General features: G+C 64.0%; 94 protein-coding genes and 2 pseudogenes (1 of these 96 only partly in view). 60 read left to right on the top strand and 36 right to left on the bottom strand.

The features are described from left to right. The first annotated feature begins 199 nt into the window (after window positions 1-199). The 10 genes from FQ705_RS13700 (at window position 200) to FQ705_RS13745 (ending at window position 11152) form a co-directional block, all read left to right on the top strand. Window positions 200-1303, top strand: coding sequence for an Imm72 family immunity protein (locus FQ705_RS13700; RefSeq protein ID WP_260854476.1), 1104 nt, complete (start codon window positions 200-202; stop codon window positions 1301-1303). 134 nt (window positions 1304-1437) lie between these two features. Beyond that, window positions 1438-2523: an Imm72 family immunity protein gene (locus FQ705_RS13705; RefSeq protein WP_144141686.1), complete on the top strand. Its 1086-nt coding sequence runs from the start codon at window positions 1438-1440 to the stop codon at window positions 2521-2523. An 870-nt stretch (window positions 2524-3393) separates the two neighbouring features. After that, window positions 3394-3645 (top strand): hypothetical protein, encoded by a 252-nt coding sequence (locus tag FQ705_RS13710; RefSeq protein WP_144141689.1) that lies wholly within the window; start codon window positions 3394-3396, stop codon window positions 3643-3645. A 379-nt stretch (window positions 3646-4024) separates the two neighbouring features. Beyond that, complete coding sequence (locus FQ705_RS13715) at window positions 4025-4879, top strand: MurR/RpiR family transcriptional regulator (RefSeq protein ID WP_144141692.1); 855 nt, start codon at window positions 4025-4027, stop codon at window positions 4877-4879. Window positions 4880-5081: 202 nt separating this feature from the next. Further along, window positions 5082-6410, top strand: coding sequence for an aspartate aminotransferase family protein (locus FQ705_RS13720; RefSeq protein WP_144141695.1), 1329 nt, complete (start codon window positions 5082-5084; stop codon window positions 6408-6410). A 123-nt stretch (window positions 6411-6533) separates the two neighbouring features. After that, entirely contained in the window at window positions 6534-7088 is a 555-nt protein-coding gene (locus FQ705_RS13725; RefSeq protein WP_144141698.1) for a carboxymuconolactone decarboxylase family protein, read from the top strand. A 338-nt stretch (window positions 7089-7426) separates the two neighbouring features. Further along, window positions 7427-7852: an OsmC family protein gene (locus tag FQ705_RS13730; protein ID WP_144141701.1), complete on the top strand. Its 426-nt coding sequence runs from the start codon at window positions 7427-7429 to the stop codon at window positions 7850-7852. Window positions 7853-8008: 156 nt separating this feature from the next. Further along, window positions 8009-8857 (top strand): oxaloacetate decarboxylase, encoded by an 849-nt coding sequence (locus FQ705_RS13735; protein ID WP_144141704.1) that lies wholly within the window; start codon window positions 8009-8011, stop codon window positions 8855-8857. A gap of 80 nt (window positions 8858-8937) precedes the next feature. Next, window positions 8938-9576 carry a TetR/AcrR family transcriptional regulator gene (locus FQ705_RS13740; protein WP_144141707.1) on the top strand — a complete coding sequence of 213 codons (639 nt, stop codon included), beginning with the start codon at window positions 8938-8940 and terminating at the stop codon, window positions 9574-9576. Between the two features lie 31 nt (window positions 9577-9607). Continuing rightward, window positions 9608-11152 carry an MFS transporter gene (locus FQ705_RS13745; protein WP_144141710.1) on the top strand — a complete coding sequence of 515 codons (1545 nt, stop codon included), beginning with the start codon at window positions 9608-9610 and terminating at the stop codon, window positions 11150-11152. A 172-nt stretch (window positions 11153-11324) separates the two neighbouring features. Here the strand turns inward: FQ705_RS13745 and FQ705_RS13750 are convergent, their stop codons facing one another. Continuing rightward, window positions 11325-11555 carry a hypothetical protein gene (locus tag FQ705_RS13750; protein ID WP_144141713.1) on the bottom strand — a complete coding sequence of 77 codons (231 nt, stop codon included), beginning with the start codon at window positions 11553-11555 and terminating at the stop codon, window positions 11325-11327. Window positions 11556-11653: 98 nt separating this feature from the next. On the opposite strand from FQ705_RS13750, the gene FQ705_RS13755 reads away from it, so the two are divergent. Continuing rightward, the gene (locus FQ705_RS13755; protein WP_144141715.1) at window positions 11654-11926 is read left to right on the top strand and encodes a YodC family protein; all 273 of its coding nucleotides are present in this window, start codon (window positions 11654-11656) and stop codon (window positions 11924-11926) included. Between the two features lie 65 nt (window positions 11927-11991). Here the strand turns inward: FQ705_RS13755 and FQ705_RS13760 are convergent, their stop codons facing one another. Further along, the gene (locus FQ705_RS13760; RefSeq protein WP_144142407.1) at window positions 11992-12303 is read right to left on the bottom strand and encodes a superinfection immunity protein; all 312 of its coding nucleotides are present in this window, start codon (window positions 12301-12303) and stop codon (window positions 11992-11994) included. A gap of 137 nt (window positions 12304-12440) precedes the next feature. Between FQ705_RS13760 and FQ705_RS13765 the strand changes: the two genes are divergently transcribed. From FQ705_RS13765 to FQ705_RS13775, 3 genes are all read left to right on the top strand, one after another. Further along, window positions 12441-13901, top strand: a complete 1461-nt coding sequence (locus tag FQ705_RS13765; protein WP_144141718.1) for a M20 family metallopeptidase — start codon at window positions 12441-12443, stop codon at window positions 13899-13901. Between the two features lie 86 nt (window positions 13902-13987). Beyond that, on the top strand, window positions 13988-15091 hold the full coding sequence (locus FQ705_RS13770) for a malate/lactate/ureidoglycolate dehydrogenase (RefSeq protein WP_144141722.1): 1104 nt from the start codon (window positions 13988-13990) through the stop codon (window positions 15089-15091). A 398-nt stretch (window positions 15092-15489) separates the two neighbouring features. Continuing rightward, window positions 15490-16377 carry a crotonase/enoyl-CoA hydratase family protein gene (locus FQ705_RS13775; RefSeq protein WP_144141725.1) on the top strand — a complete coding sequence of 296 codons (888 nt, stop codon included), beginning with the start codon at window positions 15490-15492 and terminating at the stop codon, window positions 16375-16377. A 70-nt stretch (window positions 16378-16447) separates the two neighbouring features. Here the strand turns inward: FQ705_RS13775 and pdeR are convergent, their stop codons facing one another. From pdeR to FQ705_RS13790, 3 genes are all read right to left on the bottom strand, one after another. Beyond that, window positions 16448-18451 carry a cyclic di-GMP phosphodiesterase gene (pdeR, locus tag FQ705_RS13780; protein ID WP_144141728.1) on the bottom strand — a complete coding sequence of 668 codons (2004 nt, stop codon included), beginning with the start codon at window positions 18449-18451 and terminating at the stop codon, window positions 16448-16450. Between the two features lie 206 nt (window positions 18452-18657). Continuing rightward, entirely contained in the window at window positions 18658-23160 is a 4503-nt protein-coding gene (locus FQ705_RS13785) for a DEAD/DEAH box helicase (RefSeq protein WP_260854477.1), read from the bottom strand. A 170-nt stretch (window positions 23161-23330) separates the two neighbouring features. Next, a complete protein-coding gene (locus FQ705_RS13790) occupies window positions 23331-26627 on the bottom strand; it encodes an autotransporter outer membrane beta-barrel domain-containing protein (protein WP_260854478.1) in 3297 nt (1098 codons plus the stop codon). Between the two features lie 334 nt (window positions 26628-26961). Here FQ705_RS13790 and FQ705_RS13795 point away from each other — a divergent pair, with 334 nt between their 5' ends. Continuing rightward, the gene (locus FQ705_RS13795) at window positions 26962-28011 is read left to right on the top strand and encodes an aldo/keto reductase (RefSeq protein WP_144141734.1); all 1050 of its coding nucleotides are present in this window, start codon (window positions 26962-26964) and stop codon (window positions 28009-28011) included. A gap of 111 nt (window positions 28012-28122) precedes the next feature. Here FQ705_RS13795 and FQ705_RS13800 read toward each other — a convergent pair whose 3' ends face one another. After that, a complete protein-coding gene (locus FQ705_RS13800) occupies window positions 28123-28506 on the bottom strand; it encodes a carboxymuconolactone decarboxylase family protein (RefSeq protein ID WP_144141737.1) in 384 nt (127 codons plus the stop codon). 116 nt (window positions 28507-28622) lie between these two features. Here FQ705_RS13800 and FQ705_RS13805 point away from each other — a divergent pair, with 116 nt between their 5' ends. Then, the gene (locus FQ705_RS13805) at window positions 28623-29585 is read left to right on the top strand and encodes a cupin domain-containing protein (RefSeq protein ID WP_144141740.1); all 963 of its coding nucleotides are present in this window, start codon (window positions 28623-28625) and stop codon (window positions 29583-29585) included. 101 nt (window positions 29586-29686) lie between these two features. On the opposite strand, the gene FQ705_RS13810 is transcribed toward FQ705_RS13805, so the two are convergent. The 4 genes from FQ705_RS13810 to FQ705_RS13825 all read right to left on the bottom strand — a co-directional run bounded on the left by FQ705_RS13810 (window position 29687) and on the right by FQ705_RS13825 (window position 32796). Further along, window positions 29687-30265, bottom strand: a complete 579-nt coding sequence (locus tag FQ705_RS13810) for an FUSC family protein (protein WP_144141743.1) — start codon at window positions 30263-30265, stop codon at window positions 29687-29689. A gap of 82 nt (window positions 30266-30347) precedes the next feature. Beyond that, the gene (locus tag FQ705_RS13815; RefSeq protein ID WP_144141746.1) at window positions 30348-31667 is read right to left on the bottom strand and encodes a cation:proton antiporter; all 1320 of its coding nucleotides are present in this window, start codon (window positions 31665-31667) and stop codon (window positions 30348-30350) included. Between the two features lie 78 nt (window positions 31668-31745). Further along, window positions 31746-32156 (bottom strand): DUF3175 domain-containing protein, encoded by a 411-nt coding sequence (locus FQ705_RS13820; protein WP_144142409.1) that lies wholly within the window; start codon window positions 32154-32156, stop codon window positions 31746-31748. 112 nt (window positions 32157-32268) lie between these two features. Further along, entirely contained in the window at window positions 32269-32796 is a 528-nt protein-coding gene (locus tag FQ705_RS13825) for a PRC-barrel domain-containing protein (protein ID WP_144141749.1), read from the bottom strand. A 321-nt stretch (window positions 32797-33117) separates the two neighbouring features. Here FQ705_RS13825 and FQ705_RS13830 point away from each other — a divergent pair, with 321 nt between their 5' ends. Next, window positions 33118-33414 (top strand): hypothetical protein, encoded by a 297-nt coding sequence (locus FQ705_RS13830; protein ID WP_144141752.1) that lies wholly within the window; start codon window positions 33118-33120, stop codon window positions 33412-33414. An 88-nt stretch (window positions 33415-33502) separates the two neighbouring features. On the opposite strand, the gene FQ705_RS13835 is transcribed toward FQ705_RS13830, so the two are convergent. Then, window positions 33503-34786: a DNA topoisomerase IB gene (locus tag FQ705_RS13835; RefSeq protein ID WP_144141755.1), complete on the bottom strand. Its 1284-nt coding sequence runs from the start codon at window positions 34784-34786 to the stop codon at window positions 33503-33505. A gap of 158 nt (window positions 34787-34944) precedes the next feature. On the opposite strand from FQ705_RS13835, the gene FQ705_RS13840 reads away from it, so the two are divergent. The 5 genes from FQ705_RS13840 to FQ705_RS13860 all read left to right on the top strand — a co-directional run bounded on the left by FQ705_RS13840 (window position 34945) and on the right by FQ705_RS13860 (window position 37580). Then, window positions 34945-35289 (top strand): chemotaxis protein, encoded by a 345-nt coding sequence (locus tag FQ705_RS13840; RefSeq protein ID WP_144141759.1) that lies wholly within the window; start codon window positions 34945-34947, stop codon window positions 35287-35289. Between the two features lie 128 nt (window positions 35290-35417). Then, window positions 35418-35969 (top strand): type 1 glutamine amidotransferase domain-containing protein, encoded by a 552-nt coding sequence (locus tag FQ705_RS13845; RefSeq protein WP_144141762.1) that lies wholly within the window; start codon window positions 35418-35420, stop codon window positions 35967-35969. Window positions 35970-36000: 31 nt separating this feature from the next. Next, window positions 36001-36564, top strand: coding sequence for a DUF4142 domain-containing protein (locus tag FQ705_RS13850; RefSeq protein WP_144141765.1), 564 nt, complete (start codon window positions 36001-36003; stop codon window positions 36562-36564). Then, a complete protein-coding gene (locus tag FQ705_RS13855) occupies window positions 36561-36905 on the top strand; it encodes a DUF1488 domain-containing protein (protein WP_144141768.1) in 345 nt (114 codons plus the stop codon). The genes FQ705_RS13850 and FQ705_RS13855 overlap by 4 nt, the downstream gene beginning before the upstream one ends. Window positions 36906-36998: 93 nt before the next feature. Then, window positions 36999-37580, top strand: coding sequence for a hypothetical protein (locus FQ705_RS13860; protein ID WP_144141771.1), 582 nt, complete (start codon window positions 36999-37001; stop codon window positions 37578-37580). Between the two features lie 107 nt (window positions 37581-37687). Here FQ705_RS13860 and FQ705_RS13865 read toward each other — a convergent pair whose 3' ends face one another. Next, window positions 37688-37930: a hypothetical protein gene (locus tag FQ705_RS13865; protein ID WP_144141774.1), complete on the bottom strand. Its 243-nt coding sequence runs from the start codon at window positions 37928-37930 to the stop codon at window positions 37688-37690. Window positions 37931-38269: 339 nt separating this feature from the next. On the opposite strand from FQ705_RS13865, the gene FQ705_RS13870 reads away from it, so the two are divergent. Continuing rightward, window positions 38270-38722 carry a PA2169 family four-helix-bundle protein gene (locus tag FQ705_RS13870; protein ID WP_144141778.1) on the top strand — a complete coding sequence of 151 codons (453 nt, stop codon included), beginning with the start codon at window positions 38270-38272 and terminating at the stop codon, window positions 38720-38722. 160 nt (window positions 38723-38882) lie between these two features. Here the strand turns inward: FQ705_RS13870 and FQ705_RS13875 are convergent, their stop codons facing one another. Further along, window positions 38883-39221 carry a BON domain-containing protein gene (locus tag FQ705_RS13875; protein ID WP_144141781.1) on the bottom strand — a complete coding sequence of 113 codons (339 nt, stop codon included), beginning with the start codon at window positions 39219-39221 and terminating at the stop codon, window positions 38883-38885. A 512-nt stretch (window positions 39222-39733) separates the two neighbouring features. Between FQ705_RS13875 and FQ705_RS13880 the strand changes: the two genes are divergently transcribed. The 8 genes from FQ705_RS13880 to FQ705_RS13915 all read left to right on the top strand — a co-directional run bounded on the left by FQ705_RS13880 (window position 39734) and on the right by FQ705_RS13915 (window position 50620). Then, a complete protein-coding gene (locus FQ705_RS13880; RefSeq protein ID WP_144141784.1) occupies window positions 39734-41215 on the top strand; it encodes an RNA polymerase factor sigma-54 in 1482 nt (493 codons plus the stop codon). Between the two features lie 169 nt (window positions 41216-41384). Beyond that, window positions 41385-42563, top strand: a complete 1179-nt coding sequence (locus tag FQ705_RS13885) for a pyridoxal phosphate-dependent aminotransferase (RefSeq protein WP_144141787.1) — start codon at window positions 41385-41387, stop codon at window positions 42561-42563. A gap of 228 nt (window positions 42564-42791) precedes the next feature. Beyond that, window positions 42792-43538 (top strand): FadR/GntR family transcriptional regulator, encoded by a 747-nt coding sequence (locus tag FQ705_RS13890; RefSeq protein ID WP_144141790.1) that lies wholly within the window; start codon window positions 42792-42794, stop codon window positions 43536-43538. Window positions 43539-43740: 202 nt separating this feature from the next. Then, on the top strand, window positions 43741-44484 hold the full coding sequence (locus FQ705_RS13895; RefSeq protein ID WP_144141793.1) for a (Fe-S)-binding protein: 744 nt from the start codon (window positions 43741-43743) through the stop codon (window positions 44482-44484). Next, window positions 44481-45872 carry a lactate utilization protein B gene (locus FQ705_RS13900; RefSeq protein ID WP_144141797.1) on the top strand — a complete coding sequence of 464 codons (1392 nt, stop codon included), beginning with the start codon at window positions 44481-44483 and terminating at the stop codon, window positions 45870-45872. The genes FQ705_RS13895 and FQ705_RS13900 overlap by 4 nt, the downstream gene beginning before the upstream one ends. Then, window positions 45859-46446 (top strand): lactate utilization protein C, encoded by a 588-nt coding sequence (locus FQ705_RS13905; RefSeq protein ID WP_144141800.1) that lies wholly within the window; start codon window positions 45859-45861, stop codon window positions 46444-46446. The genes FQ705_RS13900 and FQ705_RS13905 overlap by 14 nt, the downstream gene beginning before the upstream one ends. 80 nt (window positions 46447-46526) lie before the next feature. After that, the gene (locus FQ705_RS13910) at window positions 46527-48347 is read left to right on the top strand and encodes a VRR-NUC domain-containing protein (protein WP_144141803.1); all 1821 of its coding nucleotides are present in this window, start codon (window positions 46527-46529) and stop codon (window positions 48345-48347) included. Further along, window positions 48344-50620, top strand: a complete 2277-nt coding sequence (locus FQ705_RS13915) for an ATP-dependent DNA helicase (protein WP_144141806.1) — start codon at window positions 48344-48346, stop codon at window positions 50618-50620. Before FQ705_RS13910 ends, FQ705_RS13915 begins: the two co-directional genes overlap by 4 nt. A gap of 117 nt (window positions 50621-50737) precedes the next feature. On the opposite strand, the gene FQ705_RS13920 is transcribed toward FQ705_RS13915, so the two are convergent. The 3 genes from FQ705_RS13920 to FQ705_RS13930 all read right to left on the bottom strand — a co-directional run bounded on the left by FQ705_RS13920 (window position 50738) and on the right by FQ705_RS13930 (window position 56839). Next, on the bottom strand, window positions 50738-53392 hold the full coding sequence (locus FQ705_RS13920; protein ID WP_144141809.1) for a mechanosensitive ion channel domain-containing protein: 2655 nt from the start codon (window positions 53390-53392) through the stop codon (window positions 50738-50740). A gap of 357 nt (window positions 53393-53749) precedes the next feature. Continuing rightward, window positions 53750-55384, bottom strand: a complete 1635-nt coding sequence (locus FQ705_RS13925; RefSeq protein ID WP_144141812.1) for an MFS transporter — start codon at window positions 55382-55384, stop codon at window positions 53750-53752. Window positions 55385-55402: 18 nt separating this feature from the next. Further along, the gene (locus FQ705_RS13930) at window positions 55403-56839 is read right to left on the bottom strand and encodes a sigma-54-dependent transcriptional regulator (RefSeq protein ID WP_144141815.1); all 1437 of its coding nucleotides are present in this window, start codon (window positions 56837-56839) and stop codon (window positions 55403-55405) included. 1273 nt (window positions 56840-58112) lie between these two features. On the opposite strand from FQ705_RS13930, the gene FQ705_RS13935 reads away from it, so the two are divergent. From FQ705_RS13935 to FQ705_RS13950, 4 genes are all read left to right on the top strand, one after another. Beyond that, the gene (locus FQ705_RS13935; RefSeq protein WP_144141818.1) at window positions 58113-58391 is read left to right on the top strand and encodes a hypothetical protein; all 279 of its coding nucleotides are present in this window, start codon (window positions 58113-58115) and stop codon (window positions 58389-58391) included. A 66-nt stretch (window positions 58392-58457) separates the two neighbouring features. Further along, window positions 58458-59660, top strand: a complete 1203-nt coding sequence (locus tag FQ705_RS13940; RefSeq protein WP_144141821.1) for a CpaE family protein — start codon at window positions 58458-58460, stop codon at window positions 59658-59660. A 210-nt stretch (window positions 59661-59870) separates the two neighbouring features. After that, window positions 59871-60635: a methyltransferase family protein gene (locus FQ705_RS13945; protein WP_144141823.1), complete on the top strand. Its 765-nt coding sequence runs from the start codon at window positions 59871-59873 to the stop codon at window positions 60633-60635. A gap of 93 nt (window positions 60636-60728) precedes the next feature. Continuing rightward, a complete protein-coding gene (locus FQ705_RS13950) occupies window positions 60729-62171 on the top strand; it encodes a nicotinate phosphoribosyltransferase (protein ID WP_144142410.1) in 1443 nt (480 codons plus the stop codon). Here FQ705_RS13950 and FQ705_RS13955 read toward each other — a convergent pair. The 3 genes from FQ705_RS13955 to FQ705_RS13965 form a co-directional block, all read right to left on the bottom strand. Next, the gene (locus FQ705_RS13955) at window positions 62153-64015 is read right to left on the bottom strand and encodes an ATP-binding cassette domain-containing protein (RefSeq protein ID WP_144141826.1); all 1863 of its coding nucleotides are present in this window, start codon (window positions 64013-64015) and stop codon (window positions 62153-62155) included. The two genes, FQ705_RS13950 and FQ705_RS13955, sit on opposite strands and share 19 nt — an antisense overlap. A 4-nt stretch (window positions 64016-64019) precedes the next feature. Beyond that, window positions 64020-64898, bottom strand: coding sequence for an extracellular solute-binding protein (locus FQ705_RS13960; protein ID WP_144141829.1), 879 nt, complete (start codon window positions 64896-64898; stop codon window positions 64020-64022). A gap of 81 nt (window positions 64899-64979) precedes the next feature. Continuing rightward, window positions 64980-65855, bottom strand: coding sequence for a hypothetical protein (locus tag FQ705_RS13965; protein ID WP_260854479.1), 876 nt, complete (start codon window positions 65853-65855; stop codon window positions 64980-64982). A gap of 268 nt (window positions 65856-66123) precedes the next feature. On the opposite strand from FQ705_RS13965, the gene FQ705_RS13970 reads away from it, so the two are divergent. The 3 genes from FQ705_RS13970 to FQ705_RS13980 all read left to right on the top strand — a co-directional run bounded on the left by FQ705_RS13970 (window position 66124) and on the right by FQ705_RS13980 (window position 67808). After that, window positions 66124-66612 carry a molybdopterin-dependent oxidoreductase gene (locus tag FQ705_RS13970; protein ID WP_144141835.1) on the top strand — a complete coding sequence of 163 codons (489 nt, stop codon included), beginning with the start codon at window positions 66124-66126 and terminating at the stop codon, window positions 66610-66612. A 174-nt stretch (window positions 66613-66786) separates the two neighbouring features. Continuing rightward, a complete protein-coding gene (locus FQ705_RS13975; protein ID WP_144142411.1) occupies window positions 66787-67329 on the top strand; it encodes a nitrogen fixation protein NifQ in 543 nt (180 codons plus the stop codon). 155 nt (window positions 67330-67484) lie between these two features. After that, window positions 67485-67808 (top strand): LysR family transcriptional regulator, encoded by a 324-nt coding sequence (locus FQ705_RS13980; RefSeq protein ID WP_144141838.1) that lies wholly within the window; start codon window positions 67485-67487, stop codon window positions 67806-67808. 69 nt (window positions 67809-67877) lie between these two features. Here the strand turns inward: FQ705_RS13980 and FQ705_RS13985 are convergent, their stop codons facing one another. The 3 genes from FQ705_RS13985 to FQ705_RS13995 form a co-directional block, all read right to left on the bottom strand. Then, window positions 67878-69197 carry a DUF2325 domain-containing protein gene (locus tag FQ705_RS13985; RefSeq protein WP_144141842.1) on the bottom strand — a complete coding sequence of 440 codons (1320 nt, stop codon included), beginning with the start codon at window positions 69195-69197 and terminating at the stop codon, window positions 67878-67880. A 146-nt stretch (window positions 69198-69343) separates the two neighbouring features. Continuing rightward, window positions 69344-69949, bottom strand: a complete 606-nt coding sequence (locus FQ705_RS13990) for a hypothetical protein (RefSeq protein WP_260854481.1) — start codon at window positions 69947-69949, stop codon at window positions 69344-69346. A 188-nt stretch (window positions 69950-70137) separates the two neighbouring features. Further along, window positions 70138-71013: a LysR family transcriptional regulator gene (locus tag FQ705_RS13995; protein ID WP_144142412.1), complete on the bottom strand. Its 876-nt coding sequence runs from the start codon at window positions 71011-71013 to the stop codon at window positions 70138-70140. A 75-nt stretch (window positions 71014-71088) separates the two neighbouring features. Here FQ705_RS13995 and FQ705_RS14000 point away from each other — a divergent pair, with 75 nt between their 5' ends. Together FQ705_RS14000 and FQ705_RS14005 are read left to right on the top strand one after the other, a co-directional pair. Continuing rightward, the gene (locus FQ705_RS14000; protein WP_260854482.1) at window positions 71089-72696 is read left to right on the top strand and encodes an MFS transporter; all 1608 of its coding nucleotides are present in this window, start codon (window positions 71089-71091) and stop codon (window positions 72694-72696) included. 49 nt (window positions 72697-72745) lie between these two features. Then, window positions 72746-73633, top strand: coding sequence for a 2OG-Fe(II) oxygenase (locus FQ705_RS14005; protein ID WP_144141845.1), 888 nt, complete (start codon window positions 72746-72748; stop codon window positions 73631-73633). On the opposite strand, the gene FQ705_RS14010 is transcribed toward FQ705_RS14005, so the two are convergent. The 4 genes and pseudogenes from FQ705_RS14010 to FQ705_RS14025 form a co-directional block, all read right to left on the bottom strand. Next, window positions 73596-74297 (bottom strand): cation diffusion facilitator family transporter, encoded by a 702-nt coding sequence (locus FQ705_RS14010; RefSeq protein WP_144141847.1) that lies wholly within the window; start codon window positions 74295-74297, stop codon window positions 73596-73598. The genes FQ705_RS14005 and FQ705_RS14010 overlap by 38 nt on opposite strands. A gap of 176 nt (window positions 74298-74473) precedes the next feature. Beyond that, window positions 74474-74620: pseudogene (locus FQ705_RS34530) on the bottom strand (GNAT family N-acetyltransferase); the annotation flags it as partial. An 89-nt stretch (window positions 74621-74709) separates the two neighbouring features. Further along, window positions 74710-76149, bottom strand: coding sequence for an MFS transporter (locus tag FQ705_RS14020; protein ID WP_144141850.1), 1440 nt, complete (start codon window positions 76147-76149; stop codon window positions 74710-74712). Between the two features lie 314 nt (window positions 76150-76463). Further along, window positions 76464-77345, bottom strand: coding sequence for an oxaloacetate decarboxylase (locus tag FQ705_RS14025; RefSeq protein ID WP_144141852.1), 882 nt, complete (start codon window positions 77343-77345; stop codon window positions 76464-76466). 203 nt (window positions 77346-77548) lie between these two features. On the opposite strand from FQ705_RS14025, the gene prpR reads away from it, so the two are divergent. The 3 genes from prpR to ahpF all read left to right on the top strand — a co-directional run bounded on the left by prpR (window position 77549) and on the right by ahpF (window position 81980). Next, on the top strand, window positions 77549-79513 hold the full coding sequence (gene prpR, locus FQ705_RS14030) for a propionate catabolism operon regulatory protein PrpR (protein ID WP_144141855.1): 1965 nt from the start codon (window positions 77549-77551) through the stop codon (window positions 79511-79513). A gap of 153 nt (window positions 79514-79666) precedes the next feature. Next, window positions 79667-80230 (top strand): alkyl hydroperoxide reductase subunit C, encoded by a 564-nt coding sequence (ahpC, locus tag FQ705_RS14035; RefSeq protein WP_144141858.1) that lies wholly within the window; start codon window positions 79667-79669, stop codon window positions 80228-80230. Between the two features lie 157 nt (window positions 80231-80387). Then, the gene (ahpF, locus tag FQ705_RS14040) at window positions 80388-81980 is read left to right on the top strand and encodes an alkyl hydroperoxide reductase subunit F (protein ID WP_144141861.1); all 1593 of its coding nucleotides are present in this window, start codon (window positions 80388-80390) and stop codon (window positions 81978-81980) included. A gap of 165 nt (window positions 81981-82145) precedes the next feature. On the opposite strand, the gene FQ705_RS14045 is transcribed toward ahpF, so the two are convergent. Both FQ705_RS14045 and FQ705_RS14050 read right to left on the bottom strand, forming a co-directional pair. Then, on the bottom strand, window positions 82146-82559 hold the full coding sequence (locus tag FQ705_RS14045) for a DoxX family protein (protein WP_144141864.1): 414 nt from the start codon (window positions 82557-82559) through the stop codon (window positions 82146-82148). Between the two features lie 87 nt (window positions 82560-82646). Then, window positions 82647-83372 carry a pirin family protein gene (locus FQ705_RS14050; RefSeq protein WP_144141867.1) on the bottom strand — a complete coding sequence of 242 codons (726 nt, stop codon included), beginning with the start codon at window positions 83370-83372 and terminating at the stop codon, window positions 82647-82649. 131 nt (window positions 83373-83503) lie between these two features. Between FQ705_RS14050 and FQ705_RS14055 the strand changes: the two genes are divergently transcribed. Next, on the top strand, window positions 83504-84394 hold the full coding sequence (locus tag FQ705_RS14055) for a LysR family transcriptional regulator (protein ID WP_144141869.1): 891 nt from the start codon (window positions 83504-83506) through the stop codon (window positions 84392-84394). Between the two features lie 71 nt (window positions 84395-84465). Here the strand turns inward: FQ705_RS14055 and FQ705_RS14060 are convergent, their stop codons facing one another. Then, complete coding sequence (locus FQ705_RS14060; protein WP_144141872.1) at window positions 84466-85482, bottom strand: 1-aminocyclopropane-1-carboxylate deaminase; 1017 nt, start codon at window positions 85480-85482, stop codon at window positions 84466-84468. 170 nt (window positions 85483-85652) lie between these two features. Between FQ705_RS14060 and FQ705_RS14065 the strand changes: the two genes are divergently transcribed. From FQ705_RS14065 to katE, 5 genes and pseudogenes are all read left to right on the top strand, one after another. Next, the gene (locus FQ705_RS14065) at window positions 85653-86183 is read left to right on the top strand and encodes an Lrp/AsnC family transcriptional regulator (RefSeq protein ID WP_144141875.1); all 531 of its coding nucleotides are present in this window, start codon (window positions 85653-85655) and stop codon (window positions 86181-86183) included. A 152-nt stretch (window positions 86184-86335) separates the two neighbouring features. Continuing rightward, window positions 86336-86848 carry a peptide-methionine (R)-S-oxide reductase MsrB gene (gene msrB, locus FQ705_RS14070; protein WP_144141878.1) on the top strand — a complete coding sequence of 171 codons (513 nt, stop codon included), beginning with the start codon at window positions 86336-86338 and terminating at the stop codon, window positions 86846-86848. 19 nt (window positions 86849-86867) lie between these two features. Continuing rightward, window positions 86868-87602: a peptide-methionine (S)-S-oxide reductase MsrA gene (gene msrA / locus FQ705_RS14075; protein WP_144141881.1), complete on the top strand. Its 735-nt coding sequence runs from the start codon at window positions 86868-86870 to the stop codon at window positions 87600-87602. Window positions 87603-87972: 370 nt separating this feature from the next. Further along, window positions 87973-88869: a MipA/OmpV family protein gene (locus FQ705_RS14080; RefSeq protein ID WP_144141884.1), complete on the top strand. Its 897-nt coding sequence runs from the start codon at window positions 87973-87975 to the stop codon at window positions 88867-88869. Window positions 88870-88993: 124 nt separating this feature from the next. Next, window positions 88994-91147, top strand: a pseudogene (gene katE, locus FQ705_RS14085) (catalase HPII); the annotation flags it as partial. A 34-nt stretch (window positions 91148-91181) separates the two neighbouring features. Here katE and treA read toward each other — a convergent pair. Next, window positions 91182-92993, bottom strand: a complete 1812-nt coding sequence (treA, locus tag FQ705_RS14090) for an alpha,alpha-trehalase TreA (RefSeq protein ID WP_144141890.1) — start codon at window positions 92991-92993, stop codon at window positions 91182-91184. Window positions 92994-93251: 258 nt separating this feature from the next. Between treA and FQ705_RS14095 the strand changes: the two genes are divergently transcribed. The 5 genes from FQ705_RS14095 to FQ705_RS14115 all read left to right on the top strand — a co-directional run bounded on the left by FQ705_RS14095 (window position 93252) and on the right by FQ705_RS14115 (window position 100392). Then, the gene (locus FQ705_RS14095; RefSeq protein ID WP_144141893.1) at window positions 93252-96836 is read left to right on the top strand and encodes a response regulator; all 3585 of its coding nucleotides are present in this window, start codon (window positions 93252-93254) and stop codon (window positions 96834-96836) included. 48 nt (window positions 96837-96884) lie between these two features. Beyond that, window positions 96885-97730, top strand: coding sequence for a CheR family methyltransferase (locus FQ705_RS14100; RefSeq protein ID WP_144141896.1), 846 nt, complete (start codon window positions 96885-96887; stop codon window positions 97728-97730). A 9-nt stretch (window positions 97731-97739) separates the two neighbouring features. Then, window positions 97740-98366, top strand: coding sequence for a chemotaxis protein CheB (locus tag FQ705_RS14105; RefSeq protein WP_144141898.1), 627 nt, complete (start codon window positions 97740-97742; stop codon window positions 98364-98366). Window positions 98367-98375: 9 nt separating this feature from the next. After that, a complete protein-coding gene (locus FQ705_RS14110; RefSeq protein WP_144141901.1) occupies window positions 98376-99503 on the top strand; it encodes a hybrid sensor histidine kinase/response regulator in 1128 nt (375 codons plus the stop codon). Between the two features lie 70 nt (window positions 99504-99573). Then, window positions 99574-100392: a helix-turn-helix transcriptional regulator gene (locus FQ705_RS14115; protein ID WP_144141904.1), complete on the top strand. Its 819-nt coding sequence runs from the start codon at window positions 99574-99576 to the stop codon at window positions 100390-100392. A gap of 12 nt (window positions 100393-100404) precedes the next feature. On the opposite strand, the gene FQ705_RS14120 is transcribed toward FQ705_RS14115, so the two are convergent. Further along, window positions 100405-101346 carry a LysR family transcriptional regulator gene (locus FQ705_RS14120; RefSeq protein WP_144141907.1) on the bottom strand — a complete coding sequence of 314 codons (942 nt, stop codon included), beginning with the start codon at window positions 101344-101346 and terminating at the stop codon, window positions 100405-100407. A 198-nt stretch (window positions 101347-101544) separates the two neighbouring features. Here FQ705_RS14120 and FQ705_RS14125 point away from each other — a divergent pair, with 198 nt between their 5' ends. From FQ705_RS14125 to FQ705_RS14135, 3 genes are all read left to right on the top strand, one after another. Next, window positions 101545-102744, top strand: coding sequence for an aromatic amino acid transaminase (locus FQ705_RS14125; protein ID WP_144141909.1), 1200 nt, complete (start codon window positions 101545-101547; stop codon window positions 102742-102744). Between the two features lie 45 nt (window positions 102745-102789). Further along, complete coding sequence (locus tag FQ705_RS14130; protein ID WP_144141912.1) at window positions 102790-103581, top strand: class II aldolase/adducin family protein; 792 nt, start codon at window positions 102790-102792, stop codon at window positions 103579-103581. Between the two features lie 64 nt (window positions 103582-103645). Then, complete coding sequence (locus tag FQ705_RS14135) at window positions 103646-104629, top strand: 2-dehydropantoate 2-reductase (RefSeq protein WP_144141914.1); 984 nt, start codon at window positions 103646-103648, stop codon at window positions 104627-104629. 72 nt (window positions 104630-104701) lie between these two features. On the opposite strand, the gene FQ705_RS14140 is transcribed toward FQ705_RS14135, so the two are convergent. The 4 genes from FQ705_RS14140 to FQ705_RS14155 all read right to left on the bottom strand — a co-directional run bounded on the left by FQ705_RS14140 (window position 104702) and on the right by FQ705_RS14155 (window position 110209). Continuing rightward, complete coding sequence (locus FQ705_RS14140; protein WP_144141917.1) at window positions 104702-104908, bottom strand: hypothetical protein; 207 nt, start codon at window positions 104906-104908, stop codon at window positions 104702-104704. After that, window positions 104905-106635 (bottom strand): FAD-dependent oxidoreductase, encoded by a 1731-nt coding sequence (locus tag FQ705_RS14145; RefSeq protein WP_144141920.1) that lies wholly within the window; start codon window positions 106633-106635, stop codon window positions 104905-104907. Before FQ705_RS14145 ends, FQ705_RS14140 begins: the two co-directional genes overlap by 4 nt. A gap of 154 nt (window positions 106636-106789) precedes the next feature. Continuing rightward, window positions 106790-108748, bottom strand: coding sequence for an AI-2E family transporter (locus FQ705_RS14150; protein ID WP_144141923.1), 1959 nt, complete (start codon window positions 108746-108748; stop codon window positions 106790-106792). Window positions 108749-108928: 180 nt separating this feature from the next. Continuing rightward, window positions 108929-110209 (bottom strand): DUF445 domain-containing protein, encoded by a 1281-nt coding sequence (locus FQ705_RS14155; protein WP_144141925.1) that lies wholly within the window; start codon window positions 110207-110209, stop codon window positions 108929-108931. Between the two features lie 240 nt (window positions 110210-110449). On the opposite strand from FQ705_RS14155, the gene FQ705_RS14160 reads away from it, so the two are divergent. Genes FQ705_RS14160 through FQ705_RS14170 form a run of 3 tightly spaced genes read left to right on the top strand, consistent with a single transcriptional unit; the run spans window position 110450 to window position 115072 of the window. Then, window positions 110450-111592 carry an exonuclease SbcCD subunit D gene (locus FQ705_RS14160; RefSeq protein WP_144141928.1) on the top strand — a complete coding sequence of 381 codons (1143 nt, stop codon included), beginning with the start codon at window positions 110450-110452 and terminating at the stop codon, window positions 111590-111592. Then, a complete protein-coding gene (locus FQ705_RS14165) occupies window positions 111589-114213 on the top strand; it encodes an AAA family ATPase (protein ID WP_144141931.1) in 2625 nt (874 codons plus the stop codon). The genes FQ705_RS14160 and FQ705_RS14165 overlap by 4 nt, the downstream gene beginning before the upstream one ends. A gap of 34 nt (window positions 114214-114247) precedes the next feature. Then, complete coding sequence (locus FQ705_RS14170) at window positions 114248-115072, top strand: alpha/beta hydrolase (protein ID WP_144141934.1); 825 nt, start codon at window positions 114248-114250, stop codon at window positions 115070-115072. 28 nt (window positions 115073-115100) lie between these two features. Here the strand turns inward: FQ705_RS14170 and cobJ are convergent, their stop codons facing one another. Next, window positions 115101-115343, bottom strand: the 3' portion of a protein-coding gene (cobJ, locus tag FQ705_RS14175) for a precorrin-3B C(17)-methyltransferase (protein WP_144141937.1). Its footprint extends 1470 nt past the window's final position; the window shows 243 of its 1713 coding nt (coding positions 1471-1713); its start codon lies beyond the right edge, outside the window; its stop codon occupies window positions 115101-115103.

Raw genomic sequence — 115343 nt, forward strand, 5'->3', positions numbered from 1 at the left:
TGGTCGACAGTTTTGGCAAGATAGAAACGTAGAGTACGCGCATAAGGTCGGCCAGTAGTTACAGCAAGTTCTCTGACAACATAAGCGGAGCAGCCAAAACTCGGCGGCTCGCTAGCGACGAAATCCAGACCAAGCTGACAAACAGCAAAGTAACCGCAGCCACGCGAAGCGAAAACGTTGACCATCAGGAGCAGTTGCAGTGAGCGAGAAGATGAAGCTGTTTGACATGCAAGACGACGACGTGCGGCGTCAAGTCTTCTGGATGCTGAAGCGGCTCAGCAGCTATGCTCTATGGAAACGCAAGCGCGACGCATGGGAGGTGTTCGCGCACGCGTACGAAGCCGCGGTAAAGAACTGGCCGAAGAGCCAGCCAGAACAAATGGACCCCGATACACTGCCCCGAATTTACGAGGTGCTGAGCCTCTATAACGAAGGGGTGTCGGAGCTGGCGAAGGGCCATCGATTTGTGTGGCGTGTGGAAGAGCCCCTTTCTCTCGCAATCGACAAGGCCGGCACAATTTCTCGCTACTTTTATACGGACCCAGACTATTGGGAACGCGGCATGCAACTGGCGCCCTATCCGCCACCCGTGGAAGCGCTTCACAAGCTGATGCAGGCAAGCGAGTTTAAGGGGGAGTACGCGCCCACCGAAGTTCCTGACGCGCCGCATATGACTGCCCGTTGCCCGACCCCGGGGAGTCTCCTGAATCCAGGGGCCTATAAATTCGCGTTCTACGAGCTTCCTTACCCCGTTTTACCCGCCGACCTTCCCGACGTGCCCGTCGGAACCGACCTCATTGTTCGCTCGGGGCAGCGCGTGCCGAAGGATGGCATATGGGAACCCGTCAGGGCGGAACGCGAGAAGGCGTTCGGCATCGTACCCTTGGGCGTCAAAAAAACAGCGAACAACGGCTGCTTCAACTATCTGGTCGCCAATGGGAAAGCGCCCCATATCGATGAGTGGAACGTGACGCAGGCGCGAGCCGACCGTGTCGGAACCTATTGGCGCCTTCTGTGGGAGGATGTCCGATATAAGGACGACGGCATCCCAGACGAGTCCGAATATTTCCTTGAACGCGAAAAAGGTTCCGAAGCTGCCGTACAGGAACAACTCGCTGGCGAAATTGAAGTCCGAACAGACGACGTTTGCCCGGTATCCGGTACGTGGGAAGCAAAGGAATTTGACGCTCACCGTATCGAGGCGTTGAAGGGCAAGGTCATGCCGGATGTTCTAGCCAGCGCGCCTGGTTCGGGCGAGCGCCGTGTTCACTGGGTCACATGGCGTCTCGTCAGACGTGCGTGAACGCCTGACGCATAGTCGGCAAAAACACGGTGGCTCGCGACGGACGAAGTGCAGAGCAAGGTCACGCAGACGAACAGTGTGAAGAGGGCTGCAGTGCGAACTGACGCAAATCTCGAGACGCAACGGCGACATGTATGATGAAGCAATGCGACATGCAGGACAATTTAACTCGCCGTCAAGTTTTCTGGTTGCTTCAGAGGCTGACAAGCTATGCGCTCTGGAAAAAGAAGCGTGACGCGTTCGCCATTTTTGCAGACGAGTACGAAATCGCCGTCAAGACGTGGCCAGAGGGCGACCCGGAGTACATGCCGGCTGACAACCTGTCGACCATCTACGAGATTCTGGGCCTATACGACAAGGGCCTGGAGCAGATCGCGCGTGGATATCGTTTCATTTGGAAAGATGGTCAACCGTTGAAACTCGCGGTCAATCGCTACTATCACCTTTGCCAGTATTTCTTTCCCCACCCCTCGTATTGGGAGCGAGGCGCTCAGTTGGCTCCATATCCACGCAAGGTGGATAGACTTGCCCGATTGATGCGTGCATCCGAGTTCCAGATGGAGCAAGCGCCTTTCGAGGTTACTGCATCAAACGACAATTTTGCTCAGTTGCAGTCGGCGACTTTACTCCTGGACCCGGACCGCTATAAATACCAGTTCTACGAATTGGACTACCCCGTTTTCCCACCATCACTTCCGGAAATCCCTGGCCCCCTCGGTCTGGTAGTCGAGTCCGGTGACGAGGTCACTGCCGACGGTATCTGGGAGCCCGTAAAAATTAGTCGCGGTAAGGTGCTAGGACTGCTATCGGTCGGTGAGAAGACGGAAGAAAACAATGGCTGCTTCAACTATTTGGTCAAAGGGACTCACGCGCCGAATATCAAAGGACGGCCTGACCCACTCACTTTGCGGTCTGCCGTCACGAGTACCCACTGGCGTCTATTGTGGGAAGACACGCGATACAAGGATGGGGTGATTACGGACGAGTCACAGTATTTCCTCGTTGCGAAGAGCGAAGATGCACCCACTGAGCTTGCTGACGTTCCAGACGTCAAGACCGGGGACATGTATCCGGTTTCTGGAGTGTGGTGTGCAGAAAAATACGTAGACTCGTCTATTCACATAGTCGCAGGAGCGGTGATGCCGGACCTGATGGTCGCAGATAACTTGGGCGAGAGGAAAGTGCATTGGGTGGCCCGGCACCTGGTCAAGAGAACATGACAATCTTCCGGGGGTAGGGGAGCGAGTTTCCGCCTGTTCTTATCAAGGGCACGTTTGAAGCGCGTCAGCCCTTTCGAGTCTGCACTTTCGTCTGGCGCACAGTTTTCGAACTGCAACGGGAATGGGCAGAGAAGCAATAGGGACGGCTTAAAACGGTTGACGAGTTCGGCTAGGACCGCTTGTGCGAGGAGTACGCCGAGTCCGGTCCCGCGCAGCTCTTGGTTTACTTCGAGCCGTTCAAAGTGAAGAACCGGCCCTAACTCAAAACGTCTGTCACCCCGCTTCCGGTTGCCTCGATGAGGGCGGATGCTAGCCGCTCAAGCGAGGCCGACATTGCGTCGCATGCGTACCAGAGTTCGCTGTCGTCAAGTTCCTGTCCCCCGTCGTCGAGAAGGTCGAAGCGCATCCAGCAGGCCGGGGTGCGGTTTTGGGGCAAAGTGGCGTACGCGCGAATTCTTCTGATGCGAGGACTTCTCGTCCCATTGATTTCGCGACACCGAGTAGCGGATAACTGCACCTGTCGACGGCTCAAGGATTTTTCGCGTTGACGATGGCATCGGGCCATAGTCGGTATAAAAACCTCGGAATCCTGGTTCACGAGGCCACTCATTGGTGTTATCGGCCACGCGAAGCCCAATCGTTGAATGAGAATGTTCGTGTCGGCTGTGGCGATTCTATCAATCGGACAACCGTCCGGAAGCGCTTACGTCGATGCTTCATGGGTTCCCGACCTGTTGTTTCGGCTGGGGTCGGCGGGGAGCTTTTTTCGATGGGTAGGTGGTCCATTGACCATACTGTCGAAAGCATGCCGCCGTACCGTGAATTGCTCGCCTTATTATCCCAGTCGAAAGGCGCCTAACATTGTGTCCGATGAGCAGCGACCATGTCGGCGTGGTTTTTTCGTTCGGAGAAGCAAAAGCGCGTCTCACAACTATTTCGGTGCGCGACGGTGCGCACCGTTTTTTGAGCGAATCATTTGTTGTACCCATCGAGATGCGCGGTGTACCAACAAAATATAATCAATTCAATGAGTCGCAGGTGTTTTTTGTTGGGCCAGAAATTGTTTGCGACGCATGTGTTCGGGGCCAACTTTGTTTGCAACTCGAAGAGCTAAGCCCTTGATTCGTTGTGATTTTGCTTTGTCACGTGCAGCGCGACCCGGAGCAAACAACTCGTTGTAAAAAGTGCAACGGCCAAAAACGCGGTATCCGCACCGCAGTTCGGGACATCTCCGTCTGCCGCAAGTCCTCGGTAAATCAACTCGTTAGCACCGGCGTCCAACAAAGTGACCTTGAGCTGGGACAGATTCGATTGCGAAAAATCCGCCGGGACAAGTTTGATTGCGTCAGGACAAGTATCGTTTGGCCGTCACCATGACAGCACGCCCCTGTTGGAGGCCATACCCCCGGTGGTAACATTTGTTGTCATCCGTATCGGTCGCACATCGGCCGCACATCGGCCGCACATCAGTCGCTCATCAGTCGTTCACCCGGACCATCGCATGCCAGACAGTTTCGACCAGCTCGCCGCCCTGATCCGGGCGCGCTTCTCCGAACTGAGTCCGCAATTCCAGATGGGCGCGGGTTTTCTGCTCGATCATCCCGACGAGGTCGCGGTTTCGTCCATGCGCAAAGTGGCGGAACGCGCGCAGGTGCAACCGGCTTCGCTCGTGCGGCTGTCGCAACAACTGGGCTTTCCCGGCTGGAACGAGTTGCGCAACCTGTTCGTCGCGCGAGTGCGCACGCGGCCCGAACCGCTCACGAGTCGCGCGCGTTCGCTGGTCAAGTCGAAAGATGCACTCGCGAACGATCTGCTGGTCGCGCAACAACATAATCTCGATGTCACCGCCGCGCACAACGGTCGGGTGATCGTGGAAACGGCGCGTCTGTTGCGGCGCGCGCCGCACGTCCACGTGGCGGGCTTCCGTTCGTGCTATGCGGTGGCTTTCGGTCTCGTCTACGGCTACCGGCTGTTCCGTCCTTCCGTGTCGCTGCTCAACGGCGAAGCGGGCACGCTGGAAATGCAGTTGCGCACGGTCGAGCGTGACAGCGCCACCATCGTGATCAGTTTCGCGCCGTATTCGGTGGAGGCGGCGCGCGTCGCCGAGGCTGCGCTGGAAAAAGGCAGCAAGCTGATTGCCATCACCGACAGCGCGGTCTCGCCGATCGCCCTGAATGCGGACAAGGTGCTGATTTTCTCGCACGAAAGCCCGTCGTTCTTCCCCTCGCTGGTCGCGGCCACGGCGATTGCCGAATCGCTGGTAGCCCATCTGCTCGCGCTCGAAGGCGCGCACGCCGTCGACCAACTCGCCATCGCCGAACAATCTCTGCACGCGAAGGGCGCCTACGTGCCTTGAATTTCAGCTGGTCAGTAACAGCTGGATCACGCGCGCCTCATTTGACAACAAATGTTGTTTAAAAGTATAAATGCGTACCGATTGTTGAATGTGTCCGATTCGTGGCGTCGAAGCGGTGCGCATTCGACAGCTTCATCATCTATTCGATATCGGGCCCTCACGGCGCCTGCGCGGCGACCGTCATCTTCAGGAAAACGCAATCATGTCCAAGGTCTTTCATCGTTCGCCGAAGCAGTCGCTGCCGGTCGCCGTCGCGGGCGAAGGTATCGAGATCGTCGATTCCACCGGCATGCGCTATATCGATGCGTCCGGCGGCGCGGCCGTCTCGTGTCTTGGTCACAGCAACCAGCGCGTGATCGATGCGATCAAACGGCAGTCGCAACAGTTGCCGTACGCGCACACTTCGTTCTTCACGACCGAGGCCGCCGAGGAACTGGCCACGCGCCTCGTCGCAAGCGCGCCGCAGGGACTCGATCACGTCTACTTCGTGTCGGGCGGTTCCGAGGCGATCGAGGCGGCGCTGAAACTCGCGCGTCAATATTTCGTGGAGAAGGGCGAGACGCAGCGCCGTCATTTCATCGCGCGCCGTCAGAGTTATCACGGCAACACGCTGGGCGCGCTCGCGATCGGCGGCAACGCCTGGCGCCGCGAGCCGTTCCTGCCGATCCTGATCGAAGCGCATCACGTGAGTCCGTGTTACGCGTATCGCGAGCAACGCGCGGACGAAAGCGAAGCGGCCTTCGCCCAGCGTCTCGCCGATGAACTCGAACAGAAGATTCTCGAACTCGGCGCGGACACCGTGGCCGCGTTCGTCGCCGAGACGGTGGTGGGCGCAACGGCCGGCGCGGTGCCACCGGTGCGCGAGTACTTCCGCAAGATTCGCGCAGTGTGCGATCGTTACGGCGTCCTGCTGATTCTCGACGAGATCATGTCGGGCATGGGCCGCACCGGCTATCTCTACGCGTGCGAGGAAGATGGCGTGGCGCCCGATATCCTGACCATCGCCAAGGGTCTCGGCGCCGGCTATCAGCCGATCGGCGCGACGCTGGTGAGCGACCGGATTTACCAGGCGATCGTCGGCGGCTCGGGCTTTTTTCAGCATGGACACACCTATATCGGGCATGCCACCGCTTGCGCGGCGGCGCTCGAAGTGCAGCGCGTGATCGAGGAGGAAAATCTGCTCGCTAACGTGCTGGCGCGCGGCGAGCAGTTGCGCGGCCGTTTGCGCGAGCACTACGCACAGCATCCGCATATCGGCGACGTGCGCGGGCGCGGCTTGTTCGTCGGCGTCGAACTGGTCAAGGAGCGCGCCGACAAAACCCCGTTCGACGCAGGCCGCAAGCTGCACGCGGCCATCAGACGCGAAGCGTTCGCGCGCGGGTTGATGGTGTATCCGATGGGCGGCACGGTCGACGGCAAGATCGGCGATCATGTGCTGCTGGCGCCGCCTTTCATTTGCAGCGAGCGGGACATCGACGAGATCGTCAGCCGGCTGAGCGACGCGATCGGCGGCGCGCTGAACGCAGCTTGATGCGGCGCGCTGCGCCCGCTGCGGCTCGACGCAACTCGATGCAGCTCGATGCAACTCGATGCAACTCGATGCAACTCGGCGCAGCCGGAAATAACGAACCACCCACCTCTTGCGAGATCGACGATGACCGAGCGCCTGCCCCACTTCGACCCGTCCGACGCGACCCCCGAACAGAAAGCCGTGCTGGACGAGATTCTGTCCGGTCCGCGCGGCAATCTGAACGGGCCGTTTCTCGGCTGGATTCATAGCCCGGAACTGGCCCAGCAGGCGCAGCGGTTAGGCGCATTCTGCCGCTATCGAACCGGCTTGCCGTTGCGGCTGTCGGAACTGGCGATTCTGGTCACCGCGGCGCGCTGGCAGGCGCAGGCGGAGTGGTATATCCACTATCCGATCGCGCTGGAGGCCGGCGTGGCCGAAGCGGACGCTGAAGCGATCCGCCTTGGGGAGCGGCCCTCGTTCGCCGATCCCGACGAGGCGCTGATCCACGCTTTCGCCAGCGAGTTGTACGACACGAAACGCGTCTCGGACGCCATCTATGCAAAGGCAGTCGAGCGTTTCGGGCATCAGGTGGTGATCAACCTCGTCGGTTTGCTCGGCTACTACGCGCTGGTGGCAATGACGCTCAACGTGTTCCGCATGCGCGCACTCGGGCAGGAAAGCTTGCCGTTTGCGGAATAGCACGGAATACGGGAACGAGCGTGGAGCGGCGCGTCCGGCCTCAGTCGATATCGGCCTATTTCCCGTAGGTTTCACGAAACGGCGGCTTTCCGGCTGAAGATGGTCGCCGTCCTGGATCGCGTCTTCGAGAGGGTTCCCGTGCCGACTGTCTGCGGCACCGTCACGACGCTGGAACACGGAAGCGCCTATGATGAAGTTCGGTTCACGCCCGCGCCTGCAACGCCGCGCGGCAACCGCGACCCATGCCGATCACCGCAAACCATCCGGGCGGGACCATTGCGGCGGGCATCACTTCCGGTCGTGGAGCGCACGTAGCAGGGCATCAACAGGAGAGAGCGATGAAGCGCAAGGCATCAGCAGTCTGGCAAGGCGGCCTGCAAGACGGCAAGGGCTCGATTTCTACCGATAGTGGCGTCCTCAAGGAAACTCAATATTCGTTTGCAACGCGTTTCGCGGACGGCATCGGCACGAATCCTGAGGAGCTGATTGCGGCTGCGCACGCAGGGTGCTTTTCGATGGCGCTGTCGGGCGAACTCGGTCGAGCCGGTATCACGCCGGAAAGCATCGCCACCACCGCAACCGTCACGCTCGACAAGGACGGCGGCGGCTTCGCGATCACCGCGGTCCATCTCGACGTGGTCGTGAAGATTCCGGGCGGCGACCAGGCGGCTTTCGAAAAAGCCACCGCAGATGCCAAGGCGGGTTGCCCGGTGTCCAAGGTGTTGAAAGCCGCGATCACCATGGACGCGAAACTCGAAGCCTGAGGGCGCGTTTTCCACTGACGAATACCAACCCGCGCAACCGGCGCCGGGGTTCGACTCGACGCCGGTCTTCTCCGCTTTTTCCATCCAGCCTTTTTCCCCACCTACCGCTCACGTCGGCGACGCATCGGACAGGGCGGTCTTTTCATGGGACCGTCGATGACAACGCAATCCGACAAAGCACGGCAATTCCAGTCCTTTCACGCAGCCGGCGAAGCCTTCATCATCCCCAATCCGTACGATATCGGCACGGCGCGTCTGCTGGCGTTGGCCGGCTTCAAGGCGCTCGCCACCAGCAGCGCGGGCTACGCGTTTTCGCGCGGCTTGCCGGATAACGCCATCGGCCGCGCGCAGATGATGATGCACCTCGCCGAGATGGCGAGCGCTTCCGACTTGCCGGTCAGCGCCGATCTGGAGAACGGTTTCGGCGATGCCCCGGAAGATTGCGCCGAGACCATCCGGCAAGCGGCAGCAGCGGGGGTGGTCGGCGGTTCGATCGAGGATGCCACGGGCCGCGCCGATCAACCGATCTACGCGTTCGAGGCGTCCGTCGAGCGCGTGCATGCCGCCGTCGAAGCGGCTCGCGCGTTGCCGTTTCCCTTTACGCTGACCGCCCGTGCCGAGAACTACCTGAATGGCCGGCCCGATCTCGACGATACGATCCGCCGCCTGCAGGCCTATCAGGCGGCGGGTGCCGACGTGCTCTATGCACCCGGCCTGAAGACGCGTGAAGACATCGCCGCCGTGGTCGGCGCGCTCGAACGGCCGGTCAACGTGCTGATGGGTTTGCAGGGCGTCCTGCTCGGCTTCGACGAACTGGCGGCGCTCGGCGTGCGCCGGGTGAGCGTCGGCGGCTCGCTGGCGCGCGCGGCGTTGGGGGCGTTCCTGCGCGCGGCGCGCGAGATGCGCGATCACGGTAGCTTCACCTTCACGAGCGAGGCCGCGAGCGGCAACGAACTCAATCAGGCTTTCGCGACGGCGGCGGCGAAGTGGGGCGGGCCGGGTTGATCCAGATGGACGCTTATTGCGGCCTTGCCTACGGAAACTCGACCTTGCTTTCTTGAACGCTTGGTCATAATATCCATCCCATGAAGCAATCTGGCAATTCAAAGCACTCCGTCAAAAAGGCGGGCGAGGTGTGTCCGCGGGGCCGGCCGCGCGAATTCGACACGGAAACCGTGTTGTCGAGCGCGAGCCAGGTGTTCTGGGACCACGGCTATCACGCCACCTCGATCGACGACCTCTGCAAGGCGACCGGCCTGTTGCGCGGCAGCCTGTACGGCGTGTTCGGCGACAAGCACGGCATCATGCTGGCTGCGCTGGACCATTACGCGGAAGGCTCGGTGAAACGCATGGCCGAGCGACTGAACGCACCGGTTCCGCCCGAGGAAGCGTTGCGCAACGCCTTGCTGCACTACGCGCGGATCGCTGGCGCGCTGAACGGCGAGCGCAGTTGTTTCATCACCAACACCACGCTGGAGATGCAACCCGGCGACGCAGAACTGCGCACCCGGGTCGCCTCGATCCAGCGCCGCATGGCGACTTTGCTGGCCGCGTCGGTAATTCGCGGTCAGGCGAGCGGCGCATTCAGTTCGACGCTCGACGAAAAGGCGGCCGGCGACTTCCTGCTGTGCGTGATGCAGGGGCTGCGGGTGCTGGGGCGGGTGGCTCATCAGGAAGATGCGCTCGTGGGTATCGTGGACGTCGCCATGCGCGCGCTCGTCTAAATTTTTTTGTCGAATTTTTGAACGATCGGTCATGAATAGCGAAGCCATCAAGTCCGCATCCGCGGCATTCGTCGGACCCAGGCGAGTTTGCGGCGGCGTCGGCGCAAGCGTCGGCGTTGCCGCCGGCGACCCCGTCGCCAAGCCAAACGACCCGCCGCGCTTCGAGCGCCAGGGTCTGGCGCTCGCTGTCCTGTTCGTCGGCGCCTTTCTCGCGCCGCTCGACTATTTCATCGTCAATCTCGCTCTGCCGTCGATCCGCGTCGGACTCAATGCGAGCGACGCGCAGTTGCAACTCGTGGTGTCCGCCTATGCCTCCGCTTATGCCGTGCTGCTGATAACGGGTGGGCGCCTGGGCGATCTGTTCGGCCGGCGCCGCATGTTCATGACCGGCATGGCTGCGTTCGTGGTGGCGTCGGCGCTCTGCGGTTTTGCGTCCAGCGGCCACGTGCTGGTGATCTCGCGGATCGTGCAGGGCATCGCCGCCGCCGTGATGGCGCCGCAGGTGCTCGCCACGATTCGCGCGGTGGTACCGCTGCATCAGCAGACCAGGGTGATGAGTTTTTACGGCTTCGTGTTCGGGCTGTCGTCGATCGTCGGGCAACTCGGCGGCGGCGCGTTGATCACGTACCACCCGTTCGGGCTCGACTGGCGCATCATCTTTCTCATCAATATCCCAATCGGTATTGCCGCGTTCATCGGCACCTGGAAGTTCGTGCCGGAAAACCAGCCGGCCACGCGCGCTGGCATCGACCTGCTGGGCGTGGTGCTGCTGTCGGCCGTGCTGCTGCTGGTGATTTATCCGATGACGCACGGCCGCGAAGCCGGCTGGCCGGCGTGGACCTATGTGATGTTCGCGCTCGCCGTGCCGGCGCTTGGGCTCTTCATCGCGGCCGAGCGGCGGGTCGAGCGCCGCGGCGGTCATCCGCTGGTGGATCTGCATCTGTTCCGCAATCCGGCCTTCGGGCTGGGCCTGGTGCTCGCGTTCCTGTTCTACTGCAACAGCGCGTTCTTCCTCACTTACGGCATCTTCCTGCAGACCGGCCTGCACTGGTCGCCGCTCGTCGCGGGTATGGCGATCATGCCGTTCGCGATCGGTTTCGTGATCGGGCCGCTCAGCTCACCGGCGGTCGTGAGGCGCATCGGCGGCCATGTGCTGACGCTCGGCTTTTCGATGATGACGGCGGGCTTTGCCGTGACCGCCTGGTCCGCCACCCGGACGGCCACGCCCGACCTGCTGTTTTATTGCGGCCTGGTTTGCGCAGGCATCGGACAAGGCCTGACGCTGCCATCGATCATGCGCATCGTCTTGCAGGAAGTGACGCCGGAGAAGGCTGGCCTCGCTTCGGGCATGGTGTCGTCGACCTTGCAGATCGGCGCGGCGGTGGGCGCGGCGGCGATCGGCGGCGTGTTCTTCAGCACGCTTGGCGGCAGCACGGCGCCGGCGGCGTTCGCTCATGCTTTCAAAGGCAGCCTCATGATTAACGCGGCACTGATGTTCGTCTGCATTGGACTGAGCCTGCTGCTCGTGCGGCATCAGCAACTCGCGCTGCGCCGGGCGGCCGTCCAGCCGGTTTGAAAATAGCGCCGCGGTAATCGTTTTCAAAGGTTGTCAGCGGCGCCAAGTATTAAGTAAATCAGCCATAAAAGATTTTCGATGGCGGAGGTATTTACCGGTGAGTGTCGCGTTCACAGGTAATTGGACGTTTTGTGACCGATTGGAATTAACCCTGAATATGCGAAATGCGGGGTTAGATATGACGGAAACAGCGCGCATTTTCTACTGGCGCAATGCACTTGCGCCAGTAACTCTTGCGATCATGCAGTGCCGCACGAATACGCATGCTGGCGTGGAGTTCGCGGGTTTTCCCGGTTTGCTGCCGGCGCCATCGGCAGACGGAAGCGATTCCACTCTCACTGAAAACGGTATCAATAGAAATCACTTGCCGAGGTGATTTTCGATTGTTAATCTTGGCAAACATTTTCACCTTTAGAGTGATCCCTCAGTCGCACACTACTCATGTCGAAAAGCCTGGTGCAATGACTTAATACCGACCAAATGCTTCCAAAGGGGTTGAATATGCTGACCGCGACCATTGACGCATTCGACACGCCACCCGCCGCCTGCTTTAACGTCGGCGACGTCGTCACGTTAAAAGAAGGGGGCCCGCGCATGACCGTGACTTACACCGGTCCGGTGGCGCTCAATCCCGGCGAATGGTTGATCTGCGAGTGGTTCGACGAACACGGCGAACTGCGCCGCGAGATGTTCTTGCCTGCGGGCGTGCGCGCCGAACCGCGCTCGATTCCCGCCGGTTCCGTGCTGTGGAGCCGGGTGGGCCGCGCGGCCTGAGGTGGTCGGCGTGCCCCTCGTGCGCGCTCCGCGCACGGCCGCGACACGTTAAATAAATAGACCCGCTATTTCTCCGTCCGGTCGCGCGCTGTCGAGCGTTTTTGCACGCGAACCAGCAGCGCGGTGGAAAACGCTCGCATCCGCACGATTTTCCTCGTCTCCACGACTTCACCCGCCACGTTCGTCGGCGGGTTCGGCTGCAACGACCAGTACAGCGCCAACAGCCAGCCAAAGCCGGTCCAGCCCAGACACGCATTGAAGAGCGCGAGCGTCAGCACGTCGTGACGCTTGCGCCGGTCCGCCAGAATCGCCGGCAGAAAATACAGGGCCAACGCGAGCACGGCGGCGATGGCCTGCACGACGACATTGCCACCCATGAACGGCTCCCAGGACGTGAGACATGCCGCAATTGTCGCGCGAAAGAGCGGCTTGCGCAGGGGCAAGGGGTTCAGCCGATGGCGCATCGGGACTATCATGATCGTTTTGACCGACCGAATCCCCACGGACCGCCATCATGATCTCCGACGATACCCAGCAGGCTCAAAGCATCAACCCGGACACGCTACGCGAGTTCGTAGACCGTAAATGGAACGACGAGATCGTGCCGGCGCTGACGGACTACATCGCCGTGCCGGCCAAGAGCCCGGCGTTCGATCCCGAGTGGGTCAAGAACGGCTACCTCGAGCGGGTCATCACGGACGCCGCGCAATGGGCCGAACAGCAACCGGTGCGCGGCCTGAAACTGGAAGTGATCCGCCTGCCCGGCCGCACGCCGGTGATTTTCTTCGAATCGGCGGCCACGCGTTCGGGCAGTGACGAAACCATCGTGCTCTACGGTCACCTCGACAAGCAGCCCGAGTTCGACGGCTGGCGCAACGACCTCGGTCCGTGGACGCCGAAACTCGAGAACGACAAGCTCTACGGCCGCGGCGGCGCGGACGACGGCTACGCGATCTACGCCAGCATCACCGCCCTGGCCGCGCTGGATGCGCAGGGCGTCGAGCGTCCGCGCTGCGTGGGTCTGATCGAAACCTGCGAGGAGTCGGGCAGCTACGATCTGCTGCCGTACGTCGACGCCTTGCGCGAGCGGCTCGGCAAGGTCGGGCTCGTCGTGTGTCTGGATTCGGGCGCGGGCAACTACGATCAACTGTGGCTCACCACGTCGCTGCGCGGCCTGGTGGCGGGCGATCTCGAAGTGCAGGTGCTCGACGAAGGCATTCACTCCGGCGGCTACGGCGGTATCGCGCCGTCGAGCTTCCGCATCATGCGGCAATTGTTCGACCGTCTGGAAGACTCGGCGAACGGCACGTTGCTGCCGAAGGGTTTTCACGTTCAGATCCCGGCCGACCGTCTGCGCGAAGCGGAAGCCACCGCCCAGATCCTCGGCGACGACGTCTGGAAGAAGCTGCCATGGGCTTGCGGTCAGGACGGCCGTCAGGTGCTGCCCACCACCACCGATCCGAGGGAAGCCCTGCTCAACTCGACGTGGCGCCCGTCGCTGTCGGTGACCGGCGCGGCGGGTTTGCCCGCATTGGCCGACGCCGGCAACGTGCTGCGTCCGCGCACCGCGTTCAAGCTCTCGCTGCGTCTGCCGCCGATGATCGAAGCGGAGAAGGCGGTCGCCGAATTGAAGGCGCTGCTCGAACTCGATCCGCCGTACAACGCCAAGGTGACGTTCAAGCCGGACGCAGGCGCGGCGAGCGGCTGGAGCGCGCCCGATCTCGCGCCGTGGCTCGCCACGGCGCTCAACGACGCGTCGCGTGAACACTACGGCGCGGATGTCGCGTATATGGGGCAGGGCGGCACGATTCCGCTCATGAACGTGCTGAAAGCGGGCTTTCCGCAATCGCAGTTCATGGTGTGCGGCGTGCTCGGGCCGAAGTCGAACGCGCACGGTCCGAACGAGTTCCTGCACGTGCCGTACGGCAAAAAGCTGACAGCCGCGGTGGCTCAGGTGATTGCTGCCGCTCCGTAAAGGGCGGTTTGGCCTGAGGCATTCCGTTCGTTTCGCTCAACCCGTGCGTCAGCACCTTGAATGACCGTCAACGTCAAACACCGCCCATGACCGACCAGCAGCCCGCTCAACCCGCCATGCTCCGGATTCCGGCCGATCAGTTGCATGCCTACGTGAAGGCGATCTGGGAGCAGGCGGGCAGCACGCCGCGCGAAGCGGAACTGGTGGCGGATCATCTGGTGGCGGCCAACCTGACCGGGCACGATTCGCATGGCGTGGGAATGATCCCGCGCTACGTCGCCTCGCTCGCTGACCAGCAACTGCAACTGAACCGGCACGCCGAAGTGGTCAAGGACGCGGGCGCGGTGCTGACCGTCGAAGGCGGCCGGGGCTTCGGTCAGGTGGTCGCGTTCGAGGCGATGGAGCGGGGCATCGAGCGCGCGAAGCGGCTGGGCATCTGCGCGCTCGGCCTGCGCGGCGCGCATCACATCGGGCGCATCGGTCACTGGGCCGAACAGTGCGCGCGCGCCGGGCTGGTGTCGTTTCACTTCGTCAACGTGGCGGGCGATCCGCTCGTCGCGCCGTTCGGCGGCGCGGACCGGCGCATCGGCACCAATCCTTTCTGCGCGGCCTATCCGCGGCCCGGCAAGCCGCCGCTGGTGCTCGATTTCGCGACCAGCACGGTGGCCTATGGCAAGACGCGCGTCGCCTATAACCAGGGCAAGCCGGCGCCGCCCGGCGCCTTGATCGATCACGAAGGCTTTCCTACGCTCGACCCCAAAGTCATGCACGAGGCGCCGTTCGGCTCGCTGACGCCGTTCGGCGGTCATAAAGGCTTCGGCCTCGCGGCGCTGTGCGAGATCTTCGGCGGCGCGCTTTCGGGCGGCTTCACCACGCATGCCGATACGCTCGGCACCACGAACGCGATCATCAACTGCATGCTGTCGGTGATCATCGATCCCGCCGCCTTCGACGCCCCCGATGCGCAAGCCGAAGCCGACGCGTTCCTCGACTGGGTGAAGGCCTCGCCACTCGCAACCGGCGCCGATCGCATCTACGAGCCCGGCGAGCCCGAGCGTGTGACGCGCGCGCAGCGCGAGGCCGAAGGCATTCCCGTGGACCCGGCTACCTGGACGCAGATTCGCGAGGCGGCGCTGGCCGTCGGCATGAGCGAGCCGGATGCGCAGAACTGGTCCGCCGGCTTGCGATAGCGCGACGGATTGGCGTTTTAATTATGCCAATCGAATGTTCCAACTGCTCGCCCGGTTCTTACCAAAAAACGCTTCGCCACTCTTATTTTCGATTGAATTTTCTAGTCGAACGGCGAATGAATTTTTGATAAATACGGCAAAAAATTCAATCCAGCACGTTTTCTGTATTTATTGCCGATGCGTGCTCATTTAAGGGCTAATCCCGCCCATTTCCGGTGCGCAAGCGTTTGCGGTGCACGGATGTCCGCGCTCGCCCGCAAAGCCCGGCTGGACGCCATTTGATGCGTCTTCGATAACGGCTTGCATTCATCTGTTGGTTACCCCGCTCCCATCCTAATCCGGTCTGCTTTAGGCTCGCATTGCAATGCCAGCGTTTAACCTCAAAAGGACCATTCAAAATGAATCTGCATAGCCATCACGCCTGCCGCCCTTTCCTCGAAGCCGGCAATCTGTCGCAAATCTCCGCTTACTATGAAGAAGGCCGCAACATCATGTGGATGATGCTGCGCGCCCAACCACGTCCCTGTTTCAATCTCGATCTGGTACACGACATTCTCGGCCTCGCGCAGGCGGCGCGGGAGTCGGGCTTGCCGATCGATTTCTGGGTGACGGGCTCGCTGATTCCGACCATGTACAACGTCGGCGGCGATCTCGATTTCTTCGCGGACGCCATCCGCACCGGCAAGCGCCAGGCGCTCATGGCGTACGCACGCGCCTGCGTCGACTGCGTCCATGCGGCAGCGCGCGGCTTCGACACGGGAGCGATTTCGATTGCGATGGTGGAGGGCACGGCGCTCGGCGGCGGATTCGAGGCGGCGCTCGCGCATCATTTTCTGTTGGCGCAGACCGACGCGCGCATGGGTTTCCCGGAGATCGCCTTCAATCTGTTTCCGGGCATGGGCGGTTATTCACTGGTGGCGCGCAAGGCCGGCATGCGCCTCGCCGAGGAACTGATCGGCGTGGGGGAATCGCATACGGCGGAATGGCATCACGGCAAAGGTCTCGTCGACCAGTTGTTCGAGCCGGGCGAAGCCTATCTGTCCACCCGCACCTTCATCGACACGCTCAAGCCGAAGATGAACGGTATTCGCGCGATGTTGCGGGCGCGTCAGCGCGTGCTGCAACTCTCGCGCGCCGAGTTGATGGAGATCACCGAGGATTGGGTGAATGCCGCCTTCACGATCGAGGAGAAGGATCTGGCTTTCATGGAACGGCTGGTGACGCTGCAAAATCGCCGGACCTCGAACCAGCGGCAGACGGTGATCGGCACGGCGCAGTTCGCCTGAACCGATCGGCGTTCAGCCATACGCAGGCGTAGGGGGCGCCTCCCCACAGGTTCCCTGCGGGCGCGGAAGCTCAGGCAATCAGTCTGAGCTTCTGTCTATCCTGCAGCCAGCGTTCGAATTCCGCGGCGGGCATGGCCTGGCCGTACAGAAAGCCCTGCACGTATTCCACCCCCAAACCCCGCATGAACAGTTCTTCCGATTCGGTTTCGATGCCCTCGGCCACCACCTTGAAATCCAGTTCCTGCGCGACCGCGACCATGGAGCGCACCAATGCTTGCGCTTTGGTGTCGGCGTTGATCGAGCGCACGAAGCTGCGATCGAGCTTGATGACGTCGAGCGGAATCCGCCCGAGTTGCGATAGCGACGAATAGCCGGTGCCGAAATCGTCCAGGTGCACCTGAGCGCCGATCTGGCGGAATTGCTTGATGAGGTCGATCGCGGCCGCTTCGTCTTCGATCAGACAGCTTTCGGTGAGTTCGAGATCGATCAGGCAAGGATCAAGGTCCGCATTCTGCAGCGCCTCGCTGAAGTGACGGACCACGGCCGTGTCGACCAGCTGCCGCGCCGAGACGTTGATGGCGATGCGCAGGTTGTAGCCGTCCGCTTTCCATTTGGCGGCCTGTTTCGCGGCCGTGCCCATCACCCAGCGGCCCAGCACGCCGATCAGGCCGGACTCTTCAGCATACCGGATGAATTCGTTCGGCATGATCTGGCCACGCTCCGGCGAATTCCAGCGCACCAGCGCCTCCGCGCCTTGCACCGCGCCGGTGGCGAGCGAGAGCTTGGGCTGATAGTGCAACGTGAGTTGACCTTCGTCGAGCCCGCGCCGCAGATTGGTGTCGAGCCACATGTACTCGGCGACCTTGCGGTTCATGTCCGGCGAGAACACGCGGTGCGTGCGCTTGCCTTCGTCTTTGGCCACGTACATCGCGGTGTCGGCCGAGCGGATCAGCGACTCGAGGCTGTCGCCGTGTTCCGGATAGCGGGCGATGCCGATCGAGCAGCCCGTGTAGACCTCCACGAGGCCGAGCGCGAACGGCGTGCGCATGCGCTCGAGAATGCGTTGCGCGGTGGCTTCGAGCTCGTGCGCGCCGCCCTTGGCCGCGAGCACGATGAATTCGTCGCCGCCCAGTCGCGCGAGCGTGTCGCCTTCGTTCAGGCAGGCGCTAATGGCCTTGGATACGTCGCGGATCAGGCGGTCGCCGAACACATGGCCGTAGTGGTCGTTGACCTTCTTGAAGTTGTCGAGATCGAGAAACAGCACGCCGACCGATTCGCCGGCATCGGCAGCTTCGATCGCGAGGCGGATCTTGTCCTGGATCGCGTTGCGATTGGCGAGTCCCGTGAGCGCGTCGGTGTTGGCCAGTTCGGTGAGGCGTTCCTGCGCGAGCCGTTCTTCGGTGATGTCGGTGCCCGAGCAGATCAGGAACTGTTCTTCGACGCCGCTGCCGCTCTGCACGAATTTATTGCGGAACAGGAACAGTCGCTCGCCATGCACGGTCTTGATGCGCCGTTCGACTTCGTACGACACGCCGCGATTGAAAAAACCGGTGATGTTCTGGCTCGACGCGGCGCCGTCTTCGGTGGTCATGAACAGCGCCCACACGTTGCGCCCGATGATGTTCTCTTCCTTCACGCCGGTGAGTTCTTCGGCGAGCCGGTTGAAGCGCTGTATCCGGCCGTGCCGGTCGACGATCACGACGACCGAATTGACTTCGGAGACCACCTGCTCGGCAAACGACAGGCCATGCACCAGATCGCGTGCGACTGATTCGGTGTCGTCGTAGGCCGAGGCGGTGCCGGCCCAGGTGCTGCTATTGAGTTTTTTGCCGACCAGATGCAGACGCAACGGATCGCCGAACAGCCGTGCGTCGAGGACGAGATGCGCGGTGACACCGGTGAGGCAGCGGATTTGCGAGGCTTGTTGAGGATTCAGCGGAATGGCGACATTAGCGGGCACGTCGCCGATCACGGGCGTGAGTTCGAGCGCGTTGCTGTCAATTGACAGACGCCAGCAAGGGCTGCTCGTGCCGAACTGGGCAAAAAGCACCTGCTCGTGTTGGTCGTCGTTCATGAGATCCCCGGGCTGTGTGTGCCGCTGGCCGTCTTTAAGGCGGAACGCGGCAAACAGTCTTTATCATACTTAAGACTGGCCCCATTGTAGCGAAGCGATTGAGATTACGGCTCATAAACATTAACGGTCGCGCATTACTTGAGCTTTAGCTTTTTTTTCATGGCGCGAAGTATTTTGTCCACCTTTGCATCGCGTGACAGGAACGTCTAAAAGCGTCGCGCGAGCCAGCCGCGGGCTCGCTCGCGTTCGGCCGGAGCCGCCTCCAGCCGGGCTTCGAACCAGAACGTGCCGGCTACCAGCGTGGCGACTACCACGCCGTCACGGAACAACAGACGGTTTCCAGCCACGGCGGGGACACGCTCGCCCACCAGCAAGGTGCCGGCCAGATTCAATGGATCGGTTGCGGCCACGCAGATAAAAGCACCGTCGTTCGCATGCCGACGTACTTCGCGCAGGACGGGAATTGCCTCGGGCAGGGCGAACTGCTCGCCTGCGAGACCGTTCACGAAGCGTCCGCCGCGAATCACGCCGCGCGCTTCGAGTCTTTGCAGCACACGCAGAAGATCGCGCCAGGGCGGCAGCCATTCGGCTTCGCGTTCGAGCAAACGCCAGAACACCACGCCGTAGCGACGCAACAAAGCCATCGCAATGTGTTCGAGTACTTCAAACGGCAACTGCCGGCCGCGTTGCGGTGTGGTCTCTTCTGTCATGGCTGCGGCGCGGCGGTCGACCAGCGCCCAGCGCCCGGCGTCGTCCATGCCGCCGATCAGCGCGCTCGACCGTGCACGGCGACTGCCGCCGAATGCATTGCGTTTGGCGACGGGTTTCAGCAAGGCGCGCAAGCCCGCGAAACTATCGGAATTCACGAGCCCGGCGGCGACCAGTTCGCCCAGCGCACTCTCCAGTTCCATACGTAAAACGTGGACCTCGCTCAGCAATTCGTCGAAGAACATCGCGCCGTGTTGCGCCAGCACGTCATACACGCTTTGAGCGCGCGCCGATAACTCCGGCTGTTTCGACGGATCGATCAGGGCACGCCAGACGCGCACCTGCGTTCGCGGCAGCAGCACGATCGGCGTGCTGCGGATCGGACCGCCCGCGCCGCGCGCACGTTCGGTGAGACGCGTCCAGACGATCTTGCCGGCCCGGCATAGTTCGTCCAGCGAAACATTCGAGTAGGCCTTTACGCGCGCGGGCAGGATGTCGTCTTCCCATGCGCCCGCCGCCGCCTGGAAACCCTCCATTTGTTCGAGCACGGCGGCGAGTGCGTCGCGCCCCTCGCTGCGTGTGTCAAGACTCAGGTGCTGCCACTCGAACAGAAAGCGCATGAAGTCGTGCCGCTCCACCGGCTCGATCTCGCGACGCAAGCGTTTCACCGTGTATCGGTGTATCCGCGCGAGCAGGTGACGCTCGCACCATTCTTCCTCGGCGGCTCGCGGCGTGAAGCGGCCGCGCATCACGTAGCCTTCCGCTTCGAGTCGCAGCAGGCATTGTTCGACTGATGCAACGGACAAGTGCAGCGCACGGGCGATATGGCCGACGGGCAACGGGCCGAAACCCGTCAGACGTGCGCGCAGCACGTCGAGCAGGGCATCGTCCGCAAGCCAGCTTTCCGTGTAGCCTCTGGGCGCAGTGAGCGACGGCGAGAAACGCGGTTGCGCGTAAAGTGCCTCGAAACAGGTGAGACGCTCGACCGGCAGCCATAACGCAGCGTCGTCGTGTTGATCTGGAAGGGTGAGGCGTGTCGCGCGGCCGGCGGCGGCGAGCGTCGCGAGCCATTGCGGCCAGCCTTCGTGAGCTCGCGCCTCCGTGTCGGTGATGCAGGCAAGTCCAGTGAGCGCTTCGTGCATCTCGTCGGTGTTGCGCGCCTGAGGCCATGCTTCGTCGCGCACGCTGTCGATCGCGGCGGCGTCCAGGGCGCCGAGATCGTCGGCACTCGACGGATCGGTCCAGCGGCGATTCAACACGGCTTGCGTGCGACGTTCCTCGATCGGGGCGTCGTCGAGATAGGCGTAGGGCTTGGCGTTGAGGATTTCGGCAGCAAGCGGCGAGGGCGCCGGCAAATCGCGCGCCACCAGGGCAATCTCGCCCTGTTCGATCCGACGCAGCAGGGCGATCCAGCGCTCGCTGTCCATCGCTTCATGCAGACAGTCGTCGACGGTTTGGTCCACTAAGGGATGGCTCGGCAACTCGCGCTCGCCGACCACGTTCTCCAGACACGCGGCCTGCTCGGGAAACACGCTGGTCAACAGGTCCTCGCTGCGCATGCGCTGAAGCTGCGGAGCGGTCTTGCGGCCGCCGGTATAACGCGGCAAACCGAGTGCGGTGGTGGCGTTCCAGCGCCAGCGCACGCCGAACAGCGGCGCGTCGAGCAGGGCCTGGATTAGCAGATGTTCGGCACTGTTCGAATGCAGATAACGCCAGACGTCGTCGAGCACGAAGGAATGGCTGCCGGTCAGCGAGAGCACGATGGCGTCTTCGGTCGCCGCGGCCTGCAATTCGAAATTGAAGGTGCGGCAAAAACGTTTGCGCAGCGCCAGTCCCCACGCACGGTTCACCCGGCTGCCGAAGGGCGCGTGAATCACGAGTTGCATGCCGCCGGATTCGTCGAAGAAGCGCTCCATGACCAGGGTGTCCTGCGTCGGCAAGACGCTGAGCGCGGCGCGTGCTCGCGCCAGATAGTCGACGATCTGGCGCGCCGCGGCTTCGTCGAGGCCCAGCTCGGCGACGAGGCCGTCGATGGCGTGTTCGACACGGGCGGCGAGAGTGCCTTCGCCGCTAACCTCGCTGCCGCTGCCGCTGCCGCTGCCGCTGCCGCTGCCGCTGCCGCTGCCGCTGCCACTGCCACTGCCACTGCCACTTTCTCCGTCGCCGCTGCCGGCTAGCAGGCGCTCGATCTGCTGGCGCAAACGCGCCACCCCGAACGACAGTTCATCGCTGCGACCCGGCGCTTCGCCGAGCCAGAACGGAATGTTCGGCGGCTGGCCCTGCGCGTCTTCCACCCGCACGCGTCCGCTCTCGATGCGCAAAATCCTATACGACGCATTGCCGAGCTGAAACACATCGCCGGCCAGACTCTCGACCGCGAAATCTTCGTTGACGGTACCGATATTGATCGCTTGCGGCTCGAGCACCACGGTATAGTCGGCGTTTTCGGGGATCGTCCCGCCCGAGGTCACGGCGACCAGCTTGCCGCCGCGCCGGCCGCGCAGCGTGCCGCTCACCACGTCGCGATGAATGTAGGCGCCGCGCGGGCCGTGACGGCTCGTGTAACCCTCGGCGAGCATGCGCAGCACGGCGTCGTATTGCTCGCGCTGAAGGTCCGCATAAGGCGCCGCGCGCCGCAACACGTCGAACAGCGCGTCTTCGTGCCATTCCGTGCTGGAGACTTCCGCGACGATCTGCTGGGCGAGCACATCGAGCGGCGCACGCGGAATGTGCAGCGCGTCCAGTTCGCCGCGTCGCACGCAATCGAGCAGCGCCGCGCATTCGATCAGATCGTCGCGCGAGACGGGGAAGAGCCGGCCTTTAGGCATGCCGCCTACCTGATGCCCGGAGCGTCCCACGCGCTGTAAAAACGGCGCGATCGCGCGCGGCGAGCCCATCTGGCAGACCAGATCGACATCGCCGATATCGATACCCAGTTCCAGCGAAGCGGTGGCGATCAGCACGCGCAATTCGCCGCGTTTGAGCCGTTGTTCGGCGTCGAAGCGATGCTCTTTGGCGAGACTGCCGTGGTGCGCAGCCACCACGTCCTTGCCGAGGCGTTCGGTCAGATGCCGCGCGGCGCGCTCGGCCATGCGCCGCGTATTGACGAAAATCAGCGTGGTGCGATGCATCGCGACCAGTTCGGCGAGACGATCGTAGACGCGCTCCCATACTTCGTTGGGCATGATCGCTTCGAGCGGCACGGGCGGGATTTCCAGCGCGAGATCGCGCGCGCGAATGTGGCCCACGTCGATGATCGCGCAATCGGCGGGTGTCTCGCTGTCGAGGCTCGCGCCGCCCACCAGAAAGCGCGCAACCGCGCTAACGGGTTTTTGCGTCGCCGATAGACCGATCCGTGGCAAACGCCGCTGACACAGCGCATCGAGCCGTTCGAGGCTGAGAGCGAGATGACTGCCGCGCTTGCCGCCGGCGAGCGCATGAATTTCGTCGACGATCACCGTGCGCACGGTCGACAGCATGCGTCGTCCGGAGTCCGAGCCGAGCAGGACATAGAGCGATTCGGGCGTGGTGACGAGAATGTGCGGCGGGCGCTTTTTCAGCGCGTTGCGTTCCTGCTGGGTCGTGTCGCCGGTGCGCACGGCAGTGCGAATATCCAGCGGCGGCAAGCCGAGTGTGTCGAGTTCGGCGGCGATGCCTTGCAGCGGCACTTGCAGATTGAGGCGGATGTCGTTGGAGAGCGCCTTGAGCGGCGACACGTAGACCACCAGCGTTTCGTCCGGCAGTGCACCGCCGTTGGCGAGGCTCTGCCGGACCAGATCGTCGAGTGCGGAGAGAAAGGCGGTGAGCGTCTTGCCCGAGCCGGTAGGTGCGGCCACCAGGGTGGAGCGGCCACGGCGGATCTGCGGCCAGGCCGCCGCCTGGGCGTCGGTTGGCGCCGGAAACGTTTTCAGGAACCAGCCGGCGACGGCGGGGTGGAAGTCGTCCAGCGCGCCGCTTGCGCAGGCGTTCTCAGCGGTGTCGATAATCGTGGCCGGGGTCATGCTGGCATAGATGGGGGCGCGGCGAGCCATATCCAGAGCGCACGCATCCGTGCGCGGCAAAAACAGCGAACAAAAACGACCGGGTCAGGCCTCAGTCTCGCAGTTTTTCGGCCCCTTCGCCGGGACTTGCCGCATGACTGGCCCGGGATCGTGCCTGCGCTCACGCGGCGCTACCAGACCCACCGCACACCCGCGTCTCCCGTCACGGTTCGCTGATGCGCACCGCCCACGTTGGTCAGCCAGCCGAGCGTGGCGAACACGCTGCCGGACGCACTGAATCGACCGACCACGCCCGCGCCGAGTTGCGCCGCCGTCTGGCCGACGCTTCCGAGCATCACGCTCGTGCCGTTGAAGTCGACCTTGTCGTCGGCGCCGAATGTGCGCAGCAAGCTCGCGCGCAGATAGGGCCGCCAGTCGGTCGCGAACGCCTCGAATTGGCCTTGCAGGCGCGCGCCGACGCGTCCGGTGAAGGTATTGCCGCGATTGAAGCCCACGGTCGAGACGCCGTCGTTGAAATCGTCCAGCGCGAGGTGCTGCCAGATGAGTTGCGCTTGCGGCTCCAGAGACAGGCCGGCGCCGAGCGCAATCGGCAGGCCGCCCTCGAGCGAGCCCGTGACCGCGTTGCCGTGGGTCGTTGCGCCGACGTCGTCGCGCGAGAGCGGATCGACAGTGAGCGAGCTGCCCATCAAGACGGCGTCCGTGTACCAGCCGCCCGGGCCGACATGCGTCCAGTAGCCGCCGAGACTGTAGGCGTTGATCGCGAGATGGCCGACCGCGAGATTCGGCGTGCCGAGCGCGAAGCCGTCGACATCGCCAGTGGCTCGCGCGAATCCGACGAACAGGCCGTAGTGATTGCGCTGACCACTCGCGCTCGTGTCGGCATACAGATCCTGGCCCGCCTGGATGCCATACACGGAGCCATCGAATTGCGGACTCGCCGCGCCATCCTGGCTCAGCACGCTATGGCCGCCCCACGCGCGGCCCCAGGCGGCGGGCAGTTTGCCGTTTTCATCCAGCAAGGCCTGATCGCCCTGGCGGTCATGGAACGTGTCGATCTGCATCACGCCCAGTTCACGCGCCACACCAGGTGCCGTCGCATACACGGGCACTTCGACGCGGTAGAGCGGGGTTGGCGCGGAGCCTGCAGGCCCGGGCGCCGGCAACGGCGGCGTACCGTCGGCGGCCACTGGTACGCCGGACATGTCGGACGATGTCTCACCTGGCTCACCTGACGCGACGGCCGGCGCAACCGTATTGCGCAAGTACCAGTTATTCGCGGTGCCGCTGTCCACGCCGCCCTTCGCGAGATAGTAGGAATACGCCCCCGCCTTCACGGGCGAGGCGAGAGTGAAGGCGCTGGCGGCCGTCGTCGCGCCGCCATTCGCCTGGATCAGTTCGATGCCGTCGACCACGGTCTGCGCACCCAATCCACCGCGATTGGTCACTTGCAGGCGTGTTGAACCTGTCGCGGTGCCGCCATTGAGCACCAGTTTGTCGGAGGCCGCACCATCGCCCGCGACAACGGTATTCATGCCGATCGTGCCGTTCTGCCCGCTATAGTTGCCCGCCACGTTGAGCAGGTTGCCCACCGTCGAGGCGCCCGTGCCGCCGATCTGCACGAGCCCGGCATTCACCAGCGAGCCGTTGATCGTGAACGCGCCGTTGCCCTCGCTCGCGAGCGACGGCAACGCATTCGCCACCGCCAGCGTGCCGTTGTTCGTCACCGGGCCGCTCACGCTGCCGTAGCCGCCGAGCGTGGCGGCGCTGGCCACCGTGACGCCGCCGCCGCCGGCGAGCGCCGCACCGGCGTGGGCAGCGTCGCCGAGCGCCAGCGTGCCGGCCGCCACGGTAGTCGCGCCGCTGTAGGTGCTCAGGCCGGTCATCAGCAAGCTGCCGCTGCCAACTTTAATCAACGCGCCGGTGCCGGACACGGCTTGCGTGAGCGTCGTATCGAACGATTGGGTATCGATCGTGCCGCCGCCTGCTGCGAGTGTGATGGCACGCGTGGCCGCCAGATTGAACGCGGCGTTGAATTGCAACGTGCCGCTGTTGAATGAGACCGCGCCGTTGCTCGCGCCGAGCGCGTTGTCGGCGGCGACGGCGAGCGTGCCCTGATCGAGGGTGGTGCCGCCGGCATAGCTGTTGCCGCTCGCCGATGCTGGCGCGAGCGTCAGGATGCCGGCGCCGGTTTTGTCGAGCGAGCCCGTGCCGCCGATCGATCCTGTGTAGGTCCCGGCGGTGTCCTGCGCGAAACGCACGAGTCCGTTGTCCGTCACGGTCGACGGCAGGTTCTGCGCGTTCGCCTGCAAGGTTGCGCCGCTATCGACGAGCGCCGTCGCCGTGGCACCGAGCGTGCCCGTCAGATTCAGCGTGCCGGTTTGCACACGCGCAAGCGTGAAGTTGCCGGAGCCGGTCCAGTTCCACGACGCCCCTTGCATCAACAGTGTCTGAAAATTATTGAAGGCGTTCGACGCCGTGCCCGAGCCCTGCAAGGCCACGCTATTCGAACCCGCGCCGCCGTCGGCCGTGCCATTGATGACCGAGCCGGTTTGCAGGATCAGTTGATCGTTGCCGTTGCCCATCGTGATCGCGGTGCCGATACCGCTTTGCACGAGGCCCGCGTTGATGACCGTGCTGTTGCCGTTCAAGGTGCGAATGCCGGAACCGTTCTGACTGACGATGCTGCCGCCCGCGAGATTCTGGATCGTCGCCGCAAAACTCGACCCCGCCGTGTTCGAGAACACGGCGTCCGAGCCGGCGCCGCTCGCGCTAATGGTCCCGCTATTGATCAACTGGTCGTTGTTGCCTTGCATGTAGGCCGTCGGGCTCGTTGCGCCCGTGGTGGCGAGCGAGCCGCTGTTGCTGATGGTGCCGCTGCCGCCGAGGATCGATGCCGCGCGCGCATTGCTGCCCGAGGTGTTCACCGAACCGCTATTGGTCAGCGTGTTGTTCGACTGCCCGACATTCGACTGCCCCCAGGCCGCGGTCATGCCATAAGCGTTCGGGCCGCTGGTCGTGATCGAGCCGTTATTGACGAGCGTATTGCCGCTGCCGTTCGCGCCCATGCCGTCGTTGAACGCACCGCTCGTGACGATGGCACCGCCGCTCGCATTGGTGATCTGATTGCCGTTGCCCACACCGAGCAGCACCGCGCCTCGCACGGTCCCCGAACTGCCGCTGCCGGTGAGCGAAAAATTGCCGCTGCTGTTGATCGTGCTACTCGTATCGACGCTGAAGACGGTGGCATTGGCGCTGCGTAGGAAACTGCCGGAGGCCGTGTTGTCGGCGTTGATCGTCACACCCGTGCTGCCGGTTTGCGCGGTGACCGCGGCGAGACCGCTGCCGGTACACGTCACGGTGGTGTTGCTCGCGGGAGCCGTGTTGCTGCACGCGGCCATCGCGGAGGGCGTCAGCGCGCGCGACAACAGCACGATGCCGCCCAGACCCATCCCAAGACTCTTCTTCATACGTGGGGTTCCCCGTCAAGGAACAACAGAAGGCGCCGCTTGATTGAGTGGAATGGACCGACTTATACACGGCTTACACCGACTTTCCAAACGGCCGGTGTGCATCGGACGGATGTGTTGCAGATCACTCACGCCACGTGCCAACCGCGTCGAGTTTTATTTGCCGATGGCGTTGCGACATGCTCGCGGGGCACGCAAAACTTGCCGGGATTTTGCCGCCATTCGTATCGTTCGGAGATCGTAAGGAGTTTGAAATAGCGTCGCTGCCGAGTTTCGCCAATTGCCGTATTCTCTACGGCTCACCTTCCCACGAAGCGACGACGGAGTTTCGACGATGCGATACAACCAGCTAGGCCGTACCGGTGTGTTTATTTCAGAACTATGTCTGGGTACGATGACTTTCGGCGGTGGCGGAGGCATCTGGAAGCAGATCGGCGATCTGCAGCAGGGCGACGCGGAGCGGCTGGTGGGCCGGGCGCTCGATGCGGGCATCAATTTCATCGACACAGCCGATGTCTATTCCGAAGGCCTGTCCGAACAGATCACCGGCCAGGCGCTGAAGAACCTCAAGGTGCCGCGCGATCAGGTGGTGGTGGCGACCAAGGTATTCGGCCCGACCGGCGAATTTCCGAACGCGCGCGGTGCGTCGCGTTACCACATCATCGACGGCGTGAAGGCGAGTCTGAAGCGCCTGCAACTCGATCACGTCGACCTGTATCAGATCCACGGCTTCGATCCGGCCACGCCGATCGAAGAAACCGTGCGTGCGCTCGATACGCTGGTGCAGCACGGGCATGTGCGCTATGTCGGCGTGTCGAACTGGGCGGCCTGGCAGATTGCCAAGGCGCTCGGCATTTCGGAGCGTCTCGGGCTTGCACGCTTCGAAACGCTGCAGGCGTATTACACCCTGGCCGGACGCGACCTCGAACGTGAGCTCGTGCCGATGCTGCACAGCGAAGGACTTGGGCTAATGGTGTGGAGTCCGCTCGCGGGTGGCTTGCTGAGCGGCAAGTATGGACGCGAGCAGCAGGGCGAGGCGGGCAGCCGCCGCACGACTTTCGATTTTCCGCCGGTCAATCGCGAGCGTGCCTACGACTGCATCGACGTGATGCGCGACATCGCGGACAGCAAGAAGGTCTCGGTTGCGCAGATCGCGCTCGCGTGGCTGCTGCATCAGCGGGTGGTCAGCACGGTGATTGTCGGCGCGAAGAAAGTCGAGCAACTCGACGACAATATCGCCGCCACCCAGGTGACGCTCACCGCCGATGAACTCGCCAAACTCGACAAGGTCAGCACGCTGCCCGCCGAATATCCGGGCTGGATGCTGGAGCGCCAAGGTGAAGCGCGCCGTAAGCAACTCGAAGAGGCGCGGCATCCGCAGTAGGCGGCGCGTCAGGAGAAGGTGAAGATGGCGGGCGCGTCGGCATGGCGCGCCCTTGAAGCGCGTTGCCACTGACACCCGCCACCGGGCACGCCTGGCGTTCAGCCGCGCGACTTACCCGGCTGTTGCTGCAGCGGTTGCTTCGGCCGCGTCGGCCGCGTCGGCCGTATAAGCGGCGACCGCGTCCATCGTGCGCGCCGAGTACACCATCGCGGCGCCTGCATTTATCGCGACGGCTACGCCCAGCGCTTCGGCAATCTCGTCGCGCGTCGCACCGTGTTTCAGCGCTTCTGCCGTGTGTACGGTGATACAGCCGTCACACCGCAGGCTGACTGCAACACCAAGTGAAATCAGCTCGCGCGTTTTTGCGCCGAGTACATCCTTCTTATTGCCGGCGCCCGACAGTGTTTGATAACCCCGCACGGTTTCCGGCGACAGTTTGCCGATTTCGCCGATGCGGCCGAACAGTGCTTTGCGGTAATCGATCCAGTTCAACATGGCAATGCTCCTTGGTCTGCTGCGCGTCGGCAGGTGCCGGCGTCGTGAGACAAGTATTGCGCTGCACGTCGATATCCTGAATACTCGAATCGCTCAACTTTTAGCGCGATCGTCTCATGGATACGCTTAGCCGCCTGATCGACCTGGCCCGCCCGCAAGGCAGTCTGGATTTGCGCTGCCTGCTCGCAGGCGGCTTCGACATCAATCATGCGCCGATGGAGGCGGGCGTCGCGCCGTTCCATCTGGTGCTCGACGGCGCGTGTGTGGTCGAGACCGCCAATGGCGCGCGCGTGCCGTTGCGCGCGGGCGATTTCATGCTGTTTCCCCGCGGCGCGGCGCATCGGGTGCGCGATACTGAACTTGCCGGCGAGCCCGCGCCCATGGCGCTGAGCCACGACGGCATGCTGCCGTTACGCCGCAACCAGGCATCCGATGAAACGGGCGGCGAGGCGCAGCCTCGGCACGATCTCGATCTGCTTTGCGGCCGCTTCGTTTACGCGCCGGGATCGTCCGCCTTGCTGATGAACGCGCTGCCCGACCCACTGCACGTGTCGCTCGGCGATGTACAGACGCTAGGCTCGCTGCAGACCGTGATCGCGCTGATGCGCGCCGAGGCGGAACACCGTCAACCGGGAGCGTTGGCCATCGTCACGGCGCTCAGTCATGCGCTGTTCGCCATGGCCTTGCGCGTGCACGGCGGTCAGAATCCGGCGACCTCGGGCGTGCTCGCCCTGCTCGCCGACGCGCGTCTGGGGGCTTCCGTACAAGGCATGCTGAACGAGCCCGAGCGGCCCTGGACCATTGCCGAACTCGGCGATCTCGCGGCCATGTCGCGCGCCACCTATGCGCGTCATTTCAACGAGCGCGCGGGCGTTACGGTGATGGACTTCCTCACGCAGATCCGGATGACGATCGCCTGCGATCTGCTGCGGCGCACGCAGCGCAGTGCGGCGGAAATCGGCGAGACGGTGGGGTATCAATCGGAAGCGGCGTTCGGCAAGGCGTTCGCGCAAAGCATCGGGCTGACGCCGGGGCGATACCGGCGCCAGCAGCCGGAAGCCGATTCGAACGAAGGCTGAGGGGCGGCCGGGCCGACGACTGTACAAAAAGCAACGACCCGGCAGTGCCCCGCCAACGAACGGCTCAGGGACGGGCAACGAAGTGGCCACACCCCGCCGAACTAGTTTCTACCCGGCTTCCCAAACCAGCGTACTTCGACCCACGACATCAACAGCGCCACCGTGAGCGAGCACACGGTGCCGAGCGTCACTTCGCCAAGACGCACAAGAGCGGCGTCCCATGCCGGCCCCAGACCCGGCACCAGCAGCATGATGGTCGCGGTAATGCCGCCCAGGCGCGCCGCGCTACCCACGTTCAGGATCCAGCAGATCACGATCGCGGCGGCCACCGCGGCCGCGTAGGCGGCGAGATAACCGCCGCCCAGCGTCACGCCGATCAGCCCGCAGACGCCGCCGACCATCGCGCCGATGAATTGATCGCGCGACAGGTTGCGGGTGTCGATATAGCTGTGCTGGCTGACCGCGATCGCCGTGATCGACGCCCAGAATGCCTGTTCGGTGTGCAGCGCGCGCCCGATCTCGAACGCCAGACTCGCGCCGGTGACGGCCTGCACGGCCATGAAACTGCCCTCGACGAGCCGTTCGTGAAACGGCAAGGCCTTGAGAAAAGCAAACAGCGAGTTGGCCGCGCCTGCCCGTGCTGTACGTTTTGATGCGTCGTAGGGGTCGGGTGGGGTCATCGAAAGAAGAGGTTTTATTGCAGCATGAAGGTCCCGTATTCTAACGACTCCAATTTACGATCTGCCCGCCCGGCGACAAGCGTCAGGGTTCGTGGCTGCGCAGCCGGTGATACCAGTTCATCAACGGCGTGGCCGAGACGCCGTGAATCACGACTGACGCTGCGATCACCGCGAGCGTCAGCGGCACGAGCGGCGCGACGTCGGCGGCCTTGCCTTGTTCGAGCGCGTAGGCAAGGTAGTAGAACGAGCCGATGCCGCGTATGCCGAACCAGCTCATCAGGCGCCGCTGGGTCGGCGTGGCGCTCGATCCGAGCAGGGACAACTCCACCGACACCGGTCGCACGATCACGAACAGCGCGGCGGTCAGGGCCACGGTCTGCCAGGTGAAAAGCGGCGCGTGCAGGGTGGCGAGCACATTGCCGACCATCGCCATCACCGCGACTTCGGCGATGCGTTCGAGTTCGATGGTGAAGCCGAGCACCGACTCCGTCATGTAAGCGTGCGCTTTGCTCGGGTCCGCGGCCGTCGCCTCGACGTCTTCCGAATCCACCGTGCCGATGGCCTGACGCGGCGAGACGCTGCCGCTCGCGCGATGCTCGACGCGCCGCATCGCGACGCCCGCAGCAAACACGGCCAGAAAGCCATACGTGTGAGCGAGTTGTGCAGCGCCGAACGACAACTCGATCAAGCCCAGCGCGAAGAAACCCTCAAGCCCGAGCGCCTGCGCGTGGCGTGTGCGCAGCCACGCCACCGCATGCGTGGTGGCCCAGCCGAGCAGGCCGCCAATCGCGATTCCGCCCGCCACGCCCCACACGATGCTGCCGGCCAGCGCGAAGTTGAACAAGGCGCCTGCCTGAGCGGCGGGTGTGGCGCAGAGCGCGAGGCCTAGCACCGCAAACGGTAGGGCGATGCCGTCGTTCAAGCCGCCTTCACCCGATAGCGCGAAGCGCAACAGGTCATGGTCGCCGGCGCTGTGCACCTGGACGTCGTGGGCCAGCACGGGATCGGTGGGCGCCAGGATCGCGGCGAGCAGCAAGGCCGGTCCCCAGCCGAGATGCAGGACGTACACACCGAACAGCGTCAGCAGCGGAATGGTGGCCAGCATCGCGAGAAAGCCGAGGCGCAGCGGCACGGTCCACAGTTTTTCGAGGACGCCGAGCCGCAATCGCAGGCCGATGGCGAACAGCGAGACGAGCAGCGCGACCTCGGTGATCGTGCGCAGAATGTGCGCGTCGGCCACCATGTCGAGCCGCAACAGGTCGATGCCGGGCAGACCGAGCAGGTAGCCGATGGCGAGGTAGAACATGGCTGCGCTGACGGGCAGCCGCCGCAGTGTCGTGGCCGCTATGCCCATGAAAACGAGCACCGCGCCGACGATGAGAAACCACAATGTTTCGTGCATGAGCATCCGGTAATGGCCAGCAGGGCATCCGACCCATGCGTGACCGGTTGAAGATGAACGCCAGACCGGCGCGCTGCCTCAGGGCGCGCGTCCGAATGCTTCGCGCAATTTGCGTTTGGCCTGCTGCAAAGTATCACGACGCGTCTTAGGCAGATTTTTACCGGCGCGGTTGATGTAGAAGTTCAGCATCGACATGGCCGATTGGAACGGCGTGCCTTTACGCCGACGACTCTTCATCGAAGACTGTTTGAGCGATTTCGCAATCGTCTCCGCGCTGCCGGTTTTGAAAATGTCGTGTTCGATATCCATCGCGTCGCTGGTTTCCATCACGTGATGCGACCACTTCCGCGAGCGCTTCGCCGCGCTACCAGAAGTGTTTTTTGCGCGATGTGCTGCGTGCGCTTGCGCATGACGCTGGCGGGGCGGTCGGCCCGACTTGCCTCGCGCAACCGGACGTCGGGATCGGCTAGTGGACTTGCTGGCGGCCATGATCGTGCCTCCCATGTCGATAGTCAGGAATACGCCGACGGAGCGTCGGCTCAAAAACAACGCGCCGGCTGCCACCTTCGCGGCTAGCCGGCGCGTTGTTTCCGGTCGCGGATTAGAGCTTCAGTCCGCCGGCTTCGGGCGCATCGGAAGATCCTGCCGGAATGTCGCCGACGCCTACGTCATCGCGACGATCATACCGATCGCGGCCCCAGTACGGTTCGCTGCCGTAGTACTGATGCACGGAGGTCGCCCAAGTCTGGTCCGCCATCGAGGGCCAATGATCCTTGTCGAATCCGGGCGCGTTTTTCACGTGCTCCGCAGTCATGTTCAACACGAAGCACTTTTGCTGCGTGTCGAGCGTCAGCGCATGCCAGGGAATGGCAAGCAGCTTGTCGCCGATGCCGAGAAAGCCACCGCTCGACAGCACGGCATAGGCAACGCGTCCAGAGCCGACGTCGAGCATGATGTCCTTGATCTTGCCGATGTCCTCGCCGTCGCTGCTGTACACCTTATTGCCGTCGAGGGTGGCCGCCGCCATCACGTCCGGCCCGGGACCTTCCGCCGTTGCACCGCCCTTGCCGACGATGGTCGCGCCCTGGTCCGTGCGCATAGTGCCTTGCGTCTGTGTCTGGTTGAGCATGATGTGACTCCTCTACAGGTTGGGTGTGCCTATGGCTCAGCAACCGGCGTTCCTTCAGGATCGACGGGTTGGTGGGCCGCCAGGCTCGCGTCGATCGATGGCGGCCACGTAAAAGGCTGCGGAAGCTTGAAATTATTTCGTCCCGTCGCGCCCAGGTTTTTTAAACGCGAGGTTCCCAAGCTCGCGTTACGGGGTTCCGATCTATCCAGTGCGGCATAGCGCTTGCTGAACCATGGACAACAGCGCGATCCACTGCCGTGCGGTAGGCAGCTTTGAAACGACGCCGCTCGGCACGCTGTCCATTTACCCAGGGAGACTTCAATGAAACATTCAAAGGCATTGCTGGTATCGGCACTTCTCGCCATGTCGGGCGCGGCGTTCGCGCAAGCGGGCGGTGGCAATGGTAATGGCGGCAACGGCGGTACCGGCGGCTCGGGCAACGCGCACGGCGCGGCGACCGCGGCGCCGACCACGGGCGGCGCGTCTGCTTCCGGCGCGATGAGTTCGGGCTCGATGAAAATGAATCACTCGAAATCGAAAACAAAAACGAAGAAGCCCATGACGGACTCGACCAACATGCCGGGTGCCGATGCAAGCAGCGATACCAAAGGACAGTAATCACAGTTGATGCCGTCGCTGACAACAATCGTTGAAACTGCGCGCCCGATACGGGCGCGCAATCATGTCAACTGGCTGGCCGGCGAATTCAGCGCATTGCCTGCTTGGCTTCACTCGGCTTTGCCGCACGTCGCAGGCCTTTCGTACCTGCTTTTGATTCGACCTTGGCAGCAGCCTCTTTACGCACAACGCGTGACTTCTTGAGCAGGCTCGCAATCGATCCGTCGATACTCTGGGTCACCGCCGATTCGCGCACCTTGCGACCCTTCGCGCCCGCCTGGCGCGCGAGTTTCGCCGCGCGCTTTTCCGCGTGTGCCAGCAGGGCGGCGAACGCGACTTCGTCGACTCTCAATCCGCGGCGCGACTGGCCGGGTGGCAGAGTCTGCAACTCGTCCGCTTCAAACGCGCTGATTACCGCAGGGTGAATGTAGCAGCGTCGGCATACCGCAGGCGTGTTGCGCAGCAGCGCGGCCACGTCCTTCACAGTCGCAACGATATGGTGACGCGCTTCTGCCGCGCTATTGCATATCAAGCGTCGCAGCGCGGCCAGCGCGTAGACGCTACCGGCCCAGGTTCGATAGTCCTTGGCTGTGAAGTCCGCATCGCTCGCGCGTCGCAGGTAGTCGTTGATGTCAGCCGAACCGACGGTGTGACGCACGCCGTCGTCGTCGAGATACTGGAACAGATCGTGGCCCGGCAGTTCGGCGCATCGCCGTACGATGCGCTTGATACGCGGATTGTCCACGGTGACGTCGTGATCGATGCCGCTCTTGCCGCGAAATTTGAAGCGCAGTTGACCGGCTTCGATTTTCACGTGCTTCTTGCGCAGTGTCGTGAGTCCATACGACTGGTTGTCGCGCGCATATTCCACGCTGCCGATACGCACGAGTGTGGTATCGAGCAACTGCACGATCGCCGCAATCACTTTGTCGCCCGGCATACCGGGAAGTTTCAGATCGCGTGCCACCCGCGCGCGAATCTTCGGCAGTGCGCGACCGAACTCGGCCATGCGCTCGTATTTGTCCGCGTCGCGTGTTTCGCGCCAGCGAGCGTGATAGCGGTACTGCTTGCGGCCGCGCGCGTCGCGACCGGTGGCCTGGATATGGCCGCGCGCATCGGGACAAATCCACACGTCTTCGTAAGCGGGCGGAACGGCGAGCGCGTTGATACGTTTGATCTCGTCTTCGTCGTCGATGCGCTTACCCGCGACGTCGAAGTACGCGAAGCCGGTCTTGTCACGTTTGCGCGTGTAACCGGGTTGGGTGTCGTCGGCATGCCGCAGACCGGGCGGCATCGCAACGGGCACGGATTGCTTCGCGTCGTCGTCGGCGCGCTCGGGGCTGCGGGGTGTCGAAGCGGAAGTAGTGGGCATCGTCGCAAGTAGAAATTTCAGGCGTGAGGCGCGTCTTGCACCGGTGTCTGTTCACAAGCAAAGCCGATGCCTACCGCGCGTGTTGCACTGCGTCGAGCGTGAGCGGAACAGTCCTTGCGAACCTTGGAACACATCCGCACATCACCAAGGAGAGCGCAATGAGCAGCACACTGAACCCCGATGACGAGCCGCAACAGGTCGTCAAGCAAACCGCCGGTACGACTGGCACGCTCGGTCCGAGCGATTCGTCGGACAGCGGCAGCGATATGGCCGGCGCCAAACGCCATGAGTTCGATATCGATAGTGAACTCGATAATCACGCGCTCGAAACCGGCGCCGCTGAATTGGCCAGCGATACGGATCGTGCCGGCACGGGTGAGCGTGCCGCCGCCGACGGAGACTCGACCTTGACGCCCGACGCGGACATCGAACCGGATCGCTTCATCGACCCGTTGGCGCCAAGCGATGACGACGGCCTCGACGACGATCCGCACGGCCTGTGATCGGACACTGGCAGCCCTTGGCCGGCGCGCGCCAGGCACGGGCACGGCTATTGCTGAACGAGGCTTATATCGAGAGGCTGCGGCGCTACGCGCCAAGCCTCACGCACTAATGTGAAGGAGAGCACCTCATGGCTGGCAATCTGAATGGATACAAGGTCGCGGTATTGGCCGTCGACGGTTTCGAGCAGGCCGAACTGGTCGAGCCAAAACGCGCGCTCGCCGAAGCCGGCGCCACCGTCCATGTGATCTCTGCAAAGCCCGGCAAGATCCAGGGCTTCAAACACGTCGACAAGGGCGACGCGGTCGAAGTCGATACGACCTTCGACAAGGCGAGCGTCGACGACTACGACGCAGTGGTTTTGCCCGGTGGCGTGGTGAACGGCGATGCGATTCGTGTGTTGCCGCAGGCGCAAGCCTTCGTCAAAGCCGCCGACGTCGCGAAGAAGCCGATCGCGGTGATCTGTCACGGCACCTGGCTGCCCGTGTCGGCGGGCATCATCAAGGGACGCACCGTGACGAGTTGGCCCAGCCTGCAAGACGATATTCGCAACGCGGGCGGCACGTGGGTGGACCAGGAAGTCGTGGAGGACGGCAATCTGATCAGCAGCCGCAAACCCGACGATCTGCCCGCTTTCAACAAAACGCTGATCGCTCAACTGTCCAAACGCAAGGCAGCGTGAGCGTCGCTTGCGTCGACCAGGGAGAAAATGCATGAAACTCCGGTATTCCCTACAAGTGGTGACGATCGCGCTCGGCATGAGCGTGGCGTCGATCGGCGCGGTCCACGCGCAAGCCAGCGACGCACCCGCGAGCGATGCGCCGGTCAGTGGCACCAAGCTTTCGCCGGCTGACCAGCAATTCGTGCAGGACGCGTCGCAGTCCGATGCCACGGAAATCGCGGCCAGCAAGATCGCGCTGAAAAATTCGAGCGACCCGCATGTGAAGAAATTCGCGCAGCAGATGATCGTCGACCATACGAAGCTCTCGCATGGGATGGCGGCGCTCGTGGCGAAGAAGGGCTTCAGTACGACGCCGTCGGCGGATTCGGCGCTGGTTGGCAAGTTGCAGTCGCTCAAGGGCAAAGAGTTCGATCAGGCCTACGTCGAGCAGGTCGGACTCGAGGCGCATCAGCGCGCCGTCGATCTGTTCACGCAGGAGAGTCAGAGCGGCACCGACGCGCAGCTGAAGGCGGCCGCCGCCCACGCGCTGCCCACCATCAAACATCACCTCGCGATGGCTCAGCAACTCGCCGGCGCCATGAAGGGTTCGTCATGAACGCGATCCTGCCGCGGCCGGCCTATGAGGATTCTCTTATGCAGATCACCTTTTCCGACGACAAGCCGGCTTTCGACGGCGCGAATCTGATCGTTCGCTTTATGGCGCGAGTGGAGGGCGAAGCGGTGGTGTGTGCCATTACGGCTGAAGCCCTGGAAGATCATTTCGGCGCGGAATCAGCGCTGGAGGCGACCCTCATGGCTGCCTTCGACAAAGGTCGCAATCGCATCCGCTCAGTGTGCGCCGAAGCGCTCGACCAGAATCATGGCGAAGGCGTAGTGTTGCATAGCGGACTGTTCAGAGTGGAAGGCATGGAACCGGATCGCGGCGCCACGGCGTAGGTAAGACGGGCGCCGACGCTCGCGCCGCATCCGCTGCGGGCACGCGACGCACGCCCGGTCCGCATACGCTAATCAACGATGCAAGGAGGCCTCATGTCACTCATCGTCGCAGCACGTTTTACGACTTTTCCCGCCGCCGAAGACGCGGCGCAAAAACTCTTCAACGCAGGTTTCGTCGAAGAAGACGTCACGCTGTTTTTTGTGAATCCGCGCGGCCAGCATGCGCGTTATCCCATCGGCGGCGACAGGGATACCGACCCGGCGGCGCGTGGCGCGCCGAAAGGCGCGGGCATGGGCGTGACCATTGGTGCCGTGCTGGGTGCGGTGGTGGGCGTCGGGATTTTCGCGGCCTTCTCGGCACCGATCATCGTGTCGCTGATCGCGGCCGGCGTAGGGGCGTATGTCGGATCGCTGGTCGGCGCCATGGCTCGTACCCGCGAAGGCGGTCAGGCGGGGCAACGATCGCCGCTTCATGAAGAGACCCGCGATTCCGGCGTGCTGGTCGCGGTGCATGTCTCGCCCGACAATCAGTTCGACGCCGCGCGCGTGTTACGCGAAGCCGGTGGCGTGGCGATCGAGCGCGCGAGCGGCCGCTGGCAGCAGGGGCGTTGGGCGGACTTCGATCCGCTCAAGACGCCGGTACCGTTGAACGAGTTCAGCGAGCATCGCGCCTGAGATTGCGCCCGGCCAGGTGACTGAAGAGCTGGACAACAGAACGGCCCGATCTGCATCGGGCCGTTTTTTTAATGCTCTGCGTAAGTAGGTACGAAGTGAGGTTAAGCCTAAACCCAGATCTGCGACGCACCGTGTTGCGGTTCGACGCCGCGATGGTCCGCGCTTTCGTCGCGAGTCGGCTCGCACGCGGCGGGTACGAGACCGTCATGGGCTGCGCCGCAAGTGGTGCCTGTCTCGTGCATGGTCGCTGACTCAACGCCGTGATGCATCATATGTTCGCGAATCTGCAGCACGGCGGCTGACGTCACGATCGCGATAGCTACCAGATACTCCGCTCGCCTGATTTTCATGTAAGGCTCCCTGTCGTTTTTGCCTGCCCGTTGTTCTCGATTCGTCGGCACTGAATGCCTGGGCGGGATAGATTAAGCAACCCCCGTGCCATCGCTCGGAGCCCCCGTCGTGCGGGCGTTCCAGCCGCTCACGGAGGTGGCGATGCGGGCAACATTTACGTGTTCCGGCAAGATTGCCAGGCTTCGATCACGCACTGCGCAAGGCCTCTCTCGTGAGACCGGCCAGGCACGCATCATGCGAATCAATCGATGAACCCCGTCGCGCGAAACATGCGATATGTGGCACACGTCACGAGGCGCGCGCGACGGATCATCGTCAACGAAACCCGGAGGTATTGAATGGCTACGAACGTTGTTTCCGTGCTGAACGATCTGGTCGAAACGTCGAAGGATGGCGAGAAGGGCTTTCGCAAGGCAGCTGAAGATGCCCACGACGCGCAACTGAAAACGCTGTTCCTCTCGCGTGCCGAAGACTGCACGCGCGGCGCACGTGAGCTGCAGGATGTGGTTCAAGGTCTTGGCGGCAAACCCGAAACGGGCGGCAGCATGAGCGGCGCCCTGCATCGCGGGTGGGTCGACGTGAAGTCGGCCGTGACCGACCGCAGCGACCACGACATTCTGGCCGAGTGTGAGAAGGGCGAAGACGTCGCCAAGAAGCGCTATCACGACGCGCTCGAAAAGGAATTGCCGGTGGACGTGCGAGCCGTTGTCGAACGCCAGTATCAGGGCGTGCTGCAAAACCATGACCGCGTGCGCGATCTGCGCGATCAGTATGCGGCGACTCGTCGGTAATTGAGTAGTTCGGTCGACGCTCTACGGAGCGTCGGCCAGCCACCGCAAAGAAAAAGCCGCTCGCGTTTGCGAGCGGCTTTTTTGTACGCGACTTCAACGGCATCCAGATATGAAAACGCCGGCACGAGGCCGGCGCACTTCAACCCACTATCGCGCGATGTTATTCCGCGGCGATCTTCAGATGGTTCTTCACGCTCGACACGCCCTTCACGGCTTCCACGACTTCGCCGGCAGCGGCCTTGTCGTCAGCCGACGGCACCGAGCCCGTGAGCCACACCACACCCTTGCGGGTCTTCACGTGGATGTGTGTCGACTTGACGTTCGACGCGGCCAGCAGATCAGCCTTGGCCTTGGTGGTGATCGTGCTGTCGTCGACGTGTTGACCGACGGTTTCCGACGCCGCCGACGGAGCCGAAGCAGCGGTCTGCGCCGTGGCGTTCAGGGCGAATGCGAGGCAAGCGATGCTACCAGCGGTCTTCAGAAGTTGGATGGTCTTCATGGTTTCTCCTTCAGGTGTTGATAAAAGATTGCGGTCTTGTTACCTGCGGTCGATCGCGGTCGTAACCGCTGATGACACGCGTGGGATCGTTGCCGCTACGGTTCCGTCAGGGCCCGTTATCGACACCGGGCGCCGGTCCATGCATGCGTTGCGCGAGTGATTCGACCCGCTGTTTCGCGTGCAAGGACCGACGTCCGTCCACACAGTGCTCGTTCGCAAGCTGTGTGCCTGCTTCGCCACGCAATCAGCGGCAAAGACGAAAAGCCTTTACGGCACATGTATTTAGGCAGAGGAATAGAACGGGTCAGCGCGCTCGAACCCCGCGCACGCCCTTGCGGCGGGGCAGACCTGAATTTGCCGGGTGCTTGTAAAAAAGGGCGCACGCGACCTCCGCAATTGGCGGGCCTGAAAATGCAAAGCCTAGAAAAAACAGTGTGTTGCGCGAGCTGGTACGACAGTTGCTCTGTAGAGGTCACTCACCATTTTTCAGCTATTAACGGGACCTCACTACAATGCCTTCCATTGAACTACGCACAAGGCAGTCTCTCGCACTCACGCCGCGTCTGCAGCAATCGGTGCGACTGTTGCAGCTGTCGTCTCTGGAGTTCCAGCAGGAGTTGCGCACCGCGCTAGACACGAACCCGTTCCTCGAGTACGACTCGTCGGAGACGGAAGATGTCGCGCTCGCAACGGCGTCCACGGGTGATGAGATGGGCGCGATGCCTGCCACCGACACGGTCGCGACGGCCGAACCCGATTCGTTGCCGGCCGACAGCGGCAGCAGCGACACGATGGAAAGCGCAGGTCCCGACGACGTGCCCGGCGATTTCTCCGGCGACTACAGCAGCCGCAGTTCGACGCGTCAGAACGGCGACTCCGATGGCAGCGATCCGGCCGAATGGGCCCGCTCGCAGCCGACGCTGCGCGAGCAGTTGCACGATTCGCTGCGCCTCTATCGTCTCGACGATCGCGATCGCGCGGTGGCCCGTTTCATCATCGAAGCGCTCGACGACGACGGCTACCTGCGTCAGGAGCTGTCCGATCTGGCCGACAGCGTCGATCTCGAACCCGAATTGACCGAAGACGAACTGCTGGTCGCGTTGCGTCTGGTGCAGTCGCTCGACCGTCCCGGACTGGGCGCGCGTTCGCTGTCGGAATGTCTGTTGCTGCAGGTCAACGCGTTGCCCGAGGACACGCCGGGCCGCGACGTGGCACGCGAAATCGTCGAACATCATCTCGAGCGGCTCGCTCGCCGCGAGCAGGCCGAACTGCAAAAGCAGATCGGCTGCAGCGCCGACGACCTGCGGGTAGCCTGCGCGCTGGTGCGCAAGCTCGACCCGAAGCCGGGCAACTGCTACGGCCGCACGGAAGACAACTACGTGGTGCCCGACGTGATCGTGCGGCAGGTTCGCAACAAATGGGCAGTCGCAATCAATCCGGCGGTGCAGCCGCGTGCGCGCATCCACCGCATGTACGCCGAACTGTTCGCGCAATCCGCAGGCGCGAGCCGCTCGCCGCTCGCGCAACAGTTGCAGGAAGCGCGCTGGCTGATTCGCAATGCGCAGCAGCGCTTCGATACGATTCAGCGCGTGGCGGAGTGCATCGTCGCGCATCAGAAGGCCTTCTTCCAGTACGGTGAAATCGCGCTCAAGCCGATGGTGCTGCGCGATGTCGCCGACGAACTCGGTCTGCACGAGTCGACCATTTCGCGCGCCACGGGCAACAAATATATGGCCACGCCGCGCGGCATCTTCGAATTCAAGCATTTCTTCCCGCGCGAACTCGGCACGGAAAGCGGCGGCACCTGTTCGGCTGCGGCGGTGCGGGCGTTGCTCAAGGAAATGATCGCTGCGGAAAACACGCGCGATCCGCTGTCGGACGTGTCGCTGGCCAAGATGCTCGCCGATCAGGGCGTGCTGGTCGCGCGCCGTACCGTGGCGAAATACCGGCATCTGATGAAGGTGCCGCCGGCGGAACTGCGCCGCCAGATTTAAACGCGCCCAGAGTCAACGCGCACGCTTCGCCCGCGAGACGGAATGCAGGCGAAGCCGAGGCGCCACGCAAGGCCAGCCACGTGTTGAGCCGCGTGGCGCTTTTTAGTTTCTGGACGTTTCGCGCAGTCCCCATTACATTGGCGGCTCCACCGGCAACAGGGCGAATGCAATGAAGTACTCGAACCGGGTCGAAGGCCTGCGAGGGCGGCGCACGTCGGCGTGGGAAATTCACCGGGCTGCGCAGCAGGCCTTGGCGAACGGGGAGGACGTGATCGTGCTGAGCGTAGGCGACCCCGACTTCGCCACGCCTGCGCCGATCGTCGAGCGCGCGGTGGAGGCACTGCGTAGTGGCGATACGCATTACAGCGCTATCGCCGGGCGCGAACCCTTGCGTGCCGCGATTGCCCGGGAGCACGCGCGCATGAGCGGCCATGAGGTCGGCGCTGCCAATGTGATCGTCACGGCAGGCGCGCAGAACGGCGTGTTCGCCGCTTCGCTATGTCTGCTGGAAGCGGGCGACGAGGTCATCGTCCCCGAGCCGATGTATCTCACCTACGAAGCCTGTGCGCGGGCGGCGGGCGCTATCCTCGTGGCGGTGCCGGTCGATCCTGCGCGCGCATTTCACCTCGACTGCGAGGCGCTCCAAGCCGCCGTCACGCCGCGCACGCGAGCCATTTTTTTCGCGACTCCCTGCAATCCGACTGGCGTGGTGATGCCGCGCGCGGACCTCGAACGGATTGCGCGGCTCGCCCAGCAGCACGATTTGTGGGTGCTCTCCGACGAGGTCTACGCGGACCTCACGTTCGAGCGCGAGCATGTCAGCATCGCTTCGCTGCCGGGCATGGCGGAGCGTACCGTGACGATCGGCAGTCTGTCGAAGTCGCATGCGATGGCCGGGTGGCGGGTTGGCTGGGCGATCGGGCCCGCCGAGTTGATCGAACATATGGGGCGGCTCGCGCTCGCGATGCTTTACGGCTTGCCGGGTTTTATCCAGCAAGCCGCCTTGACGGCTTTTCAGAACAAGGCCGCGATCACCGCTGAAATGCGCGGACTCTACCGGCATCGGCGTGATGTAGTGTTCGAGCGGCTGCATCGCGTGCCCGGTTTGCGCTGCCTGTTACCCGAGGCCGGCATGTTCATGATGGTCGACGTCAGCGGTACGGGCCTCGAGACGGTCGATTTCACGTGGCAGCTGTTTCGTGCGCAGGGCGTCTCGGTGCTCGATGCGAGCGCCTTCGGCGACTCCGCGCGTGGTTTCGTGCGGTTGGGATTCGTGGTCGACGAGGCGCGTCTGATCGATGCATGCAAGCGGATCGCGGCGTTTGTTGGAGGACTGCAGCGTCGCTGACAGGGCGTCACGCTGCTGGTCTGGACGCCGTTCCTTATTGCGCCGGGAGCAGGGATTCAGCCGTCCGCAATGCGAACGCCCTGGCTAGCGGGTGAAGTCGGGACAGCCCATAGAACGGTATAATTCCGCGCTTGAGCGTCCCTGAGGCAGAGTCGTTCAGGGCGCGCACAAGCGCTCATGCTCCGTCCGAGAGACTGCCTCATCAACCGGCTCGCCCCATCGCTGCTTATGCAATTTTCCCCGATCCAGTCTTTCACGCGCAAACGGCTTTCCGACGTGGTGTCCGACCAGATCAAGCAACTGATCTCGGACGGCACGCTGATGCCCGGCGACCGCCTGCCGGCCGAACGCGATCTGGCCACGCAACTCGGCGTGTCGCGGCCGTCGTTGCGGGAAGCACTCATCAGACTGGAAGCGGACGGCTATATCGAAACGTCGGGTCGGGGCGGCTTCACGGTGGTCGACGTCACCGCGCCGATCATCTCCAAGCCGCTCGCCGAACTGCTGCTGCAGAATCCGCGTACCAGTGCCGATATTCTGGAACTACGCCAGGGCCTCGAGTCGATTTCGACGGTGTATGCCGCCGAGCGCGCCACGCCGGCCGACCTGGAAAAAATCCGCGAGGCGTTCGAGGCGTTGAAGGCGGGTTCGCTGTCGCAAGACCGCGTCAACCTTGCCGAGCTCGATGCCGCGTTTCACCTGGCGATTGCCGACTCCACGCACAACATTGCACTGGCGCATGTGATGCACGGCATCCACACGCTGATTCGCGAAGGCATGCGCCAATACCATCGGCTGATCGATTACGACGACGCCATGGAAAAACAGCTGATGACCCAGCACCAGGCCATCTACGACGCGGTCATGACGCGCGATGCGCAAAAGGCCCGCAAGGCGGCCGAAAAGCATTTGGCCTACGTTCGCGAAATGTACCGGGAAGATGCGGCGAAGCCTTCGTCTGCCGTGAATTCCTGATTGACACGCGGTACGCGCCATCGCGTACTGCACCGTGGCACCCCCAGCTTCCTCCAGTTGACACCTTCGGGCGACTTGCTTATATTTCTTGGTCAGACCAACAATACCAGTCTTACTGAGCGATGAAGAACCGCGGAGTTATCCCCGATTCCGCAGTAGAGTAGGTGAATCGCCGACTGCCGCTTTTCTTTTCAAAGAGCTTATGAAAGTCGCCCTGTTTGTCCCGTGCTTCATCGATGCGTTCTATCCCGAAGTGGCGATCGCCACGCTCGAATTGCTCGAACGCTTCGGCATCGAGGTCGACTATCCGCAGGAGCAGACCTGCTGCGGTCAGCCAATGGCCAACAGCGGCGCACATGTCGAGGCGGCCGGCACGGAACGCGTGTTCGCGCGTAACTTCGCGGGTTATGACTACATCGTCGGACCGTCGGCGAGTTGCATTCATCACGTGCGCGAGCATCTCACCGCGCTCGAGCAGACCGACGAAGTCAGGAAGGTCCGTGCAAGCGCCTATGAACTCGTCGAGTTTCTGCACGACGTGGTGGGCGCGCGTGAATTTCCGTGGGCCGAGTTTCCGCATCGTATCGGCCTGCACAACAGTTGCAGCGCACTGCGGCATCTGAAGGAAGCGTCGATATCCGAGGTGGCCGGTACGCCGTTTTCGAAACCGCGCACCTTGCTCGAAGGCGTGAAAGGCATCGAATTCGTCAAGCCCGCACGGCCCGACGAATGCTGCGGTTTCGGCGGCACCTTCTCGGTGACGGAAGAGCCGGTGTCGGTGCGCATGGGCCAGGACAAGGTACGCGATCACCTCAACGCGGGCGCCGAATACATCGTGTCCGGCGACATGTCCTGCCTGATGCACCAGCAAGGCTGCGCCGAACGCATGAAGGCGGACGCGCGCTTCATTCATATCGCGCAGGTCCTCAACGGAGCACGCGCATGAACCGTATCGATCACGCGAAGGCCGCGGGCGCTTTCATCAAGAAGACAGAGCACGTCGCGTTTCACGACAGGCGTCTGTGGGATTTGCGTGAGAAGCGCGATCAGCAGGCACACGGCATGCCCGAATGGGAGACCTTGCGCGAGTTGGCGTCGGGCATCAAGGAACATGCGCTGTCGAATCTGTCGGGCTATCTCGAGCAGTTTGCGACGGCGGCCGAGGCGAATGGCGTGACGGTGCATTGGGCTGCCACGGCCGAAGAGCACAACGCGCTCGTGCATCAGATCATGTCCGAGCGCGGCATGACGACGCTCGTCAAAAGCAAGTCGATGCTCACCGACGAATGCAAGATGCGCGAATATCTCGAACCGCGCGGCATTACGGTGATGGAAACCGATCTGGGCGAACGCATCCAGCAGCTCGATCATCAGGACCCGAGTCACATGGTGGTGCCCGCAGTTCACAAGCTGCGCGCGGATGTCGCCGAACTGTTCGGCCGCACCATCGGCACCGATCCTAAGAACAGCGATATTCACTACCTCGCCGAGAGTCAGCGGATGAACACGCGGCCTTACTTCGTGCGCGAAAAAACGGCCGGCATGACCGGTTGCAATTTCGCGGTGGCGGAGACGGGTACGGTCGTCGTCTGCACGAACGAAGGTAATGCGGATTTGTCGGCGAATGTGCCGCCTTTGCATATCGCGTCGATCGGAATCGAGAAGGTGATTCCGAAAGTGTCGGACCTCGGCGTGTTCATTCGCATGCTGTCGCGCAGCGCGCTGGGCTCGCCGATCACGCAATACACCTCGCATTTTCGCGCGCCGCGCCCCGGCACCGAAATGCATTTCATCCTCGTCGATCACGGCCGCTCGGAGCGGCTCGCGATGGAAGACTTCTGGTTCTCGCTCAAATGCATCCGCTGCGGCGCGTGCATGAACACCTGTCCGGTTTATCGACGCAGCGGCGGTCTGTCGTACGGCGGCACGTACTCGGGGCCGATCGGCGCGATCATCAATCCGACCTACGACCTGAAACGCTACAGCGCACTGCCGTTTGCGTCGACGCTCAATGGCAGTTGCACCAACGTGTGTCCAGTGAAGATCAATATTCACGAGCAGATCTACAAGTGGCGCTCGGTCATCGCCGAGCAGCACGAGGTGCCGTTCGTCAAACAGGAAGTGCTGAAGATGGCGGGGCGCTTGCTCGCGAGCCCGACGCTGTATCGCGCGACGGTGTCGTCGATGGGCAGCGCGTTGCGACGTCTGCCGAATTTCGTGCTGTACAACCCGCTCAACATCTGGGGCAAGCAACGCGAGTTGCCGGAGGCGCCCAAGCTGACCTTCCACGCCTGGTACAAGAAAAATCGCGGAGAAAAAGATGGCAACGCGTGAAGCTTTTCTGGCCAAGGTGCGGCAGGCCCAACCGCCGGCGCGGCCGCGTCCCGAGGTGCCGTTATTCAAGGCGCCGGACGGCGAGCCGCGTGCGCGATTCACGACGGCTTTGCAGGCGATGGGCGGTACTTGCGTCGATGTCGCCGATACGGGCGGCGTGCTCGGGCTGATTCGCGAGCGGTTCGGCGAAGCGGCTTCGATTGCCTCGGCGACACCCGAAGTGCCCGGTACGCGCGCGCTGAACGCCGCCACCGAACCGGCTTCGTTGCAGGACATCGATGTCGGCGTGGTACGGGCGCGCTTTGGCGTCGCCGAAACCGGCTCGGTGTGGTTCAGTGAGCGCGAGTACGTGGTCAACGCGCTCGGGTACATCGTGCAGCACCTGGTCGTGCTGCTCGACCCCACCCAACTGCTCGACGGCCTGCAGGATGTCTACCGGCGCGACGACTTCCGCGATGCCCGCTACGCGGCGCTCGTCACCGGCCCTTCGGCGACGGCGGATATCGAAGGCGTGCTGATTCGCGGCGCGCAGGGCGTGCGCTCGCTGACGGTGGTCTGGATGGCGCCCGCCTGAAAAAGACTGCACTGCAGACGGCTCACCCCACGGAGTTTGATATCATCACTGTATAAACATACAGGTTTCGTGGGCGCACCGTGGCAACAGATGCTTCATTCGCTTTTTACTATCTGCTGAACTTCGAACGTGCGCTGGCGTGGCTCGAAGCGCGCTACGGCGATCTGCTGGATGCGCAGGAACACGCCTTTCTGAAGGGGTTCGCGGCGTTGCCGCAGGCATCGCGCGCGCTGCTGGTGCGTATGCTGATGCGCAAGGGCACGCTGTTTCGCGCGAGTCGACTGGCTTACGAGGAAATCGGCTGCCCCTTGCAGGCGGCCGCGCCCATCGCGGCGCTCGGCTGGCTCGACCCTGAACCGGCGCTTACGCTCGACGATTTATTCGCGCTCACCACACGCCCCGAGTTGCTGACCATCTTCGGCGATGCCGTCGCCCTCGTGCCTGGCGCGAAAGCCTTGCGCAAACCAGACCTGCTGGAGACGTTGCGGCCGTTTTACGCCGCCGACGCCGCCGACGCCGCAACCGAAGCCGCACCCGAAGCCGCACCCGGCGCCGTACCCGACGCCGACATGCAAAGCACACGGGTCCAGCCGCTGTCCGCCTGGCATCCTCAAACCACCGACCGCGTCCTGCATGTCGCCATCGCGGCACTGTGCGAACGGCTGCGCCTGATGTTCTTCGGCAACTTGCGGCAGGACTGGTCGGAGTTCGTGCTCGCCGATCTCGGCGTATTCCAGTATGAAAAAGTGGCGTTCGCACCATCGTCGCGTGCGTTTCAGCAACGCGCGGACGTCGACGCGTATCTCGCGCTGCATGCCTGTCGCGAGGCGCTCGACTGGCTGCCCGGCGACGACACTGAGCCGCATGCGATCGACCACCTCGTCGCCGCCGTCGCGACGATCGGCATCTCGAACGAATGGCTTGAAACACGTCGCGCGAAATTGCTGTTTCGCATTGGCTACCATTGCGAGCGCCGTCAGCTTTGGCCTGCCGCACTGCGCGTCTACGAGACTTGCGCCTGGCCTGGCGCGCGGCATCGGCGCATGCGCGTGCTGGAGCGCGGTGAGCGCTTTCAGGAAGCGTTCGAACTGGCCTCGCGAGCCGCTGCTGCGCCTGAAAGCGAAGAAGAAGCGCAACGCGTCGCACGCATGTTGCCGCGACTGTTGCGCAAGCTCGGCCAACCGGTCGCGCGCACGCGGTCTGCGCGCGCGATCGAGCGCAGCACGCTGATTCTGCCGAGGCCGGACGAGCCGCAAGCGGTCGAATACGTCACACGCGATCATCTGACGAGCGAAGCCGCGCCCGTCCACTACGTCGAAAACGCGCTGCTCAATTCTCTCTTCGGGTTGCTGTGCTGGGAGCCGGTTTTCGCGGCATTGCCGGGGGCGTTTTTTCATCCGTTCCAGCGTGGCCCGGCCGATTTGCACGCGCCCGATTTTCATACGCGTCGCGCGGACCAGTTCGCCGCGTGCCTCGCGCAACTCGGGAGCGAGGCGTATCGCGAGACGATTTTGCGGCATCTGCACGACAAGGCGGGACTGCAATCGCCGTTCGTGTTCTGGGGTCTGCTGACGCCGGAACTGGTCGCGCTCGCACTCGACTGCCTGCCCGCCGCGCATCTGAAACTGTGCTTCGAACGCCTGCTGCGGGATATTCGCGGCAATCGCTCGGGCTTGCCTGATCTGATCCGCTTCTGGCCTGCCGAACGGCGCTATGAGTTGATCGAGGTGAAAGGACCGGGCGACCGTTTGCAGGACAACCAGATACGCTGGCTTGCGTACTGCGTCGAGCACGGCATGCCGGTCCGCGTGGTCGACGTGCGCTGGGCCGATGAATCGGCTGCCCACGGTGAGGACACGATCGACGCCGAACGCGCGCTCGTCGACGGAGCGGCCGCATGACCTACGTGGTCGCCGTTCGGGCGATGTGTGAATTCACCGCACGGCGCGGCGATCTGGACCTGCGCTTCACGCCCGCGCCGACCTCGCTCGAAGGCATGGCCGGCCATCTCGCCGTCGCAGGGCGTCGCGCGAGTGGTTACGAAACCGAGATCACGCTGACCGGCACGCATCGCGGCTTGACCGTGCGCGGCCGTGCCGACGGTTACGACCGCGTGTCGAACCGGCTGGAAGAGGTCAAGACGTATCGCGGCGATCTCGCGCGCATGCCCGCCAATCATCAAACGCTGCACTGGGCGCAGGCGCTGGTCTACGGGCATCTGCTGTGCCGCGCGCGCGGGCTCGCCGACATGACGGTGGCGCTGGTGTACTACGACATCGGCACCCAGAAGGAAACGGTGTTGACGCAAGTCCACAGCGCGCGCGACCTGGAGGTTTTCTTCGTCGAGCAATGCGAACGCTTTCTCGATTGGGCCGTGCAGGAAGAGGCGCATCGCGCGGGGCGCAATGCCGCGCTCGCCGCGTTGCAGTTTCCGCATGGGCGGTTTCGCAGCGGCCAGCGCGAGGTGGCGGTGTCGGTGTATCGCGCTGCGCGCGACGGCAAACCGTTGATGGCGCAAGCACCCACTGGCATCGGCAAAACGCTGGCGACGATTTTTCCTTTGCTCAAGGCGTGCGCGGAGGACCAGATCGAACGGATTTTCTTCCTGACGGCCAAGACGCCTGGCCGCGCGCTGGCGCTCGATGCGATCCGTACGCTTCACGACAGCGCCGCCTCGTCGGGCACCCCGTTGCCGCTACGCACGCTGGAGCTGGTCGCGCGCGACAAAGCCTGCGAGCATCCCGACAAGGCCTGCAATGGCGACTCCTGTCCGCTGGCGCGCGGCTTCTACGATCGTCTGGACGCGGCGCGCAGTGCGGCGCTGACGGGGCCGCGGCTCGATCGTGCGGCGGTGCGCGAGGCGGCGCTCGCGCATGAGGTCTGTCCGTACTATCTCGCGCAGGAACTGGCGCGCTGGTCCGACGTCGTGGTCGGCGACTACAACTACTACTACGACACCAGCGCGATGCTGTACGCGCTCACCCAGCTCAACCAGTGGCGCATCGGCGTGCTGGTCGACGAGGCGCACAACCTGCTCGATCGGGCCCGGCGCATGTACACGGCCTCGCTCGATCAGGCGGCGTTGCGGCTTGCGCGCAAAACGGCGCCGGCTACCTTGCGCAAGCCGCTGGAACGGCTGGCGCGCGAGTGGAGCGCGCTCAAGCGTGCGCAGAGCGACACCTATCAGGTCTATCCCGACGTGCCGGGCAAACTGCTGTCCGCCGCACAAAACCTGGTGGGCGCGGTGACGGACCAGATTGCCGAAGCACCGCTTTCCATCGACGACGCCTCGCTAAGGTTTTTCTTCGACGCGATGCATTTCGTCGCGCTCGCCGAGCAATTCGGCGCGCATTCGATTTTCGACATCACGCTCGCGGCCGCCCCCCAGGCGCCGCGCGACAAAACCAGCGCCACGCTGTGCGTGCGCAACGTGATTCCCGCGCCGTTTCTGGGTCCGCGCTACGCCGCCGCGCGTACCACGGTGATGTTTTCGGGCACGCTCAGTCCACACCATTTCTATCTCGACACGCTGGGCTTGCCGGAGCAGACCCGGTGGCTCGACGTCGAGGGCCCGTTTCGCGCCGAGCAGTTGCAGGTGCGCGTGGCGGGTCATGTGTCGACGCGCTGGCGCGATCGCGAGCGTTCGCTCGTCCCGATCGCCGACCTGATCGCCGAACAATATGCGGCGCAGCCGGGCAATTATCTGGGCTTTCTGAGCAGCTTCGATTACTTGCAGCGCGTGGTGGCGTTGTTGCGCGAGCGGCATCCCGAGTTGCCGGTCTGGACTCAGGAACCCGGCATGGACGAGGCCGCGCGCGACGCGTTTCTCGCGCGCTTCCGGAGCACGAATCAGGGTGTCGGCTTTGCGGTGCTGGGCGGGGCGTTTTCGGAAGGCGTCGACCTCGTCGGCCAGCAATTGATCGGCGCGTTTATCGCCACGCTCGGCTTGCCGCAGATCAACGAAGTCAACGAGCAGATGCGCCGCACGATGGAGGCGAAGTTCGGCAATGGCTACGATTACATGTACCTGTATCCGGGGCTGCAGAAAGTAGTGCAGGCGGCTGGGCGGGTGATCCGCACGGAGCAGGATCAGGGGGTGGTGCATCTGATCGATGACCGTTATCGGCGGGCGGAAGTGCGGCGGTTGTTGCCGCGATGGTGGGTGGTGCGGTAGGGCGTGCATCGGCGAGGCGCGGCAGCGAGTAGCTGGACCTTACCGGACGCCCCACCGCGGCGCTGATCCCGGACGCGTTACTGCAGGTCGACGAAGGCGCCGGTCACGGGTTCTACTTCACTCATGCGGAGAGGTCGAACCAGGATTTGCTGGCGTTCCTGGACCACCGGCCGGTTTAGGATCGACGGGCAACTGGTCTTCCACCGGCGCGTCACCCTTGTCGGTCGATTCGGGTTCCGAAGCATCGGCGGGCGAGGTGGCGGGCGCATCGTTTTTCGTCGCGTCCGGCGTCGTGCTGCCGGAGCCGATCTGGGCCGGCACGCTTTCAGGGTCCCACGTCAGCAGGTTGCGCTGCGGGTTCGCGATCTCGATGCCGCGCTCCCGGAACTGATCGAGGATGCGCCGGTTGAATTCGCGCTGCACGCCCCAGCGCGCGCTGTCGCGACATTGAATCTGGCCGGCGAGGGCGATGGCCGAACCGTCGAGCGCATCGACACCCCAGAAGCTGAAGTCCGACAGGATGCCGTCCTTGAACTTGTCGTCCTCGCGCAGGGCGGCGCCGATTTCCTTCAGCGTCGTGATGGCCAGATCGACGTCCTGGCCGAACACGATGCTGACCTTCACCGCCGCATTGCCGATGCCGCGATTGGTGTTGTTGACCGTCGATACCGAACTGAACGGCACGGTGTAAAGCGAACCGTCGCCGCCGCGCAACCGTACGGTGCGGATCGACAGATACTCGACGGTGCCGGACACGCCCGCGAGCGTGACCCAGTCGCCGACCTGCATGGCGTTTTCCATCAACAGGAAAATGCCGGTGATGAAATCCTGCACCAGCTTTTGTGAACCGAAGCCGAGCGCCACGCCGAAGATGCTCGCGCCCGCCAGCAGCGGTCCGATATTCACGCCGAGTTCGCTCAGGCCCGTGAGCACGACGACCAGCGCGATCGCGCAAAAGAGGGCGCTACGCAGCATCGGCAACAGGGTGCGCAGGCGTGCGGCGCGCACCAGGTCGCCGCTGGTGGTCCAGCGTTCGAGCCGCTGTTCGACCGATACGTTGACGCTTTCCCACACCACCAGCGCGACCACCGCGGCCACGCCGATGGTGATGATCGCCGACGCGAGCCGGTGACCGATGGTCCCCGCGCGGAACAGTTCGGCGACGTGAAAGCCCCACACCTGCATCAGCGCGAGCGCGGTGACAATGCCGATGACCCACGAGATCACGCGCCGCAGCAACGGGTAATAGCGATAGGCGTGCTGATGCAGCAGCGACTGCGCCGCATCGCCCTGCACATGGAAGAGGCGGGCGAGCGCGCCGAATACCACGATCGACACCACGCGCGCGGCGACCAGCACCGCCAGCGAGATGCCGCCGAGATGCAGCAGGGTGTGATAGCCGTTCTGCACGTCGAGCGCCCAGATGAACCACAGCGCCATCACGACGAAAATCGCGAGCCACGCCCAGACGTCGGCAAAGGCGCCGCCGAGCACCTCCAGCGATTTGCGTTTGGCGGCGCGCTCGCGGATCAGTTCGCCGACCGGCCGCGCGCATTGCAGGATCAGGATCGAGATCATGATGTGACCGGCGAGCGCGACGACTTTCATCAGCGCGAGATGCGCGGCGTCGCTCAGACCGAGCGACTGGGCGATCTCCGCGACCGCCGAACCGGCGCCGACCACGCTGACGATCCGCACCATCCAGCGCTGCACGAACACGGCCCATGCATCGCTCATGCGCAACAGCCGCAGACGCGGCGCGGCGGGTTGCAAAAAGAAGCCGCTCATTATCACGATCACGCGGCACAGCACGTAGATGTCGACCAGCGAGTCGAGCGCGCGGTCTTGCGGCGTGCCGTCGTCGGTGAAGATCGACATGAGCGCGCTCGCCGCGCCGACGAACACCGCCAGCGGCAGGAAATGCAGGACCAGGGTCAACAGCGCGCGGGGCAGGCGCCGCAGGAGCGTCCAGTGATGCGTCGCTTTCTGTTTGCCGCTGGCCTCGATCGCGCGGCCTTTCGCGGACGCCGCGGCGGCCGTGCCGACCGGTGCCGCCGCAGCTCGACGCGCCTTCGCATCGGCTTCAGCGTCGGCGACGGGGGACACGGGCAGAGGGGGCGCGGCGTTGGGCGCATCGGCGGGCTGCGGGGCGACGTCGATGGGCAGGTCGTCGGCGGCGACGTCATCGTCGTCGCCATTTGCGCGGCGCGCGGCCAGCGCCTTGTAAACGCCACGAAGCAGCCGGCGCGCCAGCCATTCCAGCACGAACGCGGGCACCAGCGCGGCCAGCAGCGACCAGGCGACATGGCCGAGCACGGCGCGCGCTTGCGGGCTGGTCGATTGCCAGTTCCACCAGGCACGTACCGAGGCGACGTCGAGCAGGGCGTCGATCGAGCCGCGCAGGGACCTGGCCAGATGCACGGCCCAGTGCGCACCCTGACGGGCCAGTTGCGAGGCAAGGCCGTTCGAGTTGAAAGCGTTCGGCACCAGCGCGGCGGCCCCGCTCGCGGGTGCGGGCGCCGAGGCGGCGCTCGCCGCGGACGCCGCTGGCGCGCTCAAAGCGCCGGCGGCGGCGATCGCCTGCAGCGTATCGGAGACTTGCGCGCGGCGTTTCGGGTCGTTGAGGACGGCGAGAGCCTGGCGGGCCTGCTCGGGCGTCAGCGTGACGGTGGGAGCGGACGCGGCCGAGGCGGGCGCGGTGGCAGCGGCGAATACCGGCGAGGCGCCGAGCAGCAGAAGAATGAAAAACCAGGCGTGGAGTAATTTGCGCATAGGGTGTAAAGCGGGGTACAGAAGCGGACGGCGGCTGTGCCGAAACGCATGGAAGGTCCGGCGGCGTGACCCTGAACCGACACGGCTTAGGTCATACAAGTTCCGCGTGGGGACGTGGCAAACGGCCCGCAAGAGCCCGGCGGCCCCGTCGGGTGGCCTAAGCGGGTAGCAAAAAACTTGCCCGTCGGACGAATGGGGCGGCTTGAAACGGGCGTGTCCGGGCGGAACAGCTAAAGCCCGAGTGGTCGCGACGACTGCCGGGTCAGTGCAGCAGTTTGCCATGCCGGGCGGCATGAGGTCGGCGACGTTCACGCCGCACTAAGCGATCGATGCGTCTCGCCGGACACCCGCGCTCGCCTATTCAGGCTGGCGCTTCGGCTGGGAGCGAATGGTCAGTGCCGCCAGCGCTCCACCGGCCAGCGCGCAACCAGCCGATACCAGAGCCACCGCGCGCAGAGCCGCAGCCAGGGCTTCGGCTTGGGCCCTCGCCACTTCGGGCCGCGCCGATGCGCGTTCCGCCTGCAACTCCGCTTGCGCCTGCCGCTGCGGTATGGACAACGCGGCGAGCCGAGCGCCGAGCACGGCATCGTGCGACCAGACGAAAACGATCCCCAGCACCGCGATCGCCAGCAGGCTGGCCACCCGTGCCACCGCGTTGTTGATGCCCGAGGCGACGCCGGTACGCGCGGCGGACACCGACGTCATCACCGTCGTCGTCAACGGCGCGACGGTGATGGTCAAGCCGAGTCCGAGCACGACCAGCGCTGGAAAGAAGCTGCGCCAATAGCCGCCGCCGCTCCACGGCAGCGCGAGCAGCACGAAGCCGCCCGCGGCGACGAGCGGGCCCACGCTGAGCAAGGCCCGCGCGCCGTAACGGCTCGTCAGGCCGCCTGTCAACCGCGACAGCAGACCGATGGTCACCGGCACCGGCAGTAACGCCGCGCCGGCTTGCGTCGCACTGTAGCCATAGGCGCGAATCAGCGTGAAGGGCAGAAAGAACAGCGCCCCGCCGAGGCCGAAATAGAGCAGCAGGGTAACGAGATTCGCGCCGACGAAGTTGCGGGAACGGAACACGTCGAGCGGCATCATCGGATGGCGGGTGTTCGCTTCGAGCGCGACGAACGCGATCAGCACCATGACGCCGACGATCAGCAAGGCCAGCACCCGTCGGTCGCCAAATCCGTGCGCCGACGCCAGCGTCAGCCCATAGGTCAACGCGCCGAGCCCCGCCGCCGCGCTCACCGCGCCCGGCCAGTCAATCCCGGCCGGCAAGCGGGCGCGAGTGCCGGCGACGACGGGCTCACGCCCACCGTCATCCCGGCGGCTGTCCGGCACGGCGACCAGCGCCAGCGCGACGGTGGCGCAGGCAATCGGTACGTTGAGGAAAAAAATCGCCCGCCAGGACAAGGCGTCGACGAGCCAGCCGCCGGCCACCGGCCCGAGCGCCGAGGTAATCGCGCCGACGCCCGCCCAGGTGCCGATCGCCTGACCGCGTTCGCGATCGTCGAAGACCGCGCCGATGATGGCAAGACTGCTCGGCACCAGCAAGGCCGCGCCGACGCCTTGCACGGCACGCGCCGCGATCAACGCGCCGGCGCCCGGCGCAAGACCGCAGGCAATCGAAGCCAGCGTGAACAGAACGATTCCCACGACAAAGACCGTGCGCCGGCCGAGCGTGTCGCCCAGCGAGCCGCCCACCAGCACCAGCGCGCCGAGAAACAGCAGATAAGCGTCGACGACCCACTGGATCGCCGCGACGCTGGCGCCCAGTTCGGTCTGAATCGACGGTAAGGCGACGTTGACGACCGAGCCGTCGATGAAGGCCATGCTCGAACCGAGGATGGTCGCCGCCAGCGCCAGCTTTTTACGCCGGCACGGATGACCGAAGCCGGGCGGCTGCGCGCGGATGGCGAGGGTGTCGCACGGACTCGCCTGCGCGGGCTGGGCGGGCGAGCGGGAGCGCCCGGGCGCCGGCAGGCGATGGTCGGCCAAGTCTGCTCCCGACGGCCGTCACACCAGCGACGACGCCTGCCGCTCGGCCTCGTCGTCGGAATCCGTCCCGCCGTTCGCGGCCGAAGCGCGCCCGGCCGCCGGCTCCTGATGCAGCCGGTTCGCATGCATCAGCCGGTACAGCGTGGCGCGCGAAATGCCGAGTTCCGCCGCCGCTTCCGAGAGCTTGTAGCCATGACGCTGCAGGGCATGTTCGATGGCGTCTTTCTCGGCCTTGCTGCGGATCTCCGCGAGCGTCACCGCCGGGCCATTGTCGGCTTCCGGCAGACCGAGATCGCTCGCTGTGATGAAGCGCCCCTCGCTCATCACCACCGCGCGGCGCACGCAGTTGATCAACTCCCGCACGTTGCCCGGCCACGGATAGTTCGACATGGCGACGATCGCATCGCTCGACAGCCCGCGCAGTTTGCGCGCGCCGTCCTGCTTGTACATGCTGAGTGCATAGTTGGCGAGCAGCTTGATATCGCCGCCACGCTCGCGCAGCGGCGGCTCGATCAGGCGCAGCACGCACAGACGGTGATACAGGTCGGAGCGGAAGCGTCCGTCTTCGACCGCCTTGTCGAGATCGACGTGGGTCGCGGAAATGACCCGCACGTCGACATTGATCGGCCCGTTGCCGCCCAGCCGCTCGATCGTGCCTTCCTGAAGAAAGCGCAGCAACACCGCCTGGCATTCATGCGGCATATCGCCGATTTCATCGAGAAAGAGCGTGCCCTCATGAGCCGTTTCGATCCGGCCGATCTTGCGCTGCAGCGCGCCGGTGAACGCGCCGCGCTCGTGGCCGAACAGTTCGGCTTGCAGCAGACTCGGCGGAATCGCCGCGCAATTGATCGCGACGAAGGTGCGGCCGGCGCGCGGCGAGCGATCGTGAATCGCGCGGGCGGTCAGCTCCTTGCCCGTGCCCGACTCGCCGGCCACGAACACCGGCGCATTGGTTACGCCGCATTTGTCGATGCGGCGGTACAACTGCTGCATTGCTTCACACTGGCCCACCATGCCATGCCGGCCGAGCGACGGCTCGGGCGTGACGCGCGACTGACGCAGGCTCGACAAACCGTGCGCGTGACCGAGTGCGAACACGAGCCGTTCGTTCAGCCACGGGCGGGTGACGAAGTCGAAGCAGTAATCGAGGATGAAGCGGCTGACCAGATCGTCTTCCGCCTGGCCCGGCGCGATTTGCGCGACCCAATTGGTTTCCATGCGCCGCATGCAGGAGGCGAGCGCCTGAAGCTGCTGCGAGGTGCAGTCGCCAGGCAACTGGACGAGCCCGACCTTGATGTTGCCACGCTCGATCATGCGTTCGGCGATGGCGGTGGTTTTGGCGTGCACCGCTTGCCAACCAGACTCGCCCAGGAAGTCGGCGAGTTTCTGGTCGGGTGCATTCGACACATAGAGAACGGTGCGTTCGGTGTCGGCAGGCGTGCCAGTCGTATTCATGTTACCCCCGGTTTGATGCTGCTCTCGGTATTGCTATTTGACATATTCGACAGACCGGCAGGCCGCACCGATCCCTGGTCAACAGAGCCAGCCGCTCCGTTCGACGGGATGCGGGCATGGGTTGCGCCGGCGCCGGCTGCCCCTTTTGCGGGCGGACGGTCACTGACGGATTCACGGTAGTGGCAATTGGCGGGGAGCATGGAGCGGGCGGCGCGAACCGCGCGTTGCTACACATCGGACAGATGGCGGCACTGCGTTCAATTCTGCAACCGCCAGACGATTTCATCCCCGAATCACCACAGCCGTTGGACCTCGTTGGCCTGTTATACCGCGCTCTGTGCGGCGCGTGGCTTAACGATAAGCGAAAGTGCTGACGAGCGCCATACAAACAATGGTGGATTCATCAAGGTTTCCTGCGCGGCGCCGGCGCGCCTTCTCCGTTCAAAAACAGACCGTCAAGACAGGCTATGCGCGTCGTCGCACATAACGCGTCAATCGCCGCGTTCTCAGCCGCGAGACGTCGATGCCGATGATGCGTTTTGCCGTCTCAAGCTTGCAACATATCGGGCAAGCCGGTGTGAGCGCGGTTTACGCCGACAGCTATCGGCAGTTTTGACCTGACAGCGCTGCAAGCCTCGACGGGTCGTGGTGTGCGCCGACCCGTTTCACGACGATTTGCGCGTACATCTTTCCAGGGCAATTCGGGCCCTGAAATAAGCGTGTGTCGAATACGAATCATCGTGTGCCGCGAGGCGCCCCGGTTCAGGGTGCGCTGCAGCAAAAGCCATGATGGACAAGGGATCGAGGTCACATGGCACGGCCATTGCAATAAGGGAGTCACAGAGAATGCGTTTGCCGCCCGGTTCACCTACGGGGAAGCGACGGGAGAAGAGACCGGCGGCAGACACAGACTTCGCAAGCGTGGTCGGGGAGGCCAACAACAGGTCTTGCGAGGATACGGCGGGGCCAATGAGAAAAAGACGTCAACAATAAACGGCGGAGTGACCGGTACCTGTACCGGTCACTCACGACCGGAGAGTACGAGGCATAAGACAAAAAACAGCAGCAAAAAATAGCGACAACGACAAGATAGCGACGGGGCAGCGCTCGGCAGGACCGGCCGGCGCGAAGAGGCGAGGAGCCAAGGCCAGAGTCTCCTTAGAGAGGCGAAATAAACGAGGTGGACCGGGCGCCGTGTCCGCATACCCATGCGGACACGGCTCACCTGGACATGCTGGACATGGCCCGCAAGGGCCCATCATTCGGGGTTGTCATGAAAAAACAGATCATCCGGGCAGACGCCGCAGCGCGGCTGGACCCTCAAGCCACCGGCTTGTCCTATCTACGATGCCGGATTCCGGCGCGCTCGCTGTTCGCCGCACCGCAGCCCGACCTGATGACGCTCGTGATCGCCGAAGCGATCCGGCGTAAGGCTCAGGCCCAGGTCGAACGCGAGGGCTTGCGCGACGCACTCTACGAGATGCCCGTTTCGCGCGAGCGCGAGGACCGTGAGCGTGGCGTGGACATCCATCCGTCCGATACGGACGACTAACACCCAGCGTCGCATTGACCGACGTGGCCTCGCCAGGCGAACGGCTGCACACCGGCGGAGACCGACATGATCGACATCTTCCTGATTTCCTCCAGCGCGGAACGCGCGCCGCAGATCGTGGCGCGTCTTCAGCAAAGCGGCGTGGCTTACCGGCTGCGTAGCGCGCGCGGCACGGCCCGGCAACTGCGCACACATGCCCGCGCGATTCGCAGCGCCGATCTGCTGATCGTCGAAGACAGCGAGTTGAATGCCCGCGATCTCGACGGCGTTGAAGAAGTGCTGGCCTGCACGCCGGCGCTGCACTGCATGCTGGTCACGGCCGAGCCTTCCACGGCATTGCTGGGTGCGGCGCTGCGCGTCGGGGTTCGGCATGTGTTCGCCTGGCCGTTCGACGCCGACGAGATCGCCCTCGCGCTCGCCCAGATCGAAGTCAGAAAAAATCCGCCCGGACGGCGCGCCGGACGCGTCGTTTCGCTCGCCTCGAGCAAGGGCGGCAGCGGCACCACGCTGATCGCGGTGAACCTCGCGTATTCGCTTGCCACGTTGAACAACCGGCGCGTCCTGCTGATCGACCTGAGCCAGCAATTCGCCGATGCCAGTCTGCTGATGGCCGACCGGCCGCCGCCCACGACGCTCGCCGACCTGTGTTCGCAGATCGATCGGCTCGATGCCGAGCTATTCGAATCCTGCGTGATGCGCGTGCACGCGAATCTCGATGTGCTGGCGGGCGCCGGCGATCCGCTCAAGGCTGCCGAATTGCAGCCCGCGCAGCTGGAGCGGATTCTCGCGCTGGTTCGCGAACGCTACGACGCGGTGCTGATCGACGTCGGCCAGAGTCTCAATCCGTTGACGATCCTCGCACTCGACCGCAGCGACATGATCTGCATGGTGGTTCGGCAGAGTCCGCTTTATCTGCACGGCGGGCGTCGCATGCTCGATATTTTCCGCGAACTCGGCTATCCGGCGAGCAAGGTGAGGGTGGTCGTCAATCAGTACGACAAGAGCGCGCCGATCAATCTGCCGACCCTCGAACAGACCCTTGGCGCGAGGGTCGCGCATCAGTTGCCACGCGACGACCAGCAGGCCAGTGAGGCGCTCAGCCGCGGCGTGCCGCTCGTGACCTCGGCGCACGACAGCATCCTTGCACAAGGCATCAGCCTGCTCGCCGATATGTTGTGGCCGGCTTTTGCCGGAAGTCGCAAAGGCGTGTTCGGGCGCCTGTTCGCCACTCAGACGACGCTGCCGCCGCGTTTGAAACCGGGCCATTGAGGCGGGTAGGTCCGGTTCGTGATGTCGACGGTGCATGCTCAATGGATAGACCGTCGATGCACCGTGCCGTCGGGGTTGGTGCGGTCTGGACAATGTGTCACGGGGACTGCTACGCTGCGACGCAGAGATCAGCAGACGCAGGCCGGCGAGACGCCGGCTATCCGCCTTCGTGCGGCTCGAAAATTGATTGGCATATCGAACGAGCATGGCATGACCGCCCATACTCCGAACCGGGACGTCGACGGCGAACGCCCTCGCGTGGAAGAAAAAAACGCTGCGACTTCGACGGCGCGAACCCGCCTCGATGACCAGGCGCGCGATGACCAGGCGCGCGATGACCCGGTCGCCGGCTCAGCCGATGGTTTGCGCGTGGCCTCGGTGGAAATTCTCACGCGTTGCGGCGCCGCGCTGCTGCTCACGCTCTTCGCCCACGCCGCCATCGAACGATGGCTCGCGCAGCCCACCCGCATCACCCTGTTACTGCTCGTGGCGGGCGCATTCGTCACGATCGGCCTGTCGCTTTTTGCACGCGTGCCGATCAAACGCGACTGGACCCCGTTCGCCTTTGTTTGCTCGGTGGGCGGCACCTTCTATTTTCTGGCCGTGCGGCTGTCGCCCGGCATTCCGCTCGTGCCTGAATCGGTAGGCGCCGCGCTGCAGCTGATCGGCATTTTCTGGCAGCTGTTCGCGAAGTTTTCACTGCGCCGCTCGTTCGGCATCTTGCCGGCCAATCGCGGCGTGGTGTCGGGCGGGGCCTACCGGTTCGTGCGTCATCCCATGTATCTGGGCTACTTCGTGATGGATATCGGCTTTCTGCTGGCCAACTTCGGCTTGCAGAACGCGCTCGTCTACAGTTGCCAGTTTGCCTTGCAGGTCGGACGCATCGTGCGCGAAGAGCGACTGCTGTCCGAGGACGGGCATTACCGGGCCTATCGGGCCAAGGTACGCTTCCGCGTGATTCCCGGTGTCTTCTGACGGTGTATCGTGTCGCTATGTCGGGCTCGCGCCGGTCGCGAGCCCAATCCGACCGATCCCTCTCAAGAGAGCCACGTGAGCGCAGCATTGTCCATGCACAACGATATCGGCGGTGTCAGCGATATCGCCTCGATCCTGTCCAACCCGATCCTCAACACGGATTCGTACAAGGCGTCCCACTACCTGCAATATCCGCCCGACGCGTCGGCGATGTTCTCGTACATCGAATCGCGCGGCGGCCGTTACGGCCGCACGCTGTTCTTCGGCTTGCAGATGCTCATCAAGGAGTATCTGTGTCGTCCCGTCACACCGGCGATGATCGAACAGGCCAGGGCATTTTTCGGCGGCCACGGCGAGCCGTTCAACGAAGCCGGGTGGCGCTACATCGTCGAACAATACGGCGGCTATCTGCCGGTGCGGATTCGTGCGGTGCCGGAAGGCTCGGTCGTGCCGACGCACAACGTGCTGGTCACCGTCGAATGCGACGATCCGCAGGTCTTCTGGCTGGCTTCGTATCTGGAGACCATGCTGCTGCGCGTCTGGTATCCGGTCACCGTGGCGACGCAAAGCTGGCATTTGCGCAGGACGATCCGTGGCTGGCTCGAGAAGAGCAGCGACGATCTCACGCAGTTGCCGTTCAAGTTGCACGACTTCGGCGCGCGTGGCGTGTCGAGTGCGGAATCGGCGGCAATCGGCGGTGCGGCGCATCTCGTCAGCTTCATGGGCTCGGATACGGTGCTCGGCGTGGTCGCGGCGAACCACTACTACAACGAGACGATGGCGGCGTTTTCGGTGCCGGCCGCCGAGCACAGCACGATTACGTCATGGGGCCGCGAGCGCGAAACCGACGCGTTCCGCAACATGATCGCGCAGTTCGGCAAGCCAGGCGCGATCGTCTCGGTGGTGTCCGACTCCTACGATCTGTTCGCCGCGCTCCACACCTGGGGCACGGAATTGAAACAGGCCGTGATCGATTCGGGCGGCATGCTGGTGATCCGGCCGGACTCGGGCGATCCGCAGAAGATCGTCCTGCAGACCTTGCATGCGCTCGACGCGTCGTTTGGCTCGACGCTGAACAGCAAAGGGCGGCGCGTGCTCGATCACGTGCGCGTGATTCAGGGCGACGGCGTGAATGCGGAGTCGATCGAAGCGATTCTTGCCGCCATCGACGAAGCCGGCTTTGCGACGGACAACATCGTGTTCGGCATGGGCGGCGCGCTATTGCAGCAGATCAACCGCGACACGCAGCGCTTCGCGATGAAGTGCTCGGCGATCCGTTTGGGCGACACGTGGCACGACGTGCGCAAGGACCCCGTCACGGATGCCGGCAAGCGCTCGATGAAAGGACGCCTCACGCTGCTGCGCAATCGTCGCACGGGCGAATACCGCACGGTCACGCTGCCGCTCGCATGGGACGAACACACGGCCGAGGCGGATTGGGAAGACGCGCTGGTGACCGTGTTCGATTCCGGCAAGCTGCTGGTCGACGTCTCGCTTGCGGAGATCAGGCAGCGCGCTCACGAAGGCGAAGCTTGAGTGCTGCTGTTCACGCGCCAGACGCAGACGCCTGACGCGTGAACATCGACGCGGCATGTCATGCCTTCGTGCAGACTGGCGTCTTCGCTGGCGATGTCGAAACAGACTGCGCCAATCGATACGCGGATATAGCGCTCGCCGCGCCTGAGTTCGACTGAGTCGATCAGACCGGCCAGCGCGCCGTCGGCCGAGATGGCAATCGCGTGCGCCGAGACTCGCCACATGACGCGTTCGCCGGCGGCGAAATCCTGCCCGCTGGCGTTGGTGCCGATCACGAGCCCCGCTGCGATCGCTACTTGCCCCGGCGCGCTCATCGCGCCTTCGCCGACGTTATGCAAACCCAGCAGGCTGGCAACCCGCATCGAAGCGGGCTGTTCGAACACGGCGTCGATAAAACCGGCCTGTAGCACGCGACCCTGTTCGACCACCATCACTTCGTCGGCCAGCAGGGCGGCTTCGTCGGGATCGTGCGTGACGATGATCGTCACTGCGGCGATCTCGCGCTGCAAGGCGCGCAGCGATTGCTGCAAACGCCGCCGCCGAGGCGTATCCAATGCCGCGAAAGGTTCGTCGAACAGCAGGAGTTCGCTATGCCGCGTCAGCGCCCGCGCGAGCGCGACACGCTGCCGCTGACCGAACGACAGTTGATGCGGCAGGCGGTCCACCAGCTGCGCAAGACCCAGATGATCGAGCCAGTAACGCGCGCTGGCGAGGTCGGCGTCGACGGGAAAGGCGAGTTGGCGAGCTACGCTCATGTGCGGGAACAAGCCGTAGTCTTGCGGCATATAGCCGATCTGGCGTTGCTCGGGTGGCAGCGTGTCCAATTGCGTCGCGCCGAGCCGCACTCTGCTCGACGCATTCGATTCGAGTCCCGCGATCAGACGCAGGGCCAGCGATTTGCCCGAGCCCGACGGCCCGATGATCGCCAGACGCCGCGTAGTCGGCGTCCACGCGATGTCGAGATCGAATGCACCGAGGCGTCGTTGCAAATGGAACTCGAGACGAAGGTGAGCGGACTCGCCCCGGCTCGCCGTCAGACCGATGCTGGATTCGAGGGCGTCGTCGCCGTTCTCGGTCTGCTCGGCGGCGTTTTTTTGTCGAAGGCTGTAAATCGACAGCGCGGCGCAGAGAATCGCGATCGCCAGCGTCGGCAGGAGCAAGGGCATCATCGCCGGCAGCCCCTGGCCGCCGAACACCACGTAGGTATAGACCGGCAAGGAATAGGGGTGATAGGCCACCATCACGGTCGCGCCGAATTCGCCGAATGCGCGCAGCCAGGCAAGTGCGAGGCCGGCGCGAATCGCGGGCCATGCCACCGGCAGCATGATCCGGAAAAAGCGGCTGCCGGCGTGATGGCCTAGCGTCGCGGCAACATCGTCGAGCACCGGATCGACGGCGCCGAACGCGGACTTCGCGGCGATGATGAGAAACGGCGCGGCGACGAAGACTTCCGCGAGCACGATGCCCGCGAACGAATCCGTCAACACGCCGCCGGTGAGTTGGCCCACCCAGCTATAGGGGCCGAGCAGAAACAGCAGCAGCACGCCGCTCGTGAGCGGCGGCAGTGCCAGCGGCAACTGCACGACGAAGCCGAGCAGCGCTGTCTTGCGCGAGTTCGAGCGGGCGAGCAAATAGCCGAGCGGCACGCCGCCGAGCAGGATCACGAGCGATGCGACACTGGCGCTCGCGACCGACACGCCGACCGCGGACCAGGTCGCATGCCAGTCGACATTGGCCCAGTCGGCGTGGCCGAGTTGCGGCACGCTGGCGACGAACGGCGCGCACAGATAGACGGCGAGCAGCGCCGCGAGCCACACCAGGGCTCGTGCTGCGGGTCGTTGCATTGCCTTACTTCGCGGTGGCGTCGATCACGGCTTGCACTGAGGGCGGCATGGCTTGCACGTTGCCCTTCACGACGGGTTGAATCACGTCCACGCCGTGTTGCTTGAGCAGCTCGCGGCCTTTCGCGCTCAGCAGGAAGTCGACGAAGCTGCTGGCGCCGTTGCGGTTCGGCGCGTCGCTGAGAATGGTCAGCGTGTAGCTGGCCTTGGCCTGCAGTTCAGGCGCCGGACGGATCGACGGAATCTTCAGATCCGAGGTTTCGGTGGAATAGAAGAAGCCCGCGTCGAGCTGACCGGATTGCAGGCGGCCAACCAGCGTTTCCTCCGGCAACACCTGCTCGGCGTTTTCCGGCGCGCCCAGCGTCTTTTCGACCAGATCCGGCTGATGGTAGAGCTCAGCGGCCTTCGTCACCATCTCGACAGTGAACGCGCCCTTCGGGTCGAGCTTCGGATCGGTGCGGCCAATGCGGATGCCCGGCTCCTGCAGCACCTGGTCCCAACGCCTGCTCTTGAACTGGGCCACGAATTTGCTTTGCGGGTTGTAGCCGATCATCAACGGCGACTCGGCGAAGTTCACGTACCACTGCACGTGATCGCCGTTCGCTTCGCCCATCAGGCTGTCATTGACCTTCGGGCTGGCACTGATGAACACGTCGCCGCGGCGCAGCTTGCCCTTGATCTCGTTGGCGATCTTGTTCGAGCCGGCGGCGTAGCCGCGGAAGTGCTGGCCGGTGGCTTTTTCGAATGCCGGGCCGACGCTGCGCTCCATCAGGTTGACGAGCGAGCCGGCGTACAGCACGTTGACCGTATCGTCCTGGGCGAAAGCCGGCGCCACGTTGACGACACCGGCGACCACGACGAGAGAAGCGAGCAGCTTGCGAATCATGCGAAACCCCGTTTGCGTTATTAAGGTCGCTATATTACGACGTCATCGTGTCACGTTGTAGAGCGACGCACAGGCTCGTGCTCAATTGAGCGGGAGAATCCTGACGTAGCTGGTGCCGCCTGTGCTGGCCGCCCGGTCGATCGCATACAGCCGGTTGCGCGGCGCGTCGACGGCCACGCCCCGGGCGTCTTGGAAGTCGTTCGCCAGCACGCTGATGGTGCCGTCCGGCGCAATCCGGCACAGGCCGGTGGTGTTGCATTTGGTGTACAGCTTGCCGCCGGCGTCGACGGCCATCAGGTCGGGCGCGTCGATCTGCGCGAAGGCGCTTGCCGTCACCGCCTGCGAGGCAGCGAGCAACGCGCTCAGGCTCGCCTTGACGATGTCGTTGTTGGCCTGATCGGAGACATACACCGCATCGCCCGACACGGCGACGCCGACGGGTTTGCCGAGGCCCGTCAGCAGATCGCGCTCGACGGCCGTGTGAGCGTTCGGATCGTAAGTGATCAGGCTCAGACCGCCGGCCGCCGGATTGCTGCCGGGCTTGACGAACCACGTCGAGAGCAAACGGTTCGAACCGATCGAGATCAGTCCGAGGCGGCGGCGCGTCGGGTCGGGACCGGTCAGGGCCGCAAGCGTGTCCACGCCGGTGATGCTGAACACGGCGCTCGCGGTACCGAAACCGAAGCGTTCGATCATCAGCGCGCCGGTGTCGGCGAAGCTCAACTGGCTCAGGCTGTTCGACTGACCGGCCACGCCCGGTACGGCCGCGTAGTGGGCAAACCCGTGGCCGTCCGGCGAGGTGAGCACGCTGTTGGTCTGATCGTCGGTGATGAAGACGGCGCCATCCGTGCTGCGCACCGCGATGCCGTTCGGCGAGGCGCTGAGCGCGATCCGCTGCGGCGTGACCGAGATCTCGTCGCCACCGCAAGCGGCCAGCGATGCAGTGAGTCCGAGCAAGCAAACGAAAGTCGTGGTCCGTCGCATGAAAAGAGGCAAGCGCATGGAATTTCCGAGGGGCCGATTGTCCGCGGGCCAGATGCCGATGCGTCAATCCGTGCCGTTAGTTCTTGTGAGTGAAACCGGCGTTGGCCGAGGGGCCGATATGTTTGCCGATATATTGCGTATCGACAGGCTTTTGAGCGCGGGCCGTCAACGCAGCGTAATATACACACGCATATAGCGGGTGAACAAGGCGCTCGCCGATCAATGCTGGAGATAAGCGTGTATGGATAGTGTGAATGCGATTGCGTCGCCCAGGGTCGACGGTGCGCTCGTCCTCGCCGGACGGTTCCAGCGTTCGGTGACGTTCGGCGTCGAGCAACTCAGGCAATACGACAGTGTGTTGGCGACGCCATTCGATCTGCGCTGCTATACGACCAACCGTTTTATCCGTAGCGTGGAGCCGTATCGCGGCGTGCTTCTGACCACGTTGATTACGGAAGCGGGTCTGCCCGACAGCGTGCCGGGCGAATTCAAACGCACGGTGTTCGTCGCGGTCGGCCGCGATGGCTATATCGTGACGTTTTCCTGGCACGAACTCTTCAATACGCCGATCGGCGAAAGCGTGCTGGTTGCTTATGAGTGCGGCGGCCGCGCGCTCGATGCGGAAGATGGCGCGCCGATTCTGTTTTCCGGCGCGGATATTTTGCCCGCGCCGCGTCATGTCAAGCGCCTCGCCCGGATCGAGGCGCATGTGCTCGGGGCGATGGCTTAGGTGGGTGCGGCGGGCGGGCGTAACATGATCGACGGTCCCGACGACCTGTTCTTCGCCGCTCTGAACGGTATGGCTGCCATGTCTGACGATCCGCTTTCATCTGCTCGCGAGCTTGCCGCACCCACGACCGTGGCGGCGCTCGCGTTGCCGCTCGATCCTCAGGCCGCCGACTGCATGCGCCATTGGCTCGACGCCGCCACCCACGCGGCGTCGCCCGATACCCGGCTGTTTGTCAAACTCATCGCCGAACGCGACTCGCGGCAGGAGCTCGGCTTGCTTGGACTGGCGCAACCGGCATGGGGCGCGCTGCTCGCGCGGCATTTTGCGCAGGCGCACCCGCGCTCTGCCTTGCCGCCGACTCTTCGCGCAGACAGCCACGCAGACAGCCACGCAGCGTTCGTCCGTGCACTCCACGCCCTGTTGCTCGCCCATGCGAATCCCGCGCTTCCGAAGGACGACGCCGACTGCCTCGCCACGATCATCGCGCAGGCATGTTTGCGCCCGGATCATCTGTGGCGCGACCTCGGCCTTGCCGGCCGCGATGAAGTCACGTGGATGCTGACGCGCTACTTCCCGACGCTGGTCGCGCTGAACACCAGCAACTTGCGATGGAAGAAATTCCTCGCCCAGCAACTGGCGTTGTCGCTGGGCTTGCAGCCCGGTCCCGCGCCGGGTTGCCCAGGCTGCGAAGATTACGCTCACTGCTTTCCACGCTGACGCATCGGTGCACTCGCTGACGTGCAGCCGGCCATTCGGCCAGGGTGGCAGCGCGAGACGCTTCGTGTATGCTTTCGCGCATGGCCGACACTGCAAAAACCAAACCAAAATCTGCGACGAAATCCACGAAGACGCGCCCCGAAGTGCGCTTCCGAATGCGCATCCGCAATGGTGACGCGGTGGCGCTCGGACCGGGCAAAGTGGATCTGCTGGAGGCGGTCCGCGAACACGGCTCGATCTCCGCGGCGGCACGCAGTCTCGACATGTCGTATCGGCGCGCCTGGTTGCTGATCGACGAACTGAACCGCTCGCTCAAGTCGCCCGCCACGCAATCGGAACAGGGCGGTCAAAGCGGCGGCGGCTGCACGCTGACGCCCGTGGGCGAAACCATCGTTCGTCTGTATCGCAACGTCGAAGAGGAAGCCGCGCGGAGTTGCGCGAAGCAAATCGCCGAGTTGACCCGTTTGATGCGCTGGTAAAGCGAGGCCCGGCGCACCGCGAGATGCCTTGTTTGGAACTGGCGGCCAGAGGCATCGGCCGGACGGTGTTTAGCCATGCCGCAGGCAAAACGCCGAAGCCGGCGGATGGCCGCCCTGAACCGCCGCCTCGGCCTGCAGGCGGCTCATCAATTCGACGAAACTCGCCACGCTGGCCGTGCGCACCGGGTGGTAGTCGATCTGATGCCGCTCGCAGACTCGCTTGAGCGTGTTCATCGAATCATGGTCGACACAGTCGACCGGAAACACCACCAGATCCGCGCCCGGCAGCGTCGCCGCCAGCAAACCCTTGCGATCTTCCACGCCGCCGTCGTGCACCAGCAATTCGCCGCCCGCCGCCGCGACCAGCCGCCTGAGCGCGGCATTCGAACCAGGCCGTCCGCCCACATACACGATCCGTTTATCCTGCACGCCGCCGAGGCTCGCCCGGCGCGTTCCGTTTGCGTTCGCGGCGTCGGCTTCATGCAACGTTGCGCGTTCGAGCGCATCGCATTCGCTTTGCACGAGTTTCAGCAGCGTCAGCGTCTGTTCGCGACTCCTGTGCAACGCCAATGCGGCGTCCTGCTGCAGGAGCGCGCGCTGTTCCGCGGCTTCGCGCCGGCTCGTGTGCAGGGCCACGCGTCGATCGGCTTCGGCCAGGCGGTCGCGCAGTCGCTGTGTTTCGGCTTCGGTATCGTCTGCCGCGATCGTGGGATGACGCGAGGCCTGCGCGATGAGTTGGGCGATCTGTTCGTTCAGCGCGGCAACCGTCTGGTCGCGCTGCAGGCTGATTTCCTGCAGACGACTTTGTTGCCGCTCGACCTTCGCTCTCAACGCGGCGTTTTCTTCCTCCAGCGCTACCAGCCGGCGAATGTCCGCTCGATTGGCGGCGCCGACCAGATGCGACAGCATGTGCAATTCGCCGAACGCTTTCTGGCGCACCGGCATGGTTGCGTACGGGTGAGTCATCACGGCCCAGTAAGCCGGCGGGATCTCGCCGCTTTTTAGCGCTTCGTCCCATAGCTTGAGCAGTTCGACGTCGTCGGCGGCCTTGCTGAAGCGGCGGATTGCCGTCGCGTAATGCTCGTCGAGCAACTTGTTGAGCGCTTTGGCCCCGGCGCCGCCTTCGATCGCCAGTTCGACCGCGGCGTGATGAATCTCGAGATCGCCCGCGTCGCGGCCGTCGAAGCCCGTGAATTTAGGCACGAGCTTGCGCAACTCGTGCGTGCTCAGGCAGGTCCCGATAATCGAACAGTGCAGATGGCCGTCGAGTTCGGTGAGGCGGGCGCGTCGGCTGGTACTCGGCGGCGAGACCCTGGCGGGCGCGCAGCAGGCGTCGCCGGACAGATTGATGCGCGAAGGCTGGGCGAGACGAAACGGGGGCGTGTGCATGAGATGTCGATCCGGTTCGTTAGCGGGCGGACTGAAGGCGCGCGCGGAACACGCACCGCCTCTTCTTCGCGGGCACGCGGCTCGCGATATATTCGTAAAGATATAGCGGTAGCGAAAAAAAACGCTGCATAGGCTGCAACCGCGGGTCAGTCGTTTGAGTGGACGAGGGCGGCTTGCGCAGGTGGCTTGCGCGGCACCGTGCCCGCCTGGGACGTGTCGGCCCCATGCCGCGCGATCGCGCGTGTCGCCGGGCCGCCTCTTACGCCGGCGGCCGCGGCGCGCGCGTGCTGTTCGAGCACATGACCGACGCACAGGCCCACGAAAGCCGCGTCGAGTCGTTCGAGTTCGGTGACGACCCGGCGCAACGCGGCGATGTCGGTGCTGAACGCGTCCGAGAAAATCGCGTCGCGCAACTGTTCGGCCGAGCGCGCCGACTCGATCGCCGTTTTCAGGTCGCTCAGGCGCACGAAGCCCGTCGCACTCGCCTGATCGGAGAGGATCGACAGCAACTGGTTGAGCGAATGCGAGCCCGATGTGCCGACCGAGGCGAAATTCAGTTGATCGCCGGTGAGCATCAGGACGAAGCGCTGCACGCTGCCATAAAGGCGCCGATAAGCATCGACGACATCGCGGATCGACTCGGCGCGGCCTCGCTCGGAGGGCGACTTCACCGCGACGAGCGTCGACGACAGCGCATCCGGAAAGCGTTCGAGGCGTTCCGCCGGAGCGGACAAATGGGATCGGCTGCGCACTGCTGAGGGCTCCTGCGGGCTTGTTTGGCTGGCTCATGGAGCACGCGAAAAGCAGATCGCCACGCGCCCATCAACCCACCGTGATATTCCGTAGGATATAACGAAACGCAGTCAGGGTGTAGCGCGACGCATTGTCAGAAGCTTTGGTGGCGCGGCTTTCGGCGGATGGATCGGCCCTCGCGGGCTGGCTAGTCGAGCCGCGCGAAGTCGAGAAAAGCCTTCACGGCTGGCGCCCGTTCGTACTTGCGAGAGGCGATGGCGATTTCCGAGGCGATCGGCGGCCCCGCGATATCCCGGTACACCACGCCCGGCAAGGCGATGCAGTCGGCCAGCGTATGCGGCACCACGGCGACGTTGCCGCCCAGCGAGACGCAGGCGAGCACGGCGGCCAACGTGCCGGGACGTGCGCCGAGCCGCGGCGAGAAACGGCCGCGCCGCGCCACTTCGAAGGTGCCGGCCTCCTGTTCGGGAAGCACGAAACACTGATCGCGCAATTGCGCGGGCTTGAGATTCGCCGACCCCGCGAGCGGACAATCCGTCGGCAGCGCCAGCACGAACCGGTCGCGATAAACCGTGGTGGCCAGAATGTCGTCGGCGAGCGGCGTGGGCGGGCGAAGATAGGCCGCGTCGAGCAGGCCGTCGCGCAGCATGGCGACGATACCGTCCATCGGCACTTCGCGAATCGCCACTTCGACGCCCGGATGCGTCGCGCGAAAGCCGCCCACCGCACGCTGCAGGACTCCGGCATACGCCGCCGACGCCACGTAGCCGACTTCGATCCGGCCCAGCTCGCCGCGCTCGGCCAGCACCGCGCGTTCTTCGCCACGGGCGAGGTGGTCGAGCGCGGCCTGTGCCTCGGCGAGGTAGGCGATGCCCGCGGCGCTCAGCGCAACCGACCGCTTGGTGCGATGAAAGAGCCGCACGCCCAGTAAGCGTTCGGCCTCCTGAATTAGCTTGGTCAGCGACGGCGCGGCGATGCCGAGTTCGTCGGCGGCGCGCGAGAAATGCAATTGTCTGGCGACGCAGACAAAGGCATGAATATGACGAAGTTCGAGCTGCCGCATGGTGTCGAGTATTTCCATCGGGGCTAATTATTTTGTGATTCTATGGCAATGACGGGAAAGAGGCGCAGGGCTACCATGGCTGACTTTCGCTACGCTGCCGCCTATCCCATGCCATCCCTTTCCAGCACGCCGCCTGCGTCCGTCGCCGATGCGCGGCCCCTCCGTCCAGGCTTCGTACTGGCGACCGCCTCGGCGACCTGCGCGCTGATCGTGCTCGATACCAACGTCGTGGCGGTTTCGCTGCCGTCGATCGCGCGCTCGTTTCACGCCAGTTTTGCCGACGTCGAATGGGTGGTCAGCGCGTATATGGTTGCCTTCGCCTCCTGTCTGCTGCCGGCAGGCGGGCTCGCCGACCGCTTCGGCCGCAGGAAGATGCTGCTGATCGGGCTCGCCGTGTTCTTTCTGGCGTCGCTCGGTTGCGGCCTTGCGCCGTCGGCGCTGGCGCTGAACATCGCGCGCGCGGTCAAGGGCGTGGGGGCGGCGATGCTGCTCACCGCCGCGCTCGCCGTGATCGCCAACACCTTCCACGAAGGTCCGGCGCGGGTGCGCGCGTGGGCCGTATGGGGCACCTGCATGGGGCTGGCGACGACGGTTGCGCCACTGGTCGGCGGCGTCATCACGCAGTGGCTCGGCTGGCGCTGGATTTTTCTGCTCAATCTGCCCGTGTGCGCGGTGCTCGCGTGGTGCGCCTCGCGTGCGATCCGCGAGTCGCGCAATCCGCAACCCGGTCCGCTCGATATCGCGGGCAGCCTGCTATTCGGGCTCGGGCTTGCGCTCAGTATCTGGGCTTTGATCGGTTTGCCGGCGCACGGCTTCGCGAACCTCGCCACCATTGCACGGCTGGCAGCCGCCGTGCTGTTGTTCGGCGCGTTCATTCAGGTGCAGCGGGTGCGCGCGCATGCGATGGTCGATCTCGCCCTGTTCCGGCAGCCGCGCTTTGTCGCCGCCGTGCTCGCGATGTTCGGCTACGCCGCGTGCGCGCAGGTGATGATGACCTTTCTGCCGCTGTATTTGCAGAACGCGTTCGGTCTGTCGGCGGTGCTGGCGGGTGTCGGCATGCTGCCGTTCGCGCTGGCGATGGTGGTCGGGCCGTACATCGGCGCGGCGCTCGGAAGACGTCTTCCTGCCATGACCTTGCTGTCGGCGGGACTGTCCTTGATCGCGCTCGGCAATCTGTTGACGGCGTGGGTGGCCGGCAGCGAACGCTATGCGTTCGTCGCGTTCGGCATGGTCGTGACGGGGCTGGGCGCCGGGATTCTGAACGGCGATACGCAGAAGGCCATCATGGCGTGCGTGCCGCCGGAGCGGACCGGCATGGCATCCGGAATCAGCACGACGACGCGCTTTACGGCCATCGTCACCTCGGTCGGGGTACTGGGCGCCGTGCTCGCGGCCAGAACGCACGCGGCGTTTGTCGGCGCCGTGCCGCTTTCACCTGATATGAAAGCGGCGCTCGATGCCGGTTTCATCTCGCACGTGCTGGCCGGCGACACGGCGCAGGCCACGGCACATTTGCCTCTGGCGCTGCGTGAGGCGTTGTTGTCGGCGGCGCATGCGAGCTTTGCCAGTGGCTTTGCTGCCGCGTTGGGGCTGGCGGGCATCGCAGCCGCGGTGATCGCCGCGAGCGTGGGCTTCCTCGGCAGCCGGAGCGGCGTCACGTTCATGGCGCCGCGCTTGCCATGATCCCACCGGATGATGCAGTATTTCCGCACGCGGACGAATGAGGAATGCTATGCCAGCAGTAGATGCCGCATGGGAAGAATGGTTGAGCAGTAACGTGGCACGCGGTTGCAGTCCCGACTCCATGATCGACGCGATGGTGCAGGCCGGCTTTGCCGCCGATGCCGCGCGCGCGGCGGTGCACAAGACCTTCGGCCTGAATCCGGCCGATTCGGCGTTTGCTGCGACAACCGCAGCCGCCGCGACCGAAGCGGCCCTGGCAAAAGCCGCGCCGCAAAGCTTTCGATACGACGAGCCGCCCGTCGCGCGCGGCAATGTGATCCGGGCGCACGATCGCGACGTGCGAGTGCTGATGCGTTGCGAGCGTCCGCAGGTGATCGTGTTCGCAGACGTACTCTCACCCGAAGAATGCAACGAGATGATCGAACGCTCGCGGCATCGGCTGAAACGATCCACCACGGTCAATCCCGCCACCGGAAAGGAAGATGTAATCCGTAACCGCACCAGCGAAGGCATCTGGTATCAGCGCGGCGAGGATACTTTCATCGAGAAGATCGACCGGCGCATATCGAGTCTGATGAACTGGCCGGTCGAAAACGGCGAGGGCCTGCAGATTCTGCATTACGGTACGACCGGCGAATACCGGCCGCACTTCGACTACTTTCCGCCCGACCAACCCGGCAGCGCCGTGCATACCGCGCAGGGCGGTCAGCGCGTGGCGACGCTCATCATCTATCTCAACGACGTGCCGGACGGCGGCGAAACGATTTTCCCGGAAGCGGGAATGTCGGTCGCGGCGAGACAGGGCGGGGCGGTGTATTTCCGCTATATGAACGGCGAACGCCAACTCGATCCATTGACCTTGCACGGCGGCGCGCCGGTGCTCGGCGGCGACAAATGGATCATGACGAAGTGGATGCGCGAGCGCGCCTACGGCTGACGACGCGAGCCTGCCCGGCAGCCTCGCGGACGACGCCCGGCTCGCCCAGTGGGCTACCGAGCCACTGTTTCAACGCCTCGCGGCCGGTCGTGTAACCCATGCGCAGGATCATCAGGCCGATCGCCGCGCCGGCTACGTGATCCAGAATCGGCACGCCGGCGAGACTCCCCGCCAGGCCCAATGTGGCGACCAGCGCCGATACTGCATCCAGACGCGCATGAGTGGCGCTGGCCAGCAGCATCGCCGAACGGGTACGGCGGCCTTCCGCACGCAAGTAGCGAAACAGGCTTTCCTTCGCGATCGTCACGAAGCCGCTGATGGCGAGCGCGCACAGATACATTGCGGTGCCGCCGTTCGGCGTCGAGCTCTGCGCGACGCTGTTCCAAAGCATTTCCGCCGCGGTCACGATCAGCACGGCGGCGATGAAGAGCGACGCGAGCGTCTGCTCAGCGCCGTTGCCATCGTCGTGGGCGGCTCGCGCTTGCCGGTTCTGCCGGCAGCTGAGATACAGCACGATCAGCACGACGCTGTCGGCGGCCAGGTCGCTCAAGGTGTGGACGCCGTCGGCGAACAGGCCGTCCGAATGGGCGATCACGCCGAGCGTGATCTGCAGCACCGAAAGGAATGCGTTGAGCAGCGCGCTCGTGGAGGCGGCCTTAAACAAGGCTGCCGCCGATGCGTGCGGGGCTGCGGCAGTCTCGCACGGGAGGCTGGGACATGGGCTTGGGGACCGTTGCTGTTGTGGCAGCAAAGTACCCGGCGAACGTGGCACGGCGATGACAGCGACGCGCAACTGTCGCTGTCTGCGCGAGCTCCGCGCGCGTCGCGCCAGGGCGTCGTGTAGACGTTCGGGTTATGCAGTTCCATATAGCGTTCCGGGGCGGCGAGCGCCGTGAACCCATGCGGCTGATAGACGTGATGCGCGTCGCTCGTCACGAGGACGATTCTGCGCAGGCCCTGCAATTCAGGGCTGGCCACGATGTACTTGGGGTGAGTTCGCTGATCTGCACTGCGTGTCTCCTTCAATGTGGCCGGAACGTCGACGAGAACTACCGGTTCGCCCGCAGCGCCTGCGCTCAACCCTTGGCCGGGTCCTCGCTGCCGCGCGAGCCACCGCCGATGCTTTGCCCGGCATCGCGCGCCAGACCCAGGTACCCGATCACCGACACAAGCGTCAGCACGCCCGCAAACAGGAAGGCGAGGCGGAAATCGTCGAGCGTGAAAATGCGGCCGGTTGTCTCGCCATTGAAGAACGCTGCCGCACGTAGCGACACCGCACCGAAGGCGATCCCGAGGCCGATCGTCATCTGTGCTGCCGCGCTCCATAGCGTGCTGGCCGCGCTCATCTGCGGCTGCGCGACATCGGCATAAGCGAGCGTGGCCAGCGTCGAAAATTGCATGGAGCGTGCCACGCCGTAGACGAACACCACGAACAGGATCAGCACGAGCGGCACGTTCGGCGTGAGCAAGCCGCACGCGACGATGAACACGCCGGCCACCGCCACGTCGATGATCGACACCATGCGAAAACCGTAGCGCTGCAAAATGCGCGTGGTCAGCGCCTTCATGCCGAGATTGCCGAGTGCACTGGCGAGCAGCAGCAAACCCGATTTGAACGCCGACAAGCCGAAGCCCACCTGAAACAGTAGCGGCATCAGATAGGGCACCGCGCCGATGCCGATTCGCGTGAACGAACCGGTCACCACGGTCACGGAAAACGTAGGGATTTTCAGCGTCGACACGTCGATCAACGGATGCGGATGGCGCTTCGCATGCTGGAAAGCCACCACGCCCATCAGCAGGCCACCGGCGACGCATGCCGCGGCGATCCACGGATTTTCGCCGGGCTGACTCGCCAGTTCCGCACCGTACAGCACGGCGGTGAGTGTCGTGCCGCCCAACAGCAGGCCGACCACGTCGAGCGGCTTGCGCTCCTTGCCGCGCAGGTTAGGCACCAGGGCGAGCGCGATGGCCATTGCGGCCAGACCGAACGGCACGTTCAGCAGGAAAATCCAGCGCCACGACGCGTAGGTCGTGATGAACCCGCCTACCGGCGGCCCGACCACCGGCGCCGCGATCGCCGGCCACGTGATGGTGGAAATGGCCTGCATCATGCGGCTCTTCTCCGTGCTGCGCACGACGATCAGGCGGCCCACCGGGACCATCATCGCGCCGCCCATGCCTTGCAGCACGCGCGCGGCGGTGAATTCGCCGACGTTCTGCGACAGTCCGCACAATACCGACGCCACCGTGAAGACGCCGATCGCGCTGAAGAACACGGTGCGCGAGCCGCAGCGGTCGGCGACCCAGCCACTCGCGGGAATGAAGATCGCCAGCGCCAGCATGTATGCGGTCATGCCGAGACTGAGACTGTTGGGGCCGACGCCGAACGAATGCGCCATTTGCGGCAGCGCGGTGGCGATCACCGTGGTGTCGAGATACTCCATGAAAAAGGTCGCCGCGACGATGTACGGCAGCCAGCCGATGTGCGTGTTGCGTTCTTCGCCAGCGGTCATCGCGTGCTCTCCGCCGGCTGGAAGCTCAAGGAGAGGGCGTGCGCGACTGGATTGGCGCGCACGCGGACAGCGCGATTCTGTGTTGACGTCATGGTCTTGCGACTACCTTTCGAGAGCGGGTTTCCGGCATCCGTATGTAGACGGGCAAGGCAAGCATGGCCCATACGGTGACGTACCAGTAGAAATAGGGCTCATGGCCGCTAGCCCTGAATCGTAACGCAACACACCCGGCTGTACCGCCGGGAATCGCAGTGGTCGGTGCATAACGCAGGCCGACCGCGAGCGTGCGGATGCACGCCGGGTCGGCGTGCAGCTCAGTCCTTCGCGGCGTACTCGCGGTCGAGTTTGTCGTACAGCGGCTTGTTGACCAGACGCTGGCGCTCGCTGAATGGCGCAACCAGTGTGGCGTCCTCGTCGAGACGGCCGTTGCTCTTCAACGTGCCGAGCGCACGCTGCATGCCGAGCACCGCGCCTTGCAGCGCCGCGTTCGCGTACAACACGATGCCGTAGCCGAGCTTGCCGAGCGCCTCGCGCGATTGCACCGGTGTCTTGCCGCCGATCACGATGTTGATCAGTTGCGGCTTGTCGAACAGGCCCGGCAGACGCTCGATATCGGCGAGCGATTCGGTGGCTTCGATAAAGAGGATGTCGGCGCCGGCCTCGATGAAACGATGGCCGCGCTCGATCGCGTCTTCGATGCCGTGGACCGCAGCCGCGTCGGTGCGCGCCATGATCTGCAGATTGCCGTCTTCACGGGCATCGACGGCCGCGCGGATCTTGCCCACCATCTCGCTCGCGCTGACCACTTCCTTGCCGGAAAAGTGGCCGCATTTCTTCGGCATGATCTGGTCTTCGAACTGGATCACGTCGGCGCCGCTGCGCTCCAGCACGCGCACGGTCTGGCGCACGTTCAGCGCGTTGCCGAAGCCGGTGTCCGCATCGACGATCAGCGGCAGCGCGACCGCGTCGCGAATCCGCGCGGTGTGTTCCGCGACTTCGGCGAGGCCGATGAAGCCGAGGTCCGGCAGGCCGAGCGACATATTGGTGACGCCCGCGCCGGTAATGTAGATCGCCTCGAAACCGGCGTCTTCGATCACGCGGGCGCTCATCGCGTTGAAGGCGCCCGGCACGAGCAGGCCCTGGCGTTCGTTGACCTTGGCGCGAAAGGCGGCGCGGCGAGTGACGGAAGTGGTCATGACAGTGTCTCCAGAAGGATTGTGACGGTTCGGGTACGACGGCATTTTTGCAGGAACCATGCCATTTGACTGGCTGAAACGGTTTTTGCCGAGAAATCAGTATGTTAGGAGGGCGGCAGGGACACGAGGCTTCGTGGCACAATGAGTCTTTGTGTTCCATGAAACGTTTCGTGGAACGTTTCATGTTCACACGGAACTTACTGATGTCCTCTTTGACGTCATCCATTGCGCAGGCTGCTTCCGAGCGTCCTGGCGTGGCACTGGTGAGTATCAGCCGCTTGCAATCGCTTTGCGAGGCTGTCGCGCCCCGCTATGCACAGCGCGCCAACTTTTTCCCGGTGCGCGAGGGTTATGGCGCGGCCGTCGCTGCATTGCAGACTTATGTGGACGCCGGCTCGGTCGACGTCGTGCTCGCCGCCGGTTCGAACGGTGCCTATCTGCGCGAGCACCTGAACGTGCCGGTCGTGATGGTCAAGGTGAACGGCTTCGACGTGCTGAGCGCGATCACGCGTGCCACCGCGACCTGGCCCGGCGCGCAGATCGGCCTCGTGCTGCACGAAACCATCTCGCACGAACTCGCCGACTTGAACGCCTTGCTGAAAGTCGGGCTGAAGCAGCGTGCCTACCGCTCGATCGACGAAGTGCGTCTCGCTGTCGGTAACCTTGCCGCCGAAGGATGCAGCGTCATCATCGGGCCCGGTATGGCTTGCGATGTCGCGCAGCAAGCCGGGCTCGAAAGCGTGTTCCTCTACTCGCTCGGCGCGGTCGAGGAAGCCTTCGAGCGCTCGGTGGAACTGGCGCAGGTAAGTCGTCAGAAGGAATCGAAGCGCGTGCGCCTGAACACGATCGTCGCGCATCTGCGCGACGGCGTCGCCGCGTTCGACGATGCCGGCCGGGTCGAAGCCGTCAATCCGGCGATGCTGGATCTGCTCGGTCTCCAGCGCGACGACGACGTGCCCGCGCAAGTCGCCCGCGCGGTCGGCCCGCTACTGCGCGAAACGCTTCAACACGATCAGCCGATCGAGGAGCGCATCGAGCAGATCGGCGGACGCGCTCTGATCGTCAACTGCGTGCCGATCATGGAGCAGGGCGCCCGCTCCGGCTCCGTGGTGACGGTGCAGGACGCGCTGGTCGCGCAGCGGATCGACCGGTCGCTGCGCACCAGTCAGCGGCCGAGGCATCTGGTGGCGCGGCATCAACTGGACGACCTCGTCGGCGGGTCGGCGCCGCTTGAACGCGTGCGGCGACTTGCGCGCGCGGGTGCGGCCCACGACGCCACCGTGCTGCTGACCGGCGAAAGCGGCACCGGCAAGGAACTGGTGGCGCAGGGCATTCATAACGCGAGTCGCCGGCGTGGCAATCCGTTCGTCGCGTTCAATTGCGCGGCGTTGCCGGAGGGGCTGATCGAGAGCGAGCTGTTCGGCCATGAAGAAGGTGCATTTACTGGAGCACGTCGCGGCGGCAAGCCGGGTCTTTTCGAAATCGCGCACACGGGCACCATCTTTCTCGATGAAATCGGCGAGATGCCGGCGGCCTTGCAAAGCCGCTTGCTACGGGTGCTGCAGGAGCGCGAGGTGATGAAACTCGGCTCGGGGCGCGCGACGCCCGTCGACGTACGAGTGATCGCGGCCACCCACCGCGATCTGGACGCGCTCGTCGAGCAGGGCGCATTTCGCGCGGATCTGTATTTTCGTCTGAATCTGCTTCAGATAGAATTGCCGCCGCTGCGGGAACGGCGCGGCGATCTCGAGCAGCTGGCGCGGCACTTGTTGATGCGCAGCGCGTCCCAATATGGGTTGTCTGCGGCCAACCTCGAACGCGTGCTCGTGTTCCTGGCACCTTTGTTCGACGGCTATGGCTGGCCTGGCAACGTGCGGGAACTGGAGAATCTGCTGGCGCGCGCCGCGATTTATCTCGGCGACCCGGATGAGGCCGGTCAGGATTGGCAGGCCGTGTTCCCCGAGTTCGGGCGAATGAACCGGACGACGGCGGCGCTGAGATCGTCGACGGGTGCGCCGAACGGAGCAGACGCAGACTCGGCGGCCCGCGTCACGCCAACCCGCGAGAATGTCCTGCGCGCTTTGGAACGGGCCGGCGGCAACCGCGCTGCCGCAAGCCGGGCGTTGGGAATAGGCCGCACCACGCTGTGGCGGCTGATGAAGACCTGACAAACTCCCAAAGCCAATCACGCCCGATAGCCTTCACCGCCGCAATAAATAGTGTCAGGCTATCACAATCATTAAAACAATCCGCTTTACCTATTAAGCGTCGTCTGACATACTGACTCCACTTTCCAACCACTCCGAAAGAGGAATCAGCAAATGCCGATCATCAATAGTCAAGTCAAACCGTTCAAAGCACAGGCTTATCACAACGGCGATTTCGTGACCGTCACTGAAGAAAGCCTGAAGGGCAAGTGGTCGGTGTTCGTTTTCTATCCGGCTGACTTCACGTTTGTTTGCCCGACCGAACTGGGTGACCTGGCCGATCGTTACGACGAATTCAAGAAGCTCGGCGTTGAAATCTACAGCGTGTCGACCGATACGCACTTCACGCACAAGGCATGGCACGACACGTCGGACACGATCCAGAAGATCAAGTACCCGATGATTGCCGACCCGACGCTGACCATCTCGCGTAACTTCGACGTGCTGATCGAAGAAGAAGGTCTGGCACTGCGCGGCACGTTCGTGATCAACCCGGAAGGCGAGATCAAGCTGTGCGAAGTGCACGACAACGGCATCGGCCGTGACGCAGGCGAGTTGCTGCGCAAGGTGCAAGCGGCGCAATACATCGCGGCTCACCCGGGTGAAGTGTGCCCCGCAAAGTGGACGCCGGGCGCAGAAACGCTGACGCCGTCGCTCGACCTGATCGGCAAGATCTAAGGTCTCAGGCTTTAGCACCAGTCGTAGTTGGCGCCTTCGGGCGCATCGCCGTGCGGAGCGCTTTCTACAGCGATCCGCACGTGCCCGGGCCGCACGCTTCTATCCGAAGATGGGCGGCGCCGGGAACCCAACACCCTCGTCACGGAATCGAATCGCCATGCTTGACGCCAATCTCAAGACTCAGTTGAAAACGTACCTCGAAAAGGTTAGCAGGCCTATCGAGATCGTCGCATCGCTCGACGACAGCGCGAAATCGCAAGAGCTGCTGGCATTGCTGAACGATATCGGGACGTTGTCGGAACGCGTGAACGTGATCGAGCGTCGCGGCGACGCCGAGCGCAAGCCGTCGTTCTCGATCGGCGAGCCGGGCAAGCCAACGGGCATCCGTTTCGCCGGTATTCCGATGGGTCATGAATTCACGTCGCTCGTCCTTGCGCTACTGCAGGTCGGCGGCCATCCGGTCAAACTCGACGACGCGGTGATCGAACAGATCCGCAATCTCGACGGCGACTATCAATTCGAAACGTATTTTTCGCTGTCATGCCAGAACTGCCCGGAAGTCGTCCAGGCACTGAACGTGATGGCGTTGATCAACCCGCGCATCCGCCACGTGGCGATCGACGGCGCACTGTTCCAGAACGAAGTCGAAGCGCGCCAGATCATGGCGGTACCGACGATGTTCATGAACGGTGAAGTGTTCGGCCAGGGCCGCAGCGGTGTGAAGGAAATCCTCGCCAAGCTCGACACCAACGCTGGTGCGCGTGCTGCAAAGGAACTGGAAAAGAAGCCGGTGTTCGACACGTTGATCGTCGGCGGCGGCCCGGCAGGCGCGGCGGCGGCGATTTACTCGGCGCGTAAGGGCATTGCGACGGGTGTCGTCGCGGAACGCTTCGGCGGCCAGGTGCTCGATACGCTGGCGATCGAAAACTTCGTTTCCGTGACGGAAACCGAAGGACCGAAATTCGCCACGGCGCTCGAGCAGCACGTGAAGACGTATGAAGTCGACATCATGGACGTGCAGCGTGCCGAAGCGCTGATCCCGGGCCGCATCAACGAAGTGCGTCTCGCGAATGGCGCGGTGCTGAAGGCCAGGACGATCATTCTGGCAACCGGCGCGCGCTGGCGCGAAATCAACGTGCCAGGCGAGCGCGAATACCGCAATCACGGCGTGGCGTATTGCCCGCACTGCGATGGCCCGCTGTTCAAGGGCAAGCGTGTCGCGGTGATCGGCGGCGGCAACTCGGGCGTCGAAGCGGCAATCGACCTCGCAGGGATCGTCCGTGAAGTGACGCTGTTCGAATTCGGCGCGACCTTGCGTGCTGACGAAGTGCTGCAGCGCAAATTGCGCAGCCTCGCCAACGTGACGATCGTGACGCAGGCCCAGACCACGGAAATCACCGGCGACGGCAAGAAGGTCAACGGTCTGGTGTACAAGGATCTGCGTTCGGGCGAAACGAAGACGGTCGAACTCGAAGGCGTGTTCGTGCAGATCGGTCTTGTGCCGAACACCGAGTGGCTCAAGGGCACGGTGGAATTGTCGAAGCACGGCGAGATCGTGGTGGACGCACGCGGCGCGACCTCGGTGCCGGGCGTGTTCGCCGCCGGCGACGTGACCACCGTTCCGTTCAAGCAGATCGTGATCGCGGTGGGCGAGGGCGCGAAGGCTTCGCTGTCCGCATTCGATCACCTGATCCGCCATAGCGAAGAAGTTGAAGTGGTGAGTGAGGCCGAGGCGGAAGTCGCGGTCTGATGGCGTGGTGGTGGTTGGGTGAGTAGCGCGCGGCGGCCTTTGGGCCGCCGCTTTTTTTTAGAAAGTCTTATTGAGGGAGGTGAGATTGGTACTGGCACTACGGGCTCGGCCGCAAACAGCCATTCGGCCGGCGATTCGCGCACGGGTACTCGCGCAGTTCGCGGGTTAGCGACGATCGAGCGAATATTTCCCCGCGCCCGTCACGCACAGCAACAGCAATCCGCCGATGATGCTGATGTTCTTGTAGAAGTGGATCATGTTGTCGTACTGCACCGCACCGGTCATGTTCCAGTAGTGATGCCCGATGATCGCGGTGCCGAGCGTGTACAGCGCGAGCAGCAACGCCAGCGGCCGCGTGAAAAAGCCCACCAGCAACGCAATACCCACGCCCAACTCCATCACCACCGCGATCGCGGCCGACAAGCCCGGCACAGGCGCGCCGGTCGAGGCCATATAAGCGACGGTGCCGGCAAAACCGGTCAGTTTCGACCAGCCGAACATCACGAACAGCACCATCAACAGAATGCGGGCGACGAGAATGACCGCGTCCTTCTGGTTGTCGAATAAGGTGTAACGCATGATTTTTTTCTCAGTAGGGTGGAAAGGCGTGGCTTGCCGCGTCCGATGCGGCAGGCCACGCTTACATCATCAGAAGGTTCAGACTGCTCAGGCCCACAAGGCCGACGTTTCAATGTTCCGCAGATCGAACACCAGCACCTCGGCATCATGACCTTGCGTGAAGGTCAGCACCTCTTCGCCACGCACTCGCGCACCGTCGCCTTCGCCTAGTTCGACGCCATTCACCGTCACGCTGCCGCGCGCCACCTGGATGTACGCATAACGATCGGCGGCGAGATCGACCCGGGCCGTTTCCGCGCCGTCGAGCAGGCCGGCATAGATGCGAGCGTCCTGTTGCACGACCAGCGAACCGTCGGCGCCGTCCGGCGACATCACGAGGCGCAAGGTGCCGCGCTTGTCCTCAGCGCTGAAGTGGCGTTGCTGGTAACGCGGCGCCGTACCCTTTTCAGCCGGCGCGATCCAGATCTGCATGAAGTGCACCGGCTCGGTCTTCGAGTGGTTGTACTCGCTGTGCGCGACGCCCGTTCCCGCGCTCATCAACTGGATGTCGCCGGGGACGATCACCGAGCCCGTGCCCATCGTGTCCTTGTGTTCGAGCGCGCCTTCCAGCACGTACGAAAAGATTTCCATGTCGCGGTGCGGGTGCTTGCCGAAACCTTGCGCCGGCGCGACACGGTCGTCGTTGATCACCAGCAGGTCCGAAAAGCCGTTCTGCTTCGGATCGTGATAGTTGGCGAACGAAAACGTGTGACGCGAGCTAAGCCAGCCGTGCTCTGCGCGGCCACGTTGATTGGCGTGTCTGATTTCAAGCATCTTGTTCTCCTTGGGTTGTGCGATCCGGTCAAATGTTTGTCCGCGATCCATGAATGAGAGTGTAGGTCAATCCAGGAGGCTATAATCGAGCCGATATAGGAAACACTGTCACATAGAGGTGGACAATAGAAATGCAACTCGATGACATGCGGATCTTCGTCGCCACGGTCGACGCGCATAACTTCACGGCCGCGGCGAACCGGCTGTCGCTGTCCAAACAGTTCGTGAGCCGGCGGGTGATGGCGCTGGAAGAGACGCTGGGCGTGCAATTGCTGATCCGCAACACGCGCAAGCTGGCCGTGACCGAGCTCGGGCAGGAGTTCTACGAGCGGGCGCGCCGCATCCTCGGCGAAGTGGAAGACGCGGAGCAGGCCATGTCGCTGCGCCGCGCCGGACCGCGAGGGCTATTGCGCGTGAGTGCGCCGATGTCGTTTGGGATGATGCATCTGTCGCCGCTGGTGGCGATATTCCTGCGCGAACACAGCGACGTGCGCTTCGATATGGAGTTGAGCGACCGCACCGTCGACGTGGTGGGCGAGGGCTTCGACATGGCGATCCGTATCGGCGCGCTGCCGGACTCCACGCTGATCGCGCAGAAGCTCGTCGATATCCGGCTGGTGGCGTGCTGTAGCCCCGGCTATCTGCGGCGGCGCGGCACGCCCGCCACGCCGCGCGATCTGGAACGGCACGATTGCCTGCTGTACGGTCACGGTGGCGCGGTGAGCTGGGAGTTCATGGTCGACGGGGTGGTGAAGGGCGTCGAGGTCCATGGGCCGCTGCGCGCCAACAACGGCGACCTGATTCGCGACGCCGCAGTGGCCGGCTTGGGGATTGTTCGGCTTCCTGATTTTATCGTCGCCGATGCACTGAGGAGCGGGCAACTCGTGCCCGTTCTCGAAGCCTTCATGCCGGGCGCGACGAGCGTCTACGCGGTATATCCGCAGCATCGGCAAAGCTCGCTTACTATCCGTGCCTTCGTCGCATTCTTGCGGGATCACTTGAGCAAGCGCCTGCCGGTGTGAAGCCAGGCCGCGCAGTGGCTAGCTCGAACGAGCCGGCCACTGGCCGTTCCGCCGCTTGTCTTTCGTTCTGCCTAGCCGTTGCGGAAAATAAAGCTATAGCCGTTCAATGCAGGCACACCGCCGAGATGCGCATACAGCACGCGCGACCCCGCCGGAAATTCGCCGTTGCGCACCATTTCGATCATGCCGTGCATCGACTTACCCTCGTAAACCGGATCGGTCAGCACGCCTTCTAGGCGAGCACACAAGCGGATCGCCTCCAGCGTGCCGTCGTTCGGCAACCCATATTCCGGGCCGCCGAAGCGCTCGTCCAGCACCACGTCGCGACCGGTGATGTCACGCCCGAGGTCGACCTGTTCCGCGGTCTGCTTCGCAATGCGGATAATCTGCTCGCGCGTTTGCGCGGGCTTCGCGGAAGCATCGATGCCGATTACGCGTTCGGCCCGGCCGTCGGCGGCGAAGCCCACCACCATGCCGGCCTGCGTGCTGCCCGTCACGGAACAGACCACCACGTAGTCGAACTTGAAGCCCAGTTCGGCTTCCTGCTGGCGCACCTCTTCCGCAAAGCCGACAAACCCCAGCCCGCCCAGCGGATGATCCGAACAACCCGCTGGAATCGCATACGGTTTGCCGCCGGAGGCCCGCACGCTTTCCAGCGCCTCTTCCCAGCTTTTACGAAAGCCGATGTCGAAACCGTCGGCCACTAGCCGCACGTCGGCGCCCAGAATGCGCGACATCTGAATATTGCCGACCCGGTCGTACACCGCGTCCGAATAGTTGACCCAGTTCTCCTGTACCAGCACGCACTTCATGCCGAGATGCGCCGCGACGGCGGCCACCTGGCGCGTCTGATTCGACTGAATTCCGCCGATCGAGACCAGCGTGTCGCATCCCTGCGCCAGCGCTTCGGGAATCAGATATTCGAGCTTGCGGGTTTTGTTGCCGCCAAAAGCAAAACCGCTATTGCAGTCCTCGCGCTTCGCATACAGATGCACCTTACCGCCGAGGTGATCGCTCAAACGCTTGAGCGGTTGAATCGGCGTCGGGCCGAAAGTCAGCGGGTAGCGGGGGAATCGGTGCAGGTTCATGGCAGCTCCGTGGGGGTCGGTAGGAATTCGTTCGGCGCGAGAAAAAGCGGTTCGCGTTGAAGCCATGTTAGGGAAAACCGGCTGAAATGAGCTTGCGAATAAATTGCCCAACGCGTACTTTTAAAAATAGAAATCCTAATTCGAAGTAATAAAAAATTGCAAGGGTACTAATGAGCGCAATAAAAGTTCGTCGCACCGTCCGGGCGCGCCCGTCCGCTCCTGTCCTTGCGGCCGAGCCGCTTCAGTCGCTGGACCGCATCGATCGTGCGATCCTGCGGCAGTTGCAAAGCGACGCGTCGATTTCGAACGTCGCGCTCGCTGCGAGGGTCAAGCTGAGCGCGCCGGCCTGTTTGCGGCGCGTCGAGCGTCTCAAGGAGTCGGGGCTGATCCGCGGGGTGGTCGCGCTGATCGATCCGAAAGCGGCGGGGGCGGGCATGCTGGTGATCATCGGCGTGGTGCTGGATCGCTCGACGCCGGAGTCGTTCGCGGAGTTCGAGAAGGCGGCGCAGAAAGTGGCCGGCTGCATGGAGTGCCACGTCGTGACCGGCGAGTTCGACTACTTCATGACCATCCGTACACGCGACAGCGATAGCTTCAACCGTCTGCATGCGGAGCAACTGCTGTATCTGCCGGGTGTGAGGCAAATCCGCTCGTTCATGGTGCTCAAGGAGATTCTCTCGACCACCCAGTTTCCACTTTGAACGCTGTTGCAGGTCCGGCAGCCACACAAAAAGACGCGCATGCTGTCATGAATGCGGCTCTCGCGCGACTTCATATCTGGGACTGCCCGCGCTCGGCGCCACCAGCGCCGAACCGGGCAGGTGAATGAGGCGAATTTTCCGGGACGATCGTCATGACTTGCAGCAGACGGACATTCTTCAGCTTATTCGGCGCGGCGTCGCTGTTTGGCGGCACGGCGCTCTGGCGCACGGCGCAGGCCGCCGACAGCGGCGCGCCAACCGCCTACGAGGTGAACTACAGCGACGCCGAGTGGCGCAAGCGGCTCACGCGGTCGCAATATCTGGTGCTGCGCGAAGCGGGCACGGAGCGTCCGTTCAGCAGTCCGCTGAACGACGAGCATCGCGCCGGCACGTTCGCCTGTGCCGGTTGCAAGCAGGCGCTCTTTTCGTCGAAAACCAAGTTCGACAGTGGCACCGGCTGGCCGAGTTTCTGGCAACCGCTCGATCACGCCGTGCTCACGCGCACCGACACGTCACTCGACATGACCCGCGACGAAGTGCTGTGCCGCCGTTGCGGCGGCCACCTCGGCCACGTCTTCGACGACGGCCCCAAGCCGACCGGTCTGCGTTACTGCATGAACGGCTTTGCCATGACCTTTACGCCCGCAGCGGGCGGCGTCAGTTGAGCGCATCAGGAGAGACATCATGAATCTCGCGAATCGTAAGGACAGCACGTCGCGTCGCGCGGCGCTTGCCGTCTCGCTGGGAATCGGCGCGGCTGCGCTGGTGCTCGCGCAGCACATGGCGTTCTCGGCGGAGGCGGCGGTCGTGATTGCGCCGCCCGCGCTCGACGAACCCGTCTCGGCCGCCACCGCGCACGAGGAAACCGCCGTGTTCGCGGGCGGCTGTTTCTGGGGCGTGCAGGGTGTGTTCCAGCATGTGCGCGGCGTCACCCGCGCGGTCTCGGGCTATTCCGGCGGCCAGCAAGACACCGCGCACTACGAGACGGTCAGCGGCGGCGACACCGGTCACGCGGAATCGGTGAAGGTCACGTTCGACCCCAGCAAGGTCACGTACGGCCAATTGCTGCAGGTGTACTTCTCCGTGATCCAGGACCCGACCCAACTGAACCGGCAGGGACCCGACAGCGGCACGCAATACCGGTCGGCGGTATTTCCGCAGAACGATACACAGCGGCTCGTCGCGCAAAGCTACATCGCGCAACTCCAGAAAGCGCATGCCTTCCCCGCGCCGATCGTGACGCGCACCGAGCCCTTCAAAGGCTTTTATCCCGCCGAGTTCTACCACCAGAACTACCTCACGCTGCATCCCAACTCCGCGTACATCGCGCTGAACGATATGCCGAAGGTGGAGAACCTGAAGCGTTTGTTCCCGAATCTGTATCGCGACAAAGCGGTGCTGGTCGAAGCCGCGCAATAACCCAATAACGCGATCGCTGCGACCTCTCTGGTCCTTTCTGGCCTTTCTGCCCTTTCTGCCCGGCGCCGCGTTACGCGGCGCCGGCGCTCCCTCCGCTGGCCACTCTCCATCTCCAGGCTTCTATGACCGGGCCCGCATTTTGCGTAGGTGCGTCCGTCGGCAAATCTTTCGCACGGCGCTGATCGTACCCATCGCCTGTTGACCGGCTGGCGAGCGGTTCAAGGGCGCGTTTTGCCGGGCAATGCGTGTCGTTGGCTGAAAAAATTACATGCCGTAAGTGTCAATGCGGCGGTCGGCCGGGTTCGTCGAGCCATCGACATTCCGGCCGGGAACATAACCCCTTCGCGATACGCGAGATTGGAGGCTTCTGGTGTTGAACAGCCGTAGAAAGCGGATCGGCAAGCTCCGCAATAAACAAACAGGCATCGCGGCGACGTCTCTCCTGGCCGTGACTTTCGGCGGCGCGGCCGCGCTGCCGGGCGCGGCGCTCGCGCAAACGCCTTCGCCGCTGGGCGAGTGGCAATACTCGGTGGGTATTCCGCTGCAGAAGATGTGGCAGCCCAATATTCCGGACTGGCAGGTCCGGCTTGGCCTGGCGACATCGTTCCAGCCGCGCTATGAAGGCTCGGATCGCTATCACCTGATGGCCGGTCCCAGCATCGACGTGCGCTACAAGGACCTGTTCTTCTTATCGAGCGGCGAAGGCGCCGGCGTCAATTTCGCGCAGGGGCAGAACTGGCGCACGAGTCTCGCTGTCGTCTACGACCTCGGACGTCGCGCGCACGACGATGCCCAGGAATTGAACGGCATGGGCAATATCAATGCCGCGCCCGGCCTCAAGCTGGCCGGCGAATACGTCGTGTCGAAAGACTTTCCGCTCGTGCTGCGCGCCGACGTGCGGCGCTATTTCGGCGGCTCGAACGGCTGGACCGGCGACCTCGGCGCCTATATGCCGATGCCGGGCAGCACCAAGCAGTTCTTCTGGTTCGCCGGCCCGAACGTGACGCTGGCCGACTCGACCTATATGAATAGCTGGTACGGCGTGAATCAGACGCAGGCCGCGCACTCGCAGTATTCGCAATATCACGCGAGCGCGGGCTTCAAGTCGGTGGGCTTCGGTATCAGCGCCGTGTGGCTGTTCAACAAACACTGGTTCGCCACGGCCGACGGCGCCTTCGAACAACTGGTCGGTGGCGCGGGCAATAGCCCCGTTACGCACACCCGGGCAACTGGCGTGGCCGACATTTCCGTCAACTACCGCTTCTGATCGAAGATGCCTGCAGGAAGCCCGCGGCGCGCGATGCCGGCGCGCCGCGAGGTGTGCCGTGCCGGACATGGGTACATCGCTTGCTTGCTGCCTTTGATGCGTTAGTCCGGATCTCCCCACCGGCACGCCCGAATGCAAGGAGCAGATTCCCATGGCAGGCAAAACCAGTACGCAGAAACCGAGTACGCCGAAGCCCGCAGCGAAGAACGCGCCGGCGAACGATGCAAAGTCCAGAGACCTCGAGCAGTTTCGCATCTCGCCGGAAGGCGAGGCATTGAGGACCAATCAGGGCGTCAAGATCTCCGACAACCAGAACACCTTGCGCGCCGGTCCGCGCGGTCCGTCGCTGCTCGAAGATTTCATCATGCGTGAAAAGATCACGCACTTCGACCACGAACGGATTCCCGAGCGCATCGTACATGCACGCGGTTCGGCGGCGCATGGCGTGTTCCAGGTCTACGAGTCGATGAGCGAACTCACCAAGGCGGCGTTCCTGCAGGACCCCGCTGCGCAAACGCCCGTGTATGTGCGTTTCTCCACCGTGCAGGGCCCGCGTGGATCGGCCGATACGGTGCGCGACGTGCGTGGCTTCGCTGTGAAGTTTTACACGCAGGAAGGCAATTACGATCTGGTCGGCAACAACATGCCGGTATTTTTCATTCAGGACGCCATCAAGTTTCCGGACTTCGTGCATGCGGTGAAACCGGAAGCGCCGAATGAAATGCCCACGGGCGGTTCCGCGCACGATACCTTCTGGGACTTCGTTTCGCTCGTGCCCGAATCGGCGCACATGGTGCTGTGGACCATGTCCGACCGCGCGATTCCGCGCAGCCTGCGCACCATGGAAGGCTTCGGCATTCACACGTTCCGTTTCGTCAACGCGCAAGGCAAGGGACGCTTCGTCAAATTTCACTGGCGTCCGGTGCTGGGTTCGTATTCGTTGCTGTGGGACGAAGCGCAGAAACTCGCTGGCAAGGACGCCGATTTTCATCGACGCGATCTGTGGGAAGCGATCGAACGCGGCGATTTTCCCGAGTTCGAGCTGGGCGTACAGATCGTCGAAGAAGAAGACGAACACAAGTTCGACTTCGATCTGCTCGATCCGACCAAGCTGATTCCCGAGGAGTTGGTGCCGGTCAGGATCGTCGGCAAGATGACGCTCAATCGCAACCCGGACAACTTCTTCGCTGAAACCGAACAGGTGGCGTTCCATCCGGGGCACGTCGTGCCGGGCATCGATTTTTCAAACGACCCGCTGTTGCAAGGGCGTTTGTTCTCGTACACGGATACGCAGATCAGCCGTCTGGGCGGCCCGAATTTTCACGAGATTCCAATCAACCGTCCGGTGGTGCCGTTCGTGAACAATCAGCGCGATGCGATGCATCGTCAGGCTATCAACGTCGGACAGGCCTCGTATGAGCCGAATTCGGTGAGCGGCGGCTGGCCGAAGGAAACCGATCCGGCACCCGCCGACGGCGGCTTCGAAACTTATCAGGAACGCGTGGACGGCACCAAGATTCGCGTGCGCAGCGAATCGTTCGCCGACCATTTCTCGCAGGCCGCGCTGTTTTACAACAGCATGTCGCAGCCCGAGAAGGATCACATTGCGGCGGCTTATCAGTTCGAACTCGGCAAGGTCACGAAGCCGGAAATCCGCGCGCGCGTCGTCAACGAAATTCTGGCCAACTTCGATGCCGGGCTCGCGGCCCAGGTCGCCGAAGGGCTGGGTTTGCCGGCGCCGAAGAAAGGCACGGCGAAGCTCGTCGGTCCCAAGGCATCGCCCGCGCTGAGTCTGCTCAATCGCGTGCAGCCCGGCATCAAGACCTGCAAGATCGCCTTGCTGGCCGCGCCCGGATCGGACGGCGCCACGATCAAGAAGCTTCAGCAGGACCTGCAAGGCGAGGGCGCGGCGCCCATGCTGATCGCCCCGACCCTGGCCGCGATCGATGGCATGGCGCCGGACGCCACCATCGCGGGCTTGCCGTCGATCATGTTCGATGCCGTGATCGTGGTGGGCGGCGACAAGGGCGCGAAGACGCTGGCGCAGTCGGGCGACGCGCGCCACTTCGTGCTCGAGGCGTTCAAGCATCTGAAGGCGATTGCGGCGCTCGGCGCGGGTCGCGACGTGCTTGCCGCGGCGCAGTTGCCGGACCATGCCGACGGCGTCGCCACCGGCGACGACAAGCAACTGGCCCAGGTGCTCAAGACGTTCATCGAGACGGCGCAGCAGCATCGCGTGTGGTCGCGCGCCGCGCAGGCGGAGTCGGTGCCTGCATAAGCGTGCGAACGTGGTGCGCGAGTGAATCAGGTATTCAGGGATTCACTCGCGTGCCATGTAACCTGTGCGTATTCTTCGGCGCTGCCGCAGCGGATGCGGCCGCCGCCGACACGCCGGCCGGACCTTCGGGAATATCGCTTGGACGGGTTGCCTGCACGGTCTGCGGATACAGCACCAGCAACGCGCGCAGCACGCCGTTGGTCCAGCCGAAGCCATCCTGCAGCGGATATTCTCCACCGCCTGCGGAGACACCCGTGCTGGTCGCGTCCACATCGTATTTCTCGACGAGCTTGCCGGTGTGCTGGTAATAGGACACGTTGGTTTTGATCCAGCGAGTCGCGATGCTCTGTGCAATAGCCGCTTCGCTGTAGCGGCGCAAACCGATCACCGCCAGATATTGCAGCGGTGCCCAGCCGTTCGGTTCATCCCACTGTTGACCGCTATTGACCTGGGTGGTGGCGAGTCCGCCTGGGCGCAGCAACTCGCGCTGCACTGTGGTCGCTACGGCCTTTGCCTGCTGTCGGCTGGCTACGCCGGTATATAACGGGTACACCGTCGCGGCAGTCAGCCGGTGCGTCAACGTGCGATGCACGAAATCGTAGTCGCCGAACGCCTGCATCTGCGGGTCCCAGAGCACCCGCCGAATCGCGTCGGCGCGCATGGCCGCGTGCTGCTCCATGTTTTCCGCATGCGTGACGTCGCCGCGTACCCGGTAGGCCTTCGCGAGGGTGCGCTCCAGATCGACCAGCAGGCAGTTGAGATCGACCGGCACCAGCGAGGTGACGTCGACGGTTGCGAGTGTCTTGCCGTCGGCGAACCAGCGCGAACTGAAGTCCCAGCCGGTTTCGCCGCCTGCGCGCAGATTGCGCCAGAGATCGGCGGAGTCGCGCTGCGGTGTCTGCTGCGCGGTGAGCACGTCCTCACGGTACGACTCGTCGCGCGGCGTGGCGCGTTCGTCCCAATAGCGGTTGAGCAGCGTGCCGTCCGCCAGTCGCACCACGTGGCGGCTCGCCTGACCGGCGGGAAGACCGTCGCTGCCTTTCATCCAGTACGCGTATTCGCGCTGCAATTCGGGCAGGTACTGCGCGTAGACGGCATCGCCGTCTTTCTCGGCCACGAGCCGCACCATCTGCGCGAAGAACGGCGGTTGCGAACGGCTCAGGTAGTAGGTGCGATTGCCGTTCGGAATATGCCCGTAACGATCGATCAACGTTGCGAAGTTTTTCAGTTCGTCTACCACGAGCGCATGCTGTCCGCTCTCTTCGAGACCGAGCATGATGAAGTACGAATCCCAGTAGTAGATTTCGTCGAAGCGGTCGCCCGGCACGATGTACGCATGCGGCAAAGGCAGCAGCGACGACCATGGGCTCGCGCTGGCATCCGGCGCGCGGCGCAGCACGTTCCACAGCGTATCGATATGGCCGACTACATCCTGATTCGGATCGGAGACGTAGGCCTTGGCCGTGCGGGACGGCAGTGTGAAATTGCGCTTCACGAACTCAGCGAGGCTGAAGTTCGGCTGCTGTCTGGCGACGTCGTAAGCGGCCGCGATCTGCGCGGGCGCCGAGAGCGGCACCATGTCCGCGAAAGTCTTGCTGTCGGGATACAGGTGAGCGAGTTGAACGTCGCGATACAACGCAGGGTACTGCTCGGAAGGCGGGACGGGCACCACGGGCGAGGCCTGGCCCGGCGGCTCGATATGCGCGGCCTGCACGGCGGCGGCCGTCGGCGCGGGCGAGGCGGACGCGGTGGCGGCGCCCGCCAGCGATGCATGCCAGACGAGCGCCGCAATCAGCGCGGCACGCGAGGGAAGACGGAGTAAATCGGTCGAGGCGTGATAGGTCATCGGCTACCGGATCGGAATAAAACGCATGGGCGGTTGAGAGATGTTTGCATTCTTCGCACGATTGACCCGCATACCGCCCGCAAAGTTGCGCGAATCGTGTACAGCCCCGCCCAGCAAGCCTGCCACCCGTCGTTTGGGTCTCAAAAACAGCACCCATCCTGTATGATTACGCCGGTTATCGCGCGCCGCCCGGCACTACGCGGAAAACCCGAAAAATATTCCGAATCATCGCGATTCGCTACGCCGAAGACAGAAAAAATGACCGCATCTCAGGCCGTCGATCAAGATCGTTTTCGCGGCATCATCCGCCGCAACATTGCGCTGCCTTTAGGCGTCGGTCTGGTGACGATGGCCGTGTTCCTTGGCTTGATCGCCTATCTGGTTTCGACGATGAACTGGGCCGAACACTCCGAACGCGTGATCGGCCAGGCCAACGAAATGCTGCGTCTCGCGGTGGACCGTCAGTCGGCGGTGCGCGGTTTCCTGATTACCGGCGACGACCGATTTCTCACGCCGTACGAAGCCGCCGGCCCCAAGTTCAAATCGCAGATTCAGACGTTGCAACAGGCGGTCTCCGACAATCCCCCGCAAGTCGAGAAGCTCAAGGACATCGAGGCAATCGAGGAGCGCTGGACGCGCTCGGCCGAGAGCCTCATCGATGCGCGGCGCAAGCATCAGGATGTCGAAGCCGCGGTAACGAGCGGTGTCAGCAAGAGCGATTTCGACGTCATGCGCGATCAGTTCGGCGATTTTCTCGACGTCGAGTTGCGCCTGCGCCAGGAGCGCAGCGACGCCACGCACCGCGTCACCACGACCCTGGTGAGCGTATTCCTGCTGTTCAGCCTCGGTGTGAGCGGTCTGCTCGCATGGATGGGCCGCCGCGAATTATTGAGCCTGTCGTCCACTTACGATGAAGCGCTGCGTCAGCAGGCCGAGCAGACCGAGCTATTGCAAGGGCAAGTCTGGTTGCGCTCGGGGCAGCGTCTGCTGGCCGAAAAGGTCGTCGGGCAGGCCACCCCGGGTCTGGTCGGCCGCGCGATGCTCGACTTCCTCGCCGAATACCTGGACGCAGTGGTTGCCGCGCTCTACGTGCGCGACCGGCAGCACGGCACGCTGCGTCGCATCGCCACGTACGGGTTCAGCCGCGAAAGCGAGCAGGCTGCGGCACGCAATTTCGAAGAGGGCGAGACGCTGATCGGGCAGGCGGCCGCCGCGCGGCGCAAGCTGGTCTTGCGTGACGTACCGGCCGATTACGTGCAGGTCGTCTCGGCAACCGGCAGGAGCGCGCCGCGCAATCTGCTGATCATGCCGATCGAAAACGACGGCGAGGTCAATGGTGTGGTCGAACTGGGCTTCGTGCGCGAGTTGACGAAGCGCGATGAGGACTTCGTCGAACTGATCGGCAACAGCATGGGCGACTTCGTCGAAGCAGCCTTGTATCGCGAGCGCTTGCAGGACGCGCTCGCCGAGACCCAGCAACTGAACGAAGAGCTTCAGGTGCAGCAGGAAGAATTGCGCGTCTCCAACGAAGGACTCGAAGAGCGCGGCCGTGCCCTGATGGAATCGCAAACGCGACTGGAAGCGCAGCAAGCCGAACTCGAACAGACCAACGTGCAACTCGAGGAGTACGCGCAGCGTCTCGAGCGCCAGAAGTCGGACCTGCTGCGCGCGCAGGACGATCTCGCCGCCAACGCGGCGCGTCTCGAACAGTCGAGCCGCTACAAGTCCGAGTTTCTCGCCAACATGTCGCACGAGTTGCGCACGCCGCTGAACAGTTCGCTGATTCTCGCGAAGCTGTTGCAGCAGAATCGCACCGGCAATCTGAGCGACGAGCAGGTGCGCTACGCGGAAACGATTCACGCGTCCAACAGCGATCTGCTGGTGCTGATCAACGACATTCTCGATCTCTCGAAGGTCGAAGCCGGCCAGGTCACGGTCGAACTCGAAACCGTCTCGATCGACGCGACGCTGCAATCGCTCGAGGAAATGTTCAAGCCGCTCGCCGGCGCCAGGCATTTGCAGCTCACGTTCAACCGCTCGCCGGGCACGCCGGATACCTTTGTCACCGACGGTCAACGCGTCACCCAGGTGTTGCGCAACCTGCTCTCGAACGCGGTGAAGTTCACCGAACATGGCGAGGTGGCGCTGACGGTCGCGCCGGCTGAAGACAATATGCTGCGCGTCGACGTACGCGATTCCGGCATCGGTATCGCGGCCGACAAGCTGGAAATGATCTTCGAAGCGTTCCAGCAGGCCGACGGTTCGACCAGCCGTCAGTACGGCGGCAGCGGTTTGGGTCTGTCGATTTCGCGCGAGTTCTCGCGTTTGCTGGGCGGACGCATTACGGTGGCGAGCGAAGTCGGCAAGGGCAGCGTGTTCACACTGTGGCTGCCGCTCGACGGCGAAGCCGCACTGGCGAACTCACCGGGCGCGCAAGCTGCGGCTTCGGCTTCGGCTTCGGCTTCGGCATCAAGCTTCGTTTCGGGACATGCGCCGGTCGCCGCGCCGGCGACGTTCGGCGCCAAAGCGGAGCCGCTACTGGTTCGCACGCCTTCAGGCGTCAATCAGACGGCGGTGATCACTCCCGCGAACGGCCTCACCATCGGCAACGCACCGGAAGCCACCCGCGGCCCGATCGCCGACGATCGTGACAACCGGACCCGCCCCGGCCGCCTGATCGTCGCCGTGGAAGACGATCACTCGTTCGCCGAGATCCTGCGCGAACTCACGCACGAACTCGACTTCGATTTTGTTCACGCCAGCGACGCCGCCAGCGGCCTCGCGCTGGTGCGCGACATGCGTCCGGCGGCGGTGCTGCTCGACGTCGGTTTGCCGGACCGTTCCGGCCTGACCGTGCTGGAGTGGTTGAAGAACGATCCGCTCACGCGCCATATTCCGATTCATATCGTCTCGGCCACCGATCATGCCGACAAGGCGCTGCATCTCGGCGCGATTGGCTACACGCTCAAGCCGACCGCGCGCAGCACGATGGAAGCCGCGATCCGCCGCCTCGAAGCGCGCCTGCAACAACGCCTCAAGCGTGTGCTGGTAATCGAGGACGATGCGCCGATGCGCGAAAGCATCCGCGCGCTGCTGCAAAGCGAGAACACGGAGATCGTTGCAGTGGCGACGCTGGCGGAGGCACTGGAGTATCTGTCGAAGTTCAGCTTCGACTGCGTGGTGACCGATCTCGCGCTGCCCGACGGCACCGGCTACGATCTGCTCGAACGACTGGCCGCGAACACCGCGCATGCCGCGTTGCCGGTGATCGTCTACACGGGCCGCATGCTCTCCGACGAGGAAGAGCACCGCCTGCGCCGCTATTCGAAGTCGATCATCATCAAGGGGGCGAAGTCGCCCGAACGTCTGCTCGACGAAGTCACGCTGTTCCTGCATAGCGTGGAGTCGTCGCTGGCACCCGAACAGCAGCGCATGCTGCGCACGGTGCGTCAGCGTGACAACGCCTTCGAGGGCCGCACGATCCTGCTGGCGGAAGACGACGTACGCAATATCTTTGCACTTTCACATGTGCTGGAGCCGCTCGGCGCGAAGCTGCAGATCGCGCGCAACGGACGTGAAGCGCTCGACGCGCTCGAGAACGGCCCCGACGTGCATCTGATCCTGATGGATATCATGATGCCGGAGATGGACGGTTTGACGGCGATGGGCGAGATTCGCCGTAATCCGCGCTTCGCGCATTTGCCGATCATCGCGCTGACCGCCAAGGCGATGGCCAACGATCGCACGCGCTGCCTCGAAGCCGGCGCGGACGACTACGTGTCCAAGCCGATCGACGTGGACAAGCTGGTCGCGCTGTGCCGCGTCTGGCTGCGCCAACGCTAGGTACGACAGTGACAGGAATGATGGATCAGTCCGCATGAGTCAAATGGTATGAGTCAGTCCGAATTCGACGCGCCGCAACGCATCAGCGATTTCGACATCGAGTTGAAGCTGCTGCTGGAGGCGATCTACCTCAAGTATCAGCACGACTTCCGGCACTACGCCATGTCGTCGCTGCGGCGTCGCCTGTCGCAGGCGCTGGAGGAGTTCGGCCTGAAGTCGCTCTCGCAGTTGCAGGACCGCATCATGCGCAGCGGCGACGAGTTTTCGCGGCTGTTCCAGTACCTGACGGTGCAGGTCAGCGACATGTTCCGCGATCCGGCGTATTTTCTGGCGTTGCGTGAGCATGTCTTGCCGCGTTTGCGCACCTATCCGTCGATCAAGGTATGGGTGGCGGGCTGCAGCACTGGCGAGGAGTTGTGGTCGCTGAAGATTCTGTTCGACGAAGAAGGGTTGACCGAGCGCACGCTGTTCTACGCGACCGACATCAACCCGGACGCGCTGGCGCGTGCCGAATCGGGTATTTACGCGCTCGACCGCATTCAGGGCTTTACGCAGAACTACCTGGCCGCGGGCGGCAAACGGTCGTTGTCGGATTACTATCATGCGGCCTACGGCGGCGCGCGCTTTGCCGGCTCGCTGAAAGACCGCGTCGTGTTCGCCGACCATAGCCTCTCCACCGACGAAGTGTTTCTCGAAGCGCACCTGGTGTCGTGCCGCAACGTGCTGATCTATTTCGATCGCGGCTTGCAGGATCGTGCGCTCGGTCTGTTCGAAAACGCCTTGGTGCGGCGCGGTTTTCTCGGCCTGGGCAGCAAGGAAAGTTTGCGTTTTTCGCGCCACTACGAAGCGTTCGACGAATTCCGTCCCGGCGAACGCATTTACCAGAAGCGATAGCACGCACCCATGCCACGCTCCAAGGCCAGTCCAGCCGTCGATACCGATCCGCCCGCCGAAGCAGCGCGCGGTTACGAGCTCGTCGTGATCGGCGGCTCGGCGGGCGGTATCGAAGTGCTGAACGTATTGCTCGGCGCGCTGCCCGTGTATTTCGCCCAGCCCGTGATGATCGTCACGCATTTGCCGCCGGATTCGCCGAGCTATCTGGTTCACGCATTGGCGCACCGCTGTGCCTTACCGGTGATGGAGCCGGATGCGGGCGAACCGATCCTGCCGGGCCGTGTGCATGTCGCCCCGCCGGGCTATCACATGCTGGTTGAAGTGGATCACACCGTGGCCTTGTCGACCGATGCCGCCGTGCGTTTTTCGCGGCCTTCGATCGACGTGCTGTTCGAGTCGGCGGCAGCGGTTTATGGGCAGCGTCTGCTGGCGATCCTGCTGTCCGGCGCCAACGACGACGGCGTGCAAGGTCTGAAGCATGTGCGCGCGTTGGGCGGCACGAGCTGGGTGCAGGCGCCGGACACGGCCGGCTCCCCCGAAATGCCGCGTGCCGCGATTGAGCGCGGCCTGGCGGACTCTATTTATACTCCCGAAACTATGGCCCGGCGGCTTGCCGCTTTGCCGGCCTTTTCCTGACCCGATGCCATGACGAACTCACCTGTGAACATCCTGATCGTCGACGACATCGTCCACAACATCACGGCGCTCGAAGCCTTGCTGGCGCGGCCGGATCTCGCCGTGCTGGTGGCGGACTCGGGCACCGCCGCGCTCGACCTGCTGCTCAAGCACGAAGTCGCGCTGGCGATTCTCGACGTCAACATGCCCGGCATGAACGGCTTCGAACTCGCGGCGCTGATGCGCGGCAGCCCACGCACCTCGCATGTGCCGATCATCTTCCTGACCGCGACGGCGCAGGACGCCTCGCGCACTTTCCGTGGCTACGAGGCGGGCGCGGTCGACTTTCTCTACAAACCGTTCGACCCGCGCATCCTGCAATCGAAGGTGGATGTGTTCGTGCAGCTCGAACAGCAGAAACGCCAGCTTGCCGCGCAACTCGTCACGACGCGCCAGATGCTCGAAGCCAACGAGATGTTGATGGCGGTGTTGAGCCACGATCTGCGCACGCCGCTCGGCGCCGTGCTGGCGTCGGCGGAATACCTGATGCGCACGGCCGCCGACGAGCAATCAATGACGGTCGCCAGGCGCGTGAAAAACAGTTCGCTGCGCATGGCGCGCATGGTCGATCAACTGCTCAATCTGGCGCGATTGCAGGGCGGCCGTCTGCCCTTGCAGCCGCGTTCGATCGAACTGGCGACGCTATGCCGCTCGGTGATCGACGAATTCACGTCGCGTGAAAACGGCAAGCGCATCGTGTTTGCAAGCCGTGGCGACACGGCCGGTGCGTGGGACACGGATCTGGTGTGGCAGGCGGTGTCGAATCTGGTCAGCAATGCGCTGCACCATGGCGCGCCCGGCGGCGATATTGCCGTCGAAGTCGATGGCGAGTCGGTGGACTCGGTGCGTCTGAAGGTAGGCAATCTCGGTACGATCCCGCCGGAAGTGTTCCCGCATCTGTTCAAGGCGTTCGGGCCGAATAACAGCAGCGCGCGTTCGCGTGAAGGTCTGGGGCTCGGTCTGCATATCGTGCAGGAGATCGCGCGCATGCACGGCGGCAGTGTCAGCGTGAATTCCGACGATGCCTCCGGCACGGTGTTCACCATCGAACTGCCGAGAATGGTGACGTTCCAGCGCGGGTCGTTTACCCGCAAGTAAGCGGTTGCGCTGTGCTACGCTTGGCGGAACCCAAGCTTCGCAGCATCTTGTTGCGTAACCGACCCTCATCATGCGTTCCTGGCGCATCGCCACTTCATCTTCAGGCGCGCACATCGACATCGCGCGCGCGGCCGAACTCGTCATGTCGATCTCGCATGCCGATGCCGACGCGCTGGCCGCCAGCATGCTAAAAACCGTCGGCGAGACGGTGCCGGTTTCGCAGTGCACCATCTTCGCGTATGAATTCGACGCGCGTCCGCGCACGGTGTCCGCCGCCGATCATCGCGGCGGACGGTTTCTACGCGACGTCGCCGATCGTTACGCCAGCCAGTTCTATGCGCTCGACGGCAATCGGGCGATCGTCGGCCGATCGCGGAGCCGATCCGAGCGCGGCGCACTGGTTCTGCACCGGCAGCAAGTCGACGAAATCGAGAACGAAGCCTACCGCGCCGCCTGTTACGCGCAGCCGAACGTGTCCGAAAGGCTGTCCTTGCTGGTGCAACCCATGGACAGCGTCTGGCTGGCGATCAACCTGTATCGCGACAGCGCCTACGGCGTGTTTCAGCCACATGAACTGGAGCGGATCGAAACTCTCGCGCCGTTATTCGCGCATGCAGCAAAAGGCCACTACGCGCTCAATGGGCAGTATCAGGAGGGCGCGGCAGCGGCAATGCTGGCGCGCGCGCGGCGCGTCTGTCCGACGCTCACGCCGCGTGAGCTCGATGTGTTGCGCGGCACGCTGGAAGGCGCGAGCGCCGCCGAGATCGCCGCACAGATGGGCGTCAAGCCGGCCAGCGTCGTCACCTACCAGAAGCGTGCGTACGCACGGCTCGGGGTCTCCACCCAGCGGCAACTGTTCGCGCTCTGCCTGCAACCCGACCCACCCTGATCCGGCCGCGAATCACGTACGTTTCGTGCGCGCCCCGGCTTGCGTCTCGCGGTCCCACTGCTTCAACCACGGCATGATGAAATCCGCGAAACCATCGGCGGGCGGCGAGAGCGCGCGTTCCGTCGAGCGATAGACGCAGACCTCGCGAATGGTCTCCGGGTCGACGATGCGCTTCATCACGAGCCCGAACGTGCGCGCGAGCGGCGCGACATAGGCGGGCGCGAGCGTAACCGTCAGCCCTTGCGCGGCGAGGCCGAAGGCGGTGGTGACGTTGTCCACCACGTCCACCGGCACGATGCGGGCGTCTTCCGGCAGGTTGGCGAGCATCTGCGCTACGGCGCGTTCGTGATCGCGGCCGGTGGCGACGATCGGCACCTCGCGCAAATGCTGCCACAGCACGCGGCGCCGCGTGTTCAGCGGATGAGTCGGCGCACACCACATCACCCACGGACTCACGAACGCCGGATCGCAGCGCACCCGTGTGCCGCTTTGCCGGTCGGGACCGATGGCGAGATCGACGTCGCCGCTTTCCACGCGCTCCACCAGTTGCTCCACCACGGTGTCGACGATGCGTACGACCACCTTCGGCTTGTCGCGCGCGTAGGCGGCGATGGCGGCGGGCAGCGCGGTGGCGGCCAGCACCAGCGGCGCGCCGATCCGCACGATACCGGCGGCGCGATTGCGGATATCGTCGGCCGATTGCGCGGCGGCACGGACATAGCGCAATACCGATTCGGCCGATGACAGAAAGTCCTGCCCCGCGCTCGACAGATTCACGCGCCGCGTGGTCCGGTCGAATAAGCGAAAGCCGAGTTCCGTTTCCAGTTCGGCCAGCAACTGGCTGACCGCCGACGACGTCAACCCGAGCCGCGCTGCCGCCGCGCCGATGCTATGCAAATCGACGATGGCGAGAAACGCTTCGAACTGGCGAATGGTGACGCGTGTGAGGGGCATGGATCGATTCTAAAGAAAAACTAACGAATCGTGAAAAATCGCTTGATTGTGCGTGGCGCGATGTCGGGCGACACTTATCCGAATCAGCCCTGATCGACGCATCGCGCCAGGCCGCTTAGACTTTCCGTTCCGCGTCGGCCACACCGATGCCCGCCACACGCCATCATCAGGCCTTCAGGCCGCATTCGAGGAATTGCCATGTTCGACCACATTCCCGCCTATCCGGGCGATCCGATCCTGAGCCTGAACGAGGATTTCCAGCTCGATCCCCGGCCGAACAAGGTGAATCTGAGCATCGGCATCTATTTCGACGACGCCGGCAAGCTGCCCGTGATGGACGCCGTGCGCCGCGCGGAGACCGCTTTGCTCGACTCGATCGGTCCGCGTTCCTATCTGCCGATGGCCGGCTTGCCGCTCTATCGCGACATGGCACAGGCGCTGGTATTCGGCGCGGACCACGAGGCGCGCGCCGCCGGGCGCATTGCGACCCTGCAAACCATCGGCGGCTCGGGCGCGCTGAAAGTGGGCGCCGATTTTCTGAAGCGCTATTTTCCCGGATCGCAGATGTGGATCAGCGATCCGAGCTGGGAAAACCATCGGGTCGTGTTCGAAGGCGCGGGTCTCACGGTCAACACCTATCCGTATTACGATGAACTCACCGGTGGCTTGCGTTTCGCCGACATGATCGAGACCATCGGCCGCTTGCCGGAAAAGAGTGTCGTGCTGCTACACGCGTGCTGCCATAACCCGACCGGCGTCGATCTGAGTCCGGCGCAATGGACGGAACTGGTGCCGGTCCTGCAACGCCGCAAGCTGATCGCGTTTGTCGATATGGCCTATCAGGGTTTCGGCGCAGGCCTCGAAGAAGACGCGGCCTGCGTGCGTCTGCTGGCCGACGCAGGCGTGCCGCTGATCGCGGCCAATTCGTTCTCGAAGAATTTTTCGTTGTACGGCGAGCGTTGCGGCGCGTTGAGCGTGGTGTGCCGCACGTCGGAGGAGGCGGGCCGCGTGCTCGGTCAGTTGATGTCGACGGTGCGCGCCAACTACAGCAATCCGCCGACGCACGGCGCGCGCCTCGTGGCCAACGTGCTGGCCAATGCAACGCTGCGCGCGTCCTGGGAGGCGGAACTCGCCACCATGCGCGAGCGGATTCTCGCGATGCGCGGCACGATTCATGGCGGGCTGGCCGGCCGGGTCGATGAAGTGATGCGCGCACGTTACGTCGCGCAACGTGGCATGTTCACCTATACGGGATTGAGCGAGGCGCAGGTCGAGCGCCTGCGCAGCGACCACGCGGTGTATGTGCTGCGTTCGGGGCGCATGTGCGTGGCGGGTCTGAACGCACGCAATGCCGGGTACGTTGCCTCGGCGATCGCAGCCGTGGTGTCGGGCGCCTGAGCACCGCATTCGCGCGGCTGTCGAACAAAACTATTGGAGACCGTGATGACTACCCTTGAAATGCAAGCTGGGAGCGCGCCGACGACCGGGTCGATGCATGCCGACGAATGGCAGGCGCGCGTGCAACTGGCGGCCTGCTATCGGATCTTCGATATGCTCGGCTGGACCGAGATGATCTACAACCACATCACGTTGCGCGTGCCGCCCGCCGTCAGCGGCGGCGAGCGGCAATTTCTGATCAATCCATTCGGCCTGCACTATAGCGAAGTGACCGCGAGCAACCTCGTGAAAATCGACGCGCAAGGACGCATACTCGATCACTCGCCGTATCCGGTGAATCCGGCGGGCTTCGTCGTGCATGCGGCGATTCACGAAGGCTTGCCCGACGCGCACTGCGTGATGCACACGCACACCACGGCGGGCGTCGCGGTGGCTTGCCTCGAAAACGGGCTGGAGCAAACCAATTTTTACAGCGCGCAGTTACATGACCGGGTCGCGTATCACGATTTCGAAGGCATCACGATCCATGCGGATGAAGGGCCGCGTTTGCTCGAACATATCGGCAATAGGCAGGCGGTGATCTTGCGCAATCATGGGCTGCTTGCCTGGGGCCATACCTTGCCGCTGACTTTCGCGATGCTGTGGACGCTCAATCGCGCCTGCGAAATCCAGATGGCGACCTTTTCGATGGGCCGTGCGCGCCCGGTTCCCGAGGACGTCGCGATTCGTTGTTCGCGCGACGCCTTGCAGTTCGATCCGCGTCATGGCGGCGGACAGGATGTGTTCGATGCGCTGGTGCGGCGGGTGGATCGCATCGACCCGAGCTACAAAGACTGACGCGAAGGCTGATGCAAAGACAGAAGCCACGATTAACGCGAGAATTAACGCAAGGATTCAGGCAATGAAAGTAGCAATTTACGGAGCGGGCGCAATCGGCGGCTGGATGGGCGTCAAGCTCGCCCAGGCGGGGCATGGAGTCAGCGTGGTGGCGCGTGGCGCGACGCTCGAAGCGCTGCAGGAACACGGCCTGCGTCTGATCGAAACGGGCGTGACGCACCCGGTTCAGGTGAAGGCCAGCGCGAGTCCCGCCGAACTCGGCGTGCAGGACCTCGTGGTGGTTGCGGTGAAGGGGCCGGCGATGGCGTCGGTGGCCGCGCAGATCGCGCCGCTGCTGGGTCCGCAGACGCTCGTGCTGACGGCGATGAACGGCGTGCCGTGGTGGTTCTGCGACGGGCTCGGCGAGGAGTTCGCCGGCAAGCGTCTCAAGTCGATCGATCCCGAGGGCGTGATCGCCGCCGCGATTCCCACGGCGCAGACCGTGGGTTGCGTGGTGCATGCCAGTTGTCTCGTCGAAGCGCCGGGTGTGATCCGGCATCATCAGGGCAATGGGCTGATTATCGGCGAGGCAACGGGGCAGGCGAGCGAACGCGTCGCCGCGCTCACTGCCACGCTTGCGGCAGCCGGATTCAATGCCACGATGTCGGAGCAGATTCAGCGCGACGTCTGGTACAAGCTGTGGGGCAACATGACGATGAATCCGATCAGCGCCATCACCGGCGCGACCACCGACCGGATTCTCAGCGACGAACTGGTTCGCAACTTCGTCACGAGCATCATGCTGGAGGCGAAGGAAATCGGCGCACGTTTCGGCATTCCCATTGCGCAGCAGCCCGAAGACCGCCACGAAGTCACGCTCAAGCTCGGCGCGATGAAAACCTCCATGTTGCAGGACGTGCAGGCGGGCAAGGCAGTCGAACTCGATGCGCTGGTCGCCGCGGTGCGCGAGCTCGGACAACTGACCCGTGTGCCGACGCCGAATACGGATGCGTTGCTCGGTCTGGCGCGTTTGCATGCGAGCACGTTGGGACTGTATCCGAAGCAGTGATTCTGGCTGGCTGGCTGAGTGAATGATGCCCAAAAGCCGTCGCGCATTCACAGGCGCGGCGGCTTTTTCACGTCAGTTTTCCGCGTCCGATGCAGTCAGCGCGGACCCCGTCGGCAGCCGCGCTGCTTCGATCAGCGACAGCGCCCGGTGCGCGTCGCCGAGTTCCGTCATGCACAGCAGCGCGAGGCGCGCGAGGTAGAGCGGCGCTTGCGCTTCGCCTTCGGTGGTGAGGGTTCGGCACAACGTCGTGTAGACGAGGTCGAGATCGCTATCGTTCATGGTGTCGTCTCCGTTCGGATCGTCAGGGCGGCGCTCAGGGCACGTTGCGCGAGCATCGCGCTGCCGTCGCGCCAGCGCGCGAGGACATGGCCATCGGGGCGCATCAGATAGACGGTGCCGGGCGTGGCGTCGAGCATGTCGTGAAGGTGGCCTGCAGGATCGATTATCTGCGGACCTGCCGCATGCGGCTCGTTGCTTTTGACCAGTGTGAGCACCTTGAACGGAATACCTTGTTCGCTCAAGCTGGTTTGCATCTGCCGCCATGTGCTGTCATGCGCGATTTGCGCTTCATCTGCGCCAAAACGCAACGCGGTGAAGCAGGGCTCCAGTAAGTCGGTGAGGTGAATATCGACGCCCACGCCGTCGTCCAGACGCTCGAGGCGGCATTCCGGTAGCACCGTGCCGGGCGCCGGGCCACGGCTGAAGGCATCCGCCACCGTCTGGTTGAGTGGCGAGTCGACGTATGCAATTGCATGGGTTTGCCGCGGATTGATCAGGGGCCGCACGGCCGCGTGATGCTCGGCCAATCCGAGTACGGCCTGGCGCATCAGATCGAAGGCGAACGAAGGCGGCGCCATGAATTCCGTGCTCTTCATGCCATAGCGCAGATTCTCGCGCGCCGCGAACACGCGCTCGTCGCTATAACTGTCGAGCAACGCCGGCGACGCGATGCCGTTGACCACGCAGCCCAGCTTCCAGCCGAGATTGTCGGCATCGTCGATACCCGAGTTGGCGCCGCGCACCCCAAAAATCGGCACGAGATGCGCGGCGTCGCCCGCAAACAGCACCGGGCCGTGACGATAGCGTTCGAGCGTCAAGGCATTGGCCTTGTAGACGGTGATCCAGATCGGCGACCACGCGCCGGTTTCGCCCATCGCGTCGAGCACGCTCTGCACGCGCGGCATCACGTTTTCCGGCTTCACGGCGGCCTCGGGGTCTTCGTCGTCGCGCAACTGGTAGTCGATGCGCCAGACGTTATCAGGCTGCTTGTGCACCAGCACTGTCGAGCCGGGATTGGATGGCGGATCGAAATAGGCGAGACGCTCGGTCGCGCGTTCGCTCTGCAGGTCGATATCGACGATCACGTAGCGGCCCTCGTACGTGGTACCCGTCAGCTTCAAACCGAGCGCTTCGCGAATCGTGCTGCGGCCGCCGTCGCACGCTACCACCCAGTCGGCGTCCATGTGCCAGTGCGTCTCGCCCGTCGTAAGGGCGAGCGTGGCGCCCTTGCTGCCCGCATGCGGCTCGATGCCCGTCACGCGCGTTTGCCAGCGGATCCCGATCAGATCGGCGTGACGCTCCACCTCGTCGAGCAACAGCTGTTCGATCTGGTATTGCGCGATGTTGATCATCGGCGGCAGCGACTGCTCGTCGTCCTGATGCATCGCGAAGCGGAACACTTCGGTATCGCGGTAGAAGCTGCGGCCGCCGGTCCACGGCAAGCCTTTTTCCAGAAAACCGCCGACGACGCCAAGGCGTTTGAAAATCTCCAGGCTGCGCCGTGAAATGCAGATCGCGCGGCTGCCGGTACAGACGCCGTCGTCGGCTTCGATCAGCACCGAAGGCACACCCTGGCGGGCCAGCGCAAGCGCGGCGGTCATGCCTACGGGTCCGCCGCCGACGATCGCCACGGCGCGTCGCACGGGGTCGCGGCCGTCGATGAGCGACGGCGCGGCGCCCACGTATTGTCGAGGTGAGAACGGATAGGGTTTGAAGCTACGGCTCATGCGCGTCTCCTGGATCTGCGATACCGGACCTTGCCCGCCGCGGCTGTCCAGCTCTTCGAAGGCGGTGCAAGGTGATGGCGCAGTATGCAGGAGAGGATAGGCAGCGCTGTCCTCATTTTGGGTACAGGCTGCGGCAGATTCGGCGCGGTGGAACTCAGTCCGCGCCGGTGGTATGCGAGGCGTGCCGGACGTGCTGCACGCTCGCGGCCACCTGGCATTCTTCGATCATCGCGCGGAAGGTCGGCGCTGCATGCGAGGCGCCCGTCGCGCCCGCTTCGAGACCGCCTTCGAGCGCGCTGGCGACGCCGACGCCCACCACCAGCGTCGCGCGCGGCCGCCATTCGCGCGTGCGGCGCAGCATGTTGCGCAGATAAGGCGGCGACTCCGGCGCGTCGAGCGAGACGATGCAGATGATCGGCGCGTCCTTGAAGCTCGGTTCGTCGGCGCGTGCGCTGCGGTAGCCCGAGTGGGTGGCCATCATCGGCGCGAGCCCGTGGCGGCCGAGCAGTTGTAAGGCGATGGCCGTGGTCACTTCGTCGAACGAGCCGCGTCCGGGTACGCACAGCACGGAGATTTTCTCCGTGGACGGGCGCAATTGCGGGTGCGCCGCGAGATGGCTGTCGTGCCGCTCCGACAGGTCCGCCGAACTGGCGGCGAGCAGCGCGCCGGCCGTATCGGCGGCATCGGTGCGCGTGAGGCGATCCGGCAGACCGTCCGCGATCTCCAGGTTTTCGACGATGTCCACCAGCGCGTCGTTGATCCGTTGCAACTGGTCCGGCATCAGGACGCCGCGCATCGCGTCGTTGCGCGCCAGCTTGAGGCCTTCGAGCGCGACCCTGTCGTAGTAGTCGATCAGCGACATCTCGCGCAGCAGGCGCTCGGCCTGCACGATGGCCTCGTGCGGATCGTCGGCAAGCAGGCGCTGGTAGAAGTTCTGCGCAGGCGTGAGCGCGGGCTGATCGCCCAGCAGCACGGTCAGGAAGTTGAGGCGGTCGGCGTAACGCCCCAATGTGACGACGCATAACGTGAGCGGTGTGGACAACACGAGGCCGATCGGCCCCCACAGCCAGCTCCAGAAAATCGCCGCGACCACCACCGCGAGCGGCGAGAGCCCCGAGCGATGGCCATACAGCAGCGGCTCGGCGATCTGCCCGGCCACCACATCGACGACGATGAACAGGATCAGCGTATAGACCGCCATGGTCCACTGCGGCTGAATCGCGGCGGCGAGAAACACCGCGAGGATCGCCGCAATCCAGATGCCGATGTACGGCACGAAACGCAACAGCGCGGCAACCACGCCGAACAGCAACGCACCCGGCACGCCGATGATGGCGAGCCCGATCGCGATGGTGCCGCCCGCGCTGAGATTCACGCCGAGTTGCGCGACGAAATAGCGGCTCAGGCGCCCGGCGGCGTCGTTGATCGCCGTAGTGGTGCGGTGCAGATCGCGCGAGCCGAACAGGCTGATCAAACGATCGCGCAAGTCCTCGCGTTGCAACAGGATGAAAATCGTCACGACCAGCACGATGAAGGTCGTCTCGATCGGTGCGATGGCGGGCGAGAGCGCGCGCTGCGCGAGCTGCATCGGCGTGGGCGAGGGTTCGTGCACTTCGACTGGCGTCGGCACGGGCGGCGCATTGCGCGCGGCGCGTCCGGTGAGACGCGGCGGTGCCGGTTTGGACGGCGCGACCCGCTGCAGGGTGGCTGCGGCGCGGCTCATCAGCGAGTCGGCGCGGCCGACGGTCTTCTCCTGCACGGTCTCGATCTTCTGCTCGATCGCCACCTGGTATTGCGGCAGATCGCCCGCCAGTTGCACCAGTTGCGCCGTGATCAGCGCACCGGCCGCGAGCAGGGTGGCGAGCGCGAACAGCACGGCGATGAAGATCGACGGCAGTTGTCCCATGTGCAGGCGGCGCAGCATCTGCACGAGCGGGGCGAGCAGGAAGCTGAGCAGCACCGAGAGCGTGATCGGGATCAGCACCGCGCGCCCGAAGTAAAGCCCGCACACCACCACGACGCCGGTGATGACCGAAGCGAGTCCGTGCAGACTGGGCGTACCGGGCGGGTAGACGCGGTTCGGCCGCCCAGGCGGCGGTAATGATATTTTCATGAGCACACGTTCCGATTGAAGGTGCCCGGCGAGGGGCTCAGCGAGGCACGCTGTCTTCCAGGGCAGGGCAGCAGGGGCGCGCGAAAGGCACGTTGGCGTCGCGTCAAAACGCCCCAGCAATAGCTATGCCCGGATTGTAGGCGCTTTGCCGCGCCACGCACCATTCGTATCGTGCACCGTCTAGCCCATGTGCAGCCGCAATACCTCGAACAATTGCGAGCACGCATACAGCAACAGCCCGATAAAGCCGCCGACGATCGTGCCGTTGATGCGGATGTATTGCAGATCCTTACCGATGTTCAGCTCGATCTGCCGCGACATCTCGCGCGCATCCCAATTCTTCACGGTATCGCTGATATGACGCGTCAAAAAGCGCGCGAAATCCGGTGCCATGGCGCGCGCCGCGTCTTCCAGATGGTCGTTCAGCGATTGCCGCAGCGCGGGATCGTGCGCGAGTTCGCGGCCCACCCATTGGCCCATCGCCATCACGCGCGCATGCAGCGCCGAGTCGCGGCTTTCCAGATCGCGCCTGAGCCAGCCGCGCAATTCGCCCCACATGTCTTTTACGTAAGCACTGAACGCTTCGCCCTCCACCAGATAGCGCTTGAGGTCCTCGCCCTTTTGCAGGAACGCGGGATCGGTCTTGAGCTTGACGATCAGCTTCTGCGCCGCCTCGTCGAACTTCTGGCGCCACTGATGCGCCGGGTTCTCGCTGATCTGTTCGAGCATCCGGTTCACCGCGTTGGCGATCGCTTCGGCGCCTTTCTCGCCGAGCCAGGCCGAGGGCAGCATCTTCTCCATCTTCGGATACTCGCTCTTCACCCAATCGACGATCCGTTCCGCGATAAACTCGCGCGCCTGCGGTTGCGCAAGCAGCGCCACCACCTGTTCGATGCCGGCATCGAGCAGTTCCTGGTGGCGGTCGTCTTTGGTGAGCGTGTCGAGAATCGCGCCCATCGATTGCGAGAGATCGACTTTGGTCAGCACGTCGCGCAAGGCGTCCTTGATGAAAACGTGGATGCGCACGTCGTCGGTGAGTTCGAGAATCCCGCTGGTGAGTTTGACGACGTAGTCGCCCAGGCGCGCGCTGTTGGCGGGCTCGCTCAGCCAGCCGGTGATGCTGCGCGCCGGATCGTGCTTCTGGATCAGGCCGACCAGCGAAGGCACGTCGAGAAACTTGTCCTGCACGAAGACGGCCAGGTTGTCGGCGATCTTGTGCTTGTTCCTCGGGATGATCGCGGTATGCGCGGAAACCACGGGAATCGGCACGCGACGAAACAGGGCGGCGACCGCGAACCAGTCGGCCAGTGCGCCGACCATCGCAGCCTCGGCCACCGCCTTGATGCCGTCGACCCATAGGCCGCGCGGCATGAAGGCCGTCACCACGAACACGCATGCGGCGGCGAGCAGAAGCAGTAAGGGCGTGCGTTTGGCCTTCTTCAGTTCGATTGCTTTGGTCATCGGCGGTGGGGCGGCGGGTCCAGGTCGATAGGGAAATGCGCGGAGCAACGCGGTGCGCTCGACGCGCGCGTTCAGACACGCGAGTGTAGCGCCGCTCGCGAGACTCATGGGCGAGGTGGAGGCGACGCGGCTGGTCGCGTGGGCGCGGTAACATCTACGGTTAGACTGCGGGGTCCTGCGTCGGGGTGAAGGCCCGTGCGGGCGTCAGGTGAAAAGGCAATTGAACGGAATGGAGGCACAGTGATCAGGTTTCTGCACACCGCGGACTGGCAGATCGGCACGCAATTCGGCCAGTTCGAGCCGGACGAAGCCGCGCATCTCGCGCAAGCGCGTTTCGAAACCGTGCGCCGGATCGCGGCCGAAGCGGCGGCGCGCAAGGTCGACGCCGTGCTGGTCGCGGGCGATGTATTCGATCTGCAAACCGTTTCGGACACGGTGATCCGCCGTTTGTTCGGCGCATTGCAGGCATTCTCCGGCCCGTGGATCATGCTGCCGGGCAACCACGACGCCGCGCTGGTCGAGAGCGTGTGGACCCGCGCACAGCGGCTCAACTGCGTCGCGCCAAATGTGCGGCTGGTGCTGGAAGCGGGCGTCGTGCTGCTGGACGACTGCCGCTGCGCGTTGCTGTGCGCGCCGCTCACGCAACGCATCACCTACGACGACACCACCGGCTTCTTCGATACCACGCAGACGCCGGCCGGCTATCACCGCGTCGGGCTCGCGCACGGCAGCGTGAGCGGCATCCTGCAGGAAGGCATCGATTCGTCGAACCCGATTGCGCCGACGCGCGCCGCGAGCGCGCGGCTCGACTATCTCGCGCTCGGCGACTGGCACGGCCATCTGCGCGTCGACGAACGCATCTGGTATGCGGGCACGCATGAGCAGGACCGCTTTCGCGCCAACGATCCCGGTTTCATGCTCGATGTCACGCTGAGTGAGCCGGGCGCCGTGCCGGTGGTCGAACCGGTGCGGGTCGGTCAATATCAATGGCATCGCTGGGACGAAACGATCTCGGTGTCGAGCGACGTGGATGCGCTCAAGGCGCGTCTCGCCGCGTTGGGCGGCCACGACGTGCTGCGGGTCGCCGTGAGCGGCACGACGGCGCTCGCGGATGCCGAGGCGATCCACGTGGCCGTCGAAGAAACCCGCGCGCGGGTACGGGCGCTGCGCGTCGATCTGAGCGCCCTGCAGGTGCTGCCCACCGCCGACGATCTCGCCGAACTCGGCGCGCAAAGCGGCTATCTGGCCAAGGTAGTGGCGCGCTTGCGCGGCCTGCAGGAAGACCCGCAGTCCGATCCGCAACAGATCAAGCGCGCGGCCGAGGCCTTGCTGCTGCTGGCGCGTTTTCAACGTGAATTGCCGCGCGAAGCGAGGTCCGCATGAAACTGAACAGTATCGCGATTCAGGAATTCAAACAGTTCAGCGGACGGCTCGTGATCGACGATCTGCAGCCCGGCCTCAATCTCTTTGTCGGGCCGAACGAGGCCGGCAAGAGCACGATTGCGGAAGCCGTGCGCGCGGTGTTTCTGGAACGCTACAAGGCTTCGCATCTGAAGGATCTGTTGCCGTGGGGCAAGGCGAGCGGACAGCCCTCGGTTGAAGTGAACTTCGAACTGGACGGCGCCGCCTGCCGTTTGTCGAAGCAGTTCGTCACGCGCCAGCGCTGTGAGCTGAAGATCGGCCAGAACGTGTTCGGTGAAGACGAAGCTGAAGACAGGCTCGCCGCATTGCTCGGTTTTTCGCGCGCCGCACGCGGGCCGCTGAAGGCCGAAAACGCGGGCGTGCCAGGTCTCCTGTGGGTGCAGCAAGGCGGCACGCAGGACGTGCGCGACTCCACCGGACACGCGGCGCAGTATCTGCGCGATGCCTTATCGCAACTTTCGGGCAGCAGCGAATCGGCCGGCGAGGATGCATTGATCGCCGCCGTGCAGCGCGAGCTTCGTCAATTGCTCACCGCGCGCACGCAGAAGTCCACCGGGCCGCTTGCCGAGGCCGAGCAGACCCTGCTCGCGCTGAGCGCGGAGCGCGACGAACTGCAACAACAGCGCCAGCAGTTCGAGGAGAACATCGCGCGTCTGGCCACGCAGCAAGAGAGCTTCGACGACACCCAGCGCAAGCGTCCGTGGGAGCTTCACGAGCAGAAGGCCTTGCTTGCGCAGCAACGCGCCGATGCCGCCGCGGAACTCGAACGTAGTCTGCAAGGGCTTGCGCAATCGGTGCAGGTCAGCGAAGCGGGTCTCGCGCTGTCGCTGCAGCAGGAACATGGCGCGACCGAACTGGAAGCGGCCGTCGCGCGGGAGCGCCAGCAACTCGACGCGGCTCGCGCCGAGGTCGCGGCCGCGCAGAGCGAGCACGCTCAGGCGGCGTCGAGTGTGACGCAATTCGAACAGGCGGCGGCTGCGGCCGGCCGCGCACTCGAACTGGCGAACGCCGCCGTGACCGCGGCCGATTTGCGCAGCCAGATCGGTTTCCATCGCGACGAGTGCGCACGGCTCGACACGGCGATTGCCGCGGCTGCCCAGGCGAACGACGCAGTGCTGGAAGCCGCGCGTGCCGCAGCCGGGCTCGAAGTCGACGAGGCGAAACTCAGGCGCCTTGCCTTGCTCGAAAGCGAGTTGACCGTGCTGCGCGCGCGCACCGAAGCGGCGATGACGCGTATCGAATATCGGCTGACCAGCACGATCACCGTGGGCGATGCACCGGTGAGCGGCGAGGGCGTGTTGCGCCTCGACGAAGAGAAGCGGATCGGTCTCGGCGATCTTGGCGAATTGCGCGTGATTCCCGGTGTCTCCGATCTGCCCGCCCGGCTGTCCGAACTCGCTTCTCTCGAAGCTCAGCATGGGCAGTTGCTGCAGGCGCTCGGCGTCGCTTCGCTTGCCGTAGCCGAGTCGAGGCGCGAGCAATGGCAAGCCCTGGTCGCGCAGCAGAAAAGCCAGGCGAAAATTCTCGATGTGCATGCGCCCAAGGGAATCGACGCGCTACGCGCCGCATCGGCGTCGGCGACGGCGCGCCTGCAGACTTTCAACGACCGGCTCGCGAATCTGCCCGACGTGTCCGCCGCCCTGCCGCTCGACGAAGCGCGCCGCAACGCCGACATCGCTCGCGATGCGCTCGACGCGGCACGAAAAGTCCTGACGCATGCCGGTGAAAAACGATCGACCGGTGTCGCCACCGCCGAATCGCTCGCGGCGCAACTGCAACGTAAGGAAGCGCAACTCGATGACGAAACGTTCCGCCGTAATCGTGCGCAGTGGCAGACGAAGCTCGTCGAGCAGCGCGTGCAACTGGAAGCGTTGAGAAAGCAGCACGACGCGCGCGAGCGTGAATTGCAGGCGGTGCGTCTGGACGATCCCGCCGCCGAGGCGAAGCGTTATCGCGCGTCGGCGGAGCTTGCGCGCAGCGAACAGCATGAGCGTCAGGTGCGGATCGCGCAGTTGCGCAGCCAGCTGGAAACGGTGGGCGCGTCGGGGCTGGGCGAACGTCTCGCCACGGTGGAAGCGAAGCTCGAACAGGCCACGCGTCGTAAAGACGAACTCAGCCTGCGGGCAAGCGCGCTGAGTCTGCTCGACGAAGTGCTGGTCGACGAACGCGACGCGGCGGTTGCGCAATTGCGCGCGCCGTTGACCGAGCGGCTCGGCCACTACCTGAAGCGGATTTTCCCGCAATCGACCATTGCGCTCGGCGACGATCTGAGTCCCGCCACGCTGGACCGCTTTGGTCGCGCGGACACGCTCGACGCGTTGAGTTTCGGCACGCGCGAACAGCTCGGCATTCTGACGCGGCTCGCGTACGCGGACCTGCTGAAGGCCTCAGGCCGTCCCACTTTGCTCATGCTCGACGACGCCGCCGTCCATACCGACGCCGCGCGCCGCGACGCCATCAAGCGTGCGTTGCTGGACGCGGCCACGCGGCATCAGATTCTGGTGTTCACGTGCCATCCTGAGTTGTGGGACGATCTCGGCGTGAGACAGCGCGCCATCGACGATCTGAAGGTGGCAGCCTGAGCACGGCATTCAATCATTCCGGGGACGGGACGTCATGAGCGAGCTTTACCGAGGCATGGATCAAACGGCGCTGCGTGCCGCTTACGACAATGTGGCCGCCGTCGCGGACGTGGCCGCGCGCATGCTCGGCTTCCAGGCGCGCAGCGCAGCGCTGTATTCGGCGACAACGTGCCGGCGCGACGTGCAATATGGACCGCAGCCGCGTCAGCGTTTCGACTGGCTGCCTTGCGGCCGGCCAGACGCGCCGGTTTTCGTGTTCATCCACGGCGGTTACTGGCAGGCGCGTAGCAAGGAAGATTTCGCGTTCGTCGCGAGCGGACCGCTCGGTTGCGGCTTTAACGTGGTGCTCGCCGAGTACACGCTGGCGCCCGAGGCATCGATGACCGGAATCGTCGGCGAGATCGGCGCGCTGTTGACGGCGCTGGCGGAGGATCGGGAAGGACTCGGCACGCGTGGTCCGATCTGTCTTGCGGGACACTCGGCGGGCGGCCAACTGAGTGCGTTATATCGGGCACACGAGTCGGTCGTGCATGCCATGCCGATCAGCGCGCTGGTCGATCTCGAACCGATCGCGATGTCGTGGCTCAACGACAAACTGCAACTCACGCCCGAAGAGATCGACGCGTATAGCCCGATGCGTCACATCGGCCACGGCGTGCCGATGACGATCAGCGTCGGTACGGCGGAATTGGCGGAACTGGTCCGGCATTCGGAAGAATACGCAACGGCATGTCGGCAGGCGGGCGAGCGCGTTGAATTCGTCCCGCTGCCCGGCTGCAATCACTTCACGATCCTGGACGACCTCGCGCTGCCCGACGGTGTGCAGATGCGGGCGCTGCTCGACGCCATGGCCGTCTGACGCATGCGCGGGTGCGGATGAAAGCGCGTTACCCGTACCAGCGTGGCGTATAAACCCACGGCGCGCCGTTGACGAATTTGCGCGTGGTCGACGAGCCCACGATCACCATCGTGCGCATATCCACATCCGCCGAGCGCAGTTCGCCCAGCGTGACCGTACGCAGCGTGCCGCCCGGTCTGCCGATGTCGCGCCCCAGCACCACCTGGGTGGTGGGCGCGCGAAACTCCCGCACGATATCCAGCGCCTTATCGAGTTGCCACGGCCGCGCGCG

Origin of the sequence: Paraburkholderia sp. BCC1884, assembly GCF_900996225.1 — a bacterium.
Lineage (GTDB): Bacteria > Pseudomonadota > Gammaproteobacteria > Burkholderiales > Burkholderiaceae > Paraburkholderia.

Coding starts and splice junctions, on each gene's coding strand:
- FQ705_RS13705 (WP_144141686.1), top strand. CDS start 1,438: ATGATGAAGCAATGCGACATGCAGGACAATTTAACTCGCCGTCAAGTT.
- FQ705_RS13710 (WP_144141689.1), top strand. CDS start 3,394: ATGAGCAGCGACCATGTCGGCGTGGTTTTTTCGTTCGGAGAAGCAAAA.
- FQ705_RS13715 (WP_144141692.1), top strand. CDS start 4,025: ATGCCAGACAGTTTCGACCAGCTCGCCGCCCTGATCCGGGCGCGCTTC.
- FQ705_RS13720 (WP_144141695.1), top strand. CDS start 5,082: ATGTCCAAGGTCTTTCATCGTTCGCCGAAGCAGTCGCTGCCGGTCGCC.
- FQ705_RS13725 (WP_144141698.1), top strand. CDS start 6,534: ATGACCGAGCGCCTGCCCCACTTCGACCCGTCCGACGCGACCCCCGAA.
- FQ705_RS13730 (WP_144141701.1), top strand. CDS start 7,427: ATGAAGCGCAAGGCATCAGCAGTCTGGCAAGGCGGCCTGCAAGACGGC.
- FQ705_RS13735 (WP_144141704.1), top strand. CDS start 8,009: ATGACAACGCAATCCGACAAAGCACGGCAATTCCAGTCCTTTCACGCA.
- FQ705_RS13740 (WP_144141707.1), top strand. CDS start 8,938: ATGAAGCAATCTGGCAATTCAAAGCACTCCGTCAAAAAGGCGGGCGAG.
- FQ705_RS13745 (WP_144141710.1), top strand. CDS start 9,608: ATGAATAGCGAAGCCATCAAGTCCGCATCCGCGGCATTCGTCGGACCC.
- FQ705_RS13750 (WP_144141713.1), bottom strand. CDS start 11,555: ATGTTTGCCAAGATTAACAATCGAAAATCACCTCGGCAAGTGATTTCT.
- FQ705_RS13755 (WP_144141715.1), top strand. CDS start 11,654: ATGCTGACCGCGACCATTGACGCATTCGACACGCCACCCGCCGCCTGC.
- FQ705_RS13760 (WP_144142407.1), bottom strand. CDS start 12,303: ATGGGTGGCAATGTCGTCGTGCAGGCCATCGCCGCCGTGCTCGCGTTG.
- FQ705_RS13765 (WP_144141718.1), top strand. CDS start 12,441: ATGATCTCCGACGATACCCAGCAGGCTCAAAGCATCAACCCGGACACG.
- FQ705_RS13770 (WP_144141722.1), top strand. CDS start 13,988: ATGACCGACCAGCAGCCCGCTCAACCCGCCATGCTCCGGATTCCGGCC.
- FQ705_RS13775 (WP_144141725.1), top strand. CDS start 15,490: ATGAATCTGCATAGCCATCACGCCTGCCGCCCTTTCCTCGAAGCCGGC.
- pdeR (WP_144141728.1), bottom strand. CDS start 18,451: ATGAACGACGACCAACACGAGCAGGTGCTTTTTGCCCAGTTCGGCACG.
- FQ705_RS13785 (WP_260854477.1), bottom strand. CDS start 23,160: ATGACCCCGGCCACGATTATCGACACCGCTGAGAACGCCTGCGCAAGC.
- FQ705_RS13790 (WP_260854478.1), bottom strand. CDS start 26,627: ATGAAGAAGAGTCTTGGGATGGGTCTGGGCGGCATCGTGCTGTTGTCG.
- FQ705_RS13795 (WP_144141734.1), top strand. CDS start 26,962: ATGCGATACAACCAGCTAGGCCGTACCGGTGTGTTTATTTCAGAACTA.
- FQ705_RS13800 (WP_144141737.1), bottom strand. CDS start 28,506: ATGTTGAACTGGATCGATTACCGCAAAGCACTGTTCGGCCGCATCGGC.
- FQ705_RS13805 (WP_144141740.1), top strand. CDS start 28,623: ATGGATACGCTTAGCCGCCTGATCGACCTGGCCCGCCCGCAAGGCAGT.
- FQ705_RS13810 (WP_144141743.1), bottom strand. CDS start 30,265: ATGACCCCACCCGACCCCTACGACGCATCAAAACGTACAGCACGGGCA.
- FQ705_RS13815 (WP_144141746.1), bottom strand. CDS start 31,667: ATGCACGAAACATTGTGGTTTCTCATCGTCGGCGCGGTGCTCGTTTTC.
- FQ705_RS13820 (WP_144142409.1), bottom strand. CDS start 32,156: ATGGCCGCCAGCAAGTCCACTAGCCGATCCCGACGTCCGGTTGCGCGA.
- FQ705_RS13825 (WP_144141749.1), bottom strand. CDS start 32,796: ATGCTCAACCAGACACAGACGCAAGGCACTATGCGCACGGACCAGGGC.
- FQ705_RS13830 (WP_144141752.1), top strand. CDS start 33,118: ATGAAACATTCAAAGGCATTGCTGGTATCGGCACTTCTCGCCATGTCG.
- FQ705_RS13835 (WP_144141755.1), bottom strand. CDS start 34,786: ATGCCCACTACTTCCGCTTCGACACCCCGCAGCCCCGAGCGCGCCGAC.
- FQ705_RS13840 (WP_144141759.1), top strand. CDS start 34,945: ATGAGCAGCACACTGAACCCCGATGACGAGCCGCAACAGGTCGTCAAG.
- FQ705_RS13845 (WP_144141762.1), top strand. CDS start 35,418: ATGGCTGGCAATCTGAATGGATACAAGGTCGCGGTATTGGCCGTCGAC.
- FQ705_RS13850 (WP_144141765.1), top strand. CDS start 36,001: ATGAAACTCCGGTATTCCCTACAAGTGGTGACGATCGCGCTCGGCATG.
- FQ705_RS13855 (WP_144141768.1), top strand. CDS start 36,561: ATGAACGCGATCCTGCCGCGGCCGGCCTATGAGGATTCTCTTATGCAG.
- FQ705_RS13860 (WP_144141771.1), top strand. CDS start 36,999: ATGTCACTCATCGTCGCAGCACGTTTTACGACTTTTCCCGCCGCCGAA.
- FQ705_RS13865 (WP_144141774.1), bottom strand. CDS start 37,930: ATGAAAATCAGGCGAGCGGAGTATCTGGTAGCTATCGCGATCGTGACG.
- FQ705_RS13870 (WP_144141778.1), top strand. CDS start 38,270: ATGGCTACGAACGTTGTTTCCGTGCTGAACGATCTGGTCGAAACGTCG.
- FQ705_RS13875 (WP_144141781.1), bottom strand. CDS start 39,221: ATGAAGACCATCCAACTTCTGAAGACCGCTGGTAGCATCGCTTGCCTC.
- FQ705_RS13880 (WP_144141784.1), top strand. CDS start 39,734: ATGCCTTCCATTGAACTACGCACAAGGCAGTCTCTCGCACTCACGCCG.
- FQ705_RS13885 (WP_144141787.1), top strand. CDS start 41,385: ATGAAGTACTCGAACCGGGTCGAAGGCCTGCGAGGGCGGCGCACGTCG.
- FQ705_RS13890 (WP_144141790.1), top strand. CDS start 42,792: ATGCAATTTTCCCCGATCCAGTCTTTCACGCGCAAACGGCTTTCCGAC.
- FQ705_RS13895 (WP_144141793.1), top strand. CDS start 43,741: ATGAAAGTCGCCCTGTTTGTCCCGTGCTTCATCGATGCGTTCTATCCC.
- FQ705_RS13900 (WP_144141797.1), top strand. CDS start 44,481: ATGAACCGTATCGATCACGCGAAGGCCGCGGGCGCTTTCATCAAGAAG.
- FQ705_RS13905 (WP_144141800.1), top strand. CDS start 45,859: ATGGCAACGCGTGAAGCTTTTCTGGCCAAGGTGCGGCAGGCCCAACCG.
- FQ705_RS13915 (WP_144141806.1), top strand. CDS start 48,344: ATGACCTACGTGGTCGCCGTTCGGGCGATGTGTGAATTCACCGCACGG.
- FQ705_RS13920 (WP_144141809.1), bottom strand. CDS start 53,392: ATGCGCAAATTACTCCACGCCTGGTTTTTCATTCTTCTGCTGCTCGGC.
- FQ705_RS13930 (WP_144141815.1), bottom strand. CDS start 56,839: ATGAATACGACTGGCACGCCTGCCGACACCGAACGCACCGTTCTCTAT.
- FQ705_RS13935 (WP_144141818.1), top strand. CDS start 58,113: ATGAAAAAACAGATCATCCGGGCAGACGCCGCAGCGCGGCTGGACCCT.
- FQ705_RS13940 (WP_144141821.1), top strand. CDS start 58,458: ATGATCGACATCTTCCTGATTTCCTCCAGCGCGGAACGCGCGCCGCAG.
- FQ705_RS13945 (WP_144141823.1), top strand. CDS start 59,871: ATGACCGCCCATACTCCGAACCGGGACGTCGACGGCGAACGCCCTCGC.
- FQ705_RS13950 (WP_144142410.1), top strand. CDS start 60,729: ATGCACAACGATATCGGCGGTGTCAGCGATATCGCCTCGATCCTGTCC.
- FQ705_RS13955 (WP_144141826.1), bottom strand. CDS start 64,015: ATGCAACGACCCGCAGCACGAGCCCTGGTGTGGCTCGCGGCGCTGCTC.
- FQ705_RS13960 (WP_144141829.1), bottom strand. CDS start 64,898: ATGATTCGCAAGCTGCTCGCTTCTCTCGTCGTGGTCGCCGGTGTCGTC.
- FQ705_RS13970 (WP_144141835.1), top strand. CDS start 66,124: ATGGATAGTGTGAATGCGATTGCGTCGCCCAGGGTCGACGGTGCGCTC.
- FQ705_RS13975 (WP_144142411.1), top strand. CDS start 66,787: ATGCGCCATTGGCTCGACGCCGCCACCCACGCGGCGTCGCCCGATACC.
- FQ705_RS13980 (WP_144141838.1), top strand. CDS start 67,485: ATGCGCATCCGCAATGGTGACGCGGTGGCGCTCGGACCGGGCAAAGTG.
- FQ705_RS13985 (WP_144141842.1), bottom strand. CDS start 69,197: ATGCACACGCCCCCGTTTCGTCTCGCCCAGCCTTCGCGCATCAATCTG.
- FQ705_RS13995 (WP_144142412.1), bottom strand. CDS start 71,013: ATGCGGCAGCTCGAACTTCGTCATATTCATGCCTTTGTCTGCGTCGCC.
- FQ705_RS14000 (WP_260854482.1), top strand. CDS start 71,089: ATGGCTGACTTTCGCTACGCTGCCGCCTATCCCATGCCATCCCTTTCC.
- FQ705_RS14005 (WP_144141845.1), top strand. CDS start 72,746: ATGCCAGCAGTAGATGCCGCATGGGAAGAATGGTTGAGCAGTAACGTG.
- FQ705_RS14020 (WP_144141850.1), bottom strand. CDS start 76,149: ATGACCGCTGGCGAAGAACGCAACACGCACATCGGCTGGCTGCCGTAC.
- FQ705_RS14025 (WP_144141852.1), bottom strand. CDS start 77,345: ATGACCACTTCCGTCACTCGCCGCGCCGCCTTTCGCGCCAAGGTCAAC.
- prpR (WP_144141855.1), top strand. CDS start 77,549: ATGTCCTCTTTGACGTCATCCATTGCGCAGGCTGCTTCCGAGCGTCCT.
- ahpC (WP_144141858.1), top strand. CDS start 79,667: ATGCCGATCATCAATAGTCAAGTCAAACCGTTCAAAGCACAGGCTTAT.
- ahpF (WP_144141861.1), top strand. CDS start 80,388: ATGCTTGACGCCAATCTCAAGACTCAGTTGAAAACGTACCTCGAAAAG.
- FQ705_RS14045 (WP_144141864.1), bottom strand. CDS start 82,559: ATGCGTTACACCTTATTCGACAACCAGAAGGACGCGGTCATTCTCGTC.
- FQ705_RS14050 (WP_144141867.1), bottom strand. CDS start 83,372: ATGCTTGAAATCAGACACGCCAATCAACGTGGCCGCGCAGAGCACGGC.
- FQ705_RS14055 (WP_144141869.1), top strand. CDS start 83,504: ATGCAACTCGATGACATGCGGATCTTCGTCGCCACGGTCGACGCGCAT.
- FQ705_RS14060 (WP_144141872.1), bottom strand. CDS start 85,482: ATGAACCTGCACCGATTCCCCCGCTACCCGCTGACTTTCGGCCCGACG.
- FQ705_RS14065 (WP_144141875.1), top strand. CDS start 85,653: ATGAGCGCAATAAAAGTTCGTCGCACCGTCCGGGCGCGCCCGTCCGCT.
- msrB (WP_144141878.1), top strand. CDS start 86,336: ATGACTTGCAGCAGACGGACATTCTTCAGCTTATTCGGCGCGGCGTCG.
- msrA (WP_144141881.1), top strand. CDS start 86,868: ATGAATCTCGCGAATCGTAAGGACAGCACGTCGCGTCGCGCGGCGCTT.
- treA (WP_144141890.1), bottom strand. CDS start 92,993: ATGACCTATCACGCCTCGACCGATTTACTCCGTCTTCCCTCGCGTGCC.
- FQ705_RS14095 (WP_144141893.1), top strand. CDS start 93,252: ATGACCGCATCTCAGGCCGTCGATCAAGATCGTTTTCGCGGCATCATC.
- FQ705_RS14100 (WP_144141896.1), top strand. CDS start 96,885: ATGAGTCAGTCCGAATTCGACGCGCCGCAACGCATCAGCGATTTCGAC.
- FQ705_RS14105 (WP_144141898.1), top strand. CDS start 97,740: ATGCCACGCTCCAAGGCCAGTCCAGCCGTCGATACCGATCCGCCCGCC.
- FQ705_RS14110 (WP_144141901.1), top strand. CDS start 98,376: ATGACGAACTCACCTGTGAACATCCTGATCGTCGACGACATCGTCCAC.
- FQ705_RS14115 (WP_144141904.1), top strand. CDS start 99,574: ATGCGTTCCTGGCGCATCGCCACTTCATCTTCAGGCGCGCACATCGAC.
- FQ705_RS14120 (WP_144141907.1), bottom strand. CDS start 101,346: ATGCCCCTCACACGCGTCACCATTCGCCAGTTCGAAGCGTTTCTCGCC.
- FQ705_RS14125 (WP_144141909.1), top strand. CDS start 101,545: ATGTTCGACCACATTCCCGCCTATCCGGGCGATCCGATCCTGAGCCTG.
- FQ705_RS14130 (WP_144141912.1), top strand. CDS start 102,790: ATGACTACCCTTGAAATGCAAGCTGGGAGCGCGCCGACGACCGGGTCG.
- FQ705_RS14135 (WP_144141914.1), top strand. CDS start 103,646: ATGAAAGTAGCAATTTACGGAGCGGGCGCAATCGGCGGCTGGATGGGC.
- FQ705_RS14140 (WP_144141917.1), bottom strand. CDS start 104,908: ATGAACGATAGCGATCTCGACCTCGTCTACACGACGTTGTGCCGAACC.
- FQ705_RS14145 (WP_144141920.1), bottom strand. CDS start 106,635: ATGAGCCGTAGCTTCAAACCCTATCCGTTCTCACCTCGACAATACGTG.
- FQ705_RS14150 (WP_144141923.1), bottom strand. CDS start 108,748: ATGAAAATATCATTACCGCCGCCTGGGCGGCCGAACCGCGTCTACCCG.
- FQ705_RS14155 (WP_144141925.1), bottom strand. CDS start 110,209: ATGACCAAAGCAATCGAACTGAAGAAGGCCAAACGCACGCCCTTACTG.
- FQ705_RS14165 (WP_144141931.1), top strand. CDS start 111,589: ATGAAACTGAACAGTATCGCGATTCAGGAATTCAAACAGTTCAGCGGA.
- FQ705_RS14170 (WP_144141934.1), top strand. CDS start 114,248: ATGAGCGAGCTTTACCGAGGCATGGATCAAACGGCGCTGCGTGCCGCT.